Annotated in this window: 116 protein-coding genes and 3 pseudogenes (2 of these 119 only partly in view); 60 read left to right on the top strand and 59 right to left on the bottom strand. The window is 64.8% G+C overall.

Annotated elements, in window-relative coordinates; translation table 11 throughout:
* From accC to ACVILL_RS31235, 5 genes are all read left to right on the top strand, one after another.
* Positions 1-1231, top strand: partial view of an acetyl-CoA carboxylase biotin carboxylase subunit gene (gene accC, locus ACVILL_RS31255; RefSeq protein ID WP_456732576.1) — the 3' portion only. 128 nt of this gene lie to the left of the window's left edge; 1231 of the gene's 1359 nt are visible here — the last part of the coding sequence; its start codon lies beyond the left edge, outside the window; the stop codon is at positions 1229-1231.
* Between the two features lie 99 nt (positions 1232-1330).
* On the top strand, positions 1331-2860 hold the full coding sequence (locus ACVILL_RS31250) for a sensor histidine kinase (protein ID WP_456732575.1): 1530 nt from the start codon (positions 1331-1333) through the stop codon (positions 2858-2860).
* Positions 2857-3297: a response regulator gene (locus ACVILL_RS31245; protein WP_456732574.1), complete on the top strand. Its 441-nt coding sequence runs from the start codon at positions 2857-2859 to the stop codon at positions 3295-3297. Before ACVILL_RS31250 ends, ACVILL_RS31245 begins: the two co-directional genes overlap by 4 nt.
* Positions 3294-4385 (top strand): sensor histidine kinase, encoded by a 1092-nt coding sequence (locus tag ACVILL_RS31240; RefSeq protein WP_456732573.1) that lies wholly within the window; start codon positions 3294-3296, stop codon positions 4383-4385. Before ACVILL_RS31245 ends, ACVILL_RS31240 begins: the two co-directional genes overlap by 4 nt.
* Positions 4386-4684: 299 nt before the next feature.
* Positions 4685-5317, top strand: coding sequence for a hypothetical protein (locus tag ACVILL_RS31235; protein WP_456732572.1), 633 nt, complete (start codon positions 4685-4687; stop codon positions 5315-5317).
* Positions 5318-5333: 16 nt separating this feature from the next.
* Here the strand turns inward: ACVILL_RS31235 and ACVILL_RS31230 are convergent, their stop codons facing one another.
* From ACVILL_RS31230 to ACVILL_RS31200, 7 genes and pseudogenes are all read right to left on the bottom strand, one after another.
* Positions 5334-5660 (bottom strand): BA14K family protein, encoded by a 327-nt coding sequence (locus ACVILL_RS31230; protein WP_456732571.1) that lies wholly within the window; start codon positions 5658-5660, stop codon positions 5334-5336.
* Positions 5661-5671: 11 nt separating this feature from the next.
* A complete protein-coding gene (locus ACVILL_RS31225; RefSeq protein WP_456732570.1) occupies positions 5672-5983 on the bottom strand; it encodes a hypothetical protein in 312 nt (103 codons plus the stop codon).
* Between the two features lie 8 nt (positions 5984-5991).
* On the bottom strand, positions 5992-7467 hold the full coding sequence (locus ACVILL_RS31220; protein WP_456732569.1) for an efflux transporter outer membrane subunit: 1476 nt from the start codon (positions 7465-7467) through the stop codon (positions 5992-5994).
* Positions 7468-10753 (bottom strand): annotated as a pseudogene (locus ACVILL_RS31215) (efflux RND transporter permease subunit). It abuts the gene before it with no gap.
* 3 nt (positions 10754-10756) lie between these two features.
* Positions 10757-13864 carry an MdtB/MuxB family multidrug efflux RND transporter permease subunit gene (locus ACVILL_RS31210; RefSeq protein ID WP_456732568.1) on the bottom strand — a complete coding sequence of 1036 codons (3108 nt, stop codon included), beginning with the start codon at positions 13862-13864 and terminating at the stop codon, positions 10757-10759.
* The gene (locus tag ACVILL_RS31205; protein WP_456732567.1) at positions 13861-15192 is read right to left on the bottom strand and encodes an MdtA/MuxA family multidrug efflux RND transporter periplasmic adaptor subunit; all 1332 of its coding nucleotides are present in this window, start codon (positions 15190-15192) and stop codon (positions 13861-13863) included. The genes ACVILL_RS31210 and ACVILL_RS31205 overlap by 4 nt, the downstream gene beginning before the upstream one ends.
* A 179-nt stretch (positions 15193-15371) precedes the next feature.
* On the bottom strand, positions 15372-16817 hold the full coding sequence (locus ACVILL_RS31200; protein ID WP_456732566.1) for a DASS family sodium-coupled anion symporter: 1446 nt from the start codon (positions 16815-16817) through the stop codon (positions 15372-15374).
* Positions 16818-17042: 225 nt separating this feature from the next.
* On the opposite strand from ACVILL_RS31200, the gene aat reads away from it, so the two are divergent.
* Entirely contained in the window at positions 17043-17723 is a 681-nt protein-coding gene (gene aat, locus ACVILL_RS31195; protein ID WP_456732565.1) for a leucyl/phenylalanyl-tRNA--protein transferase, read from the top strand.
* Positions 17724-17860: 137 nt separating this feature from the next.
* Here the strand turns inward: aat and ACVILL_RS31190 are convergent, their stop codons facing one another.
* Positions 17861-18796 (bottom strand): DUF2155 domain-containing protein, encoded by a 936-nt coding sequence (locus tag ACVILL_RS31190; protein WP_456732564.1) that lies wholly within the window; start codon positions 18794-18796, stop codon positions 17861-17863.
* A gap of 319 nt (positions 18797-19115) precedes the next feature.
* On the opposite strand from ACVILL_RS31190, the gene ACVILL_RS31185 reads away from it, so the two are divergent.
* From ACVILL_RS31185 to ACVILL_RS31170, 4 genes are all read left to right on the top strand, one after another.
* Entirely contained in the window at positions 19116-19895 is a 780-nt protein-coding gene (locus ACVILL_RS31185; RefSeq protein ID WP_456732563.1) for an SDR family NAD(P)-dependent oxidoreductase, read from the top strand.
* Positions 19896-20032: 137 nt separating this feature from the next.
* On the top strand, positions 20033-20974 hold the full coding sequence (locus ACVILL_RS31180) for an alpha/beta hydrolase (protein ID WP_456732562.1): 942 nt from the start codon (positions 20033-20035) through the stop codon (positions 20972-20974).
* A 119-nt stretch (positions 20975-21093) separates the two neighbouring features.
* Positions 21094-22317, top strand: coding sequence for a citrate transporter (locus tag ACVILL_RS31175; RefSeq protein WP_456732561.1), 1224 nt, complete (start codon positions 21094-21096; stop codon positions 22315-22317).
* Between the two features lie 125 nt (positions 22318-22442).
* Positions 22443-22877 (top strand): hypothetical protein, encoded by a 435-nt coding sequence (locus ACVILL_RS31170; RefSeq protein ID WP_456732560.1) that lies wholly within the window; start codon positions 22443-22445, stop codon positions 22875-22877.
* A gap of 262 nt (positions 22878-23139) precedes the next feature.
* Here the strand turns inward: ACVILL_RS31170 and ACVILL_RS31165 are convergent, their stop codons facing one another.
* Positions 23140-23358: a hypothetical protein gene (locus tag ACVILL_RS31165; RefSeq protein WP_456732559.1), complete on the bottom strand. Its 219-nt coding sequence runs from the start codon at positions 23356-23358 to the stop codon at positions 23140-23142.
* Between the two features lie 198 nt (positions 23359-23556).
* The gene (locus tag ACVILL_RS31160) at positions 23557-24495 is read right to left on the bottom strand and encodes a GlxA family transcriptional regulator (protein WP_456732558.1); all 939 of its coding nucleotides are present in this window, start codon (positions 24493-24495) and stop codon (positions 23557-23559) included.
* A gap of 110 nt (positions 24496-24605) precedes the next feature.
* On the opposite strand from ACVILL_RS31160, the gene ACVILL_RS31155 reads away from it, so the two are divergent.
* Entirely contained in the window at positions 24606-25292 is a 687-nt protein-coding gene (locus ACVILL_RS31155; protein WP_456732557.1) for a DJ-1/PfpI family protein, read from the top strand.
* Positions 25293-25665: 373 nt separating this feature from the next.
* On the opposite strand, the gene ACVILL_RS31150 is transcribed toward ACVILL_RS31155, so the two are convergent.
* Positions 25666-26076 (bottom strand): NADH:ubiquinone oxidoreductase subunit NDUFA12, encoded by a 411-nt coding sequence (locus tag ACVILL_RS31150; protein WP_456732556.1) that lies wholly within the window; start codon positions 26074-26076, stop codon positions 25666-25668.
* A 269-nt stretch (positions 26077-26345) separates the two neighbouring features.
* On the opposite strand from ACVILL_RS31150, the gene ACVILL_RS31145 reads away from it, so the two are divergent.
* Complete coding sequence (locus tag ACVILL_RS31145) at positions 26346-26903, top strand: BA14K family protein (protein WP_456732555.1); 558 nt, start codon at positions 26346-26348, stop codon at positions 26901-26903.
* Between the two features lie 64 nt (positions 26904-26967).
* Here the strand turns inward: ACVILL_RS31145 and ACVILL_RS31140 are convergent, their stop codons facing one another.
* Complete coding sequence (locus tag ACVILL_RS31140; RefSeq protein ID WP_456732554.1) at positions 26968-27864, bottom strand: DMT family transporter; 897 nt, start codon at positions 27862-27864, stop codon at positions 26968-26970.
* A 180-nt stretch (positions 27865-28044) separates the two neighbouring features.
* Between ACVILL_RS31140 and ACVILL_RS31135 the strand changes: the two genes are divergently transcribed.
* On the top strand, positions 28045-28449 hold the full coding sequence (locus ACVILL_RS31135) for a response regulator (RefSeq protein ID WP_456732553.1): 405 nt from the start codon (positions 28045-28047) through the stop codon (positions 28447-28449).
* Between the two features lie 19 nt (positions 28450-28468).
* A complete protein-coding gene (locus tag ACVILL_RS31130; RefSeq protein WP_456732552.1) occupies positions 28469-30706 on the top strand; it encodes a CHASE3 domain-containing protein in 2238 nt (745 codons plus the stop codon).
* Positions 30707-30712: 6 nt separating this feature from the next.
* Here ACVILL_RS31130 and ACVILL_RS31125 read toward each other — a convergent pair whose 3' ends face one another.
* Entirely contained in the window at positions 30713-31606 is an 894-nt protein-coding gene (locus tag ACVILL_RS31125; protein ID WP_456732551.1) for a DMT family transporter, read from the bottom strand.
* An 833-nt stretch (positions 31607-32439) separates the two neighbouring features.
* Here ACVILL_RS31125 and ACVILL_RS31120 point away from each other — a divergent pair.
* Positions 32440-36219, top strand: a complete 3780-nt coding sequence (locus ACVILL_RS31120) for a vitamin B12-dependent ribonucleotide reductase (protein WP_456732550.1) — start codon at positions 32440-32442, stop codon at positions 36217-36219.
* 124 nt (positions 36220-36343) lie between these two features.
* Entirely contained in the window at positions 36344-38110 is a 1767-nt protein-coding gene (locus tag ACVILL_RS31115) for an ATP-dependent nuclease (protein ID WP_456732549.1), read from the top strand.
* Between the two features lie 158 nt (positions 38111-38268).
* On the opposite strand, the gene ACVILL_RS31110 is transcribed toward ACVILL_RS31115, so the two are convergent.
* From ACVILL_RS31110 to ACVILL_RS31090, 5 genes are all read right to left on the bottom strand, one after another.
* Complete coding sequence (locus ACVILL_RS31110; protein WP_456732548.1) at positions 38269-38706, bottom strand: lysozyme inhibitor LprI family protein; 438 nt, start codon at positions 38704-38706, stop codon at positions 38269-38271.
* Between the two features lie 51 nt (positions 38707-38757).
* Entirely contained in the window at positions 38758-39465 is a 708-nt protein-coding gene (locus ACVILL_RS31105) for a L,D-transpeptidase (protein WP_456734408.1), read from the bottom strand.
* Between the two features lie 166 nt (positions 39466-39631).
* The gene (locus ACVILL_RS31100) at positions 39632-39955 is read right to left on the bottom strand and encodes a hypothetical protein (protein WP_456732547.1); all 324 of its coding nucleotides are present in this window, start codon (positions 39953-39955) and stop codon (positions 39632-39634) included.
* Positions 39956-40072: 117 nt separating this feature from the next.
* Positions 40073-40345 carry a DUF2312 domain-containing protein gene (locus ACVILL_RS31095; protein ID WP_456732546.1) on the bottom strand — a complete coding sequence of 91 codons (273 nt, stop codon included), beginning with the start codon at positions 40343-40345 and terminating at the stop codon, positions 40073-40075.
* A 209-nt stretch (positions 40346-40554) separates the two neighbouring features.
* Positions 40555-41679, bottom strand: a complete 1125-nt coding sequence (locus ACVILL_RS31090; RefSeq protein WP_456734407.1) for a metallophosphoesterase — start codon at positions 41677-41679, stop codon at positions 40555-40557.
* 465 nt (positions 41680-42144) lie between these two features.
* Here ACVILL_RS31090 and ACVILL_RS31085 point away from each other — a divergent pair, with 465 nt between their 5' ends.
* Both ACVILL_RS31085 and ACVILL_RS31080 read left to right on the top strand, forming a co-directional pair.
* The gene (locus tag ACVILL_RS31085; RefSeq protein ID WP_456732545.1) at positions 42145-42969 is read left to right on the top strand and encodes a hypothetical protein; all 825 of its coding nucleotides are present in this window, start codon (positions 42145-42147) and stop codon (positions 42967-42969) included.
* A 562-nt stretch (positions 42970-43531) separates the two neighbouring features.
* On the top strand, positions 43532-44527 hold the full coding sequence (locus ACVILL_RS31080; RefSeq protein WP_456732544.1) for an LLM class flavin-dependent oxidoreductase: 996 nt from the start codon (positions 43532-43534) through the stop codon (positions 44525-44527).
* Between the two features lie 18 nt (positions 44528-44545).
* On the opposite strand, the gene ACVILL_RS31075 is transcribed toward ACVILL_RS31080, so the two are convergent.
* Positions 44546-45724, bottom strand: a complete 1179-nt coding sequence (locus tag ACVILL_RS31075; protein WP_456732543.1) for a S1C family serine protease — start codon at positions 45722-45724, stop codon at positions 44546-44548.
* Between the two features lie 269 nt (positions 45725-45993).
* Between ACVILL_RS31075 and ACVILL_RS31070 the strand changes: the two genes are divergently transcribed.
* Positions 45994-46344 carry a zinc ribbon domain-containing protein YjdM gene (locus ACVILL_RS31070; RefSeq protein ID WP_456732542.1) on the top strand — a complete coding sequence of 117 codons (351 nt, stop codon included), beginning with the start codon at positions 45994-45996 and terminating at the stop codon, positions 46342-46344.
* A 33-nt stretch (positions 46345-46377) separates the two neighbouring features.
* On the opposite strand, the gene ACVILL_RS31065 is transcribed toward ACVILL_RS31070, so the two are convergent.
* The 5 genes from ACVILL_RS31065 to ACVILL_RS31045 all read right to left on the bottom strand — a co-directional run bounded on the left by ACVILL_RS31065 (position 46378) and on the right by ACVILL_RS31045 (position 50683).
* A complete protein-coding gene (locus ACVILL_RS31065) occupies positions 46378-46674 on the bottom strand; it encodes a putative quinol monooxygenase (RefSeq protein WP_456732541.1) in 297 nt (98 codons plus the stop codon).
* A 19-nt stretch (positions 46675-46693) separates the two neighbouring features.
* Entirely contained in the window at positions 46694-47977 is a 1284-nt protein-coding gene (locus tag ACVILL_RS31060; protein WP_456732540.1) for a cystathionine gamma-synthase family protein, read from the bottom strand.
* Positions 47978-48160: 183 nt separating this feature from the next.
* Positions 48161-48421, bottom strand: a complete 261-nt coding sequence (locus ACVILL_RS31055) for a PepSY domain-containing protein (RefSeq protein WP_456732539.1) — start codon at positions 48419-48421, stop codon at positions 48161-48163.
* 129 nt (positions 48422-48550) lie between these two features.
* Positions 48551-49288: an ROK family protein gene (locus tag ACVILL_RS31050; RefSeq protein WP_456732538.1), complete on the bottom strand. Its 738-nt coding sequence runs from the start codon at positions 49286-49288 to the stop codon at positions 48551-48553.
* A 456-nt stretch (positions 49289-49744) separates the two neighbouring features.
* Positions 49745-50683, bottom strand: a complete 939-nt coding sequence (locus ACVILL_RS31045; RefSeq protein ID WP_456732537.1) for a LysR family transcriptional regulator — start codon at positions 50681-50683, stop codon at positions 49745-49747.
* A gap of 115 nt (positions 50684-50798) precedes the next feature.
* Between ACVILL_RS31045 and ACVILL_RS31040 the strand changes: the two genes are divergently transcribed.
* Positions 50799-51599, top strand: coding sequence for an alpha/beta fold hydrolase (locus ACVILL_RS31040; protein ID WP_456732536.1), 801 nt, complete (start codon positions 50799-50801; stop codon positions 51597-51599).
* Between the two features lie 202 nt (positions 51600-51801).
* Here ACVILL_RS31040 and ACVILL_RS31035 read toward each other — a convergent pair whose 3' ends face one another.
* Both ACVILL_RS31035 and ACVILL_RS31030 read right to left on the bottom strand, forming a co-directional pair.
* On the bottom strand, positions 51802-52476 hold the full coding sequence (locus ACVILL_RS31035) for an FMN-binding negative transcriptional regulator (protein WP_456732535.1): 675 nt from the start codon (positions 52474-52476) through the stop codon (positions 51802-51804).
* Positions 52477-52561: 85 nt separating this feature from the next.
* Positions 52562-52804: a hypothetical protein gene (locus ACVILL_RS31030; protein WP_456732534.1), complete on the bottom strand. Its 243-nt coding sequence runs from the start codon at positions 52802-52804 to the stop codon at positions 52562-52564.
* Between the two features lie 662 nt (positions 52805-53466).
* Here ACVILL_RS31030 and ACVILL_RS31025 point away from each other — a divergent pair.
* From ACVILL_RS31025 to ACVILL_RS30995, 7 genes are all read left to right on the top strand, one after another.
* Positions 53467-53640, top strand: a complete 174-nt coding sequence (locus tag ACVILL_RS31025) for a hypothetical protein (RefSeq protein WP_016840760.1) — start codon at positions 53467-53469, stop codon at positions 53638-53640.
* Between the two features lie 10 nt (positions 53641-53650).
* Positions 53651-54508: a pyridoxal kinase PdxY gene (gene pdxY, locus ACVILL_RS31020; RefSeq protein ID WP_456732533.1), complete on the top strand. Its 858-nt coding sequence runs from the start codon at positions 53651-53653 to the stop codon at positions 54506-54508.
* A 17-nt stretch (positions 54509-54525) separates the two neighbouring features.
* A complete protein-coding gene (locus tag ACVILL_RS31015) occupies positions 54526-55152 on the top strand; it encodes a LysE family translocator (protein ID WP_456732532.1) in 627 nt (208 codons plus the stop codon).
* A complete protein-coding gene (locus ACVILL_RS31010; RefSeq protein WP_456732531.1) occupies positions 55152-55496 on the top strand; it encodes a tRNA-binding protein in 345 nt (114 codons plus the stop codon). Before ACVILL_RS31015 ends, ACVILL_RS31010 begins: the two co-directional genes overlap by 1 nt.
* A gap of 140 nt (positions 55497-55636) precedes the next feature.
* Positions 55637-55867, top strand: a complete 231-nt coding sequence (locus ACVILL_RS31005) for a DUF6894 family protein (RefSeq protein WP_279706065.1) — start codon at positions 55637-55639, stop codon at positions 55865-55867.
* A gap of 9 nt (positions 55868-55876) precedes the next feature.
* Positions 55877-56050 (top strand): hypothetical protein, encoded by a 174-nt coding sequence (locus ACVILL_RS31000; protein WP_456732530.1) that lies wholly within the window; start codon positions 55877-55879, stop codon positions 56048-56050.
* Between the two features lie 324 nt (positions 56051-56374).
* The gene (locus tag ACVILL_RS30995) at positions 56375-56611 is read left to right on the top strand and encodes a hypothetical protein (RefSeq protein WP_456732529.1); all 237 of its coding nucleotides are present in this window, start codon (positions 56375-56377) and stop codon (positions 56609-56611) included.
* 133 nt (positions 56612-56744) lie between these two features.
* Here the strand turns inward: ACVILL_RS30995 and ACVILL_RS30990 are convergent, their stop codons facing one another.
* Positions 56745-57266, bottom strand: a complete 522-nt coding sequence (locus ACVILL_RS30990; protein WP_456732528.1) for a DUF1993 domain-containing protein — start codon at positions 57264-57266, stop codon at positions 56745-56747.
* Between the two features lie 151 nt (positions 57267-57417).
* Positions 57418-57603 (bottom strand): hypothetical protein, encoded by a 186-nt coding sequence (locus tag ACVILL_RS30985; protein ID WP_456732527.1) that lies wholly within the window; start codon positions 57601-57603, stop codon positions 57418-57420.
* 157 nt (positions 57604-57760) lie between these two features.
* On the opposite strand from ACVILL_RS30985, the gene ACVILL_RS30980 reads away from it, so the two are divergent.
* A complete protein-coding gene (locus ACVILL_RS30980) occupies positions 57761-58489 on the top strand; it encodes a class I SAM-dependent methyltransferase (protein ID WP_456732526.1) in 729 nt (242 codons plus the stop codon).
* Positions 58490-58596: 107 nt separating this feature from the next.
* Here the strand turns inward: ACVILL_RS30980 and ACVILL_RS30975 are convergent, their stop codons facing one another.
* The 3 genes from ACVILL_RS30975 to ACVILL_RS30965 all read right to left on the bottom strand — a co-directional run bounded on the left by ACVILL_RS30975 (position 58597) and on the right by ACVILL_RS30965 (position 61340).
* Positions 58597-58776 (bottom strand): hypothetical protein, encoded by a 180-nt coding sequence (locus ACVILL_RS30975; protein WP_456732525.1) that lies wholly within the window; start codon positions 58774-58776, stop codon positions 58597-58599.
* 132 nt (positions 58777-58908) lie between these two features.
* Positions 58909-60408, bottom strand: coding sequence for a serine hydrolase domain-containing protein (locus ACVILL_RS30970; RefSeq protein ID WP_456732524.1), 1500 nt, complete (start codon positions 60406-60408; stop codon positions 58909-58911).
* Positions 60409-60758: 350 nt separating this feature from the next.
* The gene (locus tag ACVILL_RS30965) at positions 60759-61340 is read right to left on the bottom strand and encodes a septal ring lytic transglycosylase RlpA family protein (RefSeq protein ID WP_456732523.1); all 582 of its coding nucleotides are present in this window, start codon (positions 61338-61340) and stop codon (positions 60759-60761) included.
* 376 nt (positions 61341-61716) lie between these two features.
* Here ACVILL_RS30965 and ACVILL_RS30960 point away from each other — a divergent pair, with 376 nt between their 5' ends.
* The gene (locus ACVILL_RS30960) at positions 61717-62823 is read left to right on the top strand and encodes a hypothetical protein (protein ID WP_456732522.1); all 1107 of its coding nucleotides are present in this window, start codon (positions 61717-61719) and stop codon (positions 62821-62823) included.
* 65 nt (positions 62824-62888) lie between these two features.
* On the opposite strand, the gene ACVILL_RS30955 is transcribed toward ACVILL_RS30960, so the two are convergent.
* Positions 62889-63518 (bottom strand): L,D-transpeptidase, encoded by a 630-nt coding sequence (locus ACVILL_RS30955; protein WP_456732521.1) that lies wholly within the window; start codon positions 63516-63518, stop codon positions 62889-62891.
* A gap of 177 nt (positions 63519-63695) precedes the next feature.
* Between ACVILL_RS30955 and ACVILL_RS30950 the strand changes: the two genes are divergently transcribed.
* Complete coding sequence (locus ACVILL_RS30950; protein WP_456732520.1) at positions 63696-64076, top strand: hypothetical protein; 381 nt, start codon at positions 63696-63698, stop codon at positions 64074-64076.
* Positions 64077-64086: 10 nt separating this feature from the next.
* Here the strand turns inward: ACVILL_RS30950 and ACVILL_RS30945 are convergent, their stop codons facing one another.
* Together ACVILL_RS30945 and ACVILL_RS30940 are read right to left on the bottom strand one after the other, a co-directional pair.
* A complete protein-coding gene (locus tag ACVILL_RS30945; protein WP_456732519.1) occupies positions 64087-64869 on the bottom strand; it encodes an SDR family NAD(P)-dependent oxidoreductase in 783 nt (260 codons plus the stop codon).
* A gap of 45 nt (positions 64870-64914) precedes the next feature.
* Positions 64915-65505, bottom strand: coding sequence for an NADPH-dependent FMN reductase (locus ACVILL_RS30940; RefSeq protein ID WP_456732518.1), 591 nt, complete (start codon positions 65503-65505; stop codon positions 64915-64917).
* A 179-nt stretch (positions 65506-65684) separates the two neighbouring features.
* Between ACVILL_RS30940 and ACVILL_RS30935 the strand changes: the two genes are divergently transcribed.
* Both ACVILL_RS30935 and ACVILL_RS30930 read left to right on the top strand, forming a co-directional pair.
* Positions 65685-65939: a hypothetical protein gene (locus ACVILL_RS30935; protein WP_456732517.1), complete on the top strand. Its 255-nt coding sequence runs from the start codon at positions 65685-65687 to the stop codon at positions 65937-65939.
* Positions 65940-66104: 165 nt separating this feature from the next.
* Positions 66105-68186: a methyl-accepting chemotaxis protein gene (locus ACVILL_RS30930; protein WP_456732516.1), complete on the top strand. Its 2082-nt coding sequence runs from the start codon at positions 66105-66107 to the stop codon at positions 68184-68186.
* A gap of 55 nt (positions 68187-68241) precedes the next feature.
* Here ACVILL_RS30930 and ACVILL_RS30925 read toward each other — a convergent pair whose 3' ends face one another.
* Complete coding sequence (locus ACVILL_RS30925) at positions 68242-69405, bottom strand: acyl-CoA dehydrogenase family protein (protein WP_456732515.1); 1164 nt, start codon at positions 69403-69405, stop codon at positions 68242-68244.
* A gap of 166 nt (positions 69406-69571) precedes the next feature.
* Positions 69572-70249, bottom strand: coding sequence for a nitroreductase (locus ACVILL_RS30920; protein WP_456732514.1), 678 nt, complete (start codon positions 70247-70249; stop codon positions 69572-69574).
* Positions 70250-70399: 150 nt separating this feature from the next.
* Here ACVILL_RS30920 and ACVILL_RS30915 point away from each other — a divergent pair, with 150 nt between their 5' ends.
* Positions 70400-70648, top strand: a complete 249-nt coding sequence (locus ACVILL_RS30915; RefSeq protein WP_076860250.1) for a hypothetical protein — start codon at positions 70400-70402, stop codon at positions 70646-70648.
* A gap of 110 nt (positions 70649-70758) precedes the next feature.
* Here the strand turns inward: ACVILL_RS30915 and ACVILL_RS30910 are convergent, their stop codons facing one another.
* Together ACVILL_RS30910 and ACVILL_RS30905 are read right to left on the bottom strand one after the other, a co-directional pair.
* Positions 70759-71004: a PilZ domain-containing protein gene (locus ACVILL_RS30910; protein ID WP_456732513.1), complete on the bottom strand. Its 246-nt coding sequence runs from the start codon at positions 71002-71004 to the stop codon at positions 70759-70761.
* Positions 71005-71075: 71 nt separating this feature from the next.
* Entirely contained in the window at positions 71076-72047 is a 972-nt protein-coding gene (locus tag ACVILL_RS30905; RefSeq protein WP_456732512.1) for a helix-turn-helix domain-containing protein, read from the bottom strand.
* A gap of 313 nt (positions 72048-72360) precedes the next feature.
* Between ACVILL_RS30905 and ACVILL_RS30900 the strand changes: the two genes are divergently transcribed.
* The 4 genes from ACVILL_RS30900 to ACVILL_RS30885 all read left to right on the top strand — a co-directional run bounded on the left by ACVILL_RS30900 (position 72361) and on the right by ACVILL_RS30885 (position 75085).
* On the top strand, positions 72361-73479 hold the full coding sequence (locus ACVILL_RS30900; RefSeq protein ID WP_456732511.1) for a DUF2336 domain-containing protein: 1119 nt from the start codon (positions 72361-72363) through the stop codon (positions 73477-73479).
* Complete coding sequence (locus tag ACVILL_RS30895) at positions 73479-73781, top strand: PilZ domain-containing protein (protein ID WP_456732510.1); 303 nt, start codon at positions 73479-73481, stop codon at positions 73779-73781. The genes ACVILL_RS30900 and ACVILL_RS30895 overlap by 1 nt, the downstream gene beginning before the upstream one ends.
* Before the next feature lie 31 nt (positions 73782-73812).
* On the top strand, positions 73813-74010 hold the full coding sequence (locus tag ACVILL_RS30890) for a hypothetical protein (RefSeq protein ID WP_456732509.1): 198 nt from the start codon (positions 73813-73815) through the stop codon (positions 74008-74010).
* 442 nt (positions 74011-74452) lie between these two features.
* Positions 74453-75085: an HD-GYP domain-containing protein gene (locus ACVILL_RS30885; protein ID WP_456732508.1), complete on the top strand. Its 633-nt coding sequence runs from the start codon at positions 74453-74455 to the stop codon at positions 75083-75085.
* Between the two features lie 10 nt (positions 75086-75095).
* Here the strand turns inward: ACVILL_RS30885 and ACVILL_RS30880 are convergent, their stop codons facing one another.
* Positions 75096-75971 (bottom strand): MBL fold metallo-hydrolase, encoded by an 876-nt coding sequence (locus ACVILL_RS30880; protein ID WP_456732507.1) that lies wholly within the window; start codon positions 75969-75971, stop codon positions 75096-75098.
* Between the two features lie 148 nt (positions 75972-76119).
* Here ACVILL_RS30880 and ACVILL_RS30875 point away from each other — a divergent pair, with 148 nt between their 5' ends.
* From ACVILL_RS30875 to ACVILL_RS30865, 3 genes are all read left to right on the top strand, one after another.
* Positions 76120-76983, top strand: a complete 864-nt coding sequence (locus tag ACVILL_RS30875) for a dienelactone hydrolase family protein (RefSeq protein WP_456732506.1) — start codon at positions 76120-76122, stop codon at positions 76981-76983.
* Between the two features lie 64 nt (positions 76984-77047).
* Positions 77048-78022, top strand: coding sequence for a glycerophosphodiester phosphodiesterase family protein (locus tag ACVILL_RS30870; RefSeq protein WP_456732505.1), 975 nt, complete (start codon positions 77048-77050; stop codon positions 78020-78022).
* 76 nt (positions 78023-78098) lie between these two features.
* The gene (locus tag ACVILL_RS30865; protein WP_456732504.1) at positions 78099-78731 is read left to right on the top strand and encodes a DapH/DapD/GlmU-related protein; all 633 of its coding nucleotides are present in this window, start codon (positions 78099-78101) and stop codon (positions 78729-78731) included.
* Between the two features lies 1 nt (position 78732).
* Here the strand turns inward: ACVILL_RS30865 and ACVILL_RS30860 are convergent, their stop codons facing one another.
* The gene (locus ACVILL_RS30860) at positions 78733-80355 is read right to left on the bottom strand and encodes an ABC-F family ATP-binding cassette domain-containing protein (protein WP_456732503.1); all 1623 of its coding nucleotides are present in this window, start codon (positions 80353-80355) and stop codon (positions 78733-78735) included.
* 159 nt (positions 80356-80514) lie between these two features.
* Here ACVILL_RS30860 and ACVILL_RS30855 point away from each other — a divergent pair, with 159 nt between their 5' ends.
* Positions 80515-80958, top strand: coding sequence for a DMT family transporter (locus tag ACVILL_RS30855; RefSeq protein WP_456732502.1), 444 nt, complete (start codon positions 80515-80517; stop codon positions 80956-80958).
* Between the two features lie 67 nt (positions 80959-81025).
* On the opposite strand, the gene ACVILL_RS30850 is transcribed toward ACVILL_RS30855, so the two are convergent.
* Complete coding sequence (locus ACVILL_RS30850) at positions 81026-81730, bottom strand: GrlR family regulatory protein (protein ID WP_456732501.1); 705 nt, start codon at positions 81728-81730, stop codon at positions 81026-81028.
* A gap of 289 nt (positions 81731-82019) precedes the next feature.
* On the opposite strand from ACVILL_RS30850, the gene ACVILL_RS30845 reads away from it, so the two are divergent.
* The 4 genes and pseudogenes from ACVILL_RS30845 to ACVILL_RS30830 all read left to right on the top strand — a co-directional run bounded on the left by ACVILL_RS30845 (position 82020) and on the right by ACVILL_RS30830 (position 87179).
* On the top strand, positions 82020-83111 hold the full coding sequence (locus ACVILL_RS30845) for a hypothetical protein (RefSeq protein WP_456732500.1): 1092 nt from the start codon (positions 82020-82022) through the stop codon (positions 83109-83111).
* 142 nt (positions 83112-83253) lie between these two features.
* Positions 83254-86029 (top strand): annotated as a pseudogene (locus ACVILL_RS30840) (xanthine dehydrogenase family protein molybdopterin-binding subunit).
* Positions 86026-86550, top strand: coding sequence for a (2Fe-2S)-binding protein (locus tag ACVILL_RS30835; protein WP_456732499.1), 525 nt, complete (start codon positions 86026-86028; stop codon positions 86548-86550). The pseudogene ACVILL_RS30840 and the gene ACVILL_RS30835 overlap by 4 nt, the downstream one beginning before the upstream one ends.
* 11 nt (positions 86551-86561) lie before the next feature.
* Positions 86562-87179 carry an Isoquinoline 1-oxidoreductase subunit gene (locus tag ACVILL_RS30830; RefSeq protein ID WP_456732498.1) on the top strand — a complete coding sequence of 206 codons (618 nt, stop codon included), beginning with the start codon at positions 86562-86564 and terminating at the stop codon, positions 87177-87179.
* A gap of 84 nt (positions 87180-87263) precedes the next feature.
* On the opposite strand, the gene ACVILL_RS30825 is transcribed toward ACVILL_RS30830, so the two are convergent.
* From ACVILL_RS30825 to ACVILL_RS30805, 5 genes and pseudogenes are all read right to left on the bottom strand, one after another.
* Positions 87264-87413, bottom strand: coding sequence for a hypothetical protein (locus ACVILL_RS30825; RefSeq protein WP_016843021.1), 150 nt, complete (start codon positions 87411-87413; stop codon positions 87264-87266).
* Positions 87414-87470: 57 nt separating this feature from the next.
* Complete coding sequence (locus tag ACVILL_RS30820) at positions 87471-88208, bottom strand: tetratricopeptide repeat protein (RefSeq protein ID WP_456732497.1); 738 nt, start codon at positions 88206-88208, stop codon at positions 87471-87473.
* A gap of 113 nt (positions 88209-88321) precedes the next feature.
* Positions 88322-89009 (bottom strand): annotated as a pseudogene (locus ACVILL_RS30815) (substrate-binding domain-containing protein).
* Positions 89010-89014: 5 nt separating this feature from the next.
* Positions 89015-89719: a GrlR family regulatory protein gene (locus ACVILL_RS30810; RefSeq protein ID WP_456732496.1), complete on the bottom strand. Its 705-nt coding sequence runs from the start codon at positions 89717-89719 to the stop codon at positions 89015-89017.
* Positions 89720-89901: 182 nt separating this feature from the next.
* Positions 89902-90936 (bottom strand): glutamine synthetase beta-grasp domain-containing protein, encoded by a 1035-nt coding sequence (locus ACVILL_RS30805; RefSeq protein ID WP_456732495.1) that lies wholly within the window; start codon positions 90934-90936, stop codon positions 89902-89904.
* Positions 90937-91478: 542 nt separating this feature from the next.
* On the opposite strand from ACVILL_RS30805, the gene ACVILL_RS30800 reads away from it, so the two are divergent.
* Positions 91479-91679, top strand: a complete 201-nt coding sequence (locus ACVILL_RS30800; protein WP_456732494.1) for a DUF2735 domain-containing protein — start codon at positions 91479-91481, stop codon at positions 91677-91679.
* Positions 91680-91769: 90 nt separating this feature from the next.
* Here the strand turns inward: ACVILL_RS30800 and ACVILL_RS30795 are convergent, their stop codons facing one another.
* Entirely contained in the window at positions 91770-92081 is a 312-nt protein-coding gene (locus ACVILL_RS30795; RefSeq protein WP_456732493.1) for an MliC family protein, read from the bottom strand.
* A gap of 84 nt (positions 92082-92165) precedes the next feature.
* Between ACVILL_RS30795 and ACVILL_RS30790 the strand changes: the two genes are divergently transcribed.
* Positions 92166-92909: a tyrosine-protein phosphatase gene (locus tag ACVILL_RS30790; protein WP_456732492.1), complete on the top strand. Its 744-nt coding sequence runs from the start codon at positions 92166-92168 to the stop codon at positions 92907-92909.
* A gap of 10 nt (positions 92910-92919) precedes the next feature.
* Here the strand turns inward: ACVILL_RS30790 and ACVILL_RS30785 are convergent, their stop codons facing one another.
* Positions 92920-93126, bottom strand: a complete 207-nt coding sequence (locus ACVILL_RS30785; protein ID WP_035634033.1) for a hypothetical protein — start codon at positions 93124-93126, stop codon at positions 92920-92922.
* Positions 93127-93246: 120 nt separating this feature from the next.
* On the bottom strand, positions 93247-93948 hold the full coding sequence (locus tag ACVILL_RS30780) for an SGNH/GDSL hydrolase family protein (protein WP_456732491.1): 702 nt from the start codon (positions 93946-93948) through the stop codon (positions 93247-93249).
* 124 nt (positions 93949-94072) lie between these two features.
* Here ACVILL_RS30780 and fabG point away from each other — a divergent pair, with 124 nt between their 5' ends.
* A complete protein-coding gene (fabG, locus tag ACVILL_RS30775) occupies positions 94073-94753 on the top strand; it encodes a 3-oxoacyl-ACP reductase FabG (protein WP_456732490.1) in 681 nt (226 codons plus the stop codon).
* On the opposite strand, the gene ACVILL_RS30770 is transcribed toward fabG, so the two are convergent.
* Positions 94750-95094: a hypothetical protein gene (locus ACVILL_RS30770; protein WP_456732489.1), complete on the bottom strand. Its 345-nt coding sequence runs from the start codon at positions 95092-95094 to the stop codon at positions 94750-94752. The genes fabG and ACVILL_RS30770 overlap by 4 nt on opposite strands.
* 134 nt (positions 95095-95228) lie before the next feature.
* Here ACVILL_RS30770 and ACVILL_RS30765 point away from each other — a divergent pair, with 134 nt between their 5' ends.
* The 3 genes from ACVILL_RS30765 to ACVILL_RS30755 all read left to right on the top strand — a co-directional run bounded on the left by ACVILL_RS30765 (position 95229) and on the right by ACVILL_RS30755 (position 96622).
* On the top strand, positions 95229-95912 hold the full coding sequence (locus ACVILL_RS30765; protein ID WP_456732488.1) for a DUF2161 domain-containing phosphodiesterase: 684 nt from the start codon (positions 95229-95231) through the stop codon (positions 95910-95912).
* Positions 95913-95924: 12 nt separating this feature from the next.
* Positions 95925-96224: a putative quinol monooxygenase gene (locus tag ACVILL_RS30760; RefSeq protein WP_456732487.1), complete on the top strand. Its 300-nt coding sequence runs from the start codon at positions 95925-95927 to the stop codon at positions 96222-96224.
* Positions 96225-96313: 89 nt separating this feature from the next.
* Positions 96314-96622 carry a hypothetical protein gene (locus ACVILL_RS30755; protein WP_076860275.1) on the top strand — a complete coding sequence of 103 codons (309 nt, stop codon included), beginning with the start codon at positions 96314-96316 and terminating at the stop codon, positions 96620-96622.
* 80 nt (positions 96623-96702) lie between these two features.
* On the opposite strand, the gene ACVILL_RS30750 is transcribed toward ACVILL_RS30755, so the two are convergent.
* Together ACVILL_RS30750 and ACVILL_RS30745 are read right to left on the bottom strand one after the other, a co-directional pair.
* Entirely contained in the window at positions 96703-97326 is a 624-nt protein-coding gene (locus tag ACVILL_RS30750; RefSeq protein WP_456732486.1) for an N-acetyltransferase family protein, read from the bottom strand.
* Between the two features lie 140 nt (positions 97327-97466).
* The gene (locus ACVILL_RS30745) at positions 97467-97865 is read right to left on the bottom strand and encodes a PaaI family thioesterase (RefSeq protein ID WP_456732485.1); all 399 of its coding nucleotides are present in this window, start codon (positions 97863-97865) and stop codon (positions 97467-97469) included.
* A gap of 144 nt (positions 97866-98009) precedes the next feature.
* On the opposite strand from ACVILL_RS30745, the gene ACVILL_RS30740 reads away from it, so the two are divergent.
* Positions 98010-98789, top strand: coding sequence for a cobalamin-binding protein (locus ACVILL_RS30740; RefSeq protein WP_456732484.1), 780 nt, complete (start codon positions 98010-98012; stop codon positions 98787-98789).
* A 102-nt stretch (positions 98790-98891) separates the two neighbouring features.
* On the opposite strand, the gene ACVILL_RS30735 is transcribed toward ACVILL_RS30740, so the two are convergent.
* A complete protein-coding gene (locus tag ACVILL_RS30735; RefSeq protein WP_456732483.1) occupies positions 98892-100169 on the bottom strand; it encodes an ArgE/DapE family deacylase in 1278 nt (425 codons plus the stop codon).
* Positions 100170-100224: 55 nt separating this feature from the next.
* A complete protein-coding gene (locus tag ACVILL_RS30730; RefSeq protein ID WP_456732482.1) occupies positions 100225-100965 on the bottom strand; it encodes a pyridoxamine 5'-phosphate oxidase family protein in 741 nt (246 codons plus the stop codon).
* A gap of 73 nt (positions 100966-101038) precedes the next feature.
* On the opposite strand from ACVILL_RS30730, the gene pdxR reads away from it, so the two are divergent.
* The 3 genes from pdxR to ACVILL_RS30715 are packed head-to-tail and all read left to right on the top strand — an operon-like array spanning position 101039 to position 102995.
* The gene (gene pdxR / locus ACVILL_RS30725) at positions 101039-102541 is read left to right on the top strand and encodes a MocR-like pyridoxine biosynthesis transcription factor PdxR (protein WP_456732481.1); all 1503 of its coding nucleotides are present in this window, start codon (positions 101039-101041) and stop codon (positions 102539-102541) included.
* A gap of 47 nt (positions 102542-102588) precedes the next feature.
* Positions 102589-102738: a hypothetical protein gene (locus tag ACVILL_RS30720; protein ID WP_456732480.1), complete on the top strand. Its 150-nt coding sequence runs from the start codon at positions 102589-102591 to the stop codon at positions 102736-102738.
* Positions 102739-102749: 11 nt separating this feature from the next.
* Positions 102750-102995 carry a DUF6719 family protein gene (locus ACVILL_RS30715; RefSeq protein WP_456732479.1) on the top strand — a complete coding sequence of 82 codons (246 nt, stop codon included), beginning with the start codon at positions 102750-102752 and terminating at the stop codon, positions 102993-102995.
* A 49-nt stretch (positions 102996-103044) separates the two neighbouring features.
* Here ACVILL_RS30715 and ACVILL_RS30710 read toward each other — a convergent pair whose 3' ends face one another.
* On the bottom strand, positions 103045-103440 hold the full coding sequence (locus tag ACVILL_RS30710; protein ID WP_456732478.1) for a hypothetical protein: 396 nt from the start codon (positions 103438-103440) through the stop codon (positions 103045-103047).
* Between the two features lie 45 nt (positions 103441-103485).
* Entirely contained in the window at positions 103486-103650 is a 165-nt protein-coding gene (locus tag ACVILL_RS30705) for a hypothetical protein (protein WP_456732477.1), read from the bottom strand.
* A 434-nt stretch (positions 103651-104084) separates the two neighbouring features.
* On the opposite strand from ACVILL_RS30705, the gene ACVILL_RS30700 reads away from it, so the two are divergent.
* Positions 104085-104312, top strand: a complete 228-nt coding sequence (locus ACVILL_RS30700; RefSeq protein ID WP_456732476.1) for a hypothetical protein — start codon at positions 104085-104087, stop codon at positions 104310-104312.
* 43 nt (positions 104313-104355) lie between these two features.
* Here the strand turns inward: ACVILL_RS30700 and ACVILL_RS30695 are convergent, their stop codons facing one another.
* Entirely contained in the window at positions 104356-104916 is a 561-nt protein-coding gene (locus ACVILL_RS30695; protein WP_456732475.1) for a CreA family protein, read from the bottom strand.
* A 223-nt stretch (positions 104917-105139) separates the two neighbouring features.
* Here ACVILL_RS30695 and ACVILL_RS30690 point away from each other — a divergent pair, with 223 nt between their 5' ends.
* The 4 genes from ACVILL_RS30690 to ACVILL_RS30675 all read left to right on the top strand — a co-directional run bounded on the left by ACVILL_RS30690 (position 105140) and on the right by ACVILL_RS30675 (position 109463).
* Positions 105140-106906 carry a L,D-transpeptidase gene (locus ACVILL_RS30690; protein WP_456732474.1) on the top strand — a complete coding sequence of 589 codons (1767 nt, stop codon included), beginning with the start codon at positions 105140-105142 and terminating at the stop codon, positions 106904-106906.
* Between the two features lie 249 nt (positions 106907-107155).
* Positions 107156-107725, top strand: a complete 570-nt coding sequence (locus tag ACVILL_RS30685) for a glutathione peroxidase (RefSeq protein WP_456734406.1) — start codon at positions 107156-107158, stop codon at positions 107723-107725.
* A gap of 171 nt (positions 107726-107896) precedes the next feature.
* Positions 107897-108895: a polysaccharide deacetylase family protein gene (locus ACVILL_RS30680; RefSeq protein WP_456732473.1), complete on the top strand. Its 999-nt coding sequence runs from the start codon at positions 107897-107899 to the stop codon at positions 108893-108895.
* Between the two features lie 10 nt (positions 108896-108905).
* Entirely contained in the window at positions 108906-109463 is a 558-nt protein-coding gene (locus ACVILL_RS30675; protein WP_456732472.1) for a dihydrofolate reductase, read from the top strand.
* A 148-nt stretch (positions 109464-109611) separates the two neighbouring features.
* Here ACVILL_RS30675 and ACVILL_RS30670 read toward each other — a convergent pair whose 3' ends face one another.
* On the bottom strand, positions 109612-110064 hold the full coding sequence (locus ACVILL_RS30670) for a DoxX family protein (protein ID WP_456732471.1): 453 nt from the start codon (positions 110062-110064) through the stop codon (positions 109612-109614).
* 156 nt (positions 110065-110220) lie between these two features.
* Positions 110221-110715, bottom strand: partial view of an NADP-dependent malic enzyme gene (locus ACVILL_RS30665; protein WP_456732470.1) — the end only. The gene runs 1815 nt beyond the window's last position; 495 of the gene's 2310 nt are visible here — the last part of the coding sequence; its start codon lies off the right edge, out of view — the gene reads right to left on this strand; the stop codon is at positions 110221-110223.

Genomic DNA, 110715 nt, shown 5'->3' with positions numbered 1-110715 from the left:
GCTCGCCGACGAGAGCGTCTGCATCGGCCCGCCGCCGTCGAAGGATTCCTATCTCAACGTGCCGGCGCTGCTCGCGGCCTGCGAGATCACCGGCGCCGATGCGGTGCATCCCGGCTACGGCTTCCTGTCCGAGAACGCGCGCTTCGCCGAGATCCTTGCCGATCACAATCTCGGATTCATCGGACCGAAGGCCGAGCACATCCGCCTGATGGGCGACAAGATCGAGGCCAAGAAGACCGCCAAGCGTCTCGGCATCCCCGTGGTGCCCGGCTCGGACGGCGCGGTGACCTCGGAGGCCGACGCGCTGGCGATCGGGAAGGAGATCGGCTTCCCGGTGCTGGTGAAGGCGGCGGCCGGCGGCGGCGGCCGCGGCATGAAGGTCGCCCACACCGAGGCCGACCTCGCGATGGCGCTCTCGACCGCGGCCAACGAAGCCAAATCGGCATTCGGCGATGCCTCGGTCTATCTGGAGAAGTACCTGCAGAAGCCGCGCCACATCGAGATCCAGATTCTCGGCGACGGCCGCGGCGGCGCCATCCATCTCGGCGAGCGCGACTGCTCGCTGCAGCGCCGCCACCAGAAGGTCTGGGAGGAAGGCCCCTCGCCCGTGCTCTCGGCAGCCGCCCGCGCCAAGATCGGCGAGACCTGCGCCAAGGCGATGCGGGACATGAAGTATCTCGGCGTCGGCACCATCGAATTCCTCTTCGAGGACGGCGAGTTCTATTTCATCGAAATGAACACCCGCATCCAGGTCGAGCATCCCGTCACCGAAAGCATCACCGACATCGATCTCGTGCTGGAGCAGATCCGGATTGCCGCCGGCGGCGACCTTCCGGCCAAGCAGAACGACATCGCGATCATCGGCCACGCCATCGAGTGCCGCATCAATGCGGAGAACCCGCAGACCTTCCGTCCCTCGCCCGGACGAATCACGCAATTCCATCCGCCGGGCGGCCTCGGCGTGCGGATTGATTCCGCGGTCTATCAGGGCTACGTGATCCCACCCTATTACGATTCGCTGGTCGGCAAGCTGATCGTGCACGGCAAGACCCGCGGCGAATGCCTGATGCGGCTGCGCCGAGCGCTGGACGAAATGGTGGTCGACGGGATCGAGACGACGCTGCCGCTGTTCCGCGCGCTGGTGCGCGAGCCCGACATCATCGAAGGCGACTACCACATCCACTGGCTCGAGCAGTATCTCGCCGGCCAGCCTACCGACGTCGCAAAATAGTTCGGAACTCCGTGGAACCCAGCCCCCGCTCGGACGTACTATAGGGTTATTGGCTTTCCACGGGGACGCATTGAATCCCGCTCCTGCAAAGAGACCGTCGTGACGGAAGTTTCACGACGCCGGTCCACGCTACAGATCTTCCTGCTGTCGGCGGGATTTTTCGTGCTGGTCGCGATCAGCGTGGCATCCGTCCTGCTGGTCAACAAGGCGCGCGAGGACAACGCCTGGGTGGTCCACACCGTCGAAACCGAGAGCCAGGTTGCCAATCTGCTGCTTGACGTCAGGCGCGCCGAAAGCGCGACCAGAGCCTATCTGCTGACATCAGCACCACAGTACCTGTCCGAGTACCAGTCTGCTGTGACAGGAATCCCGGCTGCGCTCGGTCATCTCCAGATGATGACCGTCGATAATCCGGCTCAGGTCGCCAATGCCGCGAAGCTCAAAGCCGCCGTCGAGCAACGGCTGGCCGAGTTCGCGCTCAGCATCGAGCGCGTCAAGAACAACGACGCGGCGACCAGCATCGACATCCTGCGCAAGGCCACGTCGACCGATGCGTTAGAGGCGATCGCCCGGATCGGCCGTGACATGCGCATCGAGGAGGATCGCCTGCTGGCATTGCGCACTGCGACCGCCGACAAGACCCAGGTGCTGGCCTCCTCCGTCACCATCGCCGGCTCCTGCATGGTGCTGGCGCTCGCCGCCCTCTCGGTCGTGCTGCTGCGGCACTCCTCGCGGGCGCGCGACGAGGCCGAGGCCAAGCTGCGCGACAGCAACGTCAATCTCGAGACCATCGTCGACGAGCGCACCTCCGACCTGCGCGAGGCCAACGAGGAGATCCAGCGCTTCGCCTATATCGTCAGCCACGACCTGCGCTCGCCGCTGGTCAACATCATGGGCTTCACCAGCGAGCTGGAGGAACTGCGCGGCGACATCTTCAAGCGCATCGCGACCCTCAACCGCACCGCGTCGCTGGCGCCGGCGATGCCGGAAGACGCGACCGACGTCGCCGAGCCTGAGCTCGAAGGCTCCGACAAGCAGTTGTCCGACGATTTCAGCGAATCGATCGGCTTCATCAAATCGTCGATCGCAAAGATGGACCGCCTGATCAGCGCGATCCTCAATCTCACCCGCGAGGGCCGCCGCGAGTTCAAGCCCGAACGCATCGATCTTCGCGAGCTGATCGACGGCATCGTCAAGACGGTGGCCCACCAGGCCGTCGAGGCCAATGCGACCGTCGAGGTCGGCGCGCTGCCCAATATCGTCAGCGACCGCCTCGCGCTGGAACAGATATTCTCCAACCTGATCGACAACGCCCTCAAGTACCTGAAGGACGGCGTCCCCGGCGAGATCTCGATCGAGGGCCGCACCAAGCTCGGCTTTGCGATCTTCGAGGTGACCGACAACGGCCGCGGCATCGATCCGAAGGATCACCAGCGCATCTTCGATTTGTTCCGCCGCGCCGGAACCCAGGACAAGCCGGGCCAGGGCATCGGGCTTGCCCATGTCCGTGCACTTGTGCGCAGACTGGGTGGCACCATGTCGGTAGCATCGGAACTTCACAACGGCAGCACGTTCACGATCACGCTGCCGGTCAAGTGGTCAGGCAAGAACCGGGAAAAAACGTCATGAGCGATCCAGTCACCATCATCATGATCGAGGACGACGAGGGCCATGCCCGCCTGATTGAGCGGAATATCCGGCGCTCAGGTGTCAACAATGAGATCGTTCCGTTCACCAACGGTACAGAGGCCGTGAACTACCTGTTCGGCAAGGATGGCAGCGGGGTCGAGCGCAAGGGCCAGGCCCTGCTCATCCTGCTCGATCTCAATCTGCCTGACATGACCGGCATCGATATTCTGAAGCGGGTCAAGGAGAACAAGTACCTCAAGTCGACGCCGGTGGTCGTGCTGACCACGACCGACGACTCCCAGGAGATCAAGCGTTGCTACGAGCTCGGGTGCAACGTCTACATCACCAAGCCGGTGAACTACGAAAGCTTCGCGAATGCGATTCGCCAGCTCGGCCTGTTCTTTTCCGTGATTCAGGTGCCGCCGGCTGCCATATGACCAGCGCAACGCCGACACTGCTCTATATCGACGACGACGCGGCCCTGGCGCGGCTGGTCGAACGCGGGCTGACGCGCGCGGGCTACAAGGTCGTGCACGCCGCGAGCGGCCAGGAAGGCCTCGACCGGCTCGCCCAGGGCGGCATCGACGTCATCGCGCTCGACCAGTACATGCCCGGCCTCGACGGGCTGGAGACGCTGGAGCAGATCCTCAAGATTGCGGACGCCCCGCCGGTGGTGTTCGTCACCGCCGCGCAGGATTCGGCGATCGCCGTCACCGCGCTGAAGGCCGGTGCGGCGGACTATCTGGTCAAGGACGTCAGGGGCGAATTCATCCCCCTGCTCCAGGTCGCAGTGAACGGCGCGGTGCGGCAGGCCGCGATCCAGAAGGCGCGCGACGAGGCCGAGGCCGAGGTGCACGCCTCGCGCGACCGCTACGCGGCACTGGCGGCGGAGCGCGAGGTCCTGCTGCGCGAGGTCAACCATCGCGTCGGCAACTCGCTGCAGATCATTGCCTCGCTGCTGCATCTGCAGGCCAATTCCTCGAGCCAGCAGGACGTCAAGGCGGCGCTGACCAATGCGATGGGCCGCGTCGCCGCCGTCGCGCAGGTGCACCGCCGCCTCTACACCTCGCACGACTTCAAGACCGTCATGCTCAACCAGTACCTCGAGGCGCTGCTCGAGGATCTCAGGCGATCGGCCGAAGGCAACAAGATGTCGCGGCTGACGCTGAAGGCCGACCCGGTCGAGATCGATCCCGATCGCGCGGTCGCGATCGGCATCATCGTCAACGAGCTGGTGATGAATGCCGTGAAGTATGCCTATCCCGACGGCGCCGGTCCGATCCATGTCGAGCTGAAGCCCGAGGCGGACGATTTGCTGCTCGCGATCAGCGATGAAGGCGTGGGCTTCTCCGACAAGGCCGATCCGCGCGGCACCGGCATGGGCCAGCGGATCGTCGCGGCAATGGCCGCCAAGCTCGACGCCAGCGTCGAGCGCGACCCGGACCACAAGGGCACGAGGTTCGTGGTGCGGTTCGCCCGCGTCAGCCCGGCGCAGGCGAAATCGACAAGCGCCGCCGCTAGTTAGCGCGGACTATTGCAGCGGATTCGATTGATTTGTCAGGTTCTTCTTAACGCCTGCGTCATGCTGTTGATCGAACGCGGCCAGCCGATCCTGATCAATTAAGAAATATCTGAACGTGTTTTGCGATGCTGGCGCCTCTAGGGCGCGATGAGATCGGGTTGAGGCGTCATCGCGCTTTGGCTTCTTGATTGCGCATGATCTTGTCGGAAAATCGCTTCGCACTTCCGGGTCATGCTTGAGCTTGGCGGGAGCGGCACGCAATGTTCGGGCGCAGGCCAGTTTTTGGAAAGAAGCAGGAGGCCTTGGGCGAACTCAAGGAGGCTCTGCATCCGGCAATGGATGCCGATGGCGCGGCACCCCTCTTTCACAAGAAGCAGTGGGATGATCCGCGGATCGGGCCGGTGCTGCGCGACGCCGGTTTCATGCCCGATGACGAACGCAACGTCGCGCCGACGACGGACGACCACCTCGCCGTGTTCGCTGCGGCCAACATGCGGCTGCTGGAACGTACCGAGACCTTCAACCGCGACATGACGGCGCGCCACGGTCACTGCCACGCGCTGCCGTTCCTCGTGATCGATCAAAAGATCTGGGACGGGCGGCATGGCGCGTTTCTCTACGGCCAGATGAATCTGATCGGCTATGACGAGTGGAACGTGATCATGCTGGCGGGAGATCCGCAGACCACGCAGTCATGCGGCCTGGCAGGCCATCCGGGCTTCCTGCCGGCCGTGACGCAGGCCATGACCGAGGACGTGATGGCGTGGACGGCGCGGCACAATGCCTTGCTCAAGGAGTTCGGACTCACCGCCGGCGGCCGCGACGTTCCGCACGAGCAATATGAGATGGAAAAGGACACGCTGCGCAGGGAAATCATCGACAAGGCCGGCTGGATGAAGCCGCGCATCATCGACGACCTCTTGCGCAAGGGCTAAGGCCTTCCCGCAAGCTTCAATCGTGCCTGTCGCGGTGTCGCCGCGCGCGATGCGAACGGCAATCCCCGCATGGCGCCCCGAAGATCACCTGCGACGGATAGGACCGCGCCGAGTGATACGGCGTCGAGCCGAACAGGCCGGCCGCGCCGAAACCTGCACTGAAGGGATCGGCCGCGTAGTTGCCGGGGAAATAGCCGTTGGTGCGGAAATCGCGGCCATCGTCCCTGCCGTCGAAGGCCCAACCGCCGGTCACGCCGTAGCGCAGCGGGCGATCCTGCGCCGAAGCCGCGCCCGCGCAGAGCGCGATGGCGGCGCAGCCGATCAGCGTTTTCAAGGCGGTCATCGCTGTGGTCCTCATTGCGGGATCGTCCCCCAGTCACCCTTCCAGCCGATCAGACGTCCCCTGCCGAACTGCAGGTAGAGCGCATCGCTGCGCCTCGACAGCGCGCTGCCCCTGGTGTTGGGCAGCGCGACGAACAATTCGTTGCCCCGCGTGCCGCGAACATAGTTCAGGGGAACGCCGAGCGACTGGCTGGCCTGGTCGGCGTTCATGCCGAAGGCGAGCGGAACGCTGTTGGGCGCACGCTGCTGCGCGCGAGCCGTGCCGGCCGGCGCGCCGAGCGCGATCACGAGCGCAACGACGAAGGGTGTGACGAACCGCTGCATGACCGACCTCATTGCACCGCCGACGCAAGCGTGCCGGCGGGCGTCCAGCCGCCGCCGAGCGCCTGGAACAGGCTGCTCGCCGCCAGCAGCTTGTTGAGCCGCACCGTGACCAGGTTGTTTTCCGCGGTGAACAGCGTCTGCTGTGCCTGCAGCACCGTGATGAGGTTGACCGTGCCGCCGCGCAACTGCGTCTCGGCGACCTCGAACGCCTTGCGCGACGCCGCCACCACGTCGGACTGCAGCCGCTCCTGCAGCGTGTACTTTTGCAGCGCGATCAGCGCCTTCTCGACATCGGCGAAGGCCGACAGCACCGCCTTGCGATAGGCCTGCAGGGATTGCAATTGCTGGCCCTTGGCGAGCTTGAGCTGGCTCTCCAGCAGGAAGCCGTCGAACAGCGGCTGGGTCAGCCCGGCGGCGAGCGTGTAGTACCAGGCGCCCGGGGCGAACAGCGAGGCGAGCGCCGCGCTCTGGAATCCCGTGGTGCCGGTCAGCTGGATCTGCGGGAAGAACGCCGCGCGCGCCGCGTCGACGCTGAAATTGGAGGATGCGAGCTGCGCCTCGGCCTGGCGGATGTCAGGCCGCTGGTACAGCAACTCGGACGGTAGTCCCGGCGTGACGCGCGGCACCGCGATCTGCGTCGTGGACCCGCCGCGCACCTTGAAATCCGCAGGCGCACGCGCCACCAGCACGGCGAGTGCCGCGATGTTCTGCCCGACCGTCACCTCGAGTGGCGGGATCGCCGCGCGCTGCGTCGCGACCAGCGCCTCCTGCTGCGACAAATCGAGTTGCGAGGCGGTGCCGCCGGCGAATTGCGACTTGATCAAAGCGAGGATGCGCTCGGCCGCCGCCAGATTGCGCCGCGTGACCTTGATCTCGTCCTGCGCCGCCAGCACCTGGAAGTAGGTGTTGGCAACCGTCGCCATCGTGGTCAGCGCCACCACCTCGCGATTGTAGCGGGCGCTGGTCGCGCTCTCCTCCGATGCGGACAGCGTCGCGCGGTTCTTGCCCCAGAAATCGACGATGTAGCTCGCACTCAGCCCCAGGCTGTACTGCGAAAACGTCCCGCTGATCCCGCCGAGCGATGAAGTCGATCCGGTCGCGATCTTCTGACGCTCGGCATTCGCCGAACCGGAGAGCGTCGGCAGCAGCGCGGCGCCGGAGACGCCGGCCTGGGCGTCGGCCTGCACGATCTGCGCGATCGCCACCGCGATATCGAGATTGTAGAGCTGCGCGGACTCCATCAACCCGGTCAGCTCGGGCGAGCGGAAGCCGCGCCACCAGGCGAGCGCCGGAACGGCCGCGTCGGCATCGCCCTTGGCGGCGGCGCGATAGCTCGCCGGCACTTCGAGGCTGAGCTCGGGCTTCTCCGCCCCCGGGATGCAGCCGGACAGACCGAGGCTGAGGCCGCCGAACGCCGCCGCGCGCAGAAACCGGGCCGGCTTCCGCAACTTCTCAAGATTTCGCAACGCTGCACCTGTCGGCATTTACTCGCCCGGTTGAAGTGAGGAGCCCGGCATCCGCATGGCGCCATTGCGGCGGACGCGCTGGGCCCACAATCGGAACCGGTCGAGATAGAGGTAGATGACCGGCGTGGTGTAGAGCGTCAGCACCTGGCTCAGGATCAGGCCGCCGACGATGGCGATGCCGAGCGGCTGCCGCAGCTCGCCGCCATCGCCCATGCCGACCGCCAGCGGCACGGCGCCGAGCAGCGCGGCCATGGTGGTCATCATGATCGGGCGGAAGCGCAGCAGGCAGGCCTCCCGGATCGCCTCGAGCGGCTCCAGCCCGCGCCTGCGTTCGGCCCTCCAGCGCAAAGTCGATCATCATGATCGCATTCTTCTTCACAATGCCGATCAGCAGGATGACGCCGATCAGCGCCATGATACTGAACTCGGTCTTGAATGCCATCAGCGCCAACAGCGCGCCCACACCCGCCGACGGTAGTGTGGACAAGATGGTCAGCGGATGGACGTAGCTCTCATACAGCACGCCCAGCACGATGTAGATCGTGATGATCGCCGCCAGGATCAGGAACGGCTGGTTGCTGAGCGAGTCCTGGAACGCCTTGGCGGAGCCCTGGAACGTGCCGCGGATCGTGGCCGGGACGCCGATCCGGTTCATGGTCGCCTCGATGCTGCTGACCGCGGTGCTCAGCGACACGTTCGGCGGCAGGTTGAACGAGATGGTGTTGGCGACCAGCAGGCCCTGGTGATTGACCGCAAGCGGCGTCGCGCCCTGCTTGAAGGCCGCCACCGCCGACAGCGGGATCATGGTTTCGCTATTGGTCGAGACGGCCGATCCGGTCGAGGCCACGCCCTTCCCGGTCGATCCGATCGAATTGGTGGCCTGGTTGCGTGCGGCCTGGGCGTTGGCCGAACTGGCTGCGCTCGAGGTTCCCGGCGCCACCACGGTACCCGCCACGGCGTTGGTCGACTGCGACCCGCCGACCGAGCCGCCCGACGTGCTGACATAGACGTCCTTCAGCGTCTCCGGATTCTGCCAGTAGCGCGGCGCGACCTCCATGACGACGTGGTACTGGTTGCGCGCGACATAGATCGTCGACACCTGACGCTGGCCGAAGGCGTCGTAGAGCGTGTTGTCGATCTGGCTCACCGTGATGCCAAGCCGGGCCGCGGCGTCGCGGTCGATCACGAGGTCGGATTCCATGCCCTTGTTCTGCTGGTCGCTGTTGACATCGGCAAGGTTCGGATCGCGCTGCAGGGCCGCCGCGATCTTCGGCGTCCATTCATTGAGCTCCTCCAGCGTCGATCCCTGCAACGTGTACTGATATTGCGCGTTCGAGGCCCTGCCCCCGACCCTGATGTCCTGCACCGCCTGCAGGAACAGGCTGGCGCCGGGCACCACCGACATCTCCCGCCTCAGCCGCGCAATCACGCCGTCGGCGCCGATCTTGCGCTGGTCGAGCGGACGCAGGGAGACGAACACGAAGCCGGAATTGGTCTGCCCGCCGCCGGTGAAGCCGACCGCGGTCTCCACCGCCGGATCGCGCTTGATGATGCCGACGAACTGCGCGAGCTTCTGCTGCATCAACTGGAACGACACGCTCTGGTCGGCCTGGATCGAGCCGACCAGCCGGCCGGTGTCCTGCTGCGGGAAGAAGCCCTTCGGGATCACGTCGTAGAGATAGAAGTTGAGGCCGAACACCGCCGCCAGGATCAGCATCACCGACAGCGGATGCGCCAGCGCCGCGGTCAGCGTCCTGCGGTAGAAGTTCTGCATCGCCTCGAAGAAGCGTTCGCTCGCCCAATACAGCCGGCCATGGCCGCCCCGGTCGGGCTTGAGCAGCACGGCGCACATCATCGGCGTCGTCGCCAGCGAGACCGCGAGCGAGATCAGGATCGAGATCGAGATCACCATCGCGAATTCGCGGAACAGCCGGCCGACGATGCCGGCCATCAGCAGGATCGGGATGAACACCGCGATCAGCGAAATGCTCATCGACAGCACGGTGAAGCCGACCTCGTTGGCGCCCTTCAGCGCCGCCTCCAGAGGGCTGAGGCCGTCCTCGATGTAGCGGGTGACGTTCTCCAGCACCACGATGGCATCGTCGACCACGAAGCCGGTCGCGACCGTGAGCGCCATCAGCGACAGATTGTCGAGGCTGTAGCCGATCAGGTACATCGCCCCGAAGGTCGCGACCAGCGACACCGAGACCGCAACTACCGGAATGAACGTCGCGCGCGCGTTGCGCAGGAACGCGAACACCACGATGATGACCAGCATCACGGCGAGGACAAGAGTTCGTTCCACGTCGTGCAGCGAGGTGCGGATGGTGGTCGAGCGGTCGACCGCGAGGCCGATGTCGATCGCCGGCGACACCGAAGCCTGCAATTGCGGCATCAGCCCCTTCACCAGGTCGACCGTCGAGATGATGTTGGCGTTCGGCTGCCGGTAGAGGATGATCAGCACCGCGGGTTTGCCGTTGGCGAGCCCGGCGTTGCGCAGGTTCTCGACGCCGTCGGCCACCTCACCGACGTCCGAGAGGTGAACCGGCGCGCCATTGCGGTAGGCCACGATCAGCGACCTGTAATCGGTGGCCCTGTTCGCCTGGTCGTTGGCATAGACCTGGTAGCGCTGGTCGCCGACGTCGATGCCGCCCTTCGGGCTGTGGGCGTTGGCGCTCGACAGCGCCGCGCGGACGTCTTCCAGACCGATGCCGTATTTGTAGAGCGCCTGCGGGATCAGATCGACGCGCACCGCGGGCAGCGAGCTGCCGCCCACCACGACCTCGCCGATGCCCTCGACCTGCGACAGCTTCTGCGCCAGCACCGTGGAGGCGGCATCGTAGAGATCGCCGCGCGTCAGCGTATCCGACGTGAGCGTCAGGATCAGGATCGGCGCATCCGCCGGATTGACCTTGCGATAGGTCGGATTGCTGCGCAGGCTGGTCGGGAGATCGGCCCGCGCCGCGTTGATCGCGGCCTGCACGTCGCGCGCCGCGCCGTTGATGTCGCGGTTCAGCCCGAATTGCAGCGTGATCCGGGTGGCGCCGACCGAGCTCGACGACGTCATTTCCGTGACATCGGCGATCTGGCCGAGATGCCGTTCAAGCGGGCTGGCGACCGTGGTCGCGACGTCCTGCGGGCTGGCGCCGGGCAGCGTCGCCTGCACGGAGATGGTCGGAAAATCCACCTGCGGCAGCGGCGACACCGGCAATTTGAAGAACGCGACAATGCCCGCCGCCGCAAGCCCGAAGGTCAACAGCGTGGTTGCGACCGGCCGGCGGATGAAGGGCGTTGACGGATCCATGGCTCAACGCGACCCGCTCGCCTCGCCGACCTCGTCTGCCCGCCCGGCGAACCGCAGCGCGAGGCGATCGAACCAGAGATAGATCACCGGCGTCGTGAACAGCGTCAGCAGCTGGCTCACCAAGAGGCCGCCGACGATCGAGACGCCGAGCGGATGCCGCAGCTCGGAGCCCGCGCCGCTGCCGATCATCAGCGGCAGCGCGCCGAGGACCGCGGCCATCGTCGTCATGATGATCGGCCGGAACCGCAGCAGGCAGGCCTGGTAGATCGCCTCCCGCGACGGCTTGCCCTCGTTGCGCTCGGCATCGAGCGCGAAGTCGATCATCATGATCGCGTTCTTCTTCACGATGCCGATCAGCAGGATGATGCCGATGATCGCGATGATGGTCAGATCCTGGCCGGCCATCATCAGCGCCAGCAACGCGCCGATGCCGGCCGAGGGCAGCGTCGAGAGGATGGTCAGCGGATGGATGAAGCTCTCATAGAGCACGCCGAGCACGATATAGACCGTGATGATCGCGGCCAGGATCAGGAATAGCTGGTTGGAGAGCGAGGACTGGAACGCCAGCGCCGCGCCCTGGAAGCTCGTGATCATGCCGAGCGGCTGGTTGATGTCGGCCTGCGCCTGCTTGATCGCCGTCACCGCGCTGCCGAGCGAGGCGCCCGGCGCAAGGTTGAACGAGACGGTTGCCGACGGGAACTGGCCGAGATGCGAGACCTGCAGCGGCGCGGTCTCGACCCGCATCTTGGCCATGACCGACAGCGGCACCGGCGTCGAGCCGACCGATGACGGCAAATAGATCGACGACAGCGAGTCCAGCGAATTCTGCAGCGACGGGTCGGCCTCCAGGATGACGCGGTACTGGTTCGAATTGGTGAAGACGGTGGAGACGATGCGCTGGCCGTATGAGTCATAGAGCGCATTGTCGATCGTCGCCGGCGTGATGCCGAACCGCGCGGCCTGGTCGCGGTCGATGTCGACGAACACCGAAAGCCCCTGCGCGGAGATATCGCTGGTGACGTCGCTGAGCTCGGACAATGCCCTGAGCTTGTCGACCAGCTTCGGCGTCCATTCCGCGAGCTCGTTCGGATCGGCATCCTGCAGGATGAACTGGTACTGCGTGCGGCTCACCGTGCCTTCGATGGTGAGGTCCTGCACCGGCTGCATGTAGAGCGTGATCCCGGTCAGCGCGGCGGTGCTGGCCTTGATCCGGTCCATGATCGTCAGGACGCCGGCCTTGCGCTGCTCATGCGGCTTCAGATTGATCAGGATGCGGCCGCTGTTGAGCGTGGTGTTGGTGCCGTCGACGCCGATGAACGACGACAGGCTCTCGACATCGGGGTCCTTCAGGACCGCGCTGGCGAGCCGCTGCTGCCGCTCGGCCATCGCCGCGTAGGACACCGATTGCGGCGCTTCCGAGATCGCCTGGATCACGCCGGTGTCCTGCACCGGGAAGAAGCCCTTGGGGATCACGACATAGAGCAGCGCGGTGAGGCCGAAGGTGGCGAGCGCGATCAGCAGAACGAACGTCTGGCGGTCCAGCACCCAGTTCAGCATCCGGCCATAGATCGCGATGACATGGTCAAACCCTTCCCGGCTGAGCCGCTGGAAGGTGTTTTCGCGCACCATCGTCTCCGGCTTAAGGAGTTTCGCGCAGGCCATCGGCACCAGCGTCAGCGACACCACGGCCGAGATCAGGATCGTGACCGACAGCGTGATCGCGAACTCGCGGAACAGGCGGCCGACGACGTCGCCCATGAACAATAGCGGGATCAGCACCGCGATCAGCGATACCGTCAGCGAGATGATGGTGAAGCCGATCTGCTCGGAGCCGCGCAGCGCCGCTTCCAGCGGTGACTCGCCCTCCTCGATGTAGCGCGAGATGTTCTCGATCACGACGATGGCGTCGTCGACCACGAAGCCGGTCGCGATCGTCAGCGCCATCAGCGACAGATTGTTCAGGCTGAACCCGAACAGGTACATCGCGCCCAGCGTGCCGACCAGCGACAGCGGCACCGACAGGCTCGGGATCAGCGTGGCGCGGGTCGAGCGCAGGAACACGAAGATCACAAGCACGACCAGCACCACGGCGAGCGACAGCTCGTATTCGACGTCGCGCACCGAGGCGCGGATCGTCACCGTGCGGTCGGTCAGGATGTTGAGGTCGATCGCCGCCGGCAGCGTGGCCTGCAACTGCGGCAGCAGATCCTTGATCCCCTGCACCACCGAGATCACGTTGGCGCCGGGCTGGCGCTGGATGTTGAGGATGATCGCCGGCGTCTCGTTCATCCAGGCGCCGAGCTTGTCGTTCTGCGCGCCGTCGACGACGTTGCCGACATCGCTGAGGCGGACCGGCGAACCGTTCTTGTAGGCGATGATCAGCGAGCGGTAGTCGCTGGCATTGCGGATCTGATCGTTGGCATTGATGGTGTAGGCCCGCATCGGGCCGTCGAAATTGCCCTTCGGCGTGTTGACGTTGGCGTTGCCGAGCGTGGTGCGGAGATCGTCGATGTTCAGCCCATAGGCCGCGAGCTTGCGGATGTCGGCCTGGATCCGCACCGCGGGCCGCTGGCCGCCGCTGATGCTGACGAGGCCGACGCCCGGGAGCTGCGAGATCTTCTGCGCCAGCCTTGTGTCGACGAAGTCCTGCACCTGGGTCAGCGGCATGGTCTTCGAGGTCAGGCCAAGCGTCAGGATCGGCGCGTCAGCCGGATTGACCTTGGCGTAGATCGGCGGCGCCGGCAGGTCCGACGGCAACAGATTGCCCGCGGCGTTGATCGCGGCCTGCACCTCCTGCTCGGCGACGTCGAGCGAGATCGACAGGCCGAATTGCAGCGTGATCACGGACGAGCCCGCGGAGCTCACCGAGCTCATCTGGGTCAGGTTCGGCATCTGGCCGAACTGCACTTCCAGCGGCGCCGTCACCGACGACGTCATCACGTCGGGGCTGGCGCCGGGATAGAAGGTCTGCACCTGAATGGTCGGATAGTCGACCTCCGGCAGCGCCGCAACGGGGAGGAATCTGAACGCCAGCATGCCCGACAGCATGATGGCGATCATCATCAGGGTCGTCGCCACCGGCCGCAGGATGAATGGCCGAGACGGGTTCATTTCTTCTGCCCGTCCTCGGACCGCTTGTGGTTGCCGCCTCCCGCCTTGTCGGGATCGGCGCCGCCCTTGCTGTCTCCCTTGTTATCGCCCTTCGCGGCGCCATTCGCCGCGCCCTTGACGGCAGAGGCCGCCGGGTTCGCGGCATCGGCGGCGGAGCGCACGACCACCTTCGCGCCCTCGCGCAGCTTGTCGGCACCGTCGATCACGATGCGATCGCCGGGTGCCAGCCCCGACAGTACCTCGACGCGATCGCCGTCGGTGACGCCGAGCTTGACGGGACGCACCGAGACCGTGCTGTCGGCATTGACGAGATAGACGAAGGTGCCCGGCACGCCGCGCTGAATGCCGGCGGTCGCCATCGTCGTGGCATCCTTGTGGGTGTCGAGCAACAGGCGGACGTTGACGAACTGGTTCGGATACAGCGTGCGCTTCTCGTTCTCGAACTGGGCGCGCAGCTTGATCGTGCCGGTGGTCGCATCGATCTGGCTGTCGAAGGTCTGCAGCGATCCCTCGGCGAGCTTGTTGGCGCCGCTGCGGTCATAGGCCGCGGTCGGCAGCACGGCACCTTCCCTCAACCGCTTCGCGACCGCCTGCAGATTGTCCTCCGGCAGCGTGAACAGCACGCTGATCGGCTCGAGCTGCGTGATCACGACGAGGCCGTTGGTGTCGCCCGGGGTCACGTAGTTGCCGAGGTCCACCTGGCGCAGTCCGACGCGCCCGTTGATCGGCGACACGATGTGGCAATACGCCAAATTCACTTCGGCTGATTTCACCGAGGCACGGTCGGCTTCCACCGTGCCCTGATACTGCGCGACCAGCGCGACCTGGGTATCGAGTGTCTGGTGCGGCACGGCGTTCTGCGCGGCGAGACCCTGGTAGCGGGTGAGATCGACCTGGGCGCCCTTCAGCTGCGCTTCGTCGCGGGCGAGCTGGCCCTTGGCCTGCGCCAGCGTCGCCTCATAGGGACGCGAATCGATCTCGGCGATCAGGTCGCCCCTCTTGACCTCATCGCCCTCCTTGAAATCGATCTTCATCAGGTAGCCGCTGATCTGGCTCCTGATCGTGACGGTCGCGAGCGACGTCACGGTGCCGAGCGCGTTCAGGCTGACGCCGATATCGCCCTTGCCGACGGTCTCCGGCACGATCGACATCGGCCCGGCGTTGCGCCCGCCGCCGGCCTGCTGTGGCGCGGCCTGTTGCCGCGTCCACCAGACGATACCGGCGAGCACCGCCAGCACCAGACATCCCGTGAGGAAGCCGCGCCAGCGCGACGACCGCCTCGTCTGCTCGGGAGCCAAAATCGACGGGTCCTTGATCTGCTGGTCCATAACTTGCCCACGAAGAAACACGAACGAGCTCGCGCGGCTCTATGTGTCCCCTGAAATCCGCGCGCGCCACATTCGAGGAAGCATTTTGAACGCTTCCGTCTGACAAAGCGCGTTAAGAATCGGAAAGGATGGCCCCTCCTTCCCGACCGGGCGCTGTTTCACGCTGGATTGTGGCAATTTTACCCAATCGTCTGTAGCCAGGGCAACACGATCAGCAACAATCCGGCAAAGTAGATCAGGCCGAAGATCAGCCCGAATTTCCAGAAGTCGCCTTTGCCGATATAGCCGCTGCCGTAATACATCGGCGCCGGTCCCGTGGCGTAGGGCGAGATCACGCCCATCAGCCCGAGCGAATAGACGCACAACAGCATCAGGGTCTGCACCGACAGGCCGGGAACGCTGGAGCCGACCGCGAGCACCACCGGCAGCACGGCTGCGGCATGCGAGGTGATGCTCGAGAAGAAATAGTGGATCCAGAAAAAGAAGGTGACGAGCAGAATCATTCCAATGAGCGGCGACGTGCCGGAGAGCGGCTTCGCGTAACCCTCGGCCACCCATTTGATGAAGCCGATCTCGTTGAGGCCTGACGACAGCGTGAGCAGCGAGGTGAAATAGAAAAATACCTCCCAGGCGCTCTTCTCCGCGACGATGTCCTCGAACGCGATCACGCCCGACAGCAGCATCAGCGAGATCACGACGAACACCACCGTGGTCGCGTTGATGAAGTTCGAGCCGAGCAGCGGCACGCTGATGTTGGGATTGGAGCCGCAGATCCACAGGAACATCGCGAGCAGCACCAGCACCGCCATGATCCACTCGTGCCGCGACGGCGGCCCCATCTTGGCGAGCTCGCCCTCGCTCCAGGTGACGATCTCGGGGCTCTCCTTGATCTCGGGCCGGCAGACGACATAGCTCAAGAGCGGCACCAGCAGCAGCAAGAGGATACCGAGCGGTGCGAAGCCGATGAACCATTGCGACCAGCCGACTTCGATATTGACGAGCTTCTTGGCGATCGAGAGCGCGGCGGCGTTCGGCGCCAGCGCGGTCAGAAACAGCGAAGAGGTGACCGCCGTGGTCGCGAACGCCGTCCACATCACGAAGGTGCCGATCTTGCCCGCGGTCGGGCCGGGCTCGGAGCCGTAGATGCGCGGGATGTTGCTGACGATCGGATAGATGGTGCCGCCCGAGCGCGCGGTGTTGGACGGCGTTGCCGGCGCCAGCACGAGATCGGAGAACGCCACCGCATAGCCGAGCCCGATGGTGCGGCGGCCGAGCCCGCGCACCAGCATCAGCGCCAGCCTGCGGCCGAGCCCGCTCTTGCGGTAGCCGATCGAGAACACGAAGGCGCCGACGATCAGCCACACCGTGCTCTCGGAAAAGCCGCCGAGCATCCAGCGCAGCGACTTGTTCGGGTCGGGCTCGACATAGCCGCCGACGCCGGCGACCGTCAGGCCGATCAGGCCAACCGCGCCGACCGGCATCGATTCGAGGATCAGCCCGGCGATGACGGCGGCGAACACCGCAAAATAGTGCCACTGATTGGCGTTCAGCCCCGACGGCACCGGGACCAGATAGATCACGAGCCAGACCAGCAGCGGCGCAAACGTCCGCCATGACGTCTTCATGCAGCGTCCCCCTCACCTGTGTTGATTGTCGGGCGCGCGAACCACCAGTGTCCGCAGGCGGCGGCGCCATCTTTTTGTTGCAATGTAGCACGGCCGCGCACGCCGTCTCGGGAAACTGCGGCCGAACGGCGGCTTGTGGAGGAACCGGCGCATCTCGTCAACACCGTGCGAGCCCCGAGGCAGCCCCCATCGCAAGGTCGCCTGCGCTTTGCTATTCTCGCGACCATGACGTCACGCGACTCCGCTTCCTCCGAGATCACGCCCGAGGTGCTGCTGCGCGCCTATGCCTGCGGCATCTTCCCGATGGCGGAGAGCGCTGACGATCCGACCCTGTTCTGGGTCGAGCCGGAATTGCGCGGCGTGATTCCGTTCGACGGCTTCCGTGTCGCCTCCCGCCTGGCACGCACCGTGCGTTCCGATGCATTCACGGTCACGGTCGATACCGCGTTCAAGGCCGTGATCGCCGGCTGCGCGGCGCCGCAGCCCGGCCGCGACGACACCTGGATCAACAAGCGGATCCGCGATCTCTATGTCGGGCTGTACGCGTCAGGTCATTGCCACAGCGTCGAGGTCTGGCAGGACGACAATCTGGTCGGCGGGCTCTATGGCGTCAGCCTCGGCCGCGCCTTCTTCGGCGAAAGCATGTTCCATACCACGCGCGACGCATCGAAGGTCGCGCTGGTGCACCTGGTGGCGCGGCTGATCGCAGGCGGCTTCGAGCTGCTCGACACGCAGTATGTCACCGAGCACCTGAAGACGTTCGGTGCGATCGAGATCTCGCGCCGCCGCTATCGCGCGCTGCTCGACAAGGCGATCACGGGCGCGCCTGCGGAATTCCACAAGCTCGACGCCACACTGCCGGTTAGGGGTGCCGACGCGCTGGCGATCATCGCCGAGCGCAATTGAACTAAGCTGGTGCCGTAGCCCGGATGAAGCCAACGGGTCGCGCGAACGCGCGCCCGATGACAGGCGCAATCCGGGAAAGTCCTCCGCGGGGAAAGAACCCGGATTTCGCTGCGCTCGATCCGGGCTACACGTATTGATCAGTTTCCGAACAAGCCGCCGAACAACCCGCCCGGCCGCTGCTGCTGGGGCGGCGGGGGTGGCGGCTGCTGCTGGTATTGCGGCTGCGGCGGCGGGCGCGGCGCGGCCTGCTTCGGCGGCGCGCGCTTCTGGGCCGGCGGCGGAGGCGGCGTCGGCGCCTTCGGCGGGTCGGGCGCGGCGGTCACGATGGTCTGGTCCGGACCTTTGCAGTCGGTCAGCCAGATGTCGTAGATCGGATGCTCGACGCCATGCAGGCCGGGGCTCGCCGCGAACATCCAGCCGGAGAAGATCCGCTTCACCTCGCCCTGCAAGGTGATCTCGTCGACCTCGACGAAGGCGTCGGTGTTAGCGGCTTCGGTCGACGGCCGTGTGTAGCAGGCATCGGTCTTCACCCGCAGCGCGCCGAATTGCACGGTCTCGCCGATATCCTCGTCGAAATTGATGATGCGTCCGGTGATCTTGTCGAGGCCGGAGAAGCTCGCCTTCTTGTTGGTGATCTTGGTCGACGGCGGCTCCTGCACGACCTCGTCGCCCGGCTGCAACGCGGCAGGCGTCTGCTGCGGGGTGCCCTGAGGTGCGCCCTTGGGACGCTGGCCCGGCGGCAGCGGGTTGGCTCCGGGCGGCGTATTGGCAACGGCGGGACCGCCGGGCTGCGGCGGCTGCACGGCAACGCCGGGCTGGGTGCCTTGCGGCGCGACCGTGGAGCCGGGCGGCGGCGCCAGGGGCTGCGACTGCACGCTGCCGGGCGGCGGTACCGCCTGGCCCGGCGGCAGGGCTCGCGGCTGGGTCGGCAACAGGCGGCCGCGCGGCAATTCCGGCACTTCCTCGTCGTCGTCGCTGGGCGGCGCCGGCTGGCCGCGCGGGATCGCGCCGGGCGGACGCGGCGCGGGATCGGAGAAAATCGTTCCGATCTGCGCGCGCGCGGGGCGGCGCAAGCGAGATGGTTGAGGCGGCAACCAGGGCCGCAAAGCCAGTCAGGGCAACGGTTCGAAGCATCTCGCGCGGCTTTAAAGGGCGAATCGGGCTCGCGACAGTTTACCTTGATATCGGCCGCTCGCAGGCCACCGGTTAACACGCCGAATACGGCGGGGAAAGGGCACCCGGCCACCTCTCCCCGGCCCTCTGACCAACCACTGGTCCACCCTCTGGCCAGTGCTGGGAACACGTGTGATAGTCCTCACGCTGAAGGCGCGCGGCACCGCGTGAAAACCAGGAAAATCCGGATCGAACCGGACCAGCCAGAGGAAACCCAAAATGCCAGATCGCATCAGGCTCGACGGCCGGGTCGCCGTTGTCACGGGGGCTGCCGGCGTCATCGGAACCGCCACGCTCCATCTGCTCGCCGAACGGGGTGCGCGGATTGTCGCAGTCGACCGCAAGGACGCCGACCTCAAAGCCGCCATCAAGGACCTCCCCGGCTCGGCCGAGGCCGTCGCGATCGAAGCCGACGTCACCGACGAGGACCAGGTCAAGGACTATGTCCGTGCCGCCGTCGACCGCTTCGGGACCATCGACGCCTTCTACAACAACGCCGGCATCGAGGGCGACATCAAGCCGATCCCGGAATACTCGCTGGAGAGCTTCCGCCGGGTGCTCGACGTCAACGTTGTCGGCGTCTTTCTCGGCATGAAGCATGTGCTGCCCGTGATGCTGAAGCAGAACAAGGGCAGCATCATCAACACCGCCTCGATCGCGGGCCTCGTGGGATCGCCGATGATCGCGGTCTACAGCGCGAGCAAGCACGCGGTGATCGGACTGACCAAGAGCGCAGCCTGGGAATGCACCGGCACCGGCGTGCGCGTCAATTGCGTCTGTCCCGGCATGATCGAGAGCCGGATGCTGAGCACGATCCTGCAAGGGCGCTCCGGCGGCAACGCACCGCCGCCGATCGAGAAGATCGTCGACCGCATCCCGGCGCGACGGCTCGGGCTTGCGAGCGAAGTTGCCTCCATCGTCGCTTTCCTTGCCTCCGACGAGGCGAGCTACGTTTCGGGCTCCGCCTACGCCGTCGATGGCGGCCGCACCGCCGCCTAGGGCGCATTGTCATTCCGGGATGGTGCGCAAGCACCAGACCGCAAGGTGCGCACCGGGAAATCTCGAGATTCCGGGTTCGATGCTGTCGCATCGCCCCGGAATGACATCACCAAGCATCACCAGAAGGTTCTTTGTCCATGCCAGTCGTTCTCGATCCCGATGCCGCCGCCGTCTACAAGGCCTTCCAGGAGGCCGGCCGCCCCGCCTATGAGACGCTGACCGCAGCGGAAGCCCGCGACTATTATCGCGCCGCCCGCATCGTCTCCAATCCCGAGCCGCCCGCGCTCGAATCGAGCAAAGAGCTCGGGATCCCGGCGCCGCATGGCAGCATCCCCGCCCGCATCTACACGCCGACAACGCTGCGCAAAAAGGACGGCCTCGCGCCATGCCTGGTGTTCTTCCACGGCGGCGGCTGGGTGATCGGCGATCTCGACACCCATGAGGTGGTTTGCCAGAAGCTTGCCCATGAGAGCGAGCTGATCGTGATCTCGGTCGATTATCGGCTCGCGCCCGAACATCGTTTTCCCGCCGCGGTGGATGACGCCGTCACCGCGACCAGATGGGTCGCCGCCAACGCGAAAGGTCTCGGCATCGATGCCGCGCGCCTGATCGTCGGCGGCGACAGCGCCGGCGGCAATCTCGCGGCCGTGGTTGCGCTTACCGCCCGCGACGGCGGACCGAAGCTTGCCGCGCAGTTGCTGGTCTATCCCGCAACCGATTTCTCGCGGAAGCATCCCTCGCATCGCGAGCCCGAGACCAGCATCCTCTTGACGCATTCGGTGATCGGCTGGTTCAGCAATCACTATCTCGGAGACGCCGACAACGGCGACTGGCGCGCCTCGCCCGCGCGCGCGAACAACTTTGCCGGCTTGCCGCCGGCCTATGTGCTGACCGCCGGCGCCGATCCGCTGCGCGACGAAGGCGACGAGTATGCGAAATTCCTGAAGGACGCCGGCGTGCCCGTGACCTACCGGCATTTCCCCGGCCAGTTCCACGGCTTCTTCACCATGGGCAAGCTGCTCAATCAGGCCAACGTCGCGGTGACCGAGATCAGCACCTGGCTGAAGTCGCTGGGCTGATCGCGGCGTTGTAGCAGACGCACCTTGCGGCGTTAGCGCGCCTTGAAGTTCCCCGCGCCGCGCGATAGTGCGGCCCGACACGCTTCATGCCGCCGGGCACTCCAGCCAGCGAGATCGTCTTGCTCACGCCACTCCTCGTCTACGGTATTCCGCTCGATTTCATCCTGTTCGCGCTGACGCTGCTCGGCGTCGCGATCTTCCATCACCACACGCTCAGCGTGGCGTTGACGGGACTTGCCGCGATCGTTGCCTACAAGCTGCTGTTCACGGGCTTTGCGACATTCGGCACGGGCCTGCCCGGCCTCGCGCACCACATGGCGCATGAGTGGGTCACGCTCGCGAATTTGTTCCTGCTGTTGATGGGATTTGCGCTGCTGTCGCGCCATTTCGAGGAGAGCCGGATCCCGGACGAGATGCCGGCGCTGCTGCCCGATGACTGGAAGGGCGGACTGATCCTGCTGGTGGTCGTGTTCGTGCTGTCGGGCTTCCTCGACAACATCGCGGCCGCGCTGATCGGCGGCACCGTGGCGCGCCACGTGTTCCGCGGCCGCGTCCACATCGGCTATCTCGCGGCCCTCGTCGCAGCGTCCAACGCCGGCGGCGCCGGCAGCGTGGTCGGCGACACCACGACGACGATGATGTGGATCGACGGCGTCAGCCCGCTCACCGTCGTGGAGGCCTATCTTGCCGCCGCGGTCGCCATGCTGGTGTTTGCGGTGCCGGCCTCGTTGCAACAGCACCGCTTTTCCCCGATCGTGAAGAACGCACCATCCGGCCTGAAGGTCGACTGGGCGCGGGTTGCGATCGTTGCCGTGATCCTGCTCGCCGCGCTGACCGCCAATGTCACGGCCAACCTGAAATTCCCCGCGCTGCTTGACGCACTGCCCGTGCTCGGCCTCGCGGTGTGGGCCGCGATTCTCGTCACCTCGCTGCTGCGGCGGCCGGACTGGTCGGTGATGCCCGAGACGCTCAAGGGCACCGTCTTCCTGCTCGCGCTGGTGACGGCGGCCTCGATGATGCCGGTGGAGAAGCTGCCGGCCGCATCATGGCAGACCGCGCTCGGGCTCGGCTTCGTCTCGGCGGTGTTCGACAACATTCCCCTGACCGCGCTGGCGCTGAAGCAGGGCGGCTACGACTGGGGCTTTCTCGCCTACGCGGTCGGCTTCGGCGGATCGATGGTCTGGTTCGGTTCGTCCGCCGGCGTTGCGGTGTCCAACATGTATCCGGAAGCCAAGTCGGTGGTCCGCTGGGTCACCCAGGGCTGGCCGATCATGGTGGCCTATGTCGTCGGCTTCTTCGTGATGCTGGCCCTGCTCGGCTGGCACCCCGACGCACCGCATTGATACAAATGGGAAATTTTCCACGCTGCGGCGCACAGTCGCTGCTGCCTCAAAACTGTGGAAAAACGAGACAAATCCGTTGACATTGCTAAACTCCATTTCGCCGTAACAACTTATGGAGATTTCGCATGAGTGTTAGTGCAGAAGTCCTCGCCCGCGCCCCTTCGGAGCAGTTGGAGGACGAAATCCACACGGTGACCTCGCATCGACCACGCAGCAATATCCGGCCTCTCTCACCGATGCCGGACTATGTCGAGCACCGCAACGGGGTCAACGAGGTTGGCAAGCTCTCGGCCGAGGCGGTCGTGCGCGAATATGAAGCGGCGGTGAAAGAGATCGAGGCCCTTGGAACGGAATTGCAACTGGCCGCCAAGAATTGCGAGGCAATGGTGGCGGGCGTTCATGACATGATCGCTGAAATCAAGGAGTTCGCTGCTGGTTACCGTGATCAGGGCAAGCGTTTCTTCCTCCAGATCGAAGCGGTCTCGTTGATGACCATGGAGGTCAGGGATACCTGCGAAGCACTCAAGAAGAAGATCGCGACCGATACATTGAGCCAGTGATTTTTCGGTTGAAGCAGATTTCTTGATCAGCGCATCCGGGGATCTCCGCGTCGTGAGCTGATCCTGTATTGGTGAATGACTGCGCTATTCCGGCGCGGCGGACCGTTAGTTCTATTCAGAACCAAGTTGTTCAAGACCAAGTTTGTTCAAAACCAGGTCGCCCAACATCTAGCCCCGCTTCGGCGGGGCTTTTGTGTTGTGCGGCGCGCAGTCTCCGCGCGCGTCGCGCCCTCAATGGGCCGGGACTCCGTCCATGACCGATTCAACGCGCGTCAGGTGCACGCTCGGCCATGTTCACCGCCGGAGACAAATCGAATATCGGAGACCAGCGGTCGCTGAAATCCCTCGCCGGGAGCGTGTCCGTGCCGGAGGCGACAATGCCATCGGTCCCGGACGTGTGCGATCTCACCGTAGCGGCGGTTGCAGTGACAGCCAGCAGGGCGACGGCCACGAACCCGGTAATCGTTCGATGCTTTGTCATTTAGAACCTCCTCGGGTCCCCAATGCCCACTAACGTGGGTCACGGGAACCTTCGCCAGGTTCATCACGGCAAGGACGGTATTGATCGCGTGAAATCGGACAACGATCTTGTCCCATACTCAAATTGCCTTTGCCGGCAGCGCCGATGAGTTTAGCGACCGTCCGTCATCGGCAACTGTGTTCGCTTGGCGTGCAAGACTTACCCCACCCGCGCGGCCCGGCGCAGCGATTGCGGCGGCTGGCCGAAGGCGCGGATGAAGGCGCGGCGCATCCGCTCGGGATCGCGGAAGCCGGTGATCTCGGCGACGCGCTCGATCGCCTCGCCCGACGACTGCACCCGCTGCCGCGCCACCTCGATCCTGAGCCGCTCCACCGCTTTCGACGGCGTGGTGCCGGTCTCCGCGATGAAGGCGCGGGTGAAATGCCGCGAGCTCATCCCGGCCTTGTCGGCGAGATCCTCGACCGTCAGCGGCGCGTCGAGATGCTCGCGCGCCCAGGCGAGCAGCGGCCCGAACCTTCCGTTCGGCGTCTTCAATTCCAGCAGCGAGGAAAACTGCGACTGCCCGCCGCTGCGCCGGTGATACAGCACGAGCTGCCGCGCGGTGTTCTGTGCGACCTCGTCGCCGTGGTCCTCGGTGATCATCGCGAGCGCAAGGTCGATCCCGGCGGAGATGCCGGCCGAGCTCCAGATATTGCCGTCGCGGACGAAGATCTGGTCCGGCTCGAGCCTGACCTTCGGATAGCTCTTCACGAAATGCGGCGTGCGCTGCCAATGCGTGGTGGCGCGGCGGCCGTCGAGCAGGCCCGCCTCGGCCAGCACATAGGCGCCCGAGCAGACGCTGGCGACGCGAATGCCGCGGCTTGCCATCCGCCGCACGAATGCCAGCGTGGTCGGACAGGTCGCAGGCCCGCGCACGCCGTTGCCGCCCGCGATGATCAACGTGGTGATCGCCGCCGACGGCTTGAGGCCGCGCGCCAGCATCTCGACGCCGGACGAAGAGCGCACCGGCCCTGCCTTCGCCGCGATCGTCCTTATCGCGGGCGGATTGTTGGCGAAGCGCGCCGCGATCTCGAAGGCCGCGATCGGGCCGGCCGCGTCGAGCAGTTGGAAGTCGGGAAAGATCAGGATGCCGATCATCGTCAAATCCTCGCGGCACCGCTAGGTCCGAAAATGAGGGAAATACGCCATTTTGGACGGAAGGGCATCATGCGATCGTGGTTCCGTCAAGCGCTATTTGGAGACCTCAGATGCCCGAACCCCTGCAGATTGGATTGCTCGTCTTCCCGAAGGTGACCCAGCTCGACCTGACCGGCCCGCTGCAGGTGTTCTCCTCGGTCCCCGGCGCCCAGGTGCACCTGATCTGGAAACGGATCGAACCCGTGCCGACCGATTCCGTCATGATGCTGACGCCGACCACGACCTTTGCCGACTGCCCGCAGCTCGACGTGATCTGCGTGCCCGGCGGCTTCGGCACCGACGACATGGTCGGCGACGAGGAAATGCTCGGCTTCCTGCGCAAGCAGGCCGAGGGCGCGAAATACGTCACGTCGGTCTGCACGGGATCGCTGGTGCTCGGCGCCGCCGGTCTGCTGAAGGGCTATCGCGCCACCACGCATTGGAGCGCGATCGACTTCCTCGCCGGCTTCGGAGCCATTCCGACCAAGACCCGCGTCTGCGTCGACCGCAACCGCTTCACCGGCGGCGGCGTCACCGCCGGCATCGATTTCGCGCTGACACTGGTGTCCGAGCTGGTCGACCGCAAGACTGCGGAAGCGATCCAGCTCAGGCTCGAATACAACCCGGCCCCGCCGTTCAATGCCGGCTCGCCGGATACTGCGCCGGCCGAGATCCTCGCCGTCATGAGGGAGCGGATGGGACCTGCGCACGCGCGCCGCGGCGAATTGATGGGCCGCGCCGCGGCGCGGCTGTCTTGACTGATCGCTTCAAAGAAAAAGGCCGCCCGGTTTCCCGAGCGGCCCTTCCTGTCTCACGGTAGCCTCACATTTGCGGGCGATTTCAGGACATCTGTACCGGGGGCCTATCTCCCGGCCGCATCCAACTCGGAGGCCGCTGCTCATCGGGACAGTCGCGATCTGGAGCCCGATCCGACGCGATGGTCTCCCATCTCCGTAAGATGGCTACATTGAGCCGCGAGCCCGCGTGCAGCGCAAGCGGCGAGCTCCGGCCGCAGCGCACCTGTCCCCGCTGTTACCGTTGTCCACAGGCGCGCCTGCGCTGCCACAGGAGTGTGCGCGATGCACGCGCGTCGTTGCGCACGTCCACCTTGGAAACAGCGATGCGTGAAGCTCAGCTTCCCGGCGTCCAGGCGTGATAGTCGCCGGTCGCCTTCGGGCGGCGGCCGCTCGCCAGCGTCGAGCCGGACGGACGGTAGGCCTGCGCGGTGCCGGTCATGTTCGGCAGATGCGGCTTTTCCCATTCCCGCGGCGCATAGTTCTGCTCGGTCGGAGGCACATCGACCGTGTGATGCAGCCAGCCGTGCCAGCCGGCCGGGATCCGGGACGCTTCGGCATAGCCGTTATAGACCACCCAGCGGCGCTCGAAATGCAGCGTCGGGTCGATCTCGCCGCCCTTGGTGCGATAGTAGCGGTTGCCCTGCTCGTCCTCGCCGACCAGCTCGCCGTAGCGCGAGGTCCACAACTGCGTGCCAAAGGTCTGGCCGTTCCACCAGGTGAAGAATTTCAGCAGGAATTGTTTCATGCGTGGGCCGGTCGTCGGTTCGAGGCAGTCCGGCTCTGATGCCACCTGAATCCGCAAATGTCCAGCCGCCGCCAAGGTAGCCCGGCACTCCTCGCGTGCCCTCCGATCACAGATCCGTTTGGCGACCAAATGACGCGGTCACGAGGAGTTTTGTTCAGCCGCCATACATGCGCCGCCGGGCATGCAAACATGACCCACAATCAATGTGGAGCACGGGAACGTCCGACCGCTCAAATGGTTGGACCTTGTCCGTTTTGATGGAGTCCAAGATGATCAATATGAAGGTTCTGAGCACCGCTGCGGCTCTGGCGCTTGCGCTGCCGATCGTGGTGCCGACTGCCTCGTTCGCCCAGTCTGCTGCCCAGATGGGCGCGATGGGCGGTGGCGGCGGCGGTGGCCACATTGGCGGTGGCGGCGGTGGTGGCTTCGGCGGCGGCCGTGGAGCAGCGATGGGCGGTGGCGGAGGCTGGCATGGCGGCGGCGGCGGCGGTCACTGGGCCGGTGGTGGCGGCGGCGGTTGGCGCGGCGGCGGCTGGCACGGCGGCGGCGGATACTATCGCGGTGGCGGTTACTATCGTGGCGGCGGGTTCTGGCCCGGCGCGGTGGCCGGTGCGGTCGTCGGCGGCGCGCTCGCCTCGGGCGCCTACGGCTATGGCCCCGGCTACTATGACGACAGCTACGGCTACTACGACGACAGCGCGCCTGTCGCCGTGGAGACCGTCCCGGGCGGCGGCGATGCGAGCTACTGCGCGCAACGCTACAAGTCCTACGATCCGGCCTCGGGCACCTACCTCGGCTATGATGGCCAGCGGCACCCCTGCCCGTAACCATGGCCTGAACTACCAAGTTTAAAAAGGGCGGCGGTAACGCCGCCCTTTTTCGTGTGCGGGTTCACGTGCGCAAGGCCACCGCGACCGCTGCGAACGTCACCAGCAGCGCCGCGATGTCGCTCGTGCTGAGCGGTTCGCGCAGCATCGCCGCGGCCGCGAGCACGCCGACGATCGGCACCAGCAGCGTGCCGATCGACGCGGTCGCCGCCGGCAGCCGTTCCAGCGCCGCAAACCAGCAGACATAGCAAACGCAGAACTGGATCAGCGTCATGTAGATCATCGACGCCCAGCCGAGCTGCGACAGCGCGGCAAGCTGCGGCTGCTCGATCAAGACGCCGGTGATCGCGATCGGCACGCAGCCGATCGCAAGCTGCCAGGCCGCGAGCGACAGCGGTGGCATTGCGAGCTTGAAGTATTTGGTCAGCACAGTGCCAAGCCCGACGCAGAACGCGCCGGCGAGCGCAAACAGGACGCCCGGCAACTTGCCGAGGCTCGCGTCGATCCCGCCGCCGCCGATCAGCGCGGCGATGCCTGTGAGCGCCACCGCAAGCGCGAGCGCGCGAGCCGGCGACACCCGCTCGCCGAGCACCGGCCAGGCCACCAGTGCGACCCAGACCGGAATCGAGATCCCGAGCACGGCCGCCTCGCTGGCGCGAAGCCAGATCAGCGCCAGGCCCATCGACGCGACCCAGCCGCCGATCGAAAGCGTTGACACCAGGGCAAGCCGCAACCACATGCCCTCGGGAACGCGCAGCGTCTGTCGGCGTGCGAGCGCCACCAGACCGAGGGCGGTTGCGCCGACCACGCCGCACAACCCGCGCGATGACAGCGGCGGCCACTCCGTCAGCAGGAACTTCATGATCGGAAAATTGAGACCCCAGCCGGTCGAGGCGACCACCAGGAATGCGAGGCCGAGCGGTGACAGCGGGGCGCGGCCGGCGGCGGGAACTGCGGTCATGGACCTGTCGTAATGTAGTCGGACAAATACAAGTGATGGTATCAGGGCTAGCTGGAAATCTGCTTGTCAGCAAACAGCATCTGCATTCTATGATACAGACTTTCCGTTCAGGTTCCGCCTTAATCGGCAGACGGGCCAAGCGAGTCGCCGGCACGCGAGGCCGTAGCAAGAGGATGCATCGTGCCGAGCGTTCTCGTGGTCGATGACGACCCGATGGTGTGTGTCGCCATCGAGGTGTGTTTGCAACGCCAAGGCTTCGACGTCACCGTCGCCGACGGCGGTGAAGCGGGTATGCGCGCGCTGGAGCAGGCGACGTTCGACGTCATGCTGGTCGACGTCTTCATGCCGCATATGCGCGGTTTCGAGGCGATCCGCATCTTCCACGAGCGCGCCCCCGACATCCCCGTCATCGCGATGTCCGGCTATGCCTTTGCCAATGCCGACCGCGCGCCGGACTTCCTGCGGATGACGATCGAGCTCGGCGCGTCGGCCTGCCTGCGCAAGCCGTTCACCCCGCAGGCGCTGGTCGCCGCCGTTAACGAATGTCTGGCGAAGTCCGCTCCTTCCGCTCGTCTTTCCAAGTAATTGCTCGTACTAATCGTCGATGGCTTCCCAGCGTCTCATCCTTGGCAGTGGCCTTGCGATCCTCCTTGTCATCAGCGCGGCGTCGATCGGGCTGGATGTCAAGTCGCGCAGCGAGATTGATTCGGTCGATCGCACGCTCAGAATCCTCAAATGCATCTCGGATGCGCGTCCGCTGCCCCGCGCGGTCGAGAGCGCGGCGCGCGGCTTCGCGCTGACCGGCGATGCGTCCTTTGCCGACGAATTTCGCGAGCAGAGCACCGCCCTCACCGCCGCCTTCGACGAGCTCACGAATGCCGTGAAGTTGGCGCCCGAGGAGGCCCACCTGCTCGCCGGCACCAGGGGACAGGTCCAACGCGCCATTGCGCTCGGCGCCGAACTGATCAGGTTGCGCACGGCCGGCGATACGGCCGGCGCCGCCGCGCTGATCTCCGCGGGCGAGAGCCGCGCGCTGATGGACAATGTCGGCGGCGCGCTCGACCGCCTGGTCACCGAAGAGCGCCGCCTGCTCGGGATTCGCACCGAACAGTCGAAGACCAACGGCCGGCTGCTGCTGGCGATCGACCTCGCCGGCGTCGCGATGATCCTGCTGCTCGCAGTCGCGCTGACGCTGACGGCCCGGCGCGCCAGCCGCGAACTGCAGGGCGCGCTCAGCGCGACCAAGGCGACCAATCTGTCGCTCGAGGGCAAGGTGGCCGAGCGCACCAAGGATCTCGGCGCAGCGCTCGAAGAGCTCCGCCGTTCCACCTCGGTGATGGAAACCACCTTCCGCACCATGGCGGAGGCGGTGCTGGTGATCGACGCCACCGGCACCGTGCTGCTGTCGAACCCGGCCGCCGAGAAGATGCTGCGCTACAAGCCGGGCATGACGGTCCGCCAGCTGCGCGCCATGAGCAACGTGTTCCAGTCCGACGGCGTCACGCCGATGCAGGCCGACGACATGCCCTCGGCCAGGACGCTGCGCGGCGAGGAATTCGACGGGCTGGAATTCGTCGCAAGGCCGGTGCGCGGTGCGCCGGAGATTCACCTCGTGGTGTCGGGCCGCCCGCTGCGCGACGGCGGCGACACCATCACGGGCGCGGCGCTGATCTATCACGACATCACCGCCTCGCGCGAAACCGAGCACAAGCTGCAGCAGGCGCAGAAGCTCGACGCCATCGGCAAGCTGACCGGCGGCGTCGCGCACGACTTCAACAACATGCTGACGGTCATCACCGGCACCACCGAGACGCTGGTCGACAGCCTGCGCTCCCAGCCGAAGCTGGCGCAGACCGCCGAGTTGATCGACCGCGCCGCCGAGCGCTGCCGCGAGCTGATCCAGCATCTGCTCGCCTTCGCCCGCCGCCAGCCGCTGGAGCCGCGCACCGTCGACATCAACGGCACCGTCGTCGACATCGCCAAGCTGCTGCGGCCGACGCTCGGCGAGCAGATCGAGATCAATTCGGTGCTGGCGCCCGATGTCGCCAGCGTCCATATCGATCCGTCGCAGCTCGCCAACTCGCTGCTCAACATGGCGATCAACGCCCGCGACGCGATGCCGAACGGCGGCAAGCTGCTGTTCGAGACCAGCAACATCGTGCTCGACGACGCCTATGCCGCTGTTAATCCCGACATCACGCCGGGGCGCTATGTGCTGCTCGCGGTCAGCGACACCGGCACCGGCATGTCGCACGCGGTGCAGGACAAGGTGTTCGAGCCGTTCTTCACCACCAAGGAGGTCGGCAAGGGCTCCGGCCTCGGCATGAGCATGGTCTACGGCTTCGTCAAGCAGTCCGGCGGTCACATCAAGATCTACAGCGAGGAAGGCCACGGCACCACGATCAAGCTGTACCTGCCCCCTGCCCGCGGCCAGGTCGAGGTGGAAGCCCCCCCGCCGGAGCCGCCGCGGCGCGGCAGCGAGGTCATCCTGGTGGTGGAAGACGACCAGTTGGTGCGCAACTACGTGGTCACGCAGCTGACCAGCCTCGGCTACAAGACCATCGCCGTGCCCGACGCCCGCGCCGCGCTGGCGCTGGTCGACAAGGGCGAGAAGTTCGACCTGCTGTTCACCGACGTCATCATGCCCGGCGGCATGAACGGCCGCCAGCTCGCCGACGAGGTGAGGAAACGGCGGCCCGGCCTCAAGGTGCTCTACACCTCAGGCTATACCGAGAACGCGATCGTACATCACGGCCGCCTCGACGAGGGCGTGCTGCTGCTCGCAAAACCCTATCGCAAGGCGCAGCTCGCCAGCATGCTGCAGCAGGCGCTCGGCGAGTGATGTGAGCTACCGCGTCGCCAGCGCGACGCCGGCGAGCGTGAACAGCAGCGCGGTGATCTGGGTCGGTCCGAGCGGCTCGTGCAACGCGACCGCAGAGGCAATCACGCCGATCACGGGCACCGCCATGGTGCCGATCGCCGCGACCGACGCCGGCAGGCGGGCAAGTGCTGCGAACCACGCGACATAGGCGACGCAGAACTGGATCACGGTCGAATAGACCAGCAGCCACCAGCCGACCGTCGTCACCCGATCCCAATGCGTCGTCTCGACGAGAAAGCCTACGATCGTGATCGGCAGGCAGCCGAGGCCGATCTGCCAGGCCGCCGCCGGGATCGGCGGCAGCAGAACGGGATATTTCTTCGCCAGCACCGTGCCGAGCGCGAAGCCGAACGCGCCGCCGAGCGCCATGATGATGCCCGGCAGCTTCTCCTCGCTGGCACTGATGCCGTTGCCGCCCATGATCGCGGCGAGCCCCGCGAACGCCATCACCAGCGCGATGGTGCGCAACAGGGTCGGCCGCTCGCCGAGCACCGGCCAGGCCAGGAGCGAGGCCCATACCGGCATGGTGTAGGCGATCAGCGCGGTCTCGCTCGCCGGCAGCCACAGCAGCGCGAGCCCCATCAGCACCATCCAGCCGGTGACGTTGAGAGCCGAATACAGGACCAGCCGCGGCCACAGCCGGGCCTCGACATGCAGGCTCTGGGCGCGGATCAGCGCCAGCGCTGCCAGCAGCACGGCGCCGATCACGCCGGTGGTCCCGCGCAAGGTCAGCGGCGGCAGCTCGCTGAGCAGGAACTTGGTCGACGGCCAGTTGAACCCCCAGCCCACCGATGTGATGGCGAGGAACATCAGGCCGGCGGGCGCAAGGCGCGGCCGCGCTTGAGACTTCTTATCTGTCATGGAACCCGGCAAGGGCAGGAAATGCGCATGGAAAGGATGTGAGTCGGCCGCAGCTTGCCCGCGATTTTGTCGCCCGACCATCACGCCTCTGACATGCCTGATCCGTAGTTTGCCCGTAGGCCTACCTGAGTCCCAAAAATTCAATCCGGGACCGCGAATAAAATCTTCGCCTGTGAACAATGGGGCGAAACTCCAATCCACAGGCGGAGCTAATTTTTTTGGCTTGGGAATCCATGAGGACTCACCGATAGTTGGCCCGATCACAGGCGCGGCATCGACCCCTGTTATCCCCCTCCTTCCACCATATTTAGTGTTTGATTCAGAAACTCGTACTAGTCCTTGACGGGCGTGACGGACATGGCCTAGCTTTCAACCTGTTCGGCGCGAGTGTGTTTGGGTCCCCGCCGGTCGCTCCCACAAGGGTTCCAAAACGACCACTCCGCCAGGCCTTCGGGCCGCGGGTGAAGGGCTTTTCTGCCCTGATTTTGGGCCCAGGTCTTAGGCCAGGTCGGGACGACAATCGGGCCGAGAAGGACCCGGAAACAGAGGCCGTAACCGGCCCGCGAGAAGCGTACGCGTGATGTGTCGCGTGAAGCGTTTGGGGCGTTGAATGCATTGACCTGGAGGACCCGGCCAGCCGGGCACCGCCAGGGATTGTGCCGCCGCAGGGCCGGGTCACACCGGCACCGAGCGGTGAAGAGAAAACAGGCCGGATCCACCGGCTGAGCTGCGGATGACGGGAGGCGTGCACGCGTGTTCCGAAGTCCGCGAACAGATAACATTCCGGCACCGCAAACATGTGGGCCGGGCAGAAGAAGTGACGGGGCTCGACCATGCGAATCGAACGACGCAACACCACCAGCGGACAGTCTCCCTACGCCGGGATCAATTTCCGCCTGACCACCTCAGAGATCCGCAATCCGGACGGCTCGGTCGTGTTCCGTGCCGAGAACGTCGAGGTTCCGGAGTTCTGGTCGCAGGTCGCCTCCGACGTGCTGGCGCAGAAGTATTTCCGTAAAGCGGGCGTCGCCGCACGCCTGAAGAAGGTCGAGGAAGAGACCGTGCCGTCGTGGCTGTGGCGCTCAGAGCCTGACAGGGAGGCGCTGGCAGCGCTGCCCGAGAACGAGCGCATCGTCGGCGAGACCAGCGCAAAACAGGTGTTCGATCGCCTCGCCGGCTGCTGGACCTATTGGGGCTGGAAGGGCGGCTACTTCTCGAGCGAAGAAGACGCGCTGGCCTTCTTCGACGAGCTGCGTTTCCAGCTCGCCAAGCAGATGGTCGCGCCGAACTCGCCGCAGTGGTTCAACACCGGCCTGCATTGGGCCTACGGCGTCGATGGCCCCGGCCAGGGCCACTATTACGTCGACTGGAAGACCGGCAAGCTGACCAAGTCGAAGTCGGCCTATGAGCATCCGCAGCCGCATGCCTGCTTCATCCAGGGCGTCGGCGACGACCTCGTCAACGAGGGCGGCATCATGGACCTCTGGGTGCGCGAGGCGCGCCTGTTCAAGTATGGCTCCGGCACCGGCTCCAACTTCTCGAGCCTGCGCGGCGAAGGCGAAAGGCTGTCCGGCGGCGGCCGCTCGTCCGGCCTGATGAGCTTCCTCAAGATCGGCGACCGCGCCGCCGGCGCGATCAAGTCGGGCGGCACCACCCGCCGCGCCGCCAAGATGGTCGTGGTCGATGCCGATCACCCCGATATCGAGACCTATATCGACTGGAAGGTGAAGGAGGAGCAGAAGGTCGCCGCCCTCGTCACCGGCTCCAAGATCAACCAGAAGCACCTCAAGGCCGTGATGAAGGCCTGCGTGAACTGCGAAGGCAGTGGCGACGACTGCTTCGATCCCGAGAAGAACCCGGCACTCCGCCGCGAGATCAAGCTCGCGCGCCGCGCGCTGGTGCCCGACAACTACATCAAGCGCGTCATCCAATTTGCAAAACAGGGCTACAAGGAGATCCAGTTCGACATCTACGACACCGACTGGGATTCCGAGGCCTACCTGACCGTCTCCGGCCAGAACTCCAACAACTCGGTGTCGCTGAAGGATGACTTCCTGCGCGCGGTGGAAACCGACGGCGACTGGAATCTGGTCGGCCGCACCACGAAGAAGGTCACGAAGACGCTGAAGGCGCGCGACCTCTGGGAGAAGATCGGTTACGCCGCCTGGGCAAGCGCCGATCCCGGCCTGCACTTCAACACCACGATGAACGACTGGCACACCTGCAAGGCGTCCGGCGACATCCGTGCCTCCAATCCGTGCTCGGAATACATGTTCCTGGACGACACGGCGTGCAATCTCGCCTCCGCCAACCTGCTGACGTTCTACAGCACCACCACCAAGCGGTTCGACGTCGAGTCCTACGAGCATCTGTGCCGGCTCTGGACCATCGTGCTGGAAATCTCCGTGATGATGGCCCAGTTCCCGTCGAAGGCGATCGCCGAACTGTCCTACGAGTTCCGCACGCTGGGTCTCGGCTTCGCCAATATCGGCGGCCTGCTGATGACCATGGGCCTGCCCTATGACAGCAAGGAAGGCCGTTCGCTGTGCGGCGCGCTGACCGCCGTGATGACCGGCATCTCCTACAAGACCTCGGCGGAAATGGCCGCCGAGCTCGGCACCTTCCCGGGCTACAAGAAGAACGCGGCGCACATGCTGCGGGTGATCCGCAACCACCGCCGCGCCGCCCACGGCAACGCGACTGGCTATGAGGCGCTCTCGGTCAACCCGGTGCCGCTCGATCACGCCTCCTGCCCGCAAGCCGACATCGTCGCGCATGCCAAGCTGGCGTGGGACGACGCGCTGGCGCTCGGCGAGGTCAACGGCTATCGCAACGCCCAGACCACGGTCGTGGCGCCGACCGGCACCATTGGCCTCGTGATGGATTGCGACACCACCGGCATCGAGCCCGACTTCGCGCTGGTGAAGTTCAAGAAGCTCGCCGGCGGCGGCTACTTCAAGATCATCAACCAGGCGGTGCCGTCGGCGCTGCGCGCGCTCGGCTATCGCGAAGCTGATATCGCCGAGATCGAGGCCTACGCCGTCGGCCACGGCTCGCTGTCGAATGCGCCTGGCATCAACGCCTCGACGCTGAAGGCCAAAGGCTTCACCGATGAAGCCATCGCCAAGGTGGAAAAGGCGCTGCCGACCGCGTTCGACATCAAGTTCGCCTTCAACAAGTGGACCTTCGGCGAAGACTTCATCCGCGACCAGCTCGGCATCGGCGCGGAAGCGATCGCGGCCCCCGGCTTCGACCTGCTCCAGGCGGTCGGCTTCACCAAGCGCGAGATCGAAGCCGCCAACGTCCACATCTGCGGCGCGATGACGGTGGAAGGTGCCCCGCACCTGAAGGCCGAGCACTACCCGGTGTTCGACTGCGCCAACCCCTGCGGCAAGATCGGCAAGCGCTATCTCTCGGTCGAGAGCCACATCAGGATGATGGCGGCGTCCCAGCCGTTCATCTCGGGCGCGATCTCCAAGACCATCAACATGCCGAACGACGCCACGGTGGAGGACTGCAAGTCCGCCTACCTCTTGTCGTGGAAGCTGGCGCTGAAGGCCAACGCGCTGTACCGCGACGGCTCGAAACTGTCGCAGCCGCTCAACTCGCAGCTCATCAGTGACGATGAGGACGAGGACGATGCGGTGGAGGCGCTCTACGAGAAGCCGATGGCCGCGCGTGCCGCCCAGGTCTCGGAGAAGATCGTCGAGAAGCTGGTCGAGCGCATCGTCGTGATGCGCGAGCGCGAGAAGATGCCGGATCGCCGCAAGGGCTACACCCAGAAGGCTGTTGTCGGCGGCCACAAGGTCTATCTCCGCACCGGCGAATATGACGACGGCCGGCTCGGCGAGATCTTCATCGACATGCACAAGGAAGGCGCGGCGCTGCGCTCCTTCATCAACAATTTTGCGATCGCAGTATCCCTGGGTCTGCAATACGGCGTGCCGCTCGAAGAATATGTCGACGCCTTCACCTTCACCCGCTTCGAGCCCGCGGGTCCGGTGCAGGGCAACGACTCCATCAAGTACGCGACCTCGATCCTCGACTATGTCTTCCGCGAGCTCGCGGTGAGCTACATGGCGCGCTTCGACCTCGCCCATGTCGATCCGAACGAGTCTGGCTTCGACGCGCTCGGCAAGGGCGTCGAGGAAGGCAAGGAGCCGGATGAGGCCCCCGCCCAGCACCAGGCGACAAAATACCTGTCGAAGGGCCTGACCCGGTCGCGCACCGACAACCTCGTCGTCATGCGCGGCGGCTCGACCACCGCGAGCGGCAGCACCGACAACGCCCCCGCCGGCGGCAACCGCGTCACGTCGCTCGCCTTCCACGGCGCCACCTCGCGCGGCGCCTCCGACACCGTCGAAGGCGCAGTCGCCCTGAAGCAGGAAGTCAGCCACGACCTCTCGCCGACCGAAAAGCTCGAGGCCCTGCAACAGTGGAGCAAGCCCGGCACCGCCGCAGCCGCCGCCCCAAGCAAGGCCGAGCGCCGCGCCGAAGCCAAGGCAAAAGGCTACGAAGGCGAGATGTGCTCGGAGTGCGGCAACTTCACGCTGGTGCGGAATGGCACCTGCATGAAGTGCGATACTTGCGGCAGCACGACGGGGTGTTCGTGAGTCAGACGTTCTGACACCTGCGCAGTCAATAAGGGGGTAGCTTTGCGGCTACCCCCTTGTTTTTTGGGAAGTATGCCCCTAGCAACAACTTTAACGTGCACATAAGGCCTAGCGGTCAGCAAAAATGTTCAAATCGGTACGATTTCGGAATTTCAAATCCCTGAAAGATTATACGGTGCACCTGCGCACAATGAATGTTTTGGTCGGCCCAAACAACGCGGGTAAGTCGACAATTCTTGACGCCTTCCGAGCGATGGCCGCCGCTCATCGCCACGCTAGTCGACGAGTGCAATCTCCGATCTCCGTTCAAGGCTCGACCATCGTCGGGTACGAAGTACCAATGACGAACTTTCCAATATCGCTGGCTAACGTCCATTCAGACTATCAAACAGATCACGAGACCTCGGTCACTTTTTCGCTTGAGAACGGCAACAAGCTTCAGCTCCGCTTCTATGACAACGCTCGATGCATAATGACAATTGTGGAGGCCAAGCAAAGGACAACCACCACAGCTCAGTTTCGAAAAAGCTTCCCAGTCTCCATCTACCCATTTCCAACCTTGGGTCCTCTGGAGGAGGAAGAGCTCCTTCTCACAGATGAATATGTCCGCCAATCCGAAGACACTCGACGCGCCCATCGCATGTTTCGGAACATTTGGTATCGACGCCCAGAGCAATTTCAGGCTTTTGAAGAACTGGTCTCAAAGACGTGGGAGGGAATGGCAATATCTAAGCCTGAGCTCGATACGACCTACCCGCCTCATCTTTCTATGTTTTGCAAAGAAGGACGTATTGACCGCGAAGTCTACTGGGCTGGCTTCGGCTTTCAGGTTTGGCTTCAGATACTAACCCATCTCACGGGCGCTAGCACTGACAACGTTTTGGTCGTCGACGAGCCAGAAATATATCTGCACCCCGACCTTCAGCGGCGCCTCTTTCAGCTACTCAAAAGCTCAGGGAAGCAGGTAATTCTTGCAACGCATTCCGCCGAGATCGTAAATGAAGCTGATCACGAAGACGTAGTACTCGTAAATCGGACGAAGAAGACCGCCGCAAGAGTGAGCGATGTCGACAGCCTCCAAGAAGCTCTAAACAGTATCGGCTCCGCACAAAACATTCATTTGGCTCGGCTTACAAAGGGCCGCCGCATTCTCTTCTTAGAAGGCGACGACTATCGACTACTTCGACGTTTTGCCTCGCAGTTTGGATTCGATGGCATTGCGAACGATGTCGTAATCACCGTGGTCCCGATAGGCGGCTTCAGCCAGAGCAAGCGGATCGAAGACACAGCTTGGGCATTCGAGAAGATTCTAAAAGCGAACATTTCAATTGCGGCAGTTCTCGATAGAGATTTTCGATCGCCTGAGGAAATTGCCAACCTGCTCCAAGACGGAAGAGCGTCTGTGCCGCACTTTCATATCTTGGGCTCGAAGGAAATCGAAAACTATCTCCTTTCGCCGCCAGCCCTAGCGAAAGCAATTCAGCACAAGCTAAAGGAGCGCAAGTCCCCAACGACTATCGCGGTTACTGACGTGGAAGACATACTGGAAAATGTCGTCGCTAGTCAGAAGGCTGATCTATTGGGCCAGTATGTCTCAAACCGGGTAAGGTATTTCGCAACGCGCAGCGCTAAAGATCCTTCCACGGTCGTTAAGCAAGCTATCGAGCAACTTGATCAAGATTGGAAGGACCGCAAGTTGGCGATCTGTTCGGGCAAGAAAGCATTCGCCGCGTTAAACGGACAGCTCCAACAAAGTTTTGGATTTTCAATTACCTCGAATCAAGTCATTGGGCACCTCGAGCGAAGCGAGGTTGGTGACCTGATCGCAATTTTGGCTGATCTCAACAAATTCGCGATAGAAGAGCCTGTACCTCTTGTCGGGGCGGCTTAGCAAACGTGAGCGTTAGCCAAAGGGGCGGATTTCGCCGAAGGCGTAACCCGCCGCTCGCCAGCAAAACTCTCGGCGGTTACGCTTCTGCCTTCGCTCAATGAGCTTCGGCGGACAAGTCGCTCACCCGCCCTCCTCGCTGACGATCAAACGGGTACCGTCTACCGCGAGCCCTCGGCGCGCTTTTCGAGAAGCAGCGTGCGGTCGGCGATGTCCTTCAGTTCGAACGCCTGGGAGTCGAGGAACGCGGCGGACCCGTTGTTGGGGTCCGCAGCGAGGCGATGGGTTTCACTGAGATGATGCTTCAGCCAGGCCCGTTGCTCGGTCAGCAATTGCGCGTGCGCCTCGCCCTTCGAGCTGGCGAGCAGGGCTTGATAGGCGGTGTTGAGCCGCGTGTCCCACTTGTCGATTTCGGTCTTGCCGCAATCGAGCATCTTCGTTGACACCCCTTCCGCCTTGTCCATGCACGCATCATACGCGGCGCTTTGCTGCGCGCGGACCGATAAGGTCCCGAGCACGAGCATGGAAGCAACAATGACAGGCCACAGCGAAAGCATCACCACGTCCAGATCACCCTGCCTGCGTCCTTCGACAAGCATCGCCGCACAAAAGCGTCCCCGGCAGCGCCTGGACCTGACGGCCGACGTTGCCTACGCCGGCAGCACGATCACCTTCGTTTTGACGGGCGTTCGCGAATAGAGGTCGATCATGTCCTGACTGAGGAGGCCGGTACAGCCGCTCGTAATGCCGTTCCCGATCGTTTCGGGGGCGCTGGTGCTATAGATCGTGTAAAGCGTGTACGCGCCATTCTGGTAGAGGTAGAGCACGCGCGCGCCGAGTGGATTGTCGAGACCTCCCGGCATGCCGCCAGCATATTTGCCCGCCTCCGGCTGGCGCGCGATCATCTCCTTGGGTGGCGTCCAGGTCGGCCATTCGGCTTTGCGCCCGACATAGGCCTCCCCGCTCCACCGGAACCCATCGCGGCCGACATTGGCACCATAGCGGGTCGCGTTTCCTTCGCCTTCGATGCGGTAGACATAGTATTTGCCGGGATCGACGATGATCGTCCCGGGCGCCTCAGCGCTGTCGTACTTCACTGTCTTGCGAAAATATTTCGGGTCGACCTTGCTGACGTCGACCGCGGGGATCGGGAATTTCTCGCCGGGCACGGGCCCGTAAACCTTCTGCGCCTCGGCCAGGGTCATGTAGTCGGATGCGCAACCGGCCAGGCTCAGTGCAGCGAGACCGGCAGCAGAGCCGGCCAGAAACGCCCGGCGGTTGAGAAGCCGCGACGAAGGCAAAGGCAGAGCGCCCTCGCCCATCGCACCGGCGTCGGCAATTCCACGGTCCATCATCATGATTTCGGATCTTCCCCTGTCCGTTGCGCGGCCGGAGCAGACTTTGGCATACAGCAGAAGGGAAAAGAAAAGTTCTTCGTCATTGCCTGAGGTTGACCAACAGACGGTCTTGTGAATCCATCCCGAGAACAATGCGAGAACTTCGGCGGGTTCCCTGCGTTGTCGATCAAACACCGAGCGCAGAGAGGCGTTTGAGTAACTGCACCATGGCCGCTCGCCCTTCCGGGACGTAGACCATTAGCTCTTCCTCCTTGCCGTGGGGATACCCGATCAAATTGTTCATCGAGTTGAATACTGCACCACGAAAAACATCTGGCTCGACGGTCTGCAGCGGCCAGGCCGCATAGACTTCTCGAACTTCATCTCGACTGGCGCCGATCAAGGTTTCAAACTCCCAGTCGGGAAAGAAGCCGCCCTCCACTGTTGCCTGGAGGGACCGCCGAACGATTTCGATCTCAGCAGGAGAAAGCTCTTCGACAAGAGATTCCATCGACACCCCGCAACCCCGAGCACACGATGGCGGATGAGCCGAAGGCGTAATCCACCATCTCCAAGGTCTGTCGGCGGGTTACGCGTCGCTAACCCGCCCTACTTGCTTCCGCAAACCTCACGCCGCCTTCGCGGTCTTGTCTGCTGCCGGCGCGGTTTCCATGGCGCGCATGTAGAGATCGAGTAGGCTCTCACGCTCGTCGCGCTCGTCCTGGTCCTGCTTGCGCAGCTTGATGATCTCCTTGAGGATCTTGACGTCGAAGCCTTCGCCCTTGGCCTCGGAGAAGACCTCCTTCTTCTGCTCGCTCAATTCCCCGATTTCAGTGTCAAGGTTCTCGATCCGCTCGACGAAGGAACGAATTTTTCCGCCGGGAATGGTGATGTCGGACATGGTGCCTCCTGCTGAATGAGGTCGTGAAAATGCGAGCAAAGAGATGACCAATGTCTTAAGCATGCGACGGTCACGGCGTCGGTATTGTAGGATGGGTAGAGCGCAGCGAAACCCATCGATTTTCGTCCGCGGAACCAATGATGGGTTTCGCTGCGCTCTACCCATCCTACGAATTCCGCGATCGCATCATCGCATGTGTCACACATCACTCAGGCATCATCAGCCACACGCAACGTGATCCGCGTCAATTCGGACGGCCGGCCGAGCCGCAAGGCGAAACCCGGCCACAGCGCGGTGCCGTTGTTGACGTAGAGCGTCATGCCGTCGACGTCGTAGCGGCCCGAGACGAAGCCGGCATTGGCGCGCGCGGCCAGGCGGTCGATCCCGATGATCAATCCGCCATGGGTGTGTCCGGAGAGTTGCAGGGCGACGCCGAGTGCCGCCGCCTTGCGTGCGTCGCTCGGCTGGTGGTCGAGCAGGATGACGGGCGCGCCCTCAGGCGCGCCGTCGAGAACCGCGGCAAGGTCGCGGATCGAATGTCCCCGGTGGCGCGAGGCGCGGTCGGTAATGCCCGCGATCACCAGGCGGCCGCCGCCGCGTTCGAGAACGATGTGCCTGTTCTCGAGCGAGCGCAGGCCCAGCGCTTCGTAATGCGCCATCCAGCCGTCATAGCCGAAGATATATTCGTGATTGCCCGAGATCACGTAGACGCCGTCGGCGGCCATCAGGTCGCGCAGCGGTGCGATGTCGTTGCGCCGCGCATCGATGGTGCCGTCGATCAGGTCGCCGGTGATCGCGATCAGGTCCGCGCCGAGCTTGTTCGATCGCTCGACCACGGCGCGCGCCCATGGCGCGGGAAACAGCCGGCTGATGTGCAGATCGGTCAGTTGCAGGATGGTGTAGCCGTCGAACTGGCGCGGCAGTCCGCGGATAGTGACTTCGAGATCCTTCAATGGCGGAATGCGCATCGCCTGATGGACGCCGATCGCGGCGGCCGTGGCCGCCAGCACCGCAAGCGCGTAGCGGACGCCGTCAGGCGCGCCGACAAAGCCGCCATGGATCACTGCGGTAACGATCAATCCGGCATCGAGCGCCAGTTGCAGCAGCGCCAGCAGCACGATCGCACCGAACGCCCAGTTGAACAGCGCGACCACCGGACGCGGAAACTCCGGCGCGAATTCCGATCCCGACGACCACCTGTTCCAGCGGTGAAACTGCAAGGCGACCAGCACGAACAACGCGGCGACGATCTTTGCCGCAAGCGGCCAGTCGAGCGGCCAGATGAAGCGGGCCAGGATCAGGAGGCTGGTCAGGCCGAAGATGAGCTGGGGAATGGGTCTCGCTCCGGATCGGATCGGGGGTTTGTGCAGTCGGCGCCCGGCGAAGGTAGTGAGTATCCGCCGCAGGCGTAAGCCGCCATCATCAGCACATTTTCGGCAAGTGGCGTTTTCGCTGAAGCGCTCTGAGCCGCGACGTGAGGCAATAAATGCGCGATGAGATTGGGTTGAATCGGCTTGGCGCGGTCTCGGTTCACCTCTCCCCGTTGGGGAGAGGTCGGATTGCGCCTGGCGATGCGAAGCATCGTCCAGTGCAATCCGGGTGAGGGCTCTTGCTCTCTCGATAGGCCGCAACCCCTCACCCGATTTGCTGCGCAAATCGACCTCTCCCAAGGGAGAGGTGAAGTTTCGACGCCGTTCCAGCTCAACTTGATCTCATCAGCAGCCCTTCCAGAAATAAAACTTGAACATCGCTCAATTTTCTGATTATTGAACGTTGTTCATTTATCTTTGGAGCCGACGATGCAGACGACCTTCCGGATGGACGGATTGACCGGGTCCGATCGGCCCGTGAAGCCGTGGATGAAAGCCACCCCGGCGATCATCACGATCGGCATCATTGCAGCATTCGCGGTGCACGGACGCATTGCGCAGCCGCCGCACTACTACGATTTCGCGGATCACTCGGCCGTCTTCGGCATCCCTCACACGGGCGATGTGCTGTCCAACATCGGCTTCGCCCTGGTCGCGATCTGGGGCTGGCTGGCGCTCTGGCCCCACCGCCACAGCGATCGGCTCCGTGCCGGATGGCCGGGCTATCGCCTGTTCCTGGTCGGACTGTTCCTGACCGCCTGCGGGTCCACCTTCTTTCACCTTGCCCCCGGCAATGGCCGGCTGACCTGGGACATGCTGCCGATCGCGCTCGTCGGCGCGGGCCTGCTCATCGGCGTCCGCGGCGACACGCAGCGGGAAGCGAAGACCAACATCGAAGCGATCGTCCTCGGGCTTTACGCCGCGGCCAGCGTCGCATGGTGGGTGTACACCGACAGACACGGCGCGGGCGACCTGCGGCCGTATCTGCTGCTGCAGGTCCTGCCGCTGATCCTGATCCCGCTCTGGCAATGGATCTATCGCGCGCCGCGCGCCGACCGCATCGCGTTCGCCGCCGCCATGGCGCTGTACGTCGTGGCCAAGATCACCGAGGTGCTCGACCATCAGATCGCAGACACGCTTGGCTTCGTCAGCGGACACACCTTGAAGCATCTGATCGCGACCGCGGCCACCGCAGCGATCGTCTGGGGCGTGACGCGGCGCTTCGCCGGCGATAGCGGTCGAAAGCGAGCGTAGCGGCCAAAGGCGTAATCCGCCTTACTCGTCTGGATTGGCCGTTACGCTTCGCCACGAGTCTCAAGCCAATCCCGTCATCCTGAGGTGCGAGCGGAGCGAGCCTCGAAGGATGCACGGCCACCAGCCGGGCCGTCGACCCTTCGAGACGCCGCTACGCGGCTCCTCAGGGTGACGGTGATAGCAAATAGAGCGACTTGTCCGCCGTAGCTTGAAGAGCGAAAGCGGAAGCGATATCCATCGCTTGCTCACCAAGGCCCCCTGCGCAATCTTCACTATTTCGGAATAATAGAACTCTATCGCTGATTTGCCCGACGCGTCAAGTCGCTTTTTTGGACGCCGGCGGCCGCCTGCTCCTTTGCATGGGGTTGTTTTCGATATTTTGGAACGCGCACCCTTTACCACACGAATACCCCTTCCTCGGTCGCATCAGGCGGATTGACCGGCACAGCGGCCGTATCCATATGCATCTGCATGAATCGGCGCTTCCCGCCGTTTCGTCCCGCCAAGACACAGCCTGATACCGGCTGCGTCCTTGATGCCCTCCTCTTGTTCCGGAGCTCTCGTGGCCGCCCTCTCCATCCTTGATCTCGTCGGCGTCACCGAGGACACCGACGCGCGCGGCGCGCTGTACAATGCGCGCGACGTCGCACGCCATGCCGAGGCGCTGGGCTATCGCCGGATCTGGGTGGCGGAGCACCACAACATGGCGGGCATCGCGAGTGCTGCGACATCGGTGGTGATCGGGCATATCGCGGCGGGAACCAACACCATCCGGGTCGGCGCCGGCGGCATCATGCTGCCGAACCACGCGCCTTACGTGATTGCCGAGCAGTTCGGCACGCTGGCGCGGCTGTTTCCCGACCGGATCGACCTCGGCCTCGGTCGCGCGCCGGGCACCGATCAGCTCACGCTGCGCGCGCTCCGCCGCACGCCTGAATCCGCCGAGAACTTTCCGCAGGACGTGCTCGAGGTGCAGGCCTTCCTGGCGGCGGCCGGTCCCAACCAGCGCATCCAGGCCGTGCCGGCCGCGGGCACCGACGTGCCGCTGTGGATCCTCGGCTCGAGCAATTTCGGCGCGATGCTGGCCGGCGAGCTCGGCCTGCCCTACGCCTTCGCCTCGCACTTCGCCCCCGAGCTCTTGATCCAGGCGTTGCAGATCTATCGCGCGCGCTTCAAGCCGTCGGAGCAGCTCGCGCAGCCCTGCACCATGGTCGGCGTCAACATCATCGCTGCGGATACGGACGCGGAGGCGCGCCGGCTTGCGACCACGCAGCAGATGTCGTTCACCAACATCTTCCGCGGCGCGCGCGGCCTGAGCCAGCCGCCGATCGACGACATCGAGACCTACTGGTCACCACAGGAGAAGGTCCAGGCGATGCGGATGCTCGCCCGTTCCATCATCGGCTCGCCCGAGACGGTGCGTGCCGGGATCGACGCGCTGGTTGCCGAGACCGGCGCCGACGAGCTGATGATCGTGTCCGACGTCTACGATCACCGAAAGCGGCTGCGCTCGTTCGAGCTGATCGCGCAAGCCGGCGGCATCACGCCGCAAGCATAGCAGCACGCCGCCCGGCGATCACTTGGTTTGGCCCGCGGGCGCCTGCGACTGATCGAGCTTGCCCAGCGTCACGCTCAACGAATTCGGCGCGCTGTTGCGAACCATGGCGAGCTTGACCGAATTGCCCGGCCCCGCCGTATAGACCTTCTTGGTCAGCTCGTTCGCGCTCTTGATCGGCTCGTCATTGACCGAGGTGATGACGTCGCCGCGTTTCAAACCGGCCTTTGCCGCCGGGCCGCCGTTCTGAACGCCGACCACGACCGCGCCGCGCAGATTGTTCGCACCTAAACTCTCGGCGACGTCGGGGGTGACCGATTGAACCTGGGCCCCCATCCAGCCGCGCGTGACCACGCCCTTGTCCTTCAACTGCGGGATCACCGCCTTCACCGTGTCGGCGGGGATCGCAAAGGCGACGCCGACCGAGCCGCCCGAGGGCGAGAAGATCATGCTGTTCACGCCGATCACGTCGCCATGCGTGTCGAAGCTCGGCCCGCCGGAATCGCCGCGGTTGATCGGCGCGTCGATCTGCACGAAATCTTCCGAAGACCCCGTCTCCAGGTCGCGCGCCCGCGCCGAGACGATGCCGGCATTGAAGGTGTTTCCGAGCCCGAACGAATTGCCCGCCGCGAGCACCCAATCGCCGGCGCGCAGCGGCCGATCAGCGAACTTGACATAGGTGAAATCGGTCCGGCCATCGACCTTGAGCAGCGCCAGATCGCTGACGGAGTCCTTGCCGAGCACTTTCGCCTTGTAGACCTTGTTGTCATTGGTGCGGACCTCGGCGGTGTCGCTGCCGGCCAGCAAATGATTGTTGGTCACCGCATAGCCGTCCGCGGAGATGAAGAAGCCCGATCCGATCGAGGTCATTTCAGCCGGCTTCGGCAGATGGCCGGGGCCGCGCCCGCCGGGCCCCGGGATAACCCTGCCCGGCATGTCCTGATCGGGCAATCCGTCCGGCGCCAGCGACCGGCCGGGGGAATCGTCGTCGTCCGTCGCGACCACCGTGGCGCTGACGCCGATCACGGCCGCCCCGACCTTCTCTGCAAGATCGGCGAAACCGCCGGGACCGGCATCGCCATGATCCCTGTTCGCCGGCTGGGCGTGGACGATGCCTGCGCTCACAAGCAATGCCGACGCGAAGGCGGCGCTGACCACCAGGATGCGAAGCCTGACGAAAGCCGAGTTTCCCTGAATCATCTTCCGCTTCCATGTTTGGATCAGCCGTCCGCCGGCCGGGGCGCGACGATCGGCGGACCGTTCCCCGCACGTGCGGGGCCGCAATGCCGAGTGACGAATGGCAACGGATAGAAGGGCAGACTGTTCCGCCGGCATCCGCGCGCGGCAGCAAACGCTCCGGCCCTGCACACGATCTGCCGTTTTTCGTGACGAATTTGCCAGGTTTTCCCTTGCGTTCCCCGTCTGCGACCCTACGGTGCGCCCGGTCGCGATGGAGCTGATGTCGAGCAATGGACGCCGCAACGAACTGCCCGAAATGCAATTCCGAGCATGCCTATCAGGATGGCGCGCTCTGGGTTTGCCCGGAATGCGCCCATGAGTGGAGCGCCGACGCAGCCGCGGCCGCCGAGACCTCGCAACAGGCCGCCGTGCGCGATGCGCACGGCAACCCGCTGACCGACGGCGACAGCGTCATCGTGATCAAGGACCTCAAGGTCAAGGGCTCGTCGTCGGTCGTCAAGGGCGGCACCAAGGTCCGGAACATCCGCCTCACCGAGGGCAGCGACGGGCACAACATCGCCTGCAAGATCGACGGCATCGGCGCGATGAACCTGAAGTCGGAGTTCGTGAAGAAAGCATAGCGCAGGCTGGATGAGCAGCGTTGCCCGCCCCGCTTACTTGCTCGCAATCTCGTTCGCCGACACCAGGACCACGTCGCCATCGAGAATCGGCTTCGCCACCTCGAAGAACCGCGCCACGGCCGGCGAATTGTTGTGCCGGTCCATGGCGGCCTGGTCGAGGTACCGTTCATAGGTGGCGAACACGCAGGGATCTGCGGCATCCTGCGAGACGTGATAGCCGACGGTGGACGGCTCGTTCGCTCGCACATGCGCGACGACATCGAGCAACGCCTGACGCATCGTCGCCTCGTGGCCCGTCTTCGCCCGGATGACCGCAGTGATCGTCAACATGCACTCTCTCCTGAAAATCTCACACCCTGCTCAACGCCTGTGCGATGTCGGCCACCAGATCGGACGGATGCTCGATCCCGATCGAGAGCCGGATCGTCGAATCCAGCACGCCGATCCGCTTCCTGATATCCGCGGGCACACCGGAATGGGTCATCGTGGCCGGCAGGCTCGCGAGCGACTCGGTGCCGCCGAGGCTCACCGCGAGCTTGAAGATCTGCAAGCTATTGAGGAACGTCTCCGCGGCCTGCTGGCCGCCGACGATGTCGAACGAGAAGGTCGAGCCGGCGCCGGAGCTCTGGCTCGCGAACACGCGGCCCGCAGGCGATGCCGGATCGTGATGGCCGAGATAATGCACCGTCGCCACCTTGGGATGATCGCGCAGATAGTCGGCGACGATCCGCGCATTGCGGTCGGCCTTTTCCATGCGCAGGCTCAGCGTTTCCAGCGAGCGGCTGATCATCCAGCAGGAATGGGGGTCGAGCTGGGTGCCGATCGCGCCGCGCAGCGCCTTGACGTCCCTCATCAGCTTCTTCGAGCCGAGCGCGGCACCCGCGATCAGGTCGGAATGGCCGCCGACATATTTGGTCAGCGAGTACAGCGACAGATCGGCGCCATGCTCGATCGGGCGCTGAAACACCGGCCCGAGCAGCGTGTTGTCGCAGGCGATGATCGGGGTGAAGCCCTGCGCCTTGCCGATCATGTCGGCGATGCGCCGGGTCAACGCGATATCGACCAGGCCGTTGGTCGGATTGGCCGGCGTCTCGATGAAGATCATCGCCACCCGGCCCTTCTTCATCGCCTCGTCGGCAGCAGTGCGGACGACGCTCTCGTCGAGCCCGTCGGCAAAGCCCACGGCCTGAATCGAGAACGCCGCCAGCGTTTTCGTGAACAGAGTCTCCGTGCCGCCATAGAGCGGCTGCGAATGCAGGATCACGTCGCCGGGTCGCGCGAAGGCGAACACCGTGGTCGAGATCGCCGACATGCCGGAGGAGAACAGCGCGCAGCTCTCGGTGCGTTCATAGATCGCAAGCCGGTCCTCGACGATCTCGCTGTTCGGATGATTGAAGCGCGAATAGACCAGCCCCGCTCCCATGCCTTCCGGCGGCTCGCGGCGGCCCGCGACGAAATCGAAAAAGTCCTTGCCGTCCTCGGCGGTCCGGAACACGAAGGTCGAGGTCAGGAATACCGGCGGCTTGACGGCGCCCTCCGACAGCTGCGGATCGTAGCCGTAGTTCAGCATCTGGGTTTCCGGATGCAGCAGATGGTTGCCGATATGGGTTTTGGACGGAAACGGTTTTGTCATGGCCGGTCTCCTGTTCGCGAGACCGCCGCGCCGGCGGCGATTCCCGGAATGATGAGACCAGCATACCCCAGCTTTATGCCATTCCGCCAAAGCACGGCATCGGGTAGTTCTGGATAACGAACGGCCGGCGTGCACCCTGCGCCGCCGGCCGTTCGGAAACCTCACACAGAGGTGAAGACGCGGCTACCAGCCGCGATCCACATTGCGCACCTCGCCGGTACGCGCGTCGACATCGACCTGGATCCAGCGGCCGAGCCGATCGCGTCCCTCGACCTCCCACTCGTCGCCGAGGAATTGGGTGTTGGACACGGTCACGACGCCGATGTTGGTCGCGACGTCGAGCGCGGCCTCCATCGAGATCTGGCTGCCGGTATCATAGGCCATCGCGGGCGTCGCTGCGCCGATCGCAAGGGCCGCGACAACAGGAATAATGTAGTTTCGCATCGGTCACTCCTCATGAAACGGATGTTATGCTGCATAAAACGAGTGGCGCACCCGATCAGTTCCGAAAAACGGGATCACGGAACAGCGCGAAACTTCGGCAGTTGCGGCAATTTGGTGGCGGTTCCCGATTCATCGATGCGCACTGCGCGGCGTGCGCGTGGCCTTCTTCCACATCCGGAAGCCGCCCTCGAATGCGTTGGCGTTGTCGCCGAACCTCACATTGCGCGGCGGGTTGTCGACCTTGTCGGCATTGCCGCCGCCGAGCACGATGTATTCGGGCTCCAGCGCCGCCGACAGCCGCGCGATCACGTCGTCGACGCTCTTGCGCCATTTCTTCCGGCCGCGCCGCTCGAGGCCTGCGGCGCCGACATAGTCCTCGAACGTCGCGCCCTTGCGGTAGGGCAAATGACCAAGCTCCATCGGCTCGCAAACACCCTCCACGATCATCGCGGAGCCGAGCCCGGTGCCGAGGCCGAGAAACAGCATCCGCCCGCCCTGATAGCTGCCGATCGCCTGCATCAGCGCGTCGTTGACGACCTTCACCGGCCGGCCGAACGCCTTGTGAAAGTCGAATCCGGCCCAGCCGCGGCCGAGATTGTGCGGCTCGGTCAGCGGACGGTTGTGAACCACCGGCCCCGGGTATCCGATCGAGATCACATCATAGGACCAGTCCTTGGTCAGCGCCTTGACCTGCCGCACCATCTCGATCGCCGACAGCGTCGGACCCGACTCGAATTCGCGCTTGATGCGCTCCTTGTCGGTCATCAGCTTCACATGCGTGCCGCCGATGTCGATCGCCAGCACCGTCCGGCGCGACGCGGGCTTGCTCGTTTTGGCGGCTGCCTTCCTGGCTGTCTTCCTGACCATCAATCCGCTCTCTATTGTGCACACCGAGTGGAGCAGAGAAACGCATCGAACGCCACCGCGCCGTTCTGCATCTGACTCCAATTTGTTCGCGAGGAACGAATCGGAATCGAGCAAATCAGGGCGACTCAAGCCTTAACAAGGCGTGTGCATCCGCCACGTCCGAATGACCGATGTTGTACCGGGATGGGATAATTGCTCTCGGCGCGGAATATCGCGGCGAACTTCCAGGGCATTGCGTTCGATTGCTTCACCGACAGAGCGACGAACCGCGCCACAGCAGCGTTCCCCATCCGACTCCAGTTTGTTCGCGAGGAACGAATCGGAATCGAAAAATCGGTGCGAAGCGATTCTTAACAACACGTTCGCACGACTTGATGCTGATGCCCTTCGAAGGGCGGATCAGTGCAAGCGCAAGGCGCCATTTCTCCGCGACATGTCTACGGCCGATGACGCCCGTCATCGGCCGCGCTTGGTACGGACCCGCTTGCTGCTCCGCCCTGCGCGCCGGGCGAGCCGCCAGCCTTCGAGGTGAAGCCAGAGCGCTTGCGCGACCGGTCCGTGCACATGCTGGCGATGGCGGACTGCTGCCAGACTTTCCTCGCGGCCCGGAAGATTCGGTCCGGCGATGCTGATCAGCCGGCCGTCCCTGAGCTCATTCTCGATCAACCACGCCGGCAGATGGCCCCAGGCGAGACGATGCAGGATCAGCTCCTTCTTCATCACCTGGTCCGGCACGCTACATTGATGAGCCCCCTCGATCAGGAAGAAGCTCTCCGACGACGATCGCCGCGCCGTGTCGCGGATCACGCACTGCGTGAAGGGTCGCAACCGCTCCGGCGTGATCTTCTTTGTCAGCGCAAATGGCAGAAAGCCGGGAGCGACAACCGGCACCATTGCCGTGGTCGAGAGCTTGATCTGTTCGAAGCGCGGATCCGACGGGTCCGCGCGATGAAACACCAGGTCGGCCTGCCCCTCGATCAGCTGCTCGAGTGGTCCCCCGACAGCCTCATATTCCAGATGCAGGCGCGTGTTGGGATATCCGGCAAAGAACCCCGAGAGCATTTGCAGGACGGGCGGCCGCGGGCACAGGTCGCCGATGATGACGCGCAGGACGACCTCCTCACCGCTCACAAGCTGGTCCGCATAGCTTTGCAGCAGATCGAGTTCGTGCAGCGTCACCCGCGTGCGCGCGTGAAAGGTCCGCCCCGCGTCCGTCAGCCCGACGCGGTATCCGCTGCGATCGAACAGCGTGAGGCCGAGCTGCTGCTCGAGCCGGGCGACCGCCGCGAACACCGACGGGTGCGACCGGTTCAGCGCGATCCCGGCGGCCTGAAAGCTTCCCTTGGTCGCGACGGCGTCGAAGCAGCGCAGATCGTGCAGCTTGATCCGGTCCATTGTCCATAAAACCTACAGAGACTGATCATTCTTAGTAATTTTTCTTGCCGAGCGCGAGTCCTAGCCTGGCGCGATCCGAAGCCCGACGGCTTCCACCAGCAGAAGGACCAGCGAAATGCAGGGAGATCAACACTTCAAGACGGCGGACGGCTGCCGGATCGCGTACCGGATCGACGGCCCCGACGAACGGCCGGTGCTCGTGCTGTCGAACTCGATCGCCACCAACCTGCACATGTGGGACCGCTCGGTGCCGGCGCTGAGCAGGCCCTTTCGCCTGCTCCGCTACGACACTCGCGGGCACGGCGGTTCGGACGCGCCGGTGGGCGCCTATTCGATCGACCGGCTCGGCCGCGATGTGATCGAACTGCTCGACGTCCTCAGGATCGATCGGGCGCATTTCCTCGGCCTGTCGCTCGGCGGATTCATCGGGCAATGGCTCGGCACCTTCGCGCCCGAACGGATCGATCGCCTGATCCTCTCGAACACCGCGTCCCATCTTGCATCGGAGCTGCCGTTCGACGACCAGATCCGCGCCGTGCTGTCGGCCAAAGACATGAACGGAATCGCCGACAACTTCATGCGCAACTGGTTTCCCGCGACGATGCTGGCTGGCCCGAACGCGGTCGTCGGCGAATTCCGCGAGATGGTGCTCACCACGGCACCGCGCGGCCTTGCCGGATGTTACGCCGCGCTGCGCGATGTCGATCTTCGCCGGGTCATCTCGCTGATCGCCGCGCCGACCCTGGTGATCGGCGGCGAGAGCGACACCGTCACGCGGGCCAGTCACAGCGAGGCGATCGCGGCGACCATCGCCGATGCCGAGCTCGTCCTGCTTCCCGGTGTTCACATCCTCAATGTCGAACAGATGGAGCGATTCAACAGCGAGGTTGTGGGCTTCCTGCAATCCGCACCGTAATCGTTCTCTGTCCGACTCCATTTTGTTCGCAAAGAACGAATCGGAATCGAAAAATCAGCCCGACGCGATTCTTAACAACAGGTTTGCGATTTCGATGCTGATACGCTTTGTAGGGTGGATTAGCCGGAGGCGTAATCCACCGATCGCTCTCTGCGGTAACGCGGGTTGCGGCGGGTTACGCGGAGCCTGTCATCGGGCCGCCCTACCGGCGGACCCGTTGGCTAACCTGCCCTTCGCGACCATCCTCATATTCAAGCTCCGGCCGCAGCGCGCGCATCTTCCCGGCGAGCCGGCGGCTTGCCGTCTCCTCCGCTTGCGCCAGTCGGTTGACCAGCGCGACATAGTCCGCATCGCTCTTGTGCTGGTTGAGCTTCGATTGGCCCTCGATCTCGTCGACGACGATATCGATCACCCTGATCCCCGACAGCATCTGTTCGCGCTTGTCGGGCTCCATCTGAGTGAGGTCCCAGGGCAGCTTCGGCAGCCGCGCCTCGGAGACCGCGAGCAGCGCGTCGCCGTGGCCGCGGTTCTCGCCGTGATCGCGCAGGCGCGCGACGCCGGACAAATGCACCGCCTCGTAGAGCCAGGTCGAGACGTTGTCGCGCGAGACGTACCAGTCGTTCGAGATGTAGGCATCGTCGCCGGAGACGATCAGCAGGAAGCGCCGCGTACCGTCGGCGAGTTCGACCAGCGGGTTCTTCGCGGTGAGATGGATCTGCACCACCACGCGATCGCCGCGCCGCTCGATCACGAACGGCACGTGAGACGCCCGCGGGCCGCGCGCATCGGCGGCGACGACGGCGCCGAAGCCGCGCGATGCGGCAAAGGCCAGCGCGCGGTCGTCCTCGATACGAAACTGGGAGCGGAGGATGTGCATGGCGGCGGCGCTCGCGGCTGGAGGGAGACGATCCAGCTAGGCTAGCGCAAGTTTCGCCGGAGATCACCGCCATGCACCGTCCGGCTCAGCAGATCATGGGGTTGTCGCCGTGGTCGCAGACACCGCCGGGCTGCTCCTGGGGCAGCGCTTCGGACTCGCCGAAGCGCGGCGCCTCCATGCGCGGCGGACCGCCGCTCCAGCGGCCGGCAAAGGAATGGCCCTTCGCGAACGCATATGGCCCGGCCGCCGGGACCTCGCGCGCCATGGCTGACCCCGTCAGCATCGCAAGCGCGACCAGGCCCGCGGCGACGTGTTTGACCCTGATCATCGAACTTCTCCTGTTAGATTCAACAGGATCGGGCCATCTCGCCGGCCTGCTGAAGTGTTTTCGCTGCTACCATGACGGGGGGTGCTGCCCGATTATTCCGTGGCGACGAGGCGAATTCGCATGCGCTGCGGCTCAGTTCGACACATTCGGTTGATCGGAACGTGACCGCTTGGCATTCACCGATGCGCATTGCGCATCGGGGAATGCCGGCGTGCGACAAAACAACCCGACGCAACTCAGCAAAGGCCCGCCAATCCCGACGCGCGAAAATATTCGAGTTATCAGAAATGAAGCTCGGTGCTATAAATCCGCCGTCTCACCCGATCGAGGGCGGATCGCGATCGTCACGAACGTGAGCCGAGAGCCGGGAAGTTCCCGGGTTACACCTGTGGTCCTCCAGAGTTCTCTACCCATTGCTCGGGGCCTATGAGTGCGATCGGCACCCGGCGTTCCCTGCGCCGTCTTCGCTTCGAGGGCGACACAAATGGCACACCGCTCGGGCGCCGCGCTTCGCGAGATCGCGCCAGCGCATGTCCGGCGTTGAACTGGCGGCAACTCGCGGGTTACGCTGCAGCATGATGCGGAAAGTGTGGAGCGGCTTTCTGAAAAGGACCACGCGCGCTTTGCCACCAATCTCGCGCCCTCTCGCTGGAAGGATCACAATGAACGGCAATCGATATTATGGCGTCCGCGTCGAGGGCGCGAAATATGGCGTGGGGTTCGGCTCGGCGCTGGCGATCGCGATCTCCTACACCAAGAACCATTCGATCCTGTGGGCGATCATCCACGGTATCCTGGGTTGGCTGTATGTCATCTACGCCGCGCTGTTCGGGTGATGCGGACAACATGACGGTCATCTCGATCCAGTCGCAGGTCGCCTGGGGCCATGTCGGCAACAGCGCAGCCACCTTTCCGATCCAGCTCCACGGCATCGACGTCGTTGCCGTGCCGACCACGCTGCTCAGCAACCGGCCGGGCTATCCGACCATCCGCGGCCGGGTGCTCGATGTGCAGCTGGTCGCCGACCTCCTGTGCGGCATCGAGGAGCGCGGCGCGGTCGACGCTGCGCGGATGATCCTGTCGGGCTATCTCGGCTCGGCCGACATCGCCATGGACGTCGCCGATTTCGTTGCCCGTGCCAAAGCGGCGAACCCGGCCCTGCTCTATTGCTGCGATCCCGTGCTCGGCGACCGCGACCGCGGCATGTTCGTGCGGCCGGACATCCTGCCGCTGGTGCGCGACCAGCTCTGCCCGCAGGCCGACATCATCACGCCCAACCATTTCGAGTTCGAATTCCTCTGCGGCGCGCGCGCGACGACGATCGACGAGGTCGTCGCGCAGGCGCGCACGCTGATGGCCCGGGGACCCGCGACCATCGTCGTCACCAGCGCCGAGCTCGCCGGCACGCCCGGCACCGAGATCGAGACGCTGGCGATCGAGCGCACGGAAGCCTGGCGGGTGCGGACGCCGCGCGTACCGATCAATCCGTCCGGCACCGGCGACCTGTTCGCGGCGCTGTTCGCCGCCGCCCGCGTGCGCGGCCTCGCGACGCCGGACGCGCTCAGCCATGCCGCGTCAGGCATCCATGGCGTGCTCGAGCGCACCGCGCAGCGAGGAACCGAGGAAATGCGGATTGTCGAAAGCGCCGGCGTGATGCTTGATCCGACGCCGCGCTTCGCGGCGGTTGCCATCCCCGCATCCTGACATCCGGGACACCTTGCATGATCGACATCACCACCCTCCTCACCTACGCCGCCGTCGTGCTCGGCCTGTTCCTGATCCCCGGGCCGGCCGTGCTGCTGGTGCTCGCGCGTTCGGTGACCGGCGGGCCGCGCGTCGGCGTCGCGACCGGGTTCGGCATCGCGCTCGGCGACCTCGTCCACACTGCGATGGCGACGTTCGGCCTGTCGGCCGTACTGATGACATCCGCGCTGGCGTTCTCGATCGTGAAGTATGCCGGCGTGATCTACCTGATTGTGCTCGGTATCCGCGCCCTGTTCGAGAACAACGACGACCTGCATCTGCCGGCGGCGCAGCCGGTCGACCCGCGCCGCGCGTTCCGGCAGGCGATCTGGGCGGAAATGCTCAATCCGAAGACCGCGCTGTTCTTCCTCGCCTTCCTGCCGCAGTTCGTTCATCCCGGCCACGGCTCGGCCGTCGCACAGTTCGCGACCCTCGGCCTGATCTTCGTGGTGATGAGCGCGGCCTACACTTCGCTGCTCGCGCTTGCCGCGGGCCAGGTCAGCCCATGGATCCGGCGGCATCGCCGGATCGGGCAATGGCAGGGCCGCGTGGTCGGCACGATCTATATCGCGCTCGGCGTCCGCCTCGCGTTTCAGGAGCGCTGATGTCCCCCCTCAAGCCGCAAGCCACTTATGACGACTTCGCCCGCCTCGATATCAGGATCGGCAAGGTGGTCGAGGTGCAGCCGTTTCCGCGCGCCCGCAATCCCTCCTACAAGGTCGGCGTCGACGTCGGCGCCGAGCGGATCATGTGGTCGAGCGCGCAGATCACCAATTATGAGCCGGCGGCACTGGTCGGCTCGCTGGTCGTGTGCATCTGCAATCTCGGTCCGAAGAACATCGCGGGGTTCACCTCGGAACTCCTGATCCTCGGCGCCAAGGACGCCAGCGGCCAGGTGATCGTGCTCGGCCCGCGCAGCGAGGTTGCGATCGGCGAGCCGATCTTCTGACGCCGCGAACGATCACGGCCGCGTGATTCAAATCGTCTGAAATCCCCGTAGTTTACCGATGGGGGATCATCCGGATTCTCGGTGCCTGCGCGCGCTGCTATTCCAGCACGCGAGAATCGCTTCGGCATGGGAATCGGAAGATGTCTGCAGTTTTCTTTCACTGTTCGGACGACAAGCACGTCATCCTGGATCGCATCGGCGCCGCAATGGACCTTTCGGAAGCGCGGGTGCACGCGGAGCAGCTGGCGCGCAGCTTTGTCATGACGCCGAGTGCGGAAGACTGGCGCAACTGGGCGGTGCACGTCACCGACGACATCGGAACCGAGATCTTCGAGCTGCCCTTCACCGCCATTCTCGGCGAGCTGCACTGAGGGCATCCCATGACTTCGATGGAACTTGCCCTGCAACCCCTGCGGCGCCGCCTGGTCCGCCTCGTTGTGCGCTGCGCCGCGCTGATCGACGGCGTCATCAACCCCTATCGCCCCGAGCTGTATTACATGCGGGGGCCCGGCCCGAAGTGCCGCGCCCGGCGGCAGGCCGCATTGCGCGACTAGTTCGAGCGCTTCGGCGACGAGAAAAGGCCGGCGGGCGTTACGCCACCGGCCTTCTCCTGCGGCTGCCGGTTCCCTGAGCCCGGTTCCGCCGCAATTCCACTTGGTCTCGAGCTTGCGCCGACTGTTTTAATCAAATCTTAACGGCATGGCGGTGAGCTGGATCACAGGACTCCTTCGCCGTGCGGCGTTGCTTCATCGTTCATCGTGCTTGATGCGCTGCACATCGCTTTTGCGCCAATCGCTCGATGATTGTGCGCAATGCATCTTAGGGAACGAACGACTCGGTGTTACCCTGTGATGCAAACCGAAACGGAGAACTTCGGAATGCCGTACTACACCTTCGATCTCGTGGTGGGGGACGAGTTCCGCAATCAAGGAACCATCATCCTCGAAAACATCAGCGTCGCCTCTGATCGTGCCGATCAGCTCGCCAACGAGCTGTCGCAAGTCAAGCCGGAGTTGAAGGCGCGCGGTTGTGCCGTCCGCGTCACCGACATCGACCGGCGCGAGCTCTACCGGACGCCGCTCGATCCCGTGCCGCAGTGGCGCCGGGCGGGCTAGCACCGGCAGGCTTCGGATTGACGTCATCGCGCCGGTCAGCCGCGCGGTCCTGATCTTGCCGCGCGCGGCGGCCGGCACAATGCCGAACTGTCTCCGCTGCGCCTTGCTCGAGACCAGCCGGCGCGTGGCCTGATCACTTCTTCAGATTCAACCGGCCGATGAAATCGCGCTTGCCAAGCGGCGCGCCCTTGTGACGGAGGATGTCGTAGGCGGTGGTCGAATGGAAGAAGAAGTTCGGCAGCGAGAACGACATCAAGAATCCTTCGGCCGTGAACGGCATCGACCGGTCGCCGACCTTGAAGGTCACTTCGCGCCCGAGCAGCGCATTGACCGCGTCCGGCGTCAGGCCTGACAATTCGCTGTGCGCGTCCTTCACCAGCGCCTGCAGCCCGGCGTAATCGAGATCGGGTTTGCCGGACGGCGGGACGAACACGCCGTTCTTCGCCGCCTCCATTGCGCCGCGGGAATGATGCGCGAGCGAGACCACCTGGAAGCGCAGCGGCAACATGTCTGGAAACAGCCGGGTCTCGACGATTTCCGCCGGATCGATGCCGTTCGCGTTGAAATGCGCGAGGCTCTTGTCGAGAAAGCCTGAGGCGGCTCCGAGGATCTGCAGATAGTTGGCAACGGTCGCATCGTAGAGTGAAAACGTCATGGCGAAATTCCCCAAATAGAAAATTTATCTGCTGCTTGCCCGGTTAGAGTTCCCGGAATCTCCTGCGAAGGCAAGCGGCAGTGGGGGCGCGAAATCGAATGATCCGGCGCGCAGCGTCAGATCATTCGATCAGGCATCATGGCTCCACCGATCAGCTCTGATGCGGTCCGCGCATCATCTTCATGGCGTCCTCGATATGGCGCCAATCGCGGGCCTCCTCGGCCTCGCCCTTGCTCTCGCAGGCGACGGCGTTCTGCGCGGCCTGCGCGATCGCCTCCGGGCCGTGCTTCAGCAGCATCTGCCGCGCGATGGTGTGGATCTGCGTCTCGGCAATCATTGCGCTCTCCTCGGCTGTCAGGTTCGGACATCAGAAACCGCCGAACGCCGTGTCCGGTTCCAGCAGCGCCGTCAGGCGCAACACGATCGCGGTTCCCACACGCCGCAGAGGCGGTTACAGAGAAGCCAATACCGTCTCCTGCCGAGTTGCCGCAGCCATGGCGCAGAACATCTACGACGATCCCGGCTTCTTCGCCGGCTACAGCCAGCTGCCGCGGCAGGTCCGCGGACTGCTCGGCGCGCCCGAATGGCCCGCGATCCGCGCTATGCTCCCTGATGTCGCGGGCAAGCGCGTGGTCGATCTCGGCTGCGGCTTCGGCTGGGTGTCGCGCTGGATGCGCGAGCAAGGCGCGTCGGGCGTGCTCGGCGTCGACCTCTCGCAGAACATGATCGCCCGCGCCACCGCGATGACGCAGGATCCGGCCATCGCCTACGAGATCGCCGACCTCGAGACGCTGGAGCTGCCGAAGGCCAATTTCGATCTTGCCTACAGCGCCCTCACCTTCCACTACGTCAGGGATTTCGATCGGCTGGCGCGCATGCTGTACCGCACGCTCGTCCCGGACGGGCATCTGGTCTTCACCATCGAGCATCCGATCTACATGGCGGCCGCCCATCCGGACTGGGGACAGGACCAGGACGGCCGCAAGACCTGGCCGGTCAACCGCTACTCCCTCGAAGGCGAGCGCCGGACGGATTGGTATGTGAAAGGCGTGCTGAAATATCACCGCACCATCGGCACCACGCTCAACGCGCTGATCGGCGCCGGCTTCACGCTGCGCCATGTCGAGGAATTCTCCCCGACGCGGGAGCAGATCAGGGCTGCGCCCGAACTGGCCTGCGAACTCGAACGTCCGATGATGCTGCTGGTGTCGGCGCAGCGCTAAAGCATGATCCGGAAAAGCGCGAAGCGGTTTCCCTCGCGACAAAGGCAAGGCGTTTGCGCGGGGATCATGTTCGAACAAGGAGCTAAAGCGCGCAGCGCGCTTTGGCGTTACGCCGCGAGCAGCTTGTCGAACTCCTCGGGCGGGTACGATTTTCCGTCCTTGTCGGTGATCACCACCTGCCACCCTTCGCTCGCCCAGACCTTGGCCTTGGCGACGATGATGAAGGTGCTCTCACGCTCGATCCTGACGGTTTCGTTCTCGCGTTCTGCGATCATCTTGTAGACCATCGCTAGTCCCTCACCGGCGCATTCTGCTCAGCCGTCTGTTGGCAGCGGCTTTGGGCCGCAATTCGCCGGGAGCATGACAATTTGGTGAAAGCGCCGCCACAAGATGCGGCAAGCCGCAACGTGCGGTCGCGGCTAGGCCAGCTTACCCATCAAGGTCGGCATATCCAGCGCCGCCGAATTGACGTTGACGCTGCGCGCAAACCGCATCTGCGGTCCCTCGAAGGTGCAGGTCACGGTATCGCGGAACGCCGATTCGACGAAGGTCCAGGTCATCACGAAGGTGCGCAGGTCGCGCCAGGTGCCGCTTGCCACCACGCGCATGGCATCAGGCTGGTACTCGTGATGCAGCTTGTTGCCGGTCATCGTCGTGGTGCCCTCGCGCGGCGCGTCGAGGCCAACCTCGATCTTGTGCGTGCCCCTGGCGTCCTCGAGCGTGAAGGTGCAGGTCTTGTCGGCGAAGCTGAGACTGACCGATTTGATCGCGTCGGCATTGTCAGGCATCTGCCAGGTCTTGCCGGAGATCTGCGCCGCGACCGGCGACGAAGCCGGCACCAGCGGCGGCAGCAACTGCAGGGTTGCCGTACGCGCCTTCAACTTGTCGGCGTCGGCATTCGCTACGGTGCCTGCGAACATCGCCGGAAAATGCTTGAACACCAGCTTGTTGAAACCGCTGCGCTGCGGAATGCCGGCGGTGATCGCCAGCACCGCATCGTGCTTGGGAAAGACGAAGCTGAGCTGGTCGAACAGGCCATCGGCGTAGAACGTCTCGGGTCCGATCCACCATTGATAGCCATAGGTGTCCTTGACGTGCGGCTGCTGCACCGCCGCCACCCAGTCGGCCGGCAACACCTGCTTGCCGTTCCACATGCCGTTCTGCGCATGCAGGATGCCGAGCTTGAGGCAGTCGACCGTCTTCCAGCTCAGGCCGTTGGCGCCGGGCGAGATGCCCTCCGGCCCGACCGGCCATTCATAGCCCGAGATTCCAAGCGGATCGAACAGCCGCGGCTTCAGATAGTCGGCGACAGTCTCGCCCGTGGTCTTGGTCACGATCGCGGACAGCAGGTAAGTCGCGGCCGAGGTGTAGACCCATTTGGTGCCGGGTTGATACACGACGGGGATCTTGAAGAACTCCGCGACCCAGCTGGTCTTGATCGGGCGCCATGCCGAGCCTGAGGTCATAGTCGCATGACCGGTGCGCATGGTCAGGAGATCCTCGACCGTCATCGCCGCAAGCTTGTCGTCGACGACCGGCGGCAGCTTGTCCTTGAAGAACGACACCGCCTTGTCCTGAAGGCCGAAGCGCTTGTCGGCCATGGCAAGCCCGACGGCGCACACGGTGACGCTCTTGGTCAACGAATGCATCATGTGGTTGCGATCGGCGCGATACGGCGACCACCAACCCTCCGCGACCACCCGGCCGTTGCGCCAGAGCATGAAGCTGTGCAGCTCGTAGCCCTGGCGGTCGACCTCGTCGAGGAAATCGAGGATCGCGGATGGCGCGAAGCCCTGCTCGTCCGGCCGGCCGCGCGACAGTCCATCGGCAAAGGCGGTCTCGGCCTGCGCTGTCGTCAATGTATTGAGGCGTCCCCCAGGCGTCAGCAGGACGGCGCCGCCGCCCAGCAACAGCTGCAAGGCCCCGCGCCGTGATGTCCGTCCCGATGCGAAGCCGTCCGTTTCTTGATTGTTGTTTGGCATGGGCCGTCCTCCGCGAGCGGAGCGAAGGTTATGGCTCCGACCGGCCCTGTCAACGCATCCGGCGCGCATGGCTCTCAGAAGAAAAATCCCGCCTTGGCGGGACACTCCAAGGCGGGAAGGTTCATTGGGTCAAAATCCACGCGCCTGGAAAAGGAGAGCGCGAGAAGTAGCGAAACCAATTCTATTTGGACGGGCCGTTCGGACAACAGGATTAAAGCGCAGAGAAGGCCGGGACTTTTTCCCGATCCGGCTGGCAAAAATCCCGAACCCGGCGCGTGCGACCGAGCTCACTCCACCACGTCGAGCCTGACATTGGTGACACCCTTGCCGATCATGCCGAGCGACTGCGCGGCAGAGTGGGAGACGTCGACAATGCGTCCGGGGACATAGGGTCCGCGGTCATTGACGCGCACGGTGACTGAACGGCCGGTCTTGACGTCGGTGACACGCAGCCTGGTGCCGAACGGCAATGTCGGATGCGCGGCGGTCAGTTCGCGTCCGTCGAACTTCTCGCCGCTCGCGGTCTCCTGCTCATCGCTGTAGAAGCTTGCGACGCCTTGCGACGCAATCTTCGTATTGCCGGTCTTGCGGGAGGCGTAAGGCCTGTGCCTGTGCGCGGTTGCGATACGTGTGCGCGTGGCAGATGACGCAGCTCGTGTCGGCTCAATCGATGCCGGCCGGCTCGCGAGCGCCTGAGAGCGCTGGCTGACAACGGAGGATTGCGCGCAAGCCGCAAGAGATGCGGCCCCGATCATCATTGCGAACAGCCGGAGCGGCCTTCGCGCATCAGCAAACCGGATCGCGGGCGCGGCACCGCGCGCACGGCTGATGACGTCGACGTACCAAATCACTGCATCGTCGCGTAACATGTTGCATCCCCAACTCGTGCCCCAGCCCAAGCCGAAAATCCAACACCCGCCTAATGAGCCGAATCCAATCAGGGCGGAACGGAGGCGGAGAGCGCCGGGATGTGTCCCGCGCGATACGATTCACCGTCAGCTGTGGTGGATACGCCACACAACCCGGGAGATTGCCTCCGGAAATGCAGTCTCGGAGCTCCCGGCGCGGGGCCGTGGATGCCCGCGCCCCGCGCTGCGGTTCCCGAAACTCCCCAACCTCTCCACCCTCTTGCCTTGCTTTGGTCAAACCGGACTGGAGTTGTGCTGCCAGGGCCAGGGGTCGATACAGAGCGAAATTTGCCGGCCGCCCATTTGCGGTTGACCTTGGACTGAAACGGGGACCGCCATGCAATCCACACTGAAAGACGCTGATCCGCACGATATTTTCGCGATCGAACCTAGCTTCGCTCCGGCACGCCCGGACAATGCCGCAGCCGCACAAGCCCCCGCCGGCAAGGGAGGGCAGCGCGAGCCCTATTTCGGCCCGAGCCTCGCTCCCTCGTCCGCACCCCCAATCGCGTCCGCCGCTGCGGTCGCCTCGGTGCCGCCGGTCACGCCGATCCCGATGACTGCAGTGCCGCCGGCCGCGCCGATGTATAGCGACGCGAGTCATGACGGCAGACTGGACGACATCCGACTGGATCGCGCGCCGCGCCCCGCCAACAAATGGGCGATCCGCGCCTTCTGGTTCGTGTTCGCGATCGTCAGTGCAATGGGCGCTGCGGCGTGGCAGCACTACGGACATCGCGTCAAGCAGATGGTGGCCGAGTACGCGCCTCAGGTCGAGGCGCTGACGTCGCTGCTGCCAGGCAAAGCGGCTCCGGCTGCCGACGAGGCGAGCCCACCCGTGGCGCAGACGGCTGCCGCCGATCAGCCGGCCGAAGGCACGGCCACTGCGGCCGCGCCGCAGGACGTCGCCACGGCCGCTCCTGCCGCCGCGCCTGCTGCCGCCCCGGCTCCCGCCGCAGCACCGGCTGCCGCAGCGGCTCCGGTAGCGCCTGCGGCCGCGGCCGCGCCGGTCGCAGCCGTGCCTGACCAAACGCAGCTGTTGCAATCGATGGCGCGCGACCTCGCGTCGATGGGACAGCAGATCGAGCAGCTCAAGACCAGCATCGATCAGTTGAAGGCCAGCCAGGATCAGCTGGCGCAGCGTGTCGCAAGGACGACCGAGACCCGGGCCGTCGAGCCCCGGCCGGTTGCGCCGCGCCCGCGCGCCGCGATCACCCCGCCGCCGACAGCGCCGCGCACGGCTGCCGCTCCGCCGCCGGTGCGCCGGCCGGTCCAGGCCTACATCCCGCCGCCGCCGGCATCAGCAGCAGCACCGCTGCCGCCGCCGGTTGCGGCCGCGCCGCAGGCTACGGCACCGCGCCCGGTGCAATCGCAGCAGCAGTCCAGTGTTGTTGATGCCGACGATGGCGGCCCCGTGGTTCGGCCGCCGATGCCGCTGCGCTGATCTCACCGGCGACCAAAACAACGGCGGCCGATCGCGATCAGCCGCCGTACATCACACCAAGCGAATTACGCGTTCTGTCCCGGCGGCAGCACCACCACGGTCGCACCGGGCTTTACGTGCTGGTAGAGATCGATGACGTCGGCGTTGGTCATGCGGATGCAGCCCGACGAGATCGCCTGCCCGATATATTCGGGCTGGTTGGTGCCGTGGATGCGGTAGAGCGTGTCCTTGTTGCCCTGGTAGAGATAGATACCCCGGGCACCGAGCGGATTGGCCGGTCCACCGGCGACACGCTTCGGATAGGGCCCGAGCCGCTCCTGGATATCCTGGGTCGGAACCCAATCGGGCCACTCCGCCATCCGGCCGACCGTGGCCACACCCGAGAAGGCCATCGCTTCCTCGCCGACGGCGACGCCGTAACGGATCGCCTTGCCGCCGGGCAGCACGTAATAGAGGTAGCGCGCATCGGTATCGACCAGGATCGAACCCGGCTGTTCCCGCCGCGTGTATTCGACGATGTGACGCTGGAACTGATCCGGAACCCTGGCCTCCGCATAGGGCGGATGCGCCAGCAATTGCCGATCACGCGACGTCATCGCGGCATCCGTCACCGGCGACAATGTCGCCTGCATGCAGCCGCCAAGGGCAAGCGAACCCACCAGCACCGCAGCAAGCCCCAACTTCGACACGATCATTTCTCCCCTGCGTCAACTTGTGGCACTTGCTGCCGAAATCGTGCTGAAATCGTGGCAGCCCCGGTTGGAACACGGCTGTTTGATCGGTTCCTTCCGCAAGTGTGTCCTGTGGGTTGCAGTCGGTTCCCGCGGACGCTAGCCTTGCGTCAAAATGTCTGAAACATCGGGAGGAATTCGATGCGTTACGCTTTGCTGATCGGCGGCCTGATCGTTGCGGCGACACCGACCCACGCCGATCCGCGCGCGGCCTATGTCACGATGGTGCTGCAGGCCTTTGCCGCCAAGGTCGAGTGCCCCGGCACCGATCTCGTCTATCAGGACCTCGTGCAGCGTGCGCAGGACATGCACCTGCCTGACGGCACCACCGAGCAGGTGCGCAAGGCGATCGCCTACATGCACACCGGCGGCAAGATGGGCGAGAAGCAGGCCGACGACCTGATGACGGAAGTTGCCATCGCAACCCAGACCACCGACCTCGACCAGCGCCGCGCCGGCAGCATGACGACCTGGTGCCAAGACCAGAAGACGCGGCTCGCCGGCTACATCAGGACCAAATAGGCTCCGCCTCTCACTCGAGCTCCGGCGGCGCGAACCAATTGGTCAGCGACAATCCGCCATCGACCATGATCGATGCGCCGGTGACGTAGCCGGAGAGCTTCTGCGAGAGCACGGCGAGCGCCATCGGCGCGAGATCGTCGGCTTGACCAAGTCGGCCAAGCGGAATGTGCCTGGCCAGCGCGGGATCGGCCACGAAGCCGCCGGCCGCGATCGCACCGGGCACCAGCGCGTTGACACGGATGCCGTAGCGGCCCCAGCTCTTGGCGAGCTCTTTGACCAGCATCGCCATGCCGGCCTTCGCGGTCGAGTAATGCGGCAGGTTGCGCGGCGTGCCGGCATGCAGCGAGGTCAGCAGCAGGAACGAGCCCGGCGTCTTCGCCGCGATCAGCTTGCGCGCCAGTTCGCGCGACAGATGAAAGCCGGCCTCGAGATTGACCGCGTGCATCTGCCGCCAGGTCTCTTCATCGACCGCCATCGCATGATCCGCCTCGCGGCGCGGCGGCGAGGCGCTATGCACGAAATGCGTCACCTGCCCGACCGTGTCTTGCGCATGCGCCAGCAGTGCATCGCACGCCTCGCGGCGCGCGAGATCGCCGACCCAGGGTACGGCCAGTTCGGGACGCGGCACGGCCTTGATCGCGGCCAATACCTTGTCCTCATGCAGGTCGGCGAACACCGTGCGCACGCCTTCGCCGGTAAGGGCCTGTGCGATCGCGCGGCCGATGCCGTTGCCGGCGCCGGTCACCAAAGCTGCCTCGCGCGCCGGATCGAACAGCGATGTGAACAGGCTCATGATCCCTCAACTCCGGGCAAGCAGACTTAAGCGCAGTACCTGCGCTCAGTATGGCGGCGCCTTGCGCGCCCGCTGCACCTTGGCGGCTTCGATCCACCAGGAAAAATCATCGGCAAAGCGAGGGAAGGCGCGTTCGAGCGATTTGCCGCCCTCGCCGATCGGCTTGCCTTCGGCCGACAGGGTCTGCGCGATCGGCCCCGCGCTGATCGTGCTCGACACCACCACCATGCCCATCTCCGACAGCGTGCCGTGCCAGGCGGTCGCGGCGCGCGCACCGGCGAACCGCCCGGCCGAATAGCTTGCGATCGCCGCCGGACGCCAGAACCATTCCTCGAGGAAATGATCGGTCAGGTTCTTCAGCCCCGGCTGGACGCCCCAATTGTACTCGCCGGTAACGAACAGGAAGCCGTCGGCGCCGCGGATCTTTCCGGCGAGCGTTTCGAGCACGGCCGGCGCCTCCCCCTTCGGATATTCCTTGTACATCCGGTCGAGCATCGGCAGGCCGACCTCCCGGGCATCGATCAATTCGACGTCGTCGCCGCGCGCACGAAGACCGTCGACGACGAAATGCGCGAGCCGGATGCCCATGCGATCCGAACGATAGGAGCCGTAGAATACGAGAATGCGGTGGGTCATGATGGGGCGATCCTAGCACGGCACTGCGACACCCGTCCCGCCGCCTGGCGCGCCGATATCAACCGGCGTTCCGGCTCGTTTTCGCGGCATTAAGCAATTCGTCGCAGGCTCTCCACCGCGGCCCAAAATCGCCAGATTTCTTTTCTGGATAGTGTCCGCTTCGAGAAGGAGAACCCGACATGCGGATCGCAAAGCTGGTTTTCGCAGGCTCGCTCGCAGCCGTCGCTGCCATCGCCACACCAGCGCTGGCGAAGAGTGCGGAGCGGCAGAAAGCCGACGAGAAATCCACCGCAACCAGCACTCCGGCCGGCTGTCAGGCCTACCAGCAGGCCGCCGACGGCACTTGGAACCAGCTTCCCTGCGGCGAAGCGGGCGCGAGCGGCGCGACCCAGCACCGCGCCGCGACCAAGGGCGCGGACGAAGACGAGCATTGAGCCCTGCGCCCAGCCGCCACGCGCGGCGGGGCGATATCGCGCCTTCGACTTTCGGACGATACGGACGGCCGGGACCGCTGCGGCTCCCGTATCATAAACCATAGCTTAATGCGCACCCGGTACGGTTGAGGCCTCCCCTCTCTCGTCAAGAATGGCGCGCATCCCATGAAAATCGGTACTCTCCTGACGGCCGCGATCGTCTCACTCTCCGCGGTCGGCGGCGGACTGGCGGCCTATGTCGCTGTCACCAAGTACCAGACCATGGACAAGGTCTCGACCGCGCAGACCCGGCTCGAGATCGTCCGCGCCGTCGGCGACATCCCGCGCTACATGAATCCTGAGCGTGGCTACGCCACCAACCTGCTGCTCGCAGGCGGCACCATCGATCCGAAGCAGATCGCAGAGCTCGACCGTCAGCGTCAGCTGACCGACGGCGCGCTCGCCAAGGTCAACCAGGTGCGCGCCGCCCTGCCGGGAGCGCTCGACGATGGCGCCGCGGTCGCGAGCGCGATCGATGCGCTGAAGGCGAAGTTTGGCGGGCTGCGCGACGCCATCGCTGCCGCGATCGCCGGGCCGGCGGATGCCCGCCGCGCGGCCGCCGGCAAGATCGTCGCCGACAATTCCGTGTTCAACGCCGGTGTCACCACGCTGCTCGACGAGCAGGTGCGCCGGCTGGCCGGCCTCGACGGCAACGCCTATCGCCAGGCCAGCTACGCCAACGTCGCCTGGACGCTGCGCGACATCGGCGGCCTGAATGCCAGCCTGCACAAGGCGCTGGTCGGCGCCAAGCGTGTCGCCACCGAGCCCGAGAAGATGGAGCTCTATCGCTCGACCGGCCGCACCGAGCAGATCCTCTCGACCCTGCAGGAGCTGCGCAACAATCCGGCAACGCCCGCGAATGTCATGACCGCGCTCGCCAAGATGCAGGCCGACTATGTCGAGCGGTTCGGCAAGGCGCTGAAATTCGCCAAGGATGGCGCGGTGACCGGCAAATACGAGCAGGATCTCGACGCCTACTATCCGGAGTCGCAGATCGGCCTCGCCGCCATCATCACCGTGCGCGACGCGTTCTATGAGAATGCCGAGCAAGGACTCGCCGCGGCCTATTCATCGGCGCGCTTCAGCTTCGTGATTGCGCTAATCGGCCTGCTCGCGGTCATTGCCGTCAGCGCCGTCCTCATCGTCATGGTCCGCCGCCGCATCCTCAACCCGATCGCCGCCCTCACCGGCCGCATGTCGCGCCTCGCCGCCGGCGAAGTCGCGGAAGCCATTCCCGGCGCCGCGCGCAACGACGAGATCGGCGCGATGGCCGCCGCCGTACAGGTGTTCAAGGACAACAAGATCGAGGCCGATCGCCTCGCGACCGAGAAGGAAGCCGAGAACGACGTCAAGATGCGGCGCGCCCGCGTGCTCGACGATCTGACCCGCGCCTTCGAGGCCAAGGTCACCGAACTGGTCGGTGGATTGTCGGCGGCGTCCTCGGTGATGGAGGACACCGCGCAATCGATGTCGGCCACGGCGTCCGCCACCAACCGCCAGGCCGCGGTCGTGGCCGCGGCGTCCGACCAGACCTCGACCAACGTTCAGACGGTGGCGAGCGCGACCGAGGAATTGACCTCCTCGATTTCGGAGATCGCCCGCCAGGTCGCGACCTCGACCGAGATCGCCGCGCGGGCCGTCGAGCATGCCCGGCGCACCGGCGATACCGCGCGCTCGCTGGCCGAGGGCGCCCAGAAGATCGGCGACGTCGTGACGCTGATCCAGAGCATCGCGGCGCAGACAAACCTGCTGGCACTCAACGCCACCATAGAGGCGGCCCGCGCCGGCGAGGCCGGCCGCGGCTTTGCGGTCGTCGCCTCGGAGGTGAAGTCGCTGGCCGGCCAGACCGCGAAGGCGACCACCGAGATTTCCGAGCAGATCACCGCGATCCAGACCGCGAGCGACGAGACCGTGACCGCGATCCGCAGCGTCGTCGACGTCATCACCGAGATCGACCAGATCGGCACCGCGATTGCGGCTGCGATCGAGGAACAGGGCTCGGCGACCAAGGAGATCTCGCGCAGCGTTCAGGAAGCCGCGCGCGGCACCCAGGAGGTCAATTCCAACATCTCCGGCGTGCAGCGCGCCGCCGACGACACGGGCGCTGCGGCAAACCAGGTGCTCGGCGCCGCCGAACAGCTCTCGACGCAGTCGAAGGACCTTGCCGGCCAGGTCAACCGCTTCCTCTCCGACGTGCGGGCGGCGTAAGCGAAGGCACGCCGCGCTCGCAATGACGGGGTTGGCTTAGGAGCCTCGCAGCTCGCTAACCTCCCCGCAGCCCCAGCACGCGGCGGGCGATCGCCTGGCGATGGACCTCGCTCGGACCTTCGTAGACCCGCATCAGGCGGGCCTTCTGCCAGAGCGCGTTGAGCGGCAATTCCAGCGTCACGCCGAGCGCGCCGAGCGTCTGCATGGCATGGTCGCAGGCGTCATAGGCCATCTCGGTCGCGAACACCTTGATCATCGAGGCCTCGTGGCGGATGTCCTCGCCCCGATCGGTCTTGTCGGCGGCCTCGCGCACCATCAGCCGGCACGCATGCATGCGGGTGGAGATGTCGGCGATCCACCACTGGATCGCCTGGCGCTCGGCGAGCTTGACGCCGAAGGTCTCGCGCTGCTTGGCGTGCTCGCACATCATGTCGAGCGCGCGCTTGGTGATGCCGACACAGGTCGAACCCATCTCGAGCCGCCGCGTGCGCAGCCGCAGCTGCATCGGCGCGTAGCCCTTGCCGACCTCGCCCAGCACCGAGTCCTTCGGGATGCGGCAGTCCTCGAACACGATCTCGTAGGTCGAGCCGCCGCCGACCATCGGGATCTCGCGCTCGATGATGAAGCCCGCCGTGCCCTTCTCGACGATGAAGGAGGTGATGCCGCCCTGGCGCTGGTCGTTGCCGACGCGCGCCATCACGATGATGAAGTCGGCAGCGCGCGCATTGCTGATCCAGATCTTGCGGCCGTTCAGCACCCACTGTTCGCCTTCGAGCACCGCACGCGTCTTCATGCCCGCGGGATCGCCGCCGGCGCCGGGCTCGGAGATCGCGATCGCCGATGCCATCCGGCCCTCGATATAGGGTTGCAGATATTTCTTCTTCTGCGCGTCGGTACCGACCGCCTGCAGCATGCGCAGGTTCGGTGAGTCCGGCGGCAGCACGAACGGCACGCAGCTGCGGCCGAGCTCTTCATGCACCGCGGCCATCGTGCGCGTCGGCAGGTCGTGACCGCCGAGATCCTCCGGCGCGTCGAGGCCCCAGAGGCCGAGCTCCTTCGAGACGTCGCGCAGCCGCTTGCGATGCTCCGACGTGAGCTCGGGATGATCGCTGCCGGGCAGCCGCGATCTAAGATATTGCGGCTCGAGCGGGATGAGTTCGCGATCGACGAATTTCGCGACGGTCTCGCGGATCATGGCTGTCTGTTCATCGTCGCTCATCTGACAATCCTCGCCTGTGCTGTTGCGTTCTGAAAAATCAGTAACGCATTTTCAATCGGCGGGAATAGCGGAAACGCGCGTTCTCCTTCACTGTCGTGCGAGGCTTTCACGCCGCGGAATACAATATCCCGTGGCGCGGTCAACGCGGACGCATCGCGGGCTCGCCCTAGTCCGCGAAGCCGACATAGCGGACAAAATCGCTGTTGGCCTCGCGGTCGGACCGCACCGCATTGGCGGCAAAAGCGTCGTCGGGATAGCCCATCGCGACGCAGGTCATGATCACCTGGTCCTCCGGAATATTGGCGACCTCGCGCACGATGTCGGAGCGCATGATGCCCTGGCCGTTGATCACGCTGCCGAGGCCGCGGTCCCAGGCGGCCAGCACGATGCCGTAGCAGAGCGCGCCGAGATCGAAATGGCACACCGCGCCGGGATCGAGGATCCGGTCATAGGCGAGGACCAGCGAGACCGGGGCATCGAACTGGCGGAAGCCGCGCAGCACCCAGTCCTGCCGCATCGGCTTGTCGTCGCGGGCGATGCCCATGGCGCCGAACAGCTTCTTGGCGATGTCGACCTGGCGGCCGCGGTGCACGCCCTGGTACTCGCCATGGCTGACGATGTCGCGCTTGGCCTTGGCGCCGGCGACCATCTCTTCCATGTTGCGGCGGCGGACTTCCTCGAGCGGCGCCCCGGTCAGGACATGGACGTGCCAGGGCTGGGTGTTCATCGAGGACGGCGCGCGCTTGGCTACCTCGATGATCTCCTCGACGGTCGCCCGTGACACCGGCTGCTTCTTGAACCCGCGCACGCTTTTGCGTGTCTGTACCAGCGTCTCGAAATCCATTCCGCATTTCCCCCATTTTGTTCCGCGCCGCACACGGATTTTTCCCGCGGCTAACCGGGTATTTTATAGACAAAATCGGCTGTGGGAACTTGATCGGGCCAAGAATCCGATATCCAATCCGGCCACTGGTTTGGTTTAGGGAGAACCCAGATGAAGCGGATTTTCTTGGCGGCCGTGATCGCGACCTTTGCCGCCGGTTCGGCTTTTGCGCAGGACGCCTCCTGCGAGACGAAGGCGGTCGGCAAGGACGGCAAGCCGCTGGCCGGCGCGGCCAAGACCTCCTTTATGAAGAAGTGCACGATGGACACCTGCGAGACCAAGGCGGTCGGCTCCGACGGCAAGAAGCTCGCCGGCGCGGCCAAGACCTCGTTCATGAAGAAGTGCCAGAGCGGCGCCTGAGCCCTCGCCGGCGCCTATTTGCCCTCTCCATCGGGACAAGACCATCGGGTCGCGCCGGGCGCGGCCCGAACGGCTATTGGCGGGTGGTTGTGCCCGACTGGCGCGTGGGCTCAGAACGAGACGCCGACGCGGACGCCCTTGCTCCAGACCCGCCGGCAACGCTTCCTGGTGCTGCCGTGAATCATCTCGAAACGTTCGGGCAGCTGGACGGGCTTGGAGAATTCCAGGCAGGCCCCGCCCGCGGAATAATCCACCAGCCGGCACTCGATCAGCGGCGCCTTCGGTTCAAGCTGGAGCTTGACCACGCTGGACACGCATCCTGTCGGACGAACACGCGCAAATCGCCGGGGATGCATCAACGCCGCCTCTGGTGGAATCGTACCAACAGATTCACCGCCGGCCGTTAAGATTCCGTTCAGACCGATTGTTACGAATCGTGTCTGCCATCGGTCGGATCGGCGCGCGCGACGGCAGGACGGCGCGAGGCCGCCAGCGTCTCGGACGGCGCCTCCCCGAAGTGCGATCGATAGCTCCGCGAAAAATCGCTGAGGTGCCAGAAGCCGTAGGCCAGCGCACAGGCCTTGACGCTCGGAGCACCGGCAAGCAGTTGCTGGCGCACCAGCCAGAGCCGGCGCAGGCGCAGATAGCGATGCAGGCTCATGCCCCGGTAGCGCTGGATCGCGTCGTGCAGCGTGCGCACGGACACGCCGATCTGCCTGGCGAGCTCGCCGCTGTAGATCGGGTGAGCGACGTCGCCGGCCAGGATGGCGCGCGCGTCGTTGAAGACCTTGAACTGGCGCGTCGTGTTGGCCCGCGTCGTCCACTTGGCCGGCACGATCTCGGCGAACGCGTTGTCGATCGCTGCGAGCAGCGTCTCCTTGATCGACGCGCCCGTGGCGAACTCCCCGACCGCCACCTGGTCCCCCGTGACGAGCAGAACCTGCCTTACCACTTCACGCAACCGATCCTGCGCGCGTTGAGAAATCTCGTGAATGTGGAAATGCAGACCGGCATTCGGCCAACGACGGTCGAGGATTTCGGGCGTGAACATCACCGAGGCATATTGGCGGGGCGTCTCCTCCACGGACGTATAGAACGCGCCGCCGCCGCCAAGCACGATCACCGCACGATCGCGCTCGACGCCGTTGAACCGTATCGGCACGCCGTCGTCCATCGTGAAGCCGACGGCGGTGGTGTGCGGCGCCAACTGCGCGTCGACGATCCGCGGAAAGGACTGCGTGTAATTGAGCTCGCATCCCGGCAAGCTCAGGATGACCTGTTCGGCCGAAATCTTCCGCACAAGTGGCGTGAAATCAACATCCAGACTTCGGATCGAATTCCGGAATGCATCAACATCGTCAAAACGAAAGACTCTCGGCACCAGCAATGGCGCCGTCAAATGACTGCTCCTGTGAAATAGCCTTGAAAATATGCGCGCGGCGGCGCGTGCTGTGCGCCGGCCTTATTGATAATTTCCATGCACCAAATGCGAATCGTCGAATAACTTCAATCAGGGAAAATGCGGCCTGGTCGCCGAACCGGACAATCGGGCAAAATATCGCTGCTGCCGAATTTCGATAGTGTTTGCCCGAATATCCACCGCTGGTACCGGCCCTCCCCATCAATTTCTATACCCCTATTAAAGATTCGGGGAGCACATTGGTTGTGGGAACACTGATGTTCCCGCGTCGCGGAACATTTTAGGTGCCGCAATGACAATTATTGCCTCGCCCGATCTTATTGCCAAGCTCGACCACGTCTTGAAAGCCGGCTCCCCAGACCTCCGCACGCGCATGCTGCAGGAGGTGGCAGGGATGTTTCTCGACGACGCGCATCACCTCAGCGAGCGCCACGTCGAGATGTTCGACGGCATCCTGGTCCGCCTGACCGAGAGCGTCGAGCTGCGGACCCTGACGACGCTCAGCCGCTCGCTTGCCGATCTGCATCTCGTGCCGCGGGAACTCGCACGTCGCCTCGCCAACCATGACGACGCCGATGTCGCCGCTCCAATCCTGCGGAAATGCGAAAGCATTCCGGATGCCGACCTGATCGACATCGCCTGGATGCGGGCCGAAGGACATCTCAGCGCGATCGCGGGACGAAAGACCGTCAACCGGGAACTCACCGACATCCTGCTGATGCGGGGCGACAGCAGCGTGCTTCGCGTGCTCGCGCGCAATCCCGGCGCTGATATCACCAGCGCGGGCCTTGCCATGATGGTCGATGCCGCCGAGCGCGACGACGACATCGCAGACACGTTGATAGCGCGCAACGACCTGCCTCACCGCGTGCTTGCCGACCTCGTGATGCGATCCACCCCGCGCCGGCAGGCCCGGCTGCTGAAGCTCGCGCGCCCCGATCTTCGGGACGCGATCCGCGCCGCCATCGATGCCAGCGCAGCCCGCGCCTCCGCAAGCCCACCAGCCACGATCGACTACGTGGAGGCGCGGGCCGCGGTGATGGCCTTGAACAAGACCGGACAGCTCAACGACTCCAGCGTCAATCGTTTCGCGATCCGGCGAGAGATCCGCAACGTCGTTGCGGCGCTGGCGCAGCTCGCGACCGTTCCGATCGAGACGATCGCGCCGCTGATGGAGACCGCCGACATCAACGGGCTCGTGATCGCCTGCCGCGCATCGCGACTGAACTGGAATACGACGGCTGCCATTGTCGGCTGCCGAAAGGCCGGGCTGACCGTCGCGGCGGATGAACTGGAGCGCGCCCGCGCGATGTTCGAAGGACTGCCGCTCTCGAATGCACAGCGTACGATCCGGTTTGGTTCGCTGAGCGGGCTGACCGCGAAACCAACTCAGGCGGTGCGAGTGATGTAATGGCGTATGGTGACCGCAGGGCGGAGCGGGTCAGGCTCGAGACCCGCCATCCCGTCAACCTCATGGGTGTCGACGGCACCTGGCGGCGGAGCTGCATCCTGCTCGACGTCTCGCAGAGCGGTGCCCGGCTCGAGGTCGACGGAACGCTGGATGTGCTGAAGGCCCAGGAGTTCTTCCTGGTGCTGTCCTCACGGGGACTGGCGTTCCGGCGCTGCGAGCTGGTCCGGGTCGACGGCACCGAGATCGGCGTGAGGTTCATCGAGGAGAGAAAGCGCAAGGGACGCCCCGTCATCCCGAAATGAGTAATGGAAGCGGCCTGAAGAGATCGACGACATGACCAAGCAGAGAGCAACTAACATCTCGATATCGACAGTCTCGGCCGCCCCCCTGCGCGCGGCCGTCGAAATAGAGAGCGGCAGCGTTGTGACGGCGTTCGAGATCGACGAGGAACTCGCACATCGCCTTTGTGCCGACCTTGAACGATTTCTCACCCAGGTTCCGCACCGAACCAAAGCAACGCGGGTCGGGTAATCCTTCCGCGAACAGTCGCTTGCCCGATGCCGATCCATCTTGTTGCCGATACGCGGTCCAGACTGTCTCATATCCAGGGCCTTCTCGGACCAATATTCGAGCTCACTTCCGAGCTGCTTGCCGCCGCTCGGCTGCGGAACGGAGATGTCGAGGCATTGGTCGTCAGGGCGGATCTACGCCTCGTCGAGAACATCGCTGCACTGAAAGGCATATCAAGCAGCCTGAAGCGCATCCCGAGGCGGATATTCATCATCGACCAGCGTACGCGCCTGGCGACGGTTCAGGCTTATGCCTCGGCGCGACGGATGTCTTCGTTAACCCGGTCAAGCCGTCGCAACTTCTGGCGAGGCTTGTCGACATTGAAGCACCATCGATCGTTCCGAACGATTTTCAATCGACCGTCGCAGAAGCCGCATCCGCAGGCGCGGCCAGTATCGCTGCAATGTTCTCGGCCGTGATGAACGGCTCGTCGATCGACGTCGCCGAAGCCCTGCGCGCCGGGGCGGGAATCGCCGACAGCATCGCCGAGAATGGCCTCTCCGATTGGTTGACGACCGTGCGACGCCACCACGAGGGCACCTACCAGCACTGCCTGCTGGTCACCGGTCTCGCGGTCGATTTCGGCATGAGCCTCGGCATGGGCAAACCCGATATCGAGAGGCTCTATTCGGCGGCGATGTTCCACGACATCGGCAAGGCGACGATTCCTCTCACGGTTCTCGACAAGCCGGCACGGCTTGACGACGCCGAGCGCGCGCTGATCCAGACTCACACCGTCGCCGGCCATACCGCGCTCAGGGCCACGCCAGGCATATCCGAGGAAATTCTCGACGCGGTCCGGCACCATCACGAATATCTCGACGGTAGCGGCTATCCGGACGGGCTGTGCGCCGAAAGTATCCCGGACATCGTGCGCATCCTCACCATAACCGACATCTTCGCAGCGCTGATCGAACAGCGGACCTACAAGCCGACGATGCCGCGGGACGAGGCCTTTGAGATCTTGATCGGTATGAGAGGCAAGCTCGAAAGACCACTGGTCATGGCGTTCAGGGACGTCGCCCTGCACCGCTGATCGCCCCTGCCTATTCCCGCTTGAAGCGATAGTCGAAGCGGTCGCCGTCCGCCTTGATCAGGCCGACGGTGGGGGCCGGAAAATGGATTGGCAGGATCAGCGTGTCGGTCCCGGCGACGGAGGCAAAGAATTTCCGCCGCGAGACCGCCGATTGCTTCGGGTCCCAATCGGGCTTTGCCGACCATTCCGGCTCGCGGCACTGGATCGCGTGGTGCATCAGATCACCGGCGACCACCGCGCGCTGCCCCTTCGAGAAGATGTTGACGCAGCAATGGCAGGGCGAATGGCCCGGCGTCGGCGTCAGCGTCACCGTGTCGTCGAGCGCATAGTCGTCGTCGACCAGGAGCGCCTGCCCGGCCTCGACGATCGGCAGGCAATTGTCGCGAAACACCGTGCCGGGCGGATTGGCGCCCTTGGCGTTCTCGGCCTCCCAGGCCGCATACTCACCCTTGTGGAAGACGTATTTCGCATTCGGGAAGGTCGGCACCCAGCGGCCGTCGCGCAGCGTGGTGTTCCAGCCGGTATGGTCGATATGCAGATGGGTGCAGAACACGTAGTCGATCTGCTCGTAGGTGATGCCGAGCGCGAACAGCTCGTTGCGCCAGCGCTCCTTGCCCGGGAAATCGAACGGCGGCGGATGTCCCTTGTCCTCACCGGTGCAGGTGTCGACCAGGATGGTGTGGCGCGGCGTCCGCACCACGAAAGTCTGGTAGGTGATCACCATCATGCCGCGCGCGGCATCGAACACCTCAGGCTCCATCGTCTTCAGATGATGCTTGAAGACATCGTCGTTGTAGGTCGGGAAGAAATCCTGCGGCCGCCGCCACGGCCCTTCGCGCTCGATCACCGCGTCGATCGTGATGTCGCCGATCCTGATCTGCTTCATGTCGTTTCGCTCCCGCTTTTTTGTGAAGCGTAGCGGGCGGCGTCTGGCCTCACAAGCCGAGCACCGCGTAACGTGCCATGCGGCTTTGCATTGCTGGTGGGAAATAGTCACGCCGCAATTCATCCGAAATGTTGCTCATGCTGTGGAGATGTCCCATCGCGCGATTCAGATCGCCTTCCTGATGCTCACGACGTTGCCGGCGGTGGCCGCCGCGCCCGACCCCGTTTTCTTTCCGAGCGCCGACGGCAAGACCGAGATCGTCGGCTATCTGTTCCGGCCGCCAACGCCGGGACCGCACCCCGCCATCGTGCTGCTGCACGGCCGCGGCGGCCCCTATTCGATCAACGTCAACAAGGACTGCACGCTTGTGTCGCGGACCGATCCGTCCGCGGCCTGCAATGCCGGCAACCTGTCCAAGCGCCACAAGATGTGGGGACAGTACTGGGCCGATCACGGCTATTTCGCGCTGCTGCCGGACAGCTTCGGGCCGCGCGGCAAGGCCCACGGCTTCGGCCGCTTCACGCATGACGACCCTGATCGCACCGACGTCAATGAAAAGACCGTGCGGCCGCTCGACGCCGAGGGCGCGCTGAGCTGGCTGCGCAGCCAGAAGGATGTCATTGGACATCGCATCTTCCTGCAGGGATGGTCGAACGGCGGCAGCACCGCGCTGAACGTGATCCAGCGGCAAGGCGCGGCCACGTCAGGCTATCGCGCGGCGCTGGCGTTCTATCCGGGCTGCGGACCGACGGCTCTGCTGGCGCAGACGCTGACATCGGCGGCACCGATCACGATGCTGCTCGGCACGGACGATGAGGAAGTATCGCCCGAGCGGTGCCAGGACGTCGCCCGCCGCTCGATTGCCGCCGGCGGCAAGGTCGACGTGGTGGTCTATCCGGGTGCGACCCACGACTTTGACGATCCCGGCCGCAAGCGCCACCCCGCCAACAGCGCGGCGCTCCGGGACGCGATGGTGCGGGCGATTGCCGCAGTCGACGGGTTGAAGGAATAGGCGCCGCAAATCGACCCAAAACGCCCCCTAGGCGGAGCGGCGATCCAGCAGGGAATCGACGAGCTTGGGCAGGAAATTGAAATACGCGGCAGCGACGATCGTTGCCGTCGCGGCCGGAATCTACTTCAACAACACGAGCCTTCTCGCAACCCGCGCCGGCGGCAAGCCCGTGCTGCTCGCCCATCGCGGCATGGCGCAGCGTTTCGACGAACGTGATCTCAAGAACGACACCTGCACCGCGGCGCGCATGCTGCCGCCCACCCATGACTATCTCGAGAACACGATCCGTTCGATGCGGGCCAGCTTCGATCGCGGCGCCGATATCGTCGAGTTCGACGTCCATCCGACGACCGATGGTGAATTCGCGGTGTTTCACGACTGGACGGTCGATTGCCGGACCGACGGCCAGGGCGTCACCCGCGAACAGCCGATGGTACGGCTGAAGATGCTCGATATCGGCTATGGCTACACGGCCGATGGCGGCAAGACCTTTCCGTTCCGCGGCAAGGGCATCGGCCTGATGCCGTCGCTGGATGAGGTGCTCAAGACCTTTCCGGATCGCCGGTTCCTGATCAATGTGAAGAGCCGCGATCCCGCCGAAGGCGAGAAACTCGCAGCGGTCCTGAACCGGCTCCCTGCCGAACGGCGCCGGCTGATCATGGTCTATGGCGGCGACGAGCCGGTCGAGGCGATCCGGCGGCTTGCGCCGCAGACGCGGACGATTTCGCGCGCGGCGATCAAGAGCTGCCTCGTCAGCTATCTCTCCTATGGCTGGACCGGCCTCGTACCTGATGCCTGCCGCAACGCCATCGTGCTGGTGCCGATCAACGTCGCGCCATGGCTATGGGGATGGCCAGACCGTTTCCTCAACCGCATGGCGGCGGCGAACAGCGGGGTCTTCGTCCTCGGACCCTATCGGGGCGGCGAATTCTCGACCGGTGTCGACGACGCCGACCTGTTCAAGCGGCTGCCCGAAAACTATTCCGGCGGTATCTGGACCAACGAGATCGAGACCATCGCCCGCCTCACCGGCCGGTAAATCCGGCGTCTTCTGTCATCTCACCGTAACAGAAATCGTGCGACTGAAACGGCTCGCCGTACCGAGGACAAACCTGATGACCGAACCGAAGCCTTCCCACCCCAAGCTCGCCGAAACCGTCATCGAGCCGACGGTCAAGCTGCGGGAGGTCAAGGTCGGGCGTTGCTGCGAAGTTCTCGGCGACACCGCGATTGAATACACCGAGCTCGGCGATTACTCCTATCTCGGCAGCGGCTGCATCGTCGCCGACGCCGTGATCGGCAAATTCTGCGCGATCGCGGCGCAGGTGCGGATCGGCGCGCCCAATCACCCGCTCGAACGTCCCTCGCAACATCGCTTCACCTACTGCCCGGAATACTACTCGGCCTCCGCCGAGCGGGATCATGACTTCTTCAGGAACCGGCGCGCGGATCGCGTCGTGATCGGAAACGACGTCTGGATCGGCCATGGCGTGATCGTATTGCCCGGCGTCACCGTCGGCGACGGCGCGGTGCTGGCCGCGGGCGCAGTGGTGTCGCGCGATGTCGCGCCCTACACCATCGTTGGCGGCGTGCCGGCCCGACCGATCAAGGAACGGTTCAGCCGCAAGATCGCGGCCGAGCTGTCGCAGATCGCCTGGTGGAACTGGCCGGCCGAGACCATCTGGGAGCGGCTGCCGGAGTTTCAGTCCGGCGACGTCGAAGCGTTCTGCGCGCGGTGGAAAGCTTGAGCTAGCTCCGCAGCCCCGGTGCTTCCTGGCCGGTACGTGCGACATATTCGGTATAGCCGCCGCCATACTGATGGATGCCGTCCGGGGTCAGTTCCAGCACGCGGTTGGAGAGCGCGGCGAGGAAGTGCCGGTCGTGCGAGACGAACAGCATGGTTCCCTCGAACTCGGAGAGCGCATTGATCAGCATCTCCTTGGTGGCGAGGTCGAGATGGTTGGTCGGCTCGTCCAGCACCAGGAAGTTCGGCGGATCGAACAGCATCTTGGCCATCACCAGGCGCGCCTTCTCGCCGCCCGACAACACCCGGCACTTCTTCTCGACATCGTCGCCGGAGAAGCCGAAGCAGCCGGCGAGCGCGCGCAGGGAGCCCTGCCCGGCCTGCGGAAACGCATCTTCCAACGACTGGAACACGGTGCGCTCGCCGTCCAGCAGGTCCATCGCGTGCTGGGCGAAATAGCCCATCTTGACGCTACCGCCGATCGCGACCGCGCCGTCGTCGGGCTCGGTTGAGCCGGCGACCAGCTTGAGCAGCGTCGACTTGCCGGCGCCGTTGATGCCCATCACGCACCAGCGTTCCTTGCGGCGGATCATGAAATCGAGCCCGTCATAGATGCGCTTGCTGCCATAGGCCTTGTGGACATTCCTCAGGCTGACGACGTCCTCGCCCGAGCGCGGCGCCGGCTGGAATTCGAACGCCACGGTCTGGCGCCGCCGCGGCGGTTCGACCCGCTCGATCTTGTCGAGCTTCTTGACCCGGCTCTGCACCTGGGCGGCGTGCGAGGCGCGTGCCTTGAAGCGCTCGATGAACTTGATCTCCTTGGCGAGCATCGCCTGCTGCCGCTCGAACTGCGCCTGCTGCTGCTTGTCGGAGAGCGCGCGCTGCTGTTCGTAGAATTCGTAATTGCCGGAATAGGTGGTGAGCTGGCCGCCGTCGATCTCGACCACCTTGTTGATGATGCGGTTGATGAACTCGCGATCGTGCGAGGTCATCAGCAGCGCGCCCTCATAGCCCTTGAGGAACTGCTCGAGCCAGATCAGGCTTTCGAGATCGAGATGGTTGCTCGGCTCGTCGAGCAGCATGACGTCGGGCCGCATCAGGAGGATGCGCGCCAGCGCCACCCGCATCTTCCAGCCGCCGGAGAGTTTTCCGACGTCGCCGTCCATCATCTCCTGGCTGAAGCCGAGACCGGCCAGCGCCTCGCGCGCGCGGCCGTCGAGCGCGTAGCCGTCGAGCTCCTCGAATTGATGCTGCACCTCGCCATAGCGCGCGATGATGTCATCCATCTCGTCGGCCTTGTCGGGGTCGGCCATCGCGGCCTCGAGTTCCCTGAGCTCGGCCGCGACCACGCTGACCGGCCCCGCCCCATCCATCACCTCGGCGACCGCGCTGCGGCCGGACATCTCGCCGACATCCTGGCTGAAATAGCCGATCGAGATGCCGCGATCGAGCGAGACCTGGCCCTCGTCCGGGATTTCGCGGCCCGAGATCATCCGGAACAGCGTGGTCTTGCCGGCGCCGTTCGGCCCGACGAGGCCGATCTTCTCGCCCTTCTGGAGCGCCGCGGAGGCTTCGATGAAGAGGATCTGGTGGCCGACTTGCTTGGAGACGTTATCGAGGCGGATCATTCGAATACTGGGGAACTGAGGGCTTGCGGCCTCTTATTCGATCTGGGACCTGGGTGGAAGCCCATTCCCGTGGGTTTCGCGCCGTGCGCTATGCATGCCACGATCGTTGCCGATCGAATATGACATGAAATCCTCCGGCGATCCGTTTTGGGGCATCATATGCAAGTCTGGTTTCTCTATCTCCTCGCGCTCGGCGCCGGCATCAGCGTTGCCACGCAGCAGGTCCTGAACGGCAATCTGCGCTCCGCCCTCAACTCACCGGCCTGGGCCGGTCTCGTCAGCTATCTCGGCGGGCTCATAACGATGGCGGTCGTGCTGGTCGCGACACGGGAGCCGGTGCCGTCGTGGAAACTGGTGACGGCTGTGCCCTGGTGGGCCTGGAGCGGCGGCATCCTCGGCGGCGTCTTCATCCTGTTGATGATCCTGCTGCTGCCGTCGCTCGGCGCCGCAACCCTGCTGGCGCTGGTGGTGGCGGGTCAGATGATCGCGGGTATCGCGATGGACCATTTCGGCGCGTTCGGGCTGGCGCAGCATCCCGTGTCGGTTTCACGACTGGCCGGTATCGCGCTGATCATCGGCGGCGTGCTTCTGATCAAAGACTGAAGACACCGCACGGCCCTTTCCTTGAGCATGATCTATTCGGAAAACCGCTTCTTTTCCGGATCATGCTCTACGCGCGGCGCATCAGCTGCAACTCGGCCGACAGGCGAAGGCTGCGCTTGCCGGCCAGCGCAATCCCTTCGAGCTCGGCGCCGTCCTCACGGCACGAGCCGGCGAAGCCGATCCCCACCTCATAACCGCCGAACACCGGATACTCGCCCTTCGCCGGCGTGTGCTCCTGGTTGACGATCTCGCCTCGCCAGCGGCCATCCGCCGACGAATACGAGCCGAGGTAGTAGAAGAACGCATCGCCGCCGAGGATGCGGCCATCCATCAGCAGCATCACGCCGGTCAAGCCGGCGTCAACGCCGTCAAGCGCGCGGAGCTGGATGGAATAGAGCCCGTTGACGATGCCACCTGGCCCGACTGCCCCGCGCGGCGGCAAGGCCTCATCATCGAGCGGCGCCAGATTCGCCCAGAACACGCCGTCCGGCATGGCGTCCGCCCTGCCCTCGAGCAGGATGGTCGAGCCCTCCGTCCGGCCCCGCACCTTGATGACCGCGACGTCGGCGCCCATCAGCGGCTTGAAGTTGGGATCGTCGTTGTGACGCTCGGTAATCACCTCGGCGGCAATTTCGCCCTTCGTTACCTGATAGGTGCCGAGATGGGCGAAGGCCGAATTGCCCCCCATCATCTTGCCGTCGTGCAGGCACATGATGCTGCGGCCGAATGCGCCGCTGATGCCGTACTCGACCTTGTAGAGCCCGTTGAGCACGCAAAAATCCAATAAATAAAATTGATTCTGTTCGCCACATAGCACCGGGTGGAAGGCTGCACCATTGCGTCTTTTGGCGCAGGCAAGCCGGCAATGTCCCGGTGTGGACAGCGGCCGATTCGTCGCTTAGCTGTAGGCGTCCGCCCGCGTTGTGCTGCGTCGCGCGGGATCTGCACTGCCGATTCTCTATTCTCCCAGTTCATTGTGTCCAAGCATTTGCGCCTTCCGCCAATGGTCGCGCGGCCGCACCCGGCCCTCGTCACTGGCGAGAGGCTCCGAGGAGCACCCCATGATCAATCGCATTGGCCTTGCCGCTGCTCTCGCGCTGCTGCTCGGCAGCAGCAGCGCCGCCCTCTCCCAGTCGCTGCCCGACTACATGACACCGATTTCGGGCAGGACCTCGTCCACGCCGGCTGATGTCGCCACCAAGGACGTGCTCGCGCTCAACACCGGCATGTTCGAGCTCTATGGCGATGCGGCGCGGATCTTCCAGAAGAACATCCTCGACAAGCACCCGGTGATCCTCGGCCTGTTCTCCGGCGCCGGCGGCCGCCTGATCCTGTACCGGCCGGGCAAGCCGCCGACCGACGCGCCGCAGGTGCCGATCGTCTATCAGCTGCTCAAGTCGGTCGGCCACAGCACGATGGCGCTGGCCGAGGTGGTCGGCCCCTACGTCAACAATCCCGACGACAAGTCGTGGCGCGGGTCGATGCAGGCCTATCGCAGCCGGATGCAGTCGGCGCTCGACGGGCTCGATGCCACGCCGATGCAGGCGGACTGGCGCGACAACAACCGCGCCATCCTCTCGAACAATATCGCCTTCATGGACGACTGCCTCACCGCCGGTGCCATCCCCTTCGCCAAGCTCGAGGCGTTCGGCAAGAAGCAGGCGCCATTGCTCGCCAAGAACGTCGCCTGGGCGGCGCAGACCCAGGTCGCGCACTGGATGACGGTCATGGCCGACTGGAAGACCCAGCTCGGCGCCGACTGGGACAAGACCTACGCTGCGAGCAACACGATCTATGTCGCACGGCAGAACAACGTGATCTTCAGCGTGCTGGCGCAGTTCTTTGGGCCTGATGCCATCAACAGCCGCCTGATGCTGATCGAGACGATCTCCTTCACCACGACGCCGTCGGACATGCTGGAGTCGCTGACCCGGATCATCGCCGACCGCTCGGTCGGCGCGCTGTTCTTCGGCAGCTATCATTTGATGGATTACGAATTGATGGGGGGTGATGCGCGCGAGGCGATCATCGCCGAGACCAAGAAGCGCGGCATGACGGCCTTCCTGCCGCCGCTGGTGCCGTTCGGTTCCAAGCAATGGCCGACGCTGATCACGCCGGGTCCGGGACCGGCCACCATCGCCGACCTCAAGTGAGGCCAAAGCTGCAAGCGAGCAGGCTACGACCTATTGCGGCGTTGCGATTGCGCACGTTTTGCCGCAATTCTTCTACGTGCATTGCTTCAATTTATAAACCTCGGCGCGATATGCCGTCGAAGCGTTGATGAGAGATCACACCATGCGGCCTTCGCGACGCGAATTCGTGAAGTGGTTGTCGGCGGGCGGCATCTCGGTCAGCCTGTCGCATCTGGCGCTTGCCAAGGAACCGGCCTTCGCGGCCCGCGAGATGCTTCCCGGGCGCGGCCATTTCAATCCGGCGGTCGCGGGCGCCGGCCGCGTCGACGGCGTGGCCAAGGTTACCGGCGCAAAGCTCTACGCCTCCGACTTTCGGGCCGCCGACATGCCGGGCTGGCCAGCGACGACCTCGCACGCCATCCTGGTCCGCGCCGATGACGCCACGCATGTCTATGCCGGCCTGGACCTCGCGCGCCTCGATGGTCCGGCGAAACCCGCGGTCGTCGTGACCGCGGCCGATCTCGACCGCATCGGCACGCGGGTGCCGGAGTTCTACACCGGCGACCTGTTCTGCCCCGTCGGCACGACACCGATCTATCTCGGACAGCCGGTCGCGCTCTTGATCTTCGAGCAGTTCGACGCCTTCGATCGCGCACGCCTCGCGCTGCGCGACGGCGGCTTCGTCAAGTTCGGCGACGAGACCGGTCCGGTGATCCTGCCGAACTATGGCGCGTATCGCTTCACCCGCGTGGCCGGCGCCACGCCTGACGCGCCCGACGTCTATTCGCCGATCCAGGCGGGCTGGGTTTCGCCGGGCCGTGTCCAGAACGCGGCGCTGCCGGTCTGGCTGCCGCTCGCCAAGGAGACCAAGGCCGACTACGCCAGGGCCGCGACCCATGGCGAAGCGATCCGCGCCCAGCTTGCCAAGGACGATCCGTCGCAGCTCGTGCTCGACCGCGAGTTCGAGACCCAGTCGGTCGATCCGATGTTCCTCGAGCCCGAGAGCGGGCTTGCCTGGTACAGCGGCAGCAGCGGCAATCTCGAACTGGTGCTCGGCGTGCAGTCGCCCTATGAGGCGACCGAGTCGATCGCCTTCATGCTCGGCAAGGCACGGCCCCCGTTCCGCCCCTCCCACATCAACGCGCAGTTCGCCCATGTCGGCGGCGGCTTCGGCGGCCGCGACCACACCCCGTTCGTGCTCTACGTTGCGCTGGCGGCGATGTTCTTCCCGGGCCGGCCGGTGCGGCTGGCGCAGGACCGCTACCAGCAATTCCAGGGCGGCATCAAACGCCACCCGATCAAGATGCGCTCGCGGATCGGCATCGATCGCAGGAGCGGCAAGATCACGGCGTTCGCCGCCGATCACGTGCTCGACGGCGGCGGGCTCGCCAACTTCTCCGCCAATGTCGCTACCGTCGCCGCGACCGCGGCGATCGGGATCTACGACGTCCCGAAGGTCGACGTCACCACCGTGGCGCTGCATTCGCGCGGCGTGACCGCGGGCTCGATGCGCGGTTACGGCACGCTGCAGACCATGACCGCGCTCGAAGTCTTGATCGACGAAGCGGCCGGCGAGCTCAAGGTCGATCCGATCGCGTTCCGCCGCAACAACGCGCTGAAGCAGAACGGCCGGACCATGACCGGCAATCCCTACATCGTGTCGGTACGGACACCCGAGATCCTCGACAAGCTCGAGAAGCATGCGATCTGGCAACAGCGCGCCGAGTTCAAGCAGAAGGCGCCGGAGGGACGGCTGGTCGGCACCGGTCTCGCCTGCGTCACCAAGGATTACGGCGCCGGCGCGGATTGCTCGCTCGGCCGGGTCGAGATCGATCCCGAGGGACGGATCGCAATCCACTGCGATCACGTCGAGATGGGCAACGGCATCGGCACCGCGCTCGCCAACCGGGTCGCAGGCCATCTCGGCGCCATCGCCGATGAGGTCGCGGTCTCCCGCGTCGACAGCTACGACGCGCTCGGCGTCGTCACCTCCGGCGATCCCTACACGATGGATCAGAAGACCCAGGATCTCGCCGGGAAGAACCCGCGCTGGGTGCCCGCGATCAGCTCGGCGACCAGCGCCTCGATCGGCGCCCATGTCGGCACGCATTCCGCGGCCGAGGCGGCTCGCATCATCTTCCGCTTCGGCCTGTGGCCGGCGGCGCTCGAGCTCTGGCGCATCGGCAAGGCCGATCCCCGCCGCCCGGCAATGGGACAAAGCGCGCTGGCGGAACGGGCAGCTCGTGCTTGACGATCTTCCGCCGCTGCCGTTGCCGCAGCTTGCGGCAACCGCGCATGCGCGCGGCTTCGTCACCGGCGCGGTGGCGCACAGCTTCTCGCGTTGGGCCTGGTCGCGCGCGCGCTTCCCGCTGTTCGGCGAGCAATACCGCGCCGAGATCGACGCGCTCGCCATTCGTCGCGGCCGGAGCCAGTTCGAGCGGATCGACCGAACAAGCGTGAAATTCCCGCCGACCGACAACAACCGGATCGGTACGTCCTACACCTCGATGTGCGGAACGCTGGTCCGCGTCGAGATCGAGCGTTCAACCGGCATCTTGCGGATCGCCAAGGCCTACAGCGTGCTCGAGTGCGGCCAGGCGCTGGTGCCTGAGGTCGTGCTCGGCCAATCCCAAGGCGGCTTCGCGATGGGCGTCGGCTACGCGCTGCTCGAAACCCTGCCGCCGTTCGAAGGCGGGCCCGGCAACGGGCAGTGGAATCTCGGCCAGTACCTGATCGCGCGCGGCTCCGACCTGCCGCTGCACGATCTCGAGATCGAGATGCTGGCGCCGCTGACGCCGGACGAACCGCCGAAGGGCATGGCCGAGGTGGTGATGATCCCGATCGTGCCGGCGCTGCTCAACGCCATCAACGACGCCACCGGCCACCGCTTCCGCTCGTTGCCGGTGACATCGGCCTTGCTCAAGGGAGCGCTTGCGTGACGACGCTCAACCTCACCATCAACGGCAGGAAGCGCGGCCCGGTCGAGGTCCGCGACGACCTCTCGATGAACGATTTCCTGCGGGAAATGCTCGGCATGACCGGCACCAAGTTCGGCTGCGGCGCCGCGCAATGCCTGAGCTGCGCCATCATCGTCGATAATCCCGACGGCACCAGCTACACCACGCCGACCTGCATCGTGCCGGCGGCGAATTTCGACGGCATGGCGATCCGCACCGTCGAGGGGCACGCCAGGGACGGCGAGCTCTCGGCCTTGCAGCGCGCCTTCATCGACCACTTCGCGTTCCAGTGCGGCTATTGCACGGCCGGCTTCCTCAACGAGGGCCAGGTGCTGCTTGAACGGCTGGCGAAGACGCCGGTGGCGCGGGACCAGCTCGAGAGCGTCATCGCGGACGCGCTCGACGGTCATCTGTGCCGCTGCACCGGCTACATCAAATATCACCAGGCGGTGCGCGACGTAATCCTCGCCGATTCCAAACGCTATCTGACCGCCAACAAATGAGACTGCGCGCGATGCCATCGGAAACCCGGTTTCGGATCATCGCAGTGCTGACGGCGCTCGCGACCAGCCTGTGCGCCGGCTACGCGGCATCGGAGAGCGCAAGCCATGCCCTCGCCTCGCCGGAGAGCTTTGCAGGGATAGAGAATGTCGAGCAGCGCTCCGCGGCGATCTTCACCGAGCTCGGCAAGGTCCTGACCCATCCGCGCTGCACCAATTGCCATCCCGCCGACGACAGCCCGCGCCAGGGCGACATCAGCCGCATGCACCAGCCGCCGGTCACACGCGGCGCCGACGGCCACGGCACCAGCGCGATGCGCTGCTCGATCTGCCACCAGCACGCCAATTTCGATCCCGGCCGGGTTCCGGGCCATCCGGAATGGCACCTCGCGCCGCGCGAGATGGCGTGGGCCGGCAAATCCATCGGCGAGATCTGCGCACAAATCCGGGACCCCGCGCGCAATGGCGGCCGCAAGGTCGAGGAGCTGATCGAGCATATCGGCAAGGACACGCTGGTGGGCTGGGCCTGGCATCCCGGCTTCGGCCGTACGCCGGCACCGGGCACGCAGCAGCAGGCCGGCGCGCTGGTCGAGGCCTGGGTCAAGACCGGCGCGGCCTGCCCCGCGCCGTGAGCTTCCGGGAACGCTATCGCTCTATAGCTTTCTGTTTGAGCATGATCCTTTCGGAAAACCGCTGCACACTTTCCGGATCATGCCCTAGTGCCGCTTGAAATACTGCACGTCGCGCTCGTGCTTCTCCGCCGCCGCGCGCGACTTGAAGGTGCCGAGGTTGCGGCGCTTGCCGGTCTTCGGATTGACCTTGCGGGAGTACAGCCGGTACTCGCCGGAACGCAGTTTGCGGATCATGACATCGCCTCGCCTTTCACATCTCAACGAGATGCTGCGGCGAGCGTTCCAGTCTGACTAGAAGCAGAGATTAGTCACCGGATTGCCGCGCTTGTCCTTGATGACATAGGGACAGCGAGCCCGCTCCAGCGCCTTCTTGGCGTCCTCATCGCCGAGCGCGGCCGCCCGCTCGTAATAGGCCTTGGCCGCATCGCTATCCTTCGGCCCGCCGCGGCCGGCCTGCGCGAACGCACCCATCCGCTCCAGCGCGCCGGGATGGTTCTGGGCCGCCGCCTTCTCGAACAACGCCCGCGCGCCGGCATCGTCCTGCGCGCCGCCCTTGCCCTCGGCCAGCATCATGCCGAGCTGATACTGCGCCTCCGCATTGGTCTCGGCCGACTTGGCGAGCAGTTCGCGCGCGCGTGCCGGATCAGCCGCCGCGCTGCCGCCGAGTGCGGCGAGATTGCTGACGCCGCGCGCATTGCCGGCCTGCGCCGCGCGCTCGAACAATTTGCGCGCCTGAGTCTCGTCCTTGGCGACGCCGGTGCCGTTGCCATAGAGCACGCCGAGCTCGACCATCGCCGATGTCGAGCCCTTGTCGGCCGCCTTGCGCCAGGCGCTTGCCGCTTCTCCGGTCTGCCGGTTGGCGGCATAGGCGCGGCCGAGCTCGTACATCGCGCGGCGCGACGATCTTGCCGCCACCGCGCAATATTTGATCGCGGTCGCGATATCTGCCGATGCGATCTCGGGCACGCCCTTCACGTCGGCCGGCTTGTCGGGATCGGTGGGATCGGCAGCGAGCCGGTCGCACAGCACGAGATCGGCCTATTGCGCATGGACAAGCGCCGGAGCGGCCAGCGCTCCGACAACGACAATGGCCTGGAGTGGTTTGAACATGGCCGGCAGGTTGCGTCGCTGTGCGGGCAAATTCAAGGCTCGAGCCCGGTCTCGCGCAACACCGGCGCGACCTCGGTTGACGACAGATAACGCAGCAGATGGTCGGCGGCCTCTGCGCGCTGCGACACCGCCATACACCCCGCGGAAAACACCGCCGGCGTCTGCAAATTCACGGGAATCGGCCCGACGACCTCGATGCCATCGATCTGCTTCAACTCGCTGATCTGCTGGATTGCGAGATCGGCTTCACCGCTGACGAGCTTTTCCGCGGTGAAGCCCACGGGAATGATCACCGCACGCGCGTTGATCGCCTCCGCAATGCCGAGACGCGCGATCAGCTGCGCGAACAGGATGCCGCTGGCACCGAGCCGCGAATAGGCCACCGCACGCGCGCCGAGCAGCGCCGTCCGCAGCGCGGCTTCGGTCGCGATGTCGGGATGAACAGCGCCCGCCTTCACCGCGACGCCGACATAGGAGCGCGCGAGATCAACGGCGCTCTCCCCGCGCCACGCGGCCCTCGCCGATCATCTCGTCGAGGCCTTCGCGGGTCAGGATGACGAGATCGGCACCCTCGCCGCCGCGCAGGCGCTCGAGCAAGGCCAGCGTCGGCGCGAAATCGGCGTCGATCGCAACACCGCTCGCCGCCTGATAGGCGGCGGCAAGCCGCGCGACCGCGCCCTTCAGCGCCAGCGTCGAGAGCACGCGAACCGAATTGCCCATTCCGCTCACGCCCGCCGCATCAGCTTGAGCGCGGCCGTGAGGCGTAGGCTGCGCTTGCCGGCGAGCGCGGTCGCGTCGAGCACGGCGCCTTCCGCGTCACAGGTGCCGGCGAAGCCGATGCCGACCTCGTGGCCGCCGAAGATCGGGTTCTCGCCCATCGCCGAAGTGTGCTCCTGATTGAGGATCTGGCCCTTCCAGCGGCCTTTCTCCGAGGTGTAGGTGCCGAGATAGTAGAAATGTGCGTCGCCGCCAAGGATGCGGCCGTTGTTCAGCAGCATCACCCCGGTGAGGCCGCCATCGACCCCGTCGAGCATGCGGATGTGGATCGAATAAAGCCCGTTGATGACGCCGCCCTCGCCGACCCCGCCGGCGATCGGGATGTCCTCCCCGGTGATCGGTGTCATCACCGACTGGAACGGAACGCCCGGCAATTCCTTCAACTCGCCCTTGAAGCGGTAGAGACCGCCGTCGGGCCAGCCTTTGGCGATCAGCGTCGCATCATCGGTGCCGGCCATCGCGCGGTAGTTCGGATCGGGGTTGTGGCGGACGGTCTGGATCTCGACCGTGACGTCGTCGCCGGCTTTCTCATAGGTGCCGATATGGGCGAACGCCGAGTTGCCGCCGAGCATCTTGCCGTCGCCGACATACATCACGCTGCGGCCAACTGCGCCGCCCAGTTCGAACCGGACCTTGTAAAACCCCTCAAACAAGCGCCGTGTCCCCGGCAGCCAAGATGTACCCGTTATCTAGCGCGGTTCATAACGCCGCGAAACCGCTTTCGGACCGGGGGCCGCAGGCAAACGCTGCCGTTAAAATGCAAGGGTCCGCCAAGGCAGTCGCCCTGGCGGACCCGATTGCGGTACCGGATGGCTCCATCCGGGTCCGATCGCTGCTAGGCCGCGGCCTTCGCTCCGGTCGGAACCTCGGAGATCGTCTTCAGGATCTGCGAAGCGATCTGGTAGGGGTCGCCCTGGGAATTCGGGCGGCGGTCTTCCAGATAGCCCTTGTAGCCATTGTTGACGAAGGAGTGCGGCACGCGGATCGACGCACCACGGTCAGCCACACCGTAGCTGAACTTGTTCCACGGCGCGGTCTCGTGCTTGCCGGTCAGACGCTTGTCGTTGTCCGGGCCGTAGACGGCGATGTGGTCCATCAGGTTCTTCTCGAAGGCTTCCATCAGCTTCTCGAAGTATTCCTTGCCGCCGACTTCGCGCATGTACTTGGTCGAGAAGTTGGCGTGCATGCCCGAGCCGTTCCAGTCGGTGTCGCCGAGCGGCTTGCAGTGGAATTCGATGTCGATGCCGTAGCTCTCGGTGAGGCGCAGCATCAGGTAGCGGGCCATCCACATCTGGTCGGCGGCGGTCTTGGAGCCCTTGCCGAAGATCTGGAATTCCCACTGGCCCTTCGCCACCTCGGCGTTGATGCCTTCGTGGTTGATGCCGGCGGCGAGGCAGAGATTGAGATGCTCTTCGACGATCTTGCGGGCGACGCTGCCGACGTTCTTGTAGCCGACGCCGGTGTAGTACGGGCCTTGCGGCGCCGGATAACCCTCGCCCGGGAAGCCGAGCGGACGGCCGTCCTTGTAGAAGAAATACTCCTGCTCGAAACCGAACCAGGCGCCGTCGTCATCCAGGATGGTGGCGCGCTTGTTGGACGGATGCGGGGTCTTGCCGTCGGGCATCATGACTTCGCACATCACCAGCACGCCGTTCTCGCGCGCGGCGTCGGGATAGCAGGCGACCGGCTTCAGCACGCAGTCAGAGCTGTGGCCTTCAGCCTGCTGGGTGGACGAACCGTCAAAGCCCCACAGCGGAAGCTGTTCGAGGGTCGGAAACGACGCGAATTCCTTGATCTGCGTCTTACCGCGCAGGCTCGGCGTCGGCGTATATCCGTCGAGCCAGATATACTCGAGCTTGTACTTGGTCATTGAACCTCTCTGTTGATGATGCAAAACCGTGAGGAACCGAAAGCCAGTCGGTCGCCCCACGCGTACCCGGCCACCATCGGCCGGCTCTTACTAAGCAATTAAAATGCCAGTCGCTGCACTGCGGGACCCGCTCGGGCCGCGGATGTCCACAGCGGACCTCGCATTTCTAGCTGCGACAAAGCAGCGCGGCTGGCATGCGCCGCACTCAGGCAAAATCTTCTCTGCGTCCCCTCCGTCGCCCGTTTCTGCAGCAAATTCAGCTACCGCATCGCACTCCGATTAATGCGGTGGCAGCGCCATGTGACAGTCCGCGTCCGATCGCCGGGCCCCCAGCAACCAATGCCTCCGCTCAAGCGTTGGTCAGGCCCATCCTGCCTCGCAGGAAGCAAACCGGGATTTGCACACGAATTAGACAGAAAATGACTATTTCTTGGTCACCTTGCACCCTACTGGGCCCGGGCCGATGTTCAAAACACGGGTAACCACACGCGAGCGAGTCGGACGCACCATGGAGGCTCGCACCGGCCAAAGGAGGCTTTGACATGATCACCACGGGCCAGAACCAGGGGTCGGCAACGATCTATCAATTCCCGGCGGGGGGCCGCGCGGCTCTCGGCGGACGCCGCTACGGCGAAGTGCAGTCGGCGCGCGACCTTGCCGCTGAAGTCGAGACCTCGGCCTGCAGCGAGAGCTGGTACCATCAGGCGGCGATCGAGGACGCCGAGCGGAGCCGCGACCACTGATGCCGCCCCGAAGGAGATGCGTGGCGCAACAGCGTCAGACGGCGACAGAGCAATAGAGAAGGGTCGGAACGCGGCGTTTCGGCCCTTTTTTCATGCCAGCTCGCAAGCCGTCGCCGGCCGCCTGGCATGTTTGAGCCTGGTCAGCCCGGCCCGGCTGATCTCGAGCGTGACGCCCCCGCCTCGATAGCGCGTTCCCGTCAGCGACAGCCGCTTCGTCAGCGTCACCGCCTTGCCGTCGAGTTGCAGATGGGCGCGCGTATCGCCGTTGAAGAACGCCGCAACGAACTGCGTGCCGTCGGCGCAGTGATAATTCCGGAACGCGGATTGTGCTGACGCCGTCGAGGAACCAAGAGCCTCGAAAAGAATTGCGCCGATTAAAATGGCGCCCTCGCGATAAGTCATATTCTCCCCCCGAGAGGCCGGTTATAGACCTGTCTGCGCCGATACTCCTGCGCCAAGACCGCAACAGCTGCAACAGGCCCGCCGATGTCAGAAGCCCCTGCCCGTCACCTCAATCTCGCCGGCGCCAGCAATTTCCGCGACCTCGGCGGCTACCAGACGCGTGACGGCCGGACGGTGCGCTGGCGGCAGATCTTCCGCTCCAATCATCTGGCGCATCTCACCGAGCAGGACGTCGCCGTGGTACGCGGCCTCGGGGTCAGAAGCGCGTTCGATTTCCGCGGCGTTGCCGAGCGCGCCGAGGCGCTGTGCGGTATGAGCGACGTGACCGTGCATTCACTGCCGGTCGAGCCGACGGTGGTCGCGTCGCTGCGCGAGATCGCCAGCAGCCGACAACTGTCGGAAGCCGATGCGATCGACGTGATGCGGGATTCCTACCGCGGCTATGTGCAGGACAACACGCCGCGCTATCGCTCGCTGTTTGCTCATCTGCTCGAAGACCGCGCGCCGCTGGTGATCCATTGCACCGCCGGCAAGGATCGCACCGGCTTTGCCTGCGCGCTGATCCTGCACGCGCTCGGCGTCTCCGAGCAGGTGATCGCGGACGACTATCTCCTGACCAACCAGTTCTACAAGCGCGATCCGGCCCACAGCACCGAGCTGCCCGACGACGTCAAGCAGGTGCTCGGTACCGTGCGCGCGGCGTTTCTGGAGGCTGCGTTCGAGGCGATCGATGCCGACTACGGCAGCCTCGACGGTTATTTCCGTGAAGGCCTCGGGCTCGGCCAAGCCGAGCACGAGGCGCTTGCAGGCCGCTATCTGCAGGCCTGATCAAGTTCGCTCAGGCTGCCGCGGCCTCGAGCTCGAGCTCCGCATCGAGATCGGCGATCACATCCTCGAACGCCGAGATCGCCTGCTGGATCGCCGCGATCTGCATCAATTCCCAACTGCCCACCGGTCCCTTGCGGTTTTGCAGCGCCACCACAAGATCGCGCCGCTGCTCCTTAAGCTGAACGAGCGGTAAACCGTGATCCGGAAGATTTCCCATTCGCATAACCCCTACCTTGGCTGGTGTTCCGCTTCTAAGGAAAGGGTTCTGCGAACGACTTACAGAACTGCCGCAAATTTTATCGAACCGGCCTTACCCCGTAGTCTTACGTAGTCAGGCTTACGTGATCGCACTCCGTGCCACCGCTTCGTTGATCGCACCGAGCAACGCTTGAGTGACACAATCGGTCGCCCACTCGCTCGTATGGAGATGCTCCTGTGCACCATCGTCGAGTTCGGAGAGCGGAATTCCGGCATCGACCCATTGCTTCATCAGCGCAAAGCGGCGGAACAGGTTGACTTTCCTGCTCGCGGCGACGTCGGCGATCATTGGCATGAACTGGTTGGCGAGCTTGAGCACGTCCGGCGCGCCGATGATTGCCTGGGTGTATTGCGAATCCATCACCACGACGTCCAGCGGCAGCCCGGCCAGCACATCGAGCCCTGCCTCGAATGTCGCTTGCACCTGATCGAAGTTGTAATTCCGGTACGCGGCATTGGTGCCGATCTGCCAAATCACCATCACCGGTGCTTCGGCGATGACATCGGACTCGATGCGCGAGAACTCTTCCGGCGCCTCTTGCCCGCCGATCCCCCGGTTGATGATGTCGATCATCCGGCCGAAGGACTGTTTCTGGCTTCGCCACAAGATCTCCAGCCGTGGCGGAAATGGGAGAATTTTATCGGCCCCCGCGGTCGATGATGATCCGAGAGCAACGATCTTGACCTTGCGTTCGCGCTTGAGCGCCTCCGCAAGATGCGGCAATCCGTAACTGAACTTGACGAGTTCGAGATGGGTTTCGCAGGGCCTCGGTGTCGGCATCACAAACATCCTTGACGCGAATGAATTGATGAATACGCGCAGTAGGAGACGAAATTGACGGCATTGCAAATGAATTCCGCCTGATCATAGTGGGCGGCAGCCTGTCGTGCGTACGGAGACCGCCATGAACGGAAAAGCCATCGTCATCACCGGCGCCCTCGGCGCGCTCGGCAAAGTGGTCGCCGAAGAGGCGTTGGCGCGCGGCGCCCGCGTCGCCGGCATCGATCATGCCGCCTCACAGCTTGCCGCGACGGCTGACCGCATCGAGCTCGGCGGTATCGACCTCACCAACACGGCACAGGCAACCGCCGCAATCGACAAGGCGGCCGCGCATTTCGGCCGGCTCGACGGACTGATCAACATCGCCGGCGGGTTTACCTTCGAAGCAGTGAGCGACGGCGATCCCGCGACCTGGCACCGCATGTACGCGATGAATGTGATGACCGCGTTCAACACATCACGCGCCGCCATCCCACATCTCGTCAAATCCGGCGCCGGACGCATCATCAATATCGGCGCGCTGGGCGCCTTGCAGGCCGCATCCGGCATGGGGCCCTATGCGGCGTCAAAGGCCGGCGTGCACCGCCTGACCGAGTCGCTGGCTGCGGAACTCAAGGGCAAAGTCACGGTCAACGCTGTGCTGCCCTCGATCATCGACACCGCAGCCAACCGCGCCGCGATGCCGAAGGCCGATATCTCCAAATGGGTGACGCCGAAGGAGCTCGCCGACGTGATCTTGTTCCTTGCCAGCGACGCCGCAAGCGCCGTCACCGGCGCGCTGCTGCCAGTCAACGGGCGGGTTTAGTCCGCAACCAGCAGCCGCAGCTTCGAGCGGAAGCGGATGCTCTGCTTGCCGGCGAGCGCCATGCCGTCGCCTTTGGCGGTCTCGTCGGTATAGGTGCCGGTGAATCCGATCGTCACCACCTTGCGTTCCCACACCGGACGTTCGCCATAGGTCGGCGAATGCTCCTCGTTGGTGACCTCGCCCTTCCATTTGCCGTCGGCCGCGGTGTAGCTGCCATGGGCGAAGAAGAACGAGTCGCCGCCGCGCATCTGGCCGTCGCGCAGCACCATGACGCCCTGGTTGCCGCCAGAGACGCCGTCGAGAAATTCGACGGTGATGTGATAGAGCCCGTTCCGGATCATGAGTTGCGCCTGGTCCCGGTTCCGACAATAGCCGCTCGGCCGCGCTTTGGGCAAATTCCAGCCGCCTCAGCGGGCGCAATTCCGCGCTATGCTGGCGCACCGAGTCGCGGCCGGATGCCGCAGGAGCCTGCCTGTTGGAAACCGCACTTTATCTGCCCGTCAAACGCTTCCTCGAAAAGCTCGGCTTCACGGTGAAGGGCGAGATCGGCGGCTGCGACCTGGTGGCGCTGAGCGGCGATGACCCACCCGTCGTCGTAATCGGTGAACTCAAGCTCGCCTTCAATCTCGAACTGATTTTGCAGGCGGTCGATCGCGCCGGCGCCGCCGACGAGGTGTGGATCGCGGCCAAGGTCTCGACCCGCGGCAAGGGCCGCGAGAGTGACGCGCGCTATCGCAATCTGTGCCGTCGGCTCGGCTTCGGCATGCTCGGCGTCACCGATCGCGGCGACGTCGAGGTGCTGGTGCCGCCGCCGACCACGGCACCGCGCCGCAATCCGAAGAAGCGCTCGCGCCTGATCACCGAGCACCGCAAGCGCAAGGGCGATCCCGCGATGGGTGGATCGACTCGTGCCCCGATCATGACCGCCTACCGGCAGCAGGCGCTGGCCTGCGCCTCGGCGCTTTCGGACGGGCCACGGCGGGTGCGCGATCTGCGCACCGATATTCCCGACGCGGGCAAGATCCTGCTGCATAATGTCTATGGCTGGTTCGATCGCACCGAGCGCGGCATCTATGTGCTGACCGATGCCGGCCGTGCCGCGCTGAAGCGCTGGCCTCAGCAGCCGATGAACGCGTCAGGGGCTGAGGCCGCCCCTTAGAGGGAGAGCATCATGATCGTCGTCACCGGCAGCGTCACCGCCCGCCCCGACACGTTCGACGAGGTACGGCGGTTGAGCCTCGAGCATGTCCATCGCTCGCGCACCGAGCCCGGCTGCATCTCGCACGCGGTCCATGTCGACTGCGAGAATCCGCTCAGGCTGGTGTTCTTCGAGCAATGGGCCGACCGGGCGGCGCTGGCGGCGCATTTCGCGGTCCCCACGTCACGCGATTTCGTCCGCTCGCTGCAATCGCTTGCGGCCGCAGCGACCGCAATCGAACTTTATGACGCTCACAAGATTGAGAGACTCTAGCTGCATGGCTGGATTGCCATCTCACATTCATATTGCAATGCAACATTCGGCATCCTACGTATCTCCCGCGATTCAAGGATGAGGCGGCGATGAGCGGAGACTGGAATACCAAGTATGGCACAAGGCGCGTGCGGCATGATCCGCCGACGCTGGAGGAAGCAATCTTCGCCGCCGTCGGCATCACGGATGACGTGGAGGCCCAGGCCGAGATCGCGTCGTCCCTGATGGGGCTGCCGTATGACGAGGTGCTCGCCGAGGTGAAGAAGACCGCGCGCGTCAGCGCCCGCACCGGCACGGCAACCCGCGTGATCGCCGGCGAACAGGGGGCGCAGCGCTCCGTCGTGGTCGAGCGCCGCGTGGTCCGCCGCTTCGCGACCGACAAGCGCACCGGCACCTGAACAACACCATCCGATGACTTAAAGAAAAAGGGCAATCCGCTGAGCGGACTGCCCTTTTTCTTTTGATGTGAAGTCTCAGCTCAGGCTGCCCGGCCCCAGCCGGAGATCTGCATCACCATGCGCCAATAGGCGCGGTTCATGTCGACGATCGCGCGCGCGGCCTCGACCGGCGTCACCGGGGTGACAGCGGGTGCCGGCTCGCCCTGGTGCTGCTCGGTCAGGTCAATGCTGCCCGTGGACTCACCGTGACGGAAGGTCAGCTGCGCACCGAACTTGATGGCGAGCGCGCGCATCGCGTCGTTTTGCGCGCCCGTGGTGATGCGCAGGCTGGCGTAGCCCTTGGCATGCGCCTCGGCGATCAGCTTGCGGAACAGCGTGCTGCCGACGCCCTTGCGCCGCGACGACCGCTCCACGCTGAAGGCAATCTCGGGCTGCGCGTCCGGCGACTGCTCCGGCGGATGCAGCTCCGCCGCACCTCGGACCACGCCATCCTCGAAATAGGCGATGATCACGGTGCCGTCGTTGGCGCAGCGCTCGGCATAGCGGCGGATGAAACTGTCGTCGATGAAGCCATGAAAACGATCATGACGGCTGGTTCGATCCAGTCGCAGCAAATGATCGCGCAGCAGAGGAAGCTCCTCCTGCTGGCTCAACGTCCGCACGGTGCCCCGGGCAGAGGTCGAACTGATGGAATCGTGGTTCATTTCATAACTCCTCTTGGTAGCCCTCGAGGAGGCGTCGACTCCCTAACCTGTCCTATATTGTGCGTCGCACCATATCATTCAAGCACTCAGATTCATTTAATTAAGGCATGAGGTGATCGGTAAATCACATTATTGCCTCATCATAGTACCAGCTGTGTTTGGGTCACGACGGCCACCAGCTTGCCGTCCTCGGTCTCCAGCCGGGTCTGCCAGACCTGGGTCCGTCGGCCCCGGTGAACCGGCGTGGCCGTTGCGATCACGGTGGCCCCCTCCTTTGCGCCGCCGATGAAGTTGGTCTTGCTCTCCAGCGTCGTGGTGCCCTTGGCGTCCTCGGGCAGGTTGATCACGGTGGCGGCGGCGCCGACCGAGTCCGCGAACGCCATCACCGCGCCGCCATGGATAGTGTTCCGAAGGGTGCAGAGGTCCGGCCGCACCAGCATCCTGGCGACCACGCGATCCTGGTCAGCCTCGATGAAGGTGACGCCCTTCAGTTCCGCAAACGGCATCTTCATCGACTGGATCTTTTCGAGCGGCGTCATGGGCACTCCCTGCGTGTCTTCTTCGAGGTTGATGCCGGCATGATGGATTGCCCGGCCGGGCCCGGCAATGACGTCTGAGGTAATGGCGACCATGACGTGATGGTATCAGTGACAACGGACCGCCAAGCCTGCATACCGTCGCCCATGCGCGACTTCCCTCCCCGCCGGATCGTCTGCCTGACCGAAGAGACGGTCGAAACGCTGTATCTGCTCGGCGAGCAGGACCGCATCGTCGGCGTCTCCGGCTACGCGGTGCGGCCACCGCAGGTGCGGCGCGAGAAGCCGCGGGTGTCGGCGTTCATCTCCGCCGACATTCCAAAGATCCTGGCGCTCGACCCCGACATGGTGCTCGCCTTCTCCGATTTGCAGGCCGACATCGTCGCCGACCTCGTGCGCGCCGGCGTCGCGGTCCATGTCTTCAACCAGCGCGACGTCGCCGGCATCCTGGCGATGATCCGCACCTTGGGCGCGATGGTCGGCGTGGCCCGGCGCGCAGACGAACTCGCGCAAAGCCTCGCGCAACGGCTGGCCGCGATCGCGGCAATGCCGCGCCCGGCGCCGCGGCCAAAGGTCTATTTCGAGGAATGGGACGATCCGCTGATTAGCGGCATCGGCTGGGTGTCCGAACTGATCGAGATCGCCGGCGGCGAAGACGCGCTGCCGCACCTGCGCGCGCACAAGGCCGCGAAGGATCGCATCGTCACGCCTGATGTCGTGCGTGCGGCGATGCCCGACGTGATCCTGGCGTCCTGGTGCGGCAAGAAGGTCGTGCCAGACCGCATCCGCAAGCGTGAGGGATGGAGCGACATTCCGGCCGTGCGCAGCGACCGCATCGTCGAGATCAAATCGCCAATCATCCTGCAGCCAGGTCCCGCCGCACTGACCGACGGGCTCGATGCGATCGTGAAGGCGCTGTGGGTCTGACCTCCGTCATGCGAGGAGCGAAGCGACGAAGCAATCCACGCTTCCGCAAGCGGAGGCATGGATTGCTTCGCTACGCTCGCAATGACGTGGAGAGAACGGTGGCTACGCCTTCTCCACCCCGCACCACTCCGCGATGAACAGCGCGGTGGCCTTGGTCGACTTCTTGAGCGAGTCGAGCTCGACATATTCGTTGAACCCGTGCATCGCAGCTCCCGTGGCACCGAAGCAGAGACTCGGGATGTCGTAGTTCAGGCCGTAGAAGCGCGTGTCGGTCAGCGCGGTGAAGGCGCGATCTTCCACCGCCCCGCCATAGACTGCCTGATGCGCCTTGGCGAACGCGGCTTCCGGCGCCTCGGAGTTCACGAGCTCATAGCCTTCCGACAGGAAGCCCGACCACTCCACCTGCGGCGGATTGTTGGAGAGGAAGCGGTGGTCGCGCGCCGCGGCCGCGACGCAGGCCAGAATCTCCTTCTGGCATTCGGCGATTGACCAACCCGGCAGCACCGCGATGCGGCAGTCGACGTCGCACCAGGCCGGCACGCTGGAGGCCCAGTCGCCGCCCCTGATGATGCCCGGATTGAAGTTGATCGGATGATTGACGTCCTTGAAGTGGCGGTCGGTCTTGGCGCGCTCGTTCCAGGCGATCTCGAGCTTCTCCAGCGCATGCACCAGATGATACGCCGCCATGATCGCGTTCGAGCCCGCGCCGGCCTCGAACACATGCACCGGGAAGCCACGCACCTTCAGGCGGAACCAGATCACGCCGACCTGCGAGCGGATCATCTTGCCGTTGGTCGGCTCCGGAATGAAGCAGGCATCGGCGCGATAGCCGCGCTGCAAGGTCGAAAGCGCGCCGACGCCGGTGCTCTCCTCTTCGATGACAGACTGGAAGTGAATCCGCGCCGTCGGCTTCAATCCGGCCTTCCTGATCGCATCCAGCGCATAGAGCGCGGCGATGGTGCCGGACTTCATGTCGCAGGCGCCGCGGCCATACATCCTGCCATCCTTGATGACAGGAGAGAACGGCGGCGTCTCCCACATGTCGAGCGGACCGGTCGGCACCACGTCGCAGTGGCCCTGCAGGATCAGCGATTTGCCGGCATTGGTGGCCGGACGATAGGTGCCGACCACCGTGCGCGCCCTGGAGAAATCATGCTCGATCGGGCCGAAGCCGCGCAGATCCTTCAGTTCGTCGAGATTGATGTGCCAGTCGTCGACCTCGTAGCCGCGTTCGCGCAGGAGATCGCCGATCATGTCCTGGCACGGCCCCTCGGCGCCGCGGGTCGAGGGGATCGCGACAAAGGCCTGCGTCGCCGCAAGCTGCGCATCGAACCCCTCGTCAACGGCAGCAAGGATTCGTTGTTGCGTCTCGGCAGTCATGCGGCAGCTCCATCGGGAATTTTAGATAAGGCGGGAGCCGCAGCGTAGCCCGATTTCACCCCTCGGGGTATTGCGCAAAATAGGCATCCCGCAATGCATCTTCGAGCAGACGGCCTTCCGAATAGCCATCGAGCGTCTTCGGCCGCGTCACGCCGTCGAGCAGCCGCGGGCACGGCTCGGGCGCGCCGAGCACGGTGCGCACCGGAATGCGCTCGGCATAGATCGGCAACTCGTAATCCTCGTCGTCGTCGGCGACGCCCTTGGCGCGCACCTTTGCGGAAGCCTCCTCGATCTCCATCGCGATGAACGAGGTCGCCTTGATCTCCTGCTTGTTGCTGGCGCGCAGGCCCGCGGTGCGCTCGGGAAAGAAGCGGTCGACCATCGCAACGATGGCGCGCTCCTTCTCCGCGGGATCGGTGACGAGGTAAGCAGTGCCGAACGCCATCACCGCGCGATAGTCGGCCGAGTGATTGAAGCCGCAGCGCGCCAGCACCAGGCTGTCGAGATGGGCGACCGTCAGGCAGACGCGCTGGCCGTCCGACTGGTTCTCCAGCATCCGGCTCGCGCTCGAGCCGTGCCAGTAGAGCCTGGTGCCCTCGCGCCAGAAGAAGGTCGGCGTGCAATAGGGCTGGCCGTCGATCACGTAGGAGACGTGGCACAGCATTGAGGCGTCCAGGATCTTGTGCACGGTGGCGTGGTCGTAGAAGCCGCGGTCGTGGCGGCGCTTGACCCGGTTGCGGGACGACGTTGGGTACGACGACTTGGGGTAGGACGGAGTGGATGCGCCTTCGGTCACGGTCAGCCTCTTCGAAATCTGGAATCTGTCCAGAGTTGTAGCGGCCCATTTGGTCTGCGATAGTGCCAATTCCATGCGAAAAATTCCGACCAATTCCCGCAAGCCCGCGGCGCGCAAACCCGAGCTGCCGCTCGACCTCAGCGGCCCGCATGTGACGCCGGGCGCGGCCTCGCAGCAGCGGCTTTATCAGGCGCTGTGCCACGCCATTGTCAGCGGCCTCGTCAAGCCGGGCGAGCCGCTGCCGCCGTCGCGCGCACTCGCCAAGCAGACCGGCTTCCGCCGCAACGCCGTCACCACGGCCTATGAGCGGCTGATCGCCGACGGCTTCGCGGTGGCAACAACCGGCTCCGGCACCTTCGTCGCCGCACGCATTCCGGCGCAGGCCGGCACACGGCGACGCGCGAAGATCGAGATCGAGCCGCCGCAGCACAATGCGCTGTCGCTCGGCTGCACCCATATCGACGAGCGCGCGTTGCAGCGCTTCCGCGCCTTCGCCGGCCGTAGGCTGCGTGCCTTCGGCGCTGAGCATCTGCATTACGGCGACCCGCGCGGCAGCAGCGAATTGCGCGCCGCGATATCAGACCATTTGCTGTCGGCGCGCGGGCTGCGCTGCGATCCCGACCAGATCATGTTGGCCTCGGGCACGCTGCATGCGCTACGCATCGTGCTCGGCACCATCCTCAAGCCCGGCGACCAGGTCTGGTGCGAGGATCCCGGCTATCCGGCAGCACGGCGCGCGATCGAGCATTGCGGCTATCGGCCGGTGCCGGTGCCGGTCGATGGATCGGGCATGCGCATCGACAAGGGGCGCGTCTCGGCCCCCCAGGCGCGCGCGGCCTACGTCACGCCGTCGCACCAATTCCCGCTCGGTGTACAGATGTCGATGCCGCGCCGGCTCGAACTGCTCGACTGGGCAAGAGATGCCGGCGCCTTCGTGTTCGAGGACGATTACGACAGCGAGTTCCGTTACGACGGCGCGCCGCTACTGTCACTCGCCGGCATCGATCATCTGCGCCGCGTGATCTACATGGGCACGTTTGCGAAGACGCTGTTTCCGGGATTGCGGATCGGCTACTGCGCCCTGCCCGAGGCCTTGATCGGCCCGGTGACCGAAGCACGCGCCGCGCTCGATCGCTTTCCCGGCACGTTGATGGAGGGCGCAGTCGCCGACATGCTGAACTCCGGCGCCTTCGCCGCGAACTTGCGCAAGTCGCGAAAGCTCTATCGCGAGGCGCGCGACGTGCTGGCGTCGACGCTGACGCGAGCCTCCGAGGGTGAGCTGACGGTTCCCGTGCCGTCGCAGGGCCTGCATCTCGTGGCGCGGCTCGATCCCGCGACCGATCCGCTGGTCGCAGCGCGGGCAAAATCGGCCGCCGGCGTCGGTGGCTGGCTGCTCGCCGAGACCTATCATCGCGCACGGCCATTGCCCGGCTTCGTGCTGGGTTTCTCCGGTCATCCGGTTCCGCAACTCGTCGCCTCGGCGGAACAATTGGCGAAGACAACGCTGACTGCGCTGCGCGCAACGCGCGACGCATCCGCCAAGCCGCAGCGCCCTAGGAGAATCGCAGCCACCTGACTAAGGTCGCCCGCGTTGAGTCAGTGTCCGCTTTACGGAGATACCGGATGCCCAATCGCAACGTCCTGTATCTCATGATCGGCGCGCTGGTCGTGATCGCAGGCATGCTCGGCTACAATCTTTATCAGGCGAAGAAGCAGCCCGAAGGCCTGCAGATCAATGTCGGCCCCGACGGGCTCAAGATCCAGAACAAGTGATGGAGGCTGCGATGGCGCGCATGGGACTGGTTGCTCTGGTCAGCGCCGCAGCACTTTGCGCGATCGCGCACTCCGCCTCTGCGCAACAAGCCCTGATGCGCGAAGGCGACATCGTCGACCTCAGGGTCGGTCAGCGCGTCCTCATCGATGACGGCTCATGCCCGGCCGGGCAGATCAAGCAGGTGGTCGGCTCCAAGCTGAGCGAGAACGGCGTGGTGCGGACCCGCAGTTGCGTGCCGCGCCTCGCCAAAAAATAAACGCCCCGCTTCCGCGAGGCGTTACCCTCATCACGTCCTGATGCGCTGCTCAGTTCGAGATCGGCTCGAACATGCATTGCAAGGTCGGCTTGGCGATCTTGGTGAACGTCGGCCCGATCTCGGCCTGCTTGGACGGCGGCACCCAATCGGTCTCGATGGTCGGGACGCCGGTTTCGCTGATCCCGCGCAGCAATGCCAGGCGGAGATCGGGATCATCCACCGTCGCAGCCGCATGGTCGTGCAGGCAACCGCACACCGCCTCGGGATGCGCCCAGCGGCCGAGCATATGCGGCGCGCATTGCCGGACGAATTCGTCGCGCGGCTCAGGCACCCGGTACAGCGACCGGATCTGCATCGATTCGAGCGGAAGTTGGGATTGGGCTTGCGCGGAACCCGCCAGGAGGAGCGATGCAAACATCGCGGCGGAGCAGATGCGGAGCAACATGGGGAGCCTTTACCGGCAGTTCTGTTTTTCGCGTCGCGCTTTTAGTTAGTTGGCCTGTGCCATCACCAACGGGGCGGAGGTGACGGTGACAACGGGCGAGCCGCTATAGGAGAAGGTGCCGATGCCGGGCAAACCGATGTCCGGGGAACCAGCCATCGACGAGCCGGCCATCACGAAAGCGACGGCGAGGATCAGGCTCATGGTCCGCATTTGACAGTCTCCGTTAGTCCAGTCGGCGTCAGGCGCCGTTGTTGACAGTTTGATAACGAGCTGCCGTTTCGGGAGTTCTGCGGAACAAGCCGAAAATGGTTTCGTCGGAACCTGAATTGTTTCGTCGGCCGGGCGCCCACGAAACATTCGCCGGAAAACGCCAATGTTTTCAGTGGCCGCGGCTCAGCAGCGAGCCTGTTCAAGATGTCGCGCGCTCAACCTGCCTGGCTGTGGATGGTTCGATTATGCGTGCGAATTGAGCGCGCTACCGCGCTTTCTTAACTTTGCTCTGCTGAGACAGGAAGCAGCACAGCAAGGCTGTCTGAACCGAGCGACGGTTCGGCCGACTCATCTGGGTACAGTGCAACCATCTCCAGGGTGGCACGTTGTGGTGATTCCCGATCCAACGCTTGTTGTGATCAATCCAACGAAGGATGTCAGTCGTGGGCAATGGCAACATCGGGGTTGGCAATGAATCCGCGGCCACCAAATCCGGCCAGCAGCAACAGATGACGGCCGCGATGCCGCAGCAGGGCGCTCACGTGATGGGCGACAATGAGTGCGCGCCGCAGAAGCTGGTACGCCTCGTCGGCTGCCGCGACTCGAAGGCGCGGCCCGTCCTCAGCCTCGGTGCGAAGCAGTTCGGGCAAACCAAAAGTTAGCTCGCGCGACGCTTCAGCCGACCGGGCCAAGCCCCTGCTCCTGCTATTGAATGAACTCGCCGCATTTCTGCACGGCGGCGGCATCGGCAGCGCCCCACGGCATGATCGGCACCGACGACGTCGAGTTCTTCGGCGAGCCCTCGATCAGCTTGTCCGAATAGACCATGTAGACCAGCACATTGCGCTTGGCGTCGCAGCCGCGCACGATCTGCATCTTCTTGAAGAACAGCGACCGGCGCTGACGGAACATGTCGTCGCCCTGGCTGAGCTTGGTCTTGAAGCGGATCGGCCCGATCTGCCGGCACGCCAGCGAGACGTCGGAGACCTCCTCGGCGACGCCAAGCCAGCCCTTGAAGCCACCCCTCTCCGGCACCGTAAAGTGACAGGCGACGCCCTCGACCTCGGGGTCGTCGACGCCATAGGTCGCGAGCTTGTCGTTGGGACTCACCCATTTGAACACCGTCGAGCGGCGGAAGATCAGGTCCGGCTCGTCAGCCGCATCCGCGGGATGCATCTGGCCCAAGGTCAGCAACACCAACAGCGCCGCGCACCCCCATCGAGACAAGCGTCGTACGTCACACAGGCTCACAGTTCTCGATGTCATTGAGGTCTCCGCGGGATGGGTTACGCCTATGTAGTGCGCAAACGCCGCACAGGTAGGCGCTGACAGTTCGGTGATCAAACCCGGCGCTTTAACCTCTTGTGAGGCTTTTTTGCTACTCTTTGGTCGAAAATTCGCCCCTCACGTAAGGGTTAGATCGCATGCGCTGGTGAACGCGTTCCGCGTCTGCGACAACCAACGAATAGTTTGGACTGGGATTCGGAATATGCGCGCAAGCGGACGTCGGATTTCGATTTTTGATTCTGCGAGCGGGCGGTTCTGGCAGTTTGCGATACTGACGGCGGCCGGCACAGTTGCCGCGTCCTCCCAGGCCAATGCGGCGCTCTATTACTGGAATCGCGACTCGGCGTTTTACGGCGATTACGAGCCGATGCCGCAGCCGCACCGGCAAAAGCCGAAGCGCAGCGCCACCAGGAAGAATCCGGCGATCGAGAAGGAGGCCGGCACCAAGCCGCAGGGTCCCCTGATCATCTCGGTCTCGATCGACCAGCAGCGCGTCAGCATCTACGATGCCAACGGCCTCTATGCCGAGAGCCCGGTATCGACAGGCATGAAGGGGCATTCGACCCCGATGGGTGTCTTCAGCGTCATCCAGAAGCAGAAGTACCACCAGTCCAACATCTATAGCGGCGCGCCGATGCCGTACATGCAGCGCATCACCTGGTCGGGCATCGCCATGCACGCCGGTGTGCTGCCCGGCTATCCGGCCTCGCATGGCTGCATCCGCATGCCGATGTCGTTTGCGGTCAAGATGTACAACTGGACGCGGATGGGCGCCCGGGTGTTCGTCACGCCGGGCACGATGGCGCCGGAGAGTTTCTCGCACCCGTTGCTGGTGACGCAGAAGGTCGCGCCGCAGCAGCCGGTTGCCGACGACATTCTGAAGATGGATGCCCCGCTCGGCGTGAAGAGCGACAAGGGCGTGGACAAGCCGCAGACCGGTCTCGATTTGCGCAGCAGCGTCGGCCATGCCGCCGCGTCGCTGCGCGACAACACCCACACCGCCGACGCCAGCGGCGTGATGCCGGCGGCGAGCGCGTCGGTGACGATGTCCGATGCGTCCTCTTCCGCGGCAAGCGACCCTATCGCGGAGAAGCTCGCAGCGGACCCGTCGCAGCCGACGAAGCCCGGGACCGCCGCCGCCGACGGCGCGGCCACCGACGACAAGACGGTCGGCGAAACCACTGGCAGCACCGACACGCCGAAGACCGAGGTCTCCGCGAACGACGCGGTGAAGGCCGAAGCCAAGGCCAACGAGCCGAAGCCGGACGCCGCCAAGCCCGCCGCCGCCGAGGCGCCCAAAATCGACACAGCAAGGACCGACGCATCGAAGACTGATGCGCCGAACGCCGATGCGGCCAAGGACGCTGCGGCCAAGGACGCTGCGGCCGCGGCCGCCGCCAAGGTGACGGATGCGGTCAAGCCGGCTGACAAGCCTGCCGAGGCCGCAACCGCCGCCGACGCGCCCGACGCCAAGAAGGATCCGGCACGGCTGCCGAGTGTCGCCAGGATCGACAAGCGCGCCGGCCAGATCGCGGTGTTCATCAGCCGCAAGGATTCCAAGATCTATGTGCGGCAGAATTTTGCGCCGCTGTTCGAGGCCCCGGTGACGATCGCGGCCGGCGATCGGCCGCTCGGCACGCATGTGTTCACCGCCGAAGCCGACAAATCGGATACGAACCTGCTGCGCTGGTCGGTGGTGACGCTGCCGAGCCGCAAAGCCCCCCGTATCGACGCCGACGAGCATGTCTCGCGTCGCCGCAAGGTGGCGGCCGCAGCGCCGGTCGAGGCCAAGCCGCAGCCAGCCACCAACACCCCGGCCGAGGCACTCGACCGCATCACCATTCCGGCGGACGTGATGGCGCGGATCAGCGAAGCGCTCGGCACCGGCGGATCGATCATCGTCTCCGACCTCGGCGTGAACCAGGGCGAGACCGGCGAAGGCACCGACTTCATCCTGCCGCTGCGCTGATCATCGATCTCACCGGCATTGCGAGGAGTTCGCGACAAAATTGCGAAGCAATTTTGTGCTGAAGCGACGAAGCAATCCATGGTTGCCCGAGTTGAACCATGGATTGCTTCGCTTCGCTCGCAATGACGATGGGCCGAACTGGCCCCCATCGGCCTCCTGCTACCTCGCCCCCCATAACGCCTTCTTGAAAACTTGCGCGTGCTCTCCTGGACTATAGTCCCCGCGAACATCTGTTCCGGGGACCAGACCATGATGGATCGCAGGACACTGATCGTGGCGGCGTTCGCTGCGGCCGCAGGATCCCGTGCGCTGTACGCTCAGCAGCCCGGAATGAGCCGGATCACTGCCTATGCCTTCTCATTCCCGGCACTGGACGGCGGCGACATCCGCCTCGCCGACTATAACGGTCGTCCCCTGATGATCGTGAACACGGCGTCGCTGTGCGGCTTCACCCCGCAATATGCCGGGTTGCAGCAATTATGGACCGAGTTCCGAGATCGCGGCTTCGTCATCATCGGCGTGCCCTCCAACGATTTCGGCGGACAGGAGCCCGGCGGCCCGACCGAGATCGCGGAGACGGCGCAGCATCAATACGGCGTCACCTTTCCGATCGCGGCCAAAGCAGTGGTCCGGGGAGCGAACGCGCATGCGTTTTACCGGTGGGCAGCGGAGGCGCGGCCGAAGGACGTGCCGCGCTGGAATTTCCACAAATACCTGATCGGACGCGACGGCTACATCGCGGACGTCTTCCCTGAGTCGGTCACGCCCGACGACACCCGCATCAAGACCGGGATCGCACGGACATTGGCGGCCGCCTGAGAAGCGACGATAATCCCCGGAATTAACTGATCCGACGAGGATTTTAGCCACAGGCCCGCCACGTTCATTGCCTTGGCGTCGTCACTGCGACTAGGGTACGATCGGTTGGGGGCGAAAGCGGCCCGGTTGCGGCAATGCCGGCACTGGATCGCGATCAGCAGGGAACACGCCATGCGCATTGCGACAGGTCTGATTTTCGCAGGGACCGTATCGTTGCTCGCCTCGAGCGCTGCCTGGTCGCAGACGCCGCCCGCCAAGGGCGGCACTGCTGCGCCGGCTGCAGCACCAGCGGCCGCAGCACCAGCGCCTGCCGCCGCGGCGCCCGCGCCCGCCGCAGCCGCCGCGCCAGTGCCGCCGAAACAACCGCCGCAGCCGGCGCGCGCCGCCTGCAGCAATCCGAACGCGCTCGGCGTTGCCCGCACTGTCGAGATCGACACCACAGGCGGACCCGGCTTCGGCTTCGAGCATTTCAAGCAGCTCGACTTCCTGCGCGACCATGAAGTGGTGCTGACCTTCGACGACGGCCCATGGCCTGGCAATACGCCGGCCGTGCTGAAGGCGCTCGCGGATGAATGCACCACGGGCATCTTCTTCCCGATCGGCAAGCACGCCACCTATCATCCCGAGATTCTGCGCCAGGTCTATGCCGCCGGCCACACGGTCGGCTCGCACACCTGGTCGCACGCGAACCTGAACAACAAGAAGCTGACCGAGGATCAGAAGAAGGACGAGATCGAGCGCGGCTTCGCCGCGGTCAAATGGGCGCTCGAGACGTCACCCTCGCCGTTCTTCCGCTTCCCGGCGCTGCAGCATCCGCCGGAGATGGTCACCTATCTCGGCACCCGCAACATCGCGATCTTCTCCTGCGACCTCGACTCCTTCGACTTCAAGTCGAAGAATTCGCAAGCCGTGATCGACACCGTGATGAAGAAGCTCGCCAAGCTCGGCAAGGGCATCATCCTGATGCACGACTTCCAGAAACACACCGCGGAAGCGCTGCCCACGCTGCTGACGCAGCTCAAGGCGGGCGGCTACAAGGTGGTCGCGATGCGTGCCAAATTCCCGGCGACCGTGCTGCCGCAATACGAGCAGGAGCTCGCCAAGGACGTCAAGCTGCCGACCGTAAGCTCGCGGCCGGTGAACAGCGTCGTCACCACGGTCGATCAGTAAACAGATTCTCGTGTCTGCGTTGCGTATCGAGGGTTTCGTCATCGTCTCCGCCGATGGCCGGTTGGCGAACGCCGGGAATGTCATGCCCGACGAGCTCAAGATCGAGGGCGACAAGCGGTTCTTTACCGCAGCCCTCGATCGCGCCGACCTCGTCGTGCATGGCCGCCACTCCCAGGAAGAGCAGCCGAACGCGCCGAAGCGGCGCCGCCTGATCCTGACCGGCAAGGTCGCGGCCATTGCGCCCGACCCTGATAATCCGAAGGCGCTGCTGTGGAATCCCGCAGGCTGTCCGTTCGAGACCGCAAGCCGCGAGGCCGGCGTGACCTCGGGCATGGCTGCCATCATCGGCGGTCCCGGCGTGTTCGGCATGTTCATGGACCGCTACGACACGTTCTGGCTCTCGGTCGCATCGAAGGTGCGCATCCCCGACGGCGAGCCGTGCTTTCCCGGCGTCCCTGCCCGGACCCCGCAGCAGGTGCTGTCAGCACACGGCCTCGTCGCCGGCGAAGCGCAACTGGTCGATGCCGCGCATGAAGTCAGCGTCACGCCATGGCGGCGGATGGGTTGAAGACTGATCGAAGTCCGTCGGATGGTGGAGCGCAGCGATACCCATCGATCGCTCGGCACAAGAGATGATGGGTTTCGCGGAGTTTATCATCGGGCCGCGCTTGCGCGGACCCGTTGGCTCCACCCATCCTGCTACGCTGCCGTCGTATCTACACGTCCCCATACGCCGGGTCGTCGCGGCGCGGGCCGCGGCCGTAGCCGGCGATGATGAACAGCGCGCCGATCAGCGACAGGTTCTTCAGCGCATCGATCAGGGTCCTGAGATTGTCGGGCGCCGGCTGATTCCAGAAATCATGGAAGTAGAAGGTGACGCAGCACACGTAGATGATCAGCAGCAGCGCGAAGAACCGCGCCAGCACGTTCACCGCGATCATCAGCCCGGCGACGATCTCGAAGCCGCCGACCACGATCGCGAGCAGCTGCATGAACGGCATCCCGACGAAGGTTTCGATCTGCTGCGTATAGGGCGCAGCCACGGCCGGGATCGTCACCTTGGCTGCGATCACATCCGCCGTGGCCTGGATGCCGAACAGCTTGCTTGCTCCCGAATAGAGGAACAGCACGGCGAACAGGATCCGCCCGAAGGTGATGAACGCTGGCATGGGTCGGCCTCACTGGATGGCAGAAATCGGACGAAGCAGGCAGAGCGATTATGGCCGCCCCGCCTGCTTCGATCAAATCGAATTCATCTCGGCCCAAGCACGATCTGGAAAACCGCGCTGCGGTCTTCCGAACATAACGTGCTCAAACAACGCCCGTCAGCCGAACAGCGTCGGCTGCGCGCGACCAGCGCGCTCCTGGGCCTCGACCGCGGCGACTGCGGTCATGTTGAGGATGCCGCGCGCCGTCACACCCGGGGTGAGGATGTGGGCCGGGCGCGCCGGACCGATCAGGATCGGCCCCACCGGCAGTGCGTTGGCCAGCGATTTGATCATCTGATAGGCGATGTTGGCGGCGTCGAGGTTCGGCATGATCAGGATGTTGGCCTCGCCTTCCAAGCGCGATTGCGGCAGCACCAGGCGCCGCGCCGCAGCGGACAGCGCGGTGTCGCCCTGCATTTCGCCGTCGGCCTCGATCTCCGGATGCTTGTCCTTCAACAGCTGGGTGGCCCGCCGCATCTTGCGCGAGGAGTCGGTATCATAGCTGCCGAAGTCGGAATGTGACACGAACGCGACCTTGGGCTTGAACGCGAAGCGCTGGACGTGGATCGCCGCGAGCGAGGCCACTTCGGCGAGTTCCTCCGCACTCGGATT

The sequence above is a fragment of the Bradyrhizobium sp. USDA 3364 genome, from assembly GCF_054056355.1.
This window is presented reverse-complemented; position numbering and strand designations above follow the sequence as displayed.

Coding starts and splice junctions, on each gene's coding strand:
- ACVILL_RS31095 (WP_456732546.1), bottom strand. CDS start 40,345: ATGTCCGACATCACCATTCCCGGCGGAAAAATTCGTTCCTTCGTCGAG.
- ACVILL_RS30950 (WP_456732520.1), top strand. CDS start 63,696: ATGCGTTACGCTTTGCTGATCGGCGGCCTGATCGTTGCGGCGACACCG.
- ACVILL_RS30800 (WP_456732494.1), top strand. CDS start 91,479: ATGATCACCACGGGCCAGAACCAGGGGTCGGCAACGATCTATCAATTC.
- ACVILL_RS30695 (WP_456732475.1), bottom strand. CDS start 104,916: ATGACATCGAGAACTGTGAGCCTGTGTGACGTACGACGCTTGTCTCGA.
- ACVILL_RS30720 (WP_456732480.1), top strand. CDS start 102,589: ATGCCCAATCGCAACGTCCTGTATCTCATGATCGGCGCGCTGGTCGTG.
- ACVILL_RS31015 (WP_456732532.1), top strand. CDS start 54,526: ATGATCGACATCACCACCCTCCTCACCTACGCCGCCGTCGTGCTCGGC.
- ACVILL_RS31160 (WP_456732558.1), bottom strand. CDS start 24,495: ATGATCGGCATCCTGATCTTTCCCGACTTCCAACTGCTCGACGCGGCC.
- ACVILL_RS31045 (WP_456732537.1), bottom strand. CDS start 50,683: ATGGACCGGATCAAGCTGCACGATCTGCGCTGCTTCGACGCCGTCGCG.
- ACVILL_RS30895 (WP_456732510.1), top strand. CDS start 73,479: ATGGCGTATGGTGACCGCAGGGCGGAGCGGGTCAGGCTCGAGACCCGC.
- ACVILL_RS30900 (WP_456732511.1), top strand. CDS start 72,361: ATGACAATTATTGCCTCGCCCGATCTTATTGCCAAGCTCGACCACGTC.
- fabG (WP_456732490.1), top strand. CDS start 94,073: ATGAACGGAAAAGCCATCGTCATCACCGGCGCCCTCGGCGCGCTCGGC.
- ACVILL_RS31100 (WP_456732547.1), bottom strand. CDS start 39,955: ATGGAATCTCTTGTCGAAGAGCTTTCTCCTGCTGAGATCGAAATCGTT.
- ACVILL_RS31230 (WP_456732571.1), bottom strand. CDS start 5,660: ATGACCGCCTTGAAAACGCTGATCGGCTGCGCCGCCATCGCGCTCTGC.
- ACVILL_RS31130 (WP_456732552.1), top strand. CDS start 28,469: ATGGCTTCCCAGCGTCTCATCCTTGGCAGTGGCCTTGCGATCCTCCTT.
- ACVILL_RS30865 (WP_456732504.1), top strand. CDS start 78,099: ATGACCGAACCGAAGCCTTCCCACCCCAAGCTCGCCGAAACCGTCATC.
- ACVILL_RS31200 (WP_456732566.1), bottom strand. CDS start 16,817: ATGAAGACGTCATGGCGGACGTTTGCGCCGCTGCTGGTCTGGCTCGTG.
- ACVILL_RS31070 (WP_456732542.1), top strand. CDS start 45,994: ATGGACGCCGCAACGAACTGCCCGAAATGCAATTCCGAGCATGCCTAT.
- ACVILL_RS30940 (WP_456732518.1), bottom strand. CDS start 65,505: ATGACCCACCGCATTCTCGTATTCTACGGCTCCTATCGTTCGGATCGC.
- ACVILL_RS31050 (WP_456732538.1), bottom strand. CDS start 49,288: ATGGTCAGGAAGACAGCCAGGAAGGCAGCCGCCAAAACGAGCAAGCCC.
- ACVILL_RS30945 (WP_456732519.1), bottom strand. CDS start 64,869: ATGAGCCTGTTCACATCGCTGTTCGATCCGGCGCGCGAGGCAGCTTTG.
- ACVILL_RS30795 (WP_456732493.1), bottom strand. CDS start 92,081: ATGACTTATCGCGAGGGCGCCATTTTAATCGGCGCAATTCTTTTCGAG.
- ACVILL_RS31030 (WP_456732534.1), bottom strand. CDS start 52,804: ATGATCAGGGTCAAACACGTCGCCGCGGGCCTGGTCGCGCTTGCGATG.
- ACVILL_RS30780 (WP_456732491.1), bottom strand. CDS start 93,948: ATGCCGACACCGAGGCCCTGCGAAACCCATCTCGAACTCGTCAAGTTC.
- ACVILL_RS31110 (WP_456732548.1), bottom strand. CDS start 38,706: ATGCTTGTCGAAGGACGCAGGCAGGGTGATCTGGACGTGGTGATGCTT.
- ACVILL_RS31150 (WP_456732556.1), bottom strand. CDS start 26,076: ATGAAACAATTCCTGCTGAAATTCTTCACCTGGTGGAACGGCCAGACC.
- ACVILL_RS30705 (WP_456732477.1), bottom strand. CDS start 103,650: ATGCGGACCATGAGCCTGATCCTCGCCGTCGCTTTCGTGATGGCCGGC.
- ACVILL_RS31105 (WP_456734408.1), bottom strand. CDS start 39,465: ATGATGATGGACCGTGGAATTGCCGACGCCGGTGCGATGGGCGAGGGC.
- ACVILL_RS30910 (WP_456732513.1), bottom strand. CDS start 71,004: ATGCATCCCCGGCGATTTGCGCGTGTTCGTCCGACAGGATGCGTGTCC.
- ACVILL_RS31120 (WP_456732550.1), top strand. CDS start 32,440: ATGCGAATCGAACGACGCAACACCACCAGCGGACAGTCTCCCTACGCC.
- ACVILL_RS30825 (WP_016843021.1), bottom strand. CDS start 87,413: ATGATCCGCAAACTGCGTTCCGGCGAGTACCGGCTGTACTCCCGCAAG.
- ACVILL_RS31085 (WP_456732545.1), top strand. CDS start 42,145: ATGCAGACGACCTTCCGGATGGACGGATTGACCGGGTCCGATCGGCCC.
- ACVILL_RS31180 (WP_456732562.1), top strand. CDS start 20,033: ATGCCAGTCGTTCTCGATCCCGATGCCGCCGCCGTCTACAAGGCCTTC.
- ACVILL_RS30680 (WP_456732473.1), top strand. CDS start 107,897: ATGCGCATTGCGACAGGTCTGATTTTCGCAGGGACCGTATCGTTGCTC.
- ACVILL_RS31240 (WP_456732573.1), top strand. CDS start 3,294: ATGACCAGCGCAACGCCGACACTGCTCTATATCGACGACGACGCGGCC.
- pdxY (WP_456732533.1), top strand. CDS start 53,651: ATGACGGTCATCTCGATCCAGTCGCAGGTCGCCTGGGGCCATGTCGGC.
- ACVILL_RS31170 (WP_456732560.1), top strand. CDS start 22,443: ATGAGTGTTAGTGCAGAAGTCCTCGCCCGCGCCCCTTCGGAGCAGTTG.
- ACVILL_RS30690 (WP_456732474.1), top strand. CDS start 105,140: ATGCGCGCAAGCGGACGTCGGATTTCGATTTTTGATTCTGCGAGCGGG.
- ACVILL_RS30955 (WP_456732521.1), bottom strand. CDS start 63,518: ATGATCGTGTCGAAGTTGGGGCTTGCTGCGGTGCTGGTGGGTTCGCTT.
- ACVILL_RS30685 (WP_456734406.1), top strand. CDS start 107,156: ATGATGGATCGCAGGACACTGATCGTGGCGGCGTTCGCTGCGGCCGCA.
- ACVILL_RS30785 (WP_035634033.1), bottom strand. CDS start 93,126: ATGGGAAATCTTCCGGATCACGGTTTACCGCTCGTTCAGCTTAAGGAG.
- ACVILL_RS31145 (WP_456732555.1), top strand. CDS start 26,346: ATGATCAATATGAAGGTTCTGAGCACCGCTGCGGCTCTGGCGCTTGCG.
- ACVILL_RS31060 (WP_456732540.1), bottom strand. CDS start 47,977: ATGACAAAACCGTTTCCGTCCAAAACCCATATCGGCAACCATCTGCTG.
- ACVILL_RS31000 (WP_456732530.1), top strand. CDS start 55,877: ATGACTTCGATGGAACTTGCCCTGCAACCCCTGCGGCGCCGCCTGGTC.
- ACVILL_RS30915 (WP_076860250.1), top strand. CDS start 70,400: ATGAAGCGGATTTTCTTGGCGGCCGTGATCGCGACCTTTGCCGCCGGT.
- ACVILL_RS31040 (WP_456732536.1), top strand. CDS start 50,799: ATGCAGGGAGATCAACACTTCAAGACGGCGGACGGCTGCCGGATCGCG.
- ACVILL_RS30750 (WP_456732486.1), bottom strand. CDS start 97,326: ATGAACCACGATTCCATCAGTTCGACCTCTGCCCGGGGCACCGTGCGG.
- aat (WP_456732565.1), top strand. CDS start 17,043: ATGACGTCACGCGACTCCGCTTCCTCCGAGATCACGCCCGAGGTGCTG.
- ACVILL_RS30715 (WP_456732479.1), top strand. CDS start 102,750: ATGGCGCGCATGGGACTGGTTGCTCTGGTCAGCGCCGCAGCACTTTGC.
- ACVILL_RS30805 (WP_456732495.1), bottom strand. CDS start 90,936: ATGACCAAGTACAAGCTCGAGTATATCTGGCTCGACGGATATACGCCG.
- ACVILL_RS31205 (WP_456732567.1), bottom strand. CDS start 15,192: ATGGACCAGCAGATCAAGGACCCGTCGATTTTGGCTCCCGAGCAGACG.
- ACVILL_RS30855 (WP_456732502.1), top strand. CDS start 80,515: ATGCAAGTCTGGTTTCTCTATCTCCTCGCGCTCGGCGCCGGCATCAGC.
- ACVILL_RS31055 (WP_456732539.1), bottom strand. CDS start 48,421: ATGCGAAACTACATTATTCCTGTTGTCGCGGCCCTTGCGATCGGCGCA.
- pdxR (WP_456732481.1), top strand. CDS start 101,039: ATGCGAAAAATTCCGACCAATTCCCGCAAGCCCGCGGCGCGCAAACCC.
- ACVILL_RS31065 (WP_456732541.1), bottom strand. CDS start 46,674: ATGTTGACGATCACTGCGGTCATCCGGGCGAAGACGGGCCACGAGGCG.
- ACVILL_RS30710 (WP_456732478.1), bottom strand. CDS start 103,440: ATGTTGCTCCGCATCTGCTCCGCCGCGATGTTTGCATCGCTCCTCCTG.
- ACVILL_RS31220 (WP_456732569.1), bottom strand. CDS start 7,467: ATGCCGACAGGTGCAGCGTTGCGAAATCTTGAGAAGTTGCGGAAGCCG.
- ACVILL_RS30885 (WP_456732508.1), top strand. CDS start 74,453: ATGTTCTCGGCCGTGATGAACGGCTCGTCGATCGACGTCGCCGAAGCC.
- ACVILL_RS31140 (WP_456732554.1), bottom strand. CDS start 27,864: ATGACCGCAGTTCCCGCCGCCGGCCGCGCCCCGCTGTCACCGCTCGGC.
- ACVILL_RS31035 (WP_456732535.1), bottom strand. CDS start 52,476: ATGCACATCCTCCGCTCCCAGTTTCGTATCGAGGACGACCGCGCGCTG.
- ACVILL_RS31225 (WP_456732570.1), bottom strand. CDS start 5,983: ATGCAGCGGTTCGTCACACCCTTCGTCGTTGCGCTCGTGATCGCGCTC.
- ACVILL_RS30755 (WP_076860275.1), top strand. CDS start 96,314: ATGAGCGGAGACTGGAATACCAAGTATGGCACAAGGCGCGTGCGGCAT.
- ACVILL_RS30830 (WP_456732498.1), top strand. CDS start 86,562: ATGCCATCGGAAACCCGGTTTCGGATCATCGCAGTGCTGACGGCGCTC.
- ACVILL_RS30935 (WP_456732517.1), top strand. CDS start 65,685: ATGCGGATCGCAAAGCTGGTTTTCGCAGGCTCGCTCGCAGCCGTCGCT.
- ACVILL_RS31005 (WP_279706065.1), top strand. CDS start 55,637: ATGTCTGCAGTTTTCTTTCACTGTTCGGACGACAAGCACGTCATCCTG.
- ACVILL_RS30735 (WP_456732483.1), bottom strand. CDS start 100,169: ATGACTGCCGAGACGCAACAACGAATCCTTGCTGCCGTTGACGAGGGG.
- ACVILL_RS30920 (WP_456732514.1), bottom strand. CDS start 70,249: ATGGATTTCGAGACGCTGGTACAGACACGCAAAAGCGTGCGCGGGTTC.
- ACVILL_RS30975 (WP_456732525.1), bottom strand. CDS start 58,776: ATGGTCTACAAGATGATCGCAGAACGCGAGAACGAAACCGTCAGGATC.
- ACVILL_RS30925 (WP_456732515.1), bottom strand. CDS start 69,405: ATGAGCGACGATGAACAGACAGCCATGATCCGCGAGACCGTCGCGAAA.
- ACVILL_RS30985 (WP_456732527.1), bottom strand. CDS start 57,603: ATGATTGCCGAGACGCAGATCCACACCATCGCGCGGCAGATGCTGCTG.
- ACVILL_RS30740 (WP_456732484.1), top strand. CDS start 98,010: ATGCGCGACTTCCCTCCCCGCCGGATCGTCTGCCTGACCGAAGAGACG.
- ACVILL_RS30965 (WP_456732523.1), bottom strand. CDS start 61,340: ATGTTACGCGACGATGCAGTGATTTGGTACGTCGACGTCATCAGCCGT.
- ACVILL_RS30745 (WP_456732485.1), bottom strand. CDS start 97,865: ATGACGCCGCTCGAAAAGATCCAGTCGATGAAGATGCCGTTTGCGGAA.
- ACVILL_RS31210 (WP_456732568.1), bottom strand. CDS start 13,864: ATGAACCCGTCTCGGCCATTCATCCTGCGGCCGGTGGCGACGACCCTG.
- ACVILL_RS31125 (WP_456732551.1), bottom strand. CDS start 31,606: ATGACAGATAAGAAGTCTCAAGCGCGGCCGCGCCTTGCGCCCGCCGGC.
- ACVILL_RS30670 (WP_456732471.1), bottom strand. CDS start 110,064: ATGCCAGCGTTCATCACCTTCGGGCGGATCCTGTTCGCCGTGCTGTTC.
- ACVILL_RS30960 (WP_456732522.1), top strand. CDS start 61,717: ATGCAATCCACACTGAAAGACGCTGATCCGCACGATATTTTCGCGATC.
- ACVILL_RS30875 (WP_456732506.1), top strand. CDS start 76,120: ATGTCCCATCGCGCGATTCAGATCGCCTTCCTGATGCTCACGACGTTG.
- ACVILL_RS30990 (WP_456732528.1), bottom strand. CDS start 57,266: ATGACGTTTTCACTCTACGATGCGACCGTTGCCAACTATCTGCAGATC.
- ACVILL_RS30880 (WP_456732507.1), bottom strand. CDS start 75,971: ATGAAGCAGATCAGGATCGGCGACATCACGATCGACGCGGTGATCGAG.
- ACVILL_RS30700 (WP_456732476.1), top strand. CDS start 104,085: ATGTCAGTCGTGGGCAATGGCAACATCGGGGTTGGCAATGAATCCGCG.
- ACVILL_RS31185 (WP_456732563.1), top strand. CDS start 19,116: ATGCCAGATCGCATCAGGCTCGACGGCCGGGTCGCCGTTGTCACGGGG.
- ACVILL_RS30995 (WP_456732529.1), top strand. CDS start 56,375: ATGCCGTACTACACCTTCGATCTCGTGGTGGGGGACGAGTTCCGCAAT.
- ACVILL_RS30845 (WP_456732500.1), top strand. CDS start 82,020: ATGATCAATCGCATTGGCCTTGCCGCTGCTCTCGCGCTGCTGCTCGGC.
- ACVILL_RS30930 (WP_456732516.1), top strand. CDS start 66,105: ATGAAAATCGGTACTCTCCTGACGGCCGCGATCGTCTCACTCTCCGCG.
- ACVILL_RS30980 (WP_456732526.1), top strand. CDS start 57,761: ATGGCGCAGAACATCTACGACGATCCCGGCTTCTTCGCCGGCTACAGC.
- ACVILL_RS30790 (WP_456732492.1), top strand. CDS start 92,166: ATGTCAGAAGCCCCTGCCCGTCACCTCAATCTCGCCGGCGCCAGCAAT.
- ACVILL_RS30860 (WP_456732503.1), bottom strand. CDS start 80,355: ATGATCCGCCTCGATAACGTCTCCAAGCAAGTCGGCCACCAGATCCTC.
- ACVILL_RS30770 (WP_456732489.1), bottom strand. CDS start 95,094: ATGATCCGGAACGGGCTCTATCACATCACCGTCGAATTTCTCGACGGC.
- ACVILL_RS30760 (WP_456732487.1), top strand. CDS start 95,925: ATGATCGTCGTCACCGGCAGCGTCACCGCCCGCCCCGACACGTTCGAC.
- ACVILL_RS31245 (WP_456732574.1), top strand. CDS start 2,857: ATGAGCGATCCAGTCACCATCATCATGATCGAGGACGACGAGGGCCAT.
- ACVILL_RS30890 (WP_456732509.1), top strand. CDS start 73,813: ATGACCAAGCAGAGAGCAACTAACATCTCGATATCGACAGTCTCGGCC.
- ACVILL_RS31155 (WP_456732557.1), top strand. CDS start 24,606: ATGCCCGAACCCCTGCAGATTGGATTGCTCGTCTTCCCGAAGGTGACC.
- ACVILL_RS31115 (WP_456732549.1), top strand. CDS start 36,344: ATGTTCAAATCGGTACGATTTCGGAATTTCAAATCCCTGAAAGATTAT.
- ACVILL_RS31025 (WP_016840760.1), top strand. CDS start 53,467: ATGAACGGCAATCGATATTATGGCGTCCGCGTCGAGGGCGCGAAATAT.
- ACVILL_RS31010 (WP_456732531.1), top strand. CDS start 55,152: ATGTCCCCCCTCAAGCCGCAAGCCACTTATGACGACTTCGCCCGCCTC.
- ACVILL_RS31075 (WP_456732543.1), bottom strand. CDS start 45,724: ATGATTCAGGGAAACTCGGCTTTCGTCAGGCTTCGCATCCTGGTGGTC.
- ACVILL_RS31165 (WP_456732559.1), bottom strand. CDS start 23,358: ATGACAAAGCATCGAACGATTACCGGGTTCGTGGCCGTCGCCCTGCTG.